Genomic DNA, 111,053 nt, shown 5'->3' with positions numbered 1-111,053 from the left:
GAAGTGCTGGCCAGCACCACGATCGAGGGCGACCTCACAGCCCTGGAGCCGGTTTCGCGGCGACTCAACCTGCTACTGGCCGCTGCCTATGCCCGAGCCCAGCGCCAGGGCACGTTGGTGGAAGGGCTGCAGTTCGATGCGGCCAGCTTTAAAAAGCTGGCCCGGGAGCTGAGCGAGCGCCAGCCGGGCCAGGTTGCTCAACTAGAAGCCCTCGCCATCAACAGCGCCAGCACCGCCGACCCAATTGCAGTGGAATTGCGCTGGTTGGCGGCCCCATCTCCCGCCCAATCGGGGCCGGGCCCACGCCGCCCATGACGGGCGCTGCGGCGGGCCTGGTAGCAGGCCTCGATCCCGGGAGCAGCAAATGCGGTCTAGTGCTGGCTGATCCTGCCGTTGGCCAGATCCGGCAGGCTGCCATCCTGCCCCCACAAGCCTGCCTCGCCCTGCTCAAAAGCTGGCAGCAAGTGGGGCTTGGCCAGGTTGTGCTCGGCAATGGCACCGGCAGCAAAGACTGGTGCAGCCAACTTAGCCAGCAGCGGCTGGCGCTAGCTGTGGTGGATGAGAGCGGCAGCACCCTGGCGGCCCGCGAGCGCTACTGGCAGCTTTGGCCCCCTAGGGGCTGGAGGCGGCGGCTGCCGGCGGGCTTGCGATTGCCCCCCCGGGATATCGACGATGTGGTGGCCCAGCTGCTGATAGAGCGCTACTGCGGGGTAACCCTGCAACGCAGCAACCAGGAGGTGCTGAGGCGATGGCCGCTGCCGATCGCGCCGGAGGCTGAATCGGTTTAAAAACGGGCCCGAACCGTAAAGATGTAGTCACCGCCAGGCTCGAGCTGGTAGTCGACCTTGAGCAGATAACGCAGCAGGGCATCCTGGATCAGAGCCCTGCCCAAAGAAGGCTCAACGCTGAGTTCACCGCGGTCAAAGGCCCAGCGGAAACTCCATTGGTAGCCGCCCGCACTCACCTCCCCCTCCAGCACCCGCTGGCTGAAGCTCTGGTGCAGCACCCGCAACTGGGCAGTGGTGGAGGGAAGGCGTGCCATCGGCTCAGGCTGCCGCGCCCTGGGGCTGAAAACCGTTGAGTCGGTTGCCAGCCCGCTCCAGGCCGAGGCGCTGAATCAGGCCAATACCTGCCTCCACCTCGCGCAGCACCTCCTCGAGCAGGGGCTGCTCGGCAGGCGTGAAGCGTCCGAGCACATGGCCAACGGTGCGGGCGCGGCGCTCGCCGGGATCTTGGGCGGGGGCGCCAATACCAATACGAAGCCGCGGAAAGTCCTGGGTACCTAGGTGGCTGATGGTGCTGCGCAGGCCGTTATGCCCCCCGGCACTGCCCGTAGCCCGCAGTCTCAACTTGCCGAGGGGCAGGTCCATGTCGTCAACCACCACCAGCAACTGGGCAGGCTCTAAACCAAACCAGTCAAGGGCTGCGCGGATCGAGCGACCACTTTCATTCATGTAGGTCTGGGGCATCAACAGCCGCAGCCGGGAAGGCCCCGAACCCACCTCAGCCAACAAGCCCTGAAGCTTGGGCTGCTGCCGAAAAGAGGCACCACCAGCGCAATCGGCTAGACGCTCAAGGGCCATAAAGCCCACGTTGTGGCGAGTACCTAAGTACTTGGCTCCCGGATTACCCAGGCCCACCACCAACTGCAACGACAACTCAGGCCGCGGGACCATCGAAAGGCTGCTCAATCAGCTCTGGCGCATCAGCTCCGGAGGCATCAGCTGAAACAAGCTCAGTTGCAGAAACTGCAACTGGTAGGTCAGCCGCAACAGGTTCGGCGGTGGTGATCGCCGTGCGCAGCTCCTTTTCGAACTCAGAGGAGGCCGATTGAAAACCCTTAAGGGTACGCCCCAGGGTTTTTCCGAGCTCCGGCAGGCGCTTTGGTCCGAACACCAGCAGCCCGATGGCGGCAATTACCGCCAGCTCAGGCAAGCCAATGCCAAACACGTTCATCAGCCGAGGCCGTTCCAGTTGACCGTGATGCCCTCGAGCAGCAGGGACTTGTTGTACAGCTGCAGGATGATCAGCAGAAACACCAAGAAGAGCACCATAAAAATGCCCATGACGGGCGTGGTGCCCCAGCCGGGAACGACCTTGCCGTACTCAGAATTGAGTGGCCGCAGGATGTCTCCGAGGCGGGTGCGTTGGGCCATGTCTGCTGCAGCCTCTCGGGCATGGATTCGCTTTAAGTAGTGTAAGGGCCTCGCGTACCGCGCCGCGGCGGTCCGTCGACAGTTGTGACGCAACCCGTCACCTGCATTCCCCTTCCGCCTCCATGGACCCCACCGCCACCACCAGCTCCCCGGCCCTTTCCGTGGCCCTCGCCGTGCTGGCGGTGCTGCTTTCACTCACCGGTTTTGGGGTGTACCAAGCCTTCGGGCCGCCCTCCAAGGGCCTCACCGACCCCTTTGACGACCACGAAGACTGAGCCCTAAGCGCTGACCCAATCAGGGCGCACTCGCCAAAAGCCCAGGCTCCACGGCGCCAGCAGCCAGGGATCTTCAGAGAGCTTTCCCTGGGAAATCAGAGGCTGATCCAGGCCATCTAGTCGCTCCAGCAGCTGCCAGCTCTCTCCCAACTCCAGGTAACGGCGGCAAGGGGAACAGTTCTGCACGGTGAGCACCACGTCCCCGGACTCCCCTAGCGGCCGGCAGCCCAGTAGCAACAGCCCCTCGCCCAGGGGAGGCAGGGCCTGAGGTCGTTTAGGCCGGCCCTGGGCCGCCGCCGGCCGCAGCCATAGCGGTTCCCTGAAGGCCACCGCCTGCTTGGGCACCTGGGCCCGGCACCAACCTGCTGGGCAGGGCGCCAGGGCCAGCCGCAGGCGCTGCTGGCCGTTATCGGCGCCAGGATCGGGCCAAGTAGGCGCCCGCAGCAACGACACACCCAACTGCTCCGGACTAGCCGACACCCCCTGGGGCCCATCGAGCAGCACCGCCAAGCCGCCGCCAGCAGCCACAGAAGCGATCCAGCTGATCGCTGGCAGCTCCCAGCGGGCCTGCTCGCGGGCAGTGACCGGCTGGGCTGGCCGTTCCAGCACGCCACCGGAGGTATCTGCCGCCCAGCGCTGGGCCGGCTGGGCCAGGGGGATCTCCAGGCGCAGCAGCTCATGGCGCTGGCGCCAGTCGACGCTGAGCACAAGCTCGAGCCAGGGGGTATTGGCAAGTAAGCGCCCCTCAAGCCGCACCGCACTTGCCCCGCACTTGCCCCGCCACACAAAACTGGTACACAGCTCGCCCTGCTCCAGCCAGCTCGGCTCGCCCTGCCACTGCCAGGCCAGCGGATGGTCCCGGTAGCCCGTGGCGATGTCCCAGGCATCCCAAAACTCACCTCGATCGGCAAAACGCCGCCAGGCCAGCGGGCCTGCCAACTGGGGCTGATCCTGGCTATCCCACAGCTGCTCGAGGCCCCGCGGCCCCAGCTCAAAACTCACCAAACCGTTGCCGCAACGCCAGCCCTCTCGCCACACCGGCGCCTCAACCTGAGCTGCCTCAACCTGAACTGCCTGAGGGGCCGCCGCTGCGACCGTTCGCTCTAGGGGCAGGGCGGCCACGCCCGCCAAGGGCGGCAGCTGCAGCCACTGGCCGCCAGCCCGGGCCGGCTGGGACGGCAGCTTCACCCCGCCCCAACTCCAGCCGCCCAACGGCACCCGCAGACTGCGGGCCCGGGGAGGCAGGGGCTGGAGCTGGGCTACCCACCAACCCTCGCCCACACCCACACCCACACAGTCATCTTCACCGTCACCAGCTCCTAGCCAGGCCTGCAGAGCCCGATCCCGTTGCAGGCAGGCGCTGCGGCGCGCTGCCCGCCACTGGGGCTCGGCCTGCTCGAAAACCTCTGGAATCGAGGTGCCGGGCAAAATGTCGTGAAACTGCTGAAAAAGCAGAGTTCGCCAGTCGACCGTTTCAGGCTCGCCGGCTAGGGCCTGGGCCAGCTCCGCCTCCCGCAGCAGCCGCTCGAGTGTGCGGTTGTGGCGCTTCTGATCAGGGCGCGAGGTGGCGCAGCCGCGATGCAGCTCCAGGTAAAGCTCGTCGCGCCACACCGGCAGCCGGGGCGCCAGCGGCTCGAGGTCAGCCAAATAACCCCGCAAGCTGCCGTGATGCTGGGGAGCAGCTTCAGCTTGCTGCTGCCAGAGCCGCAGCTGCTCGAGCATTTCAGCGCTGGGGCCTCCACCGTGGTCGCCCACTCCAGGCAGCCACAGGGCCGAATCAACCCCGGTCGCGCCTTGCCAAGCCAAGCGATAGCGCTCCATCGCCACGGGATCGCCATCGGTGCCGATCGGGGCGTTGATCAGGGCCAGCAGCTCGGAACCGCAGCGGCTGCGCCAGCGAAACAGCCGGTGGGGGAAGGGATTGGTGGCGTTCCAGGCCATTTTGTGGGTGCAAAACCAACGCACGCCGGTGCTGCGAGCCACGGCCGGCAGGCCGCTGGCGAAACCAAAGCTGTCGGGCAACCAGGCCAGATAGTGCTCCAGCTCAGGAAAGCTGGCGGAGCTGAATTGCTGGCCCAGCTGAAACTGGCGCAGCAGTGAGGAGCTGCTGATCAGCACGCAGTCGCTCTCCACCCAGGGGCCGTTGATCGGTTCAAAGCGACCGGCTGCCACCGCGCGCTGCAGGCGGGCGAACAGGGCCGGCCGGTGTTGCTGCAGCCAGGCGTATAAAGCCGGTGTGGAGTGGCCGAAATGCAACTCCTCGAAGCGCTCGATCAGATCAAGGGCAGAGGTGAAGGTGCGCTCGGCCGCTTGCCAGGTGTCGGCCACCGGCCAAAGCCAGGCCAGATCGAGGTGGGCATGGCCCAACACATGAAACCGACCTGTCGGCGGTTCGCCGCTGCGCAGCTGGGCAAGCTCAGCCTTGGTTTCAGCCAACAAATCCACCGGATCGGCTGGATCCAGGGGCTCGAGCTCGAGACGGCTCTCGATCAGGGCACCGTCGTCGTGCAAGGGGCTGCGCAGGCGTAACTCCAGCTCAAGGGCCTCCCCCTGCCACCAGCGCTCGGGCAGCAACCAACGGCAAGCGGTGTCAAACAGGTCGCCGCCATGCACCCGCGCACCATCCACCCGCAGCTCCACCTGGTCGGCCCACCAGCGCAGCACCAACCGGGCCTGGGCAACGGGCTCCGGCTGCTGCAGCTGCAGCCAGTTCGCCGGGCAAACCAGCCGCAGCCGTAGCTCCCGCCACTGGCCACCCCGCGGCCAGATCACCAACCCCCGAGCCGCCCAATCCGGACGACATTGCTGGCCCCAAGGATCGTCAAGGGCTGGGCCAAACCGCCCTCCCGCCTGCACGCAGCGCCAGAGTGGTTGGAGATCCCAGCGCGAATGGGTTGGCCGCAAACGTGACTGAATCGTTTCAATCCATGGGGTCTGCCCTAGTCCTGAGGCCTCAGGCATCGTTGGATGGCAAGCCGAGTCCCATAGGATGATCCCGCAGCTGCGGGGTCGACTAGGCCCTTCAACGCGCCTGTCACTCCCTGTCACCCGCTCGCCATTCCCCAAGGCCGAACCATGCTCGCCCTCAAGATCTCGGTTTATTCGGTCGTCTTCTTCTTTATCGGGATCTTTGTGTTCGGCTTTTTGGCCAGCGACCCCAGCCGCACCCCGAGCCGTAAAGACCTGGAAGATTGATCAGCTGGCACTAGGCAGGCAAGATCCTGATTCTGTTTGTGGGATGATCCCCAAAAGGACCTGCTGCGCCTGATTTAATCGTGCCAATTTCAGACACGCTTCCTTCAACACTTCAGGCTCAAGAAGGTCTTAAGGGCTGATGTATTTGGCTGGCAATTCCCACCGAGTGCCTCTGGGGAAATCGCCTTTAAAAAGGCTCGCTCAACAACTATTAACAGCTGCTTGCCTATCCGTCCTATTCGCTCCAGAGGCTCTTGCAGGCGATATTCCCAGCCAGCCTGGGACAGCCAAAGCCTCTAGTTCAGTTATTCCTGCTCCCAACTTTGCTGTAATCAAGGCCGATCAGCAAGGCTACGACCAGCAACTGGGCCGGTTTGTTGCCACCGGCAACGTAGAAGCACGCTTCAATGGCTGGCGCCTGCTGGCAGATCGAGTCGAAATGGCAGAAGCCAGCCGCAGTGTCTACGCCAGCGGGCAAATTCGCCTGATCAAAGGAGATCAATACCTGCAAGCAAGCCGGCTGCGCTATAGCGAACTAGAAGGCAGCGGCGAACTTGACGACGTCTATGGCGTTATCGAGCAGGACACCCTTGCCCGGGACATCAATTCTCAAGGGGTCAATTCAAAAGAAGTCAATTCTAAAGAGGTCAATTTTAAAGAGGTCAACTCCCCAGATCCCAACGCCAAAACGAACGGTCTGCCGTCTAACTTCAGCCAACCAGCGTTTGCCTGTCCGCCACTCAGCGCAGATCCTGCCAATAGAACGCTGGTGCGGGTGTTGCCACCAGGTCGCATCAGCCTGCCCACCATGCCAGCGCCAGCCGGCTGCCCTGGCAGTGAGCTCTCCACTCCAGCTCTATCTCTAAATAGGGCACTGGAATCAGTTGCTTTCGGCCCCCCCCAGGCGGGCGGCCCGCAGGCACAGGCGATCTCGATGGGATCTGGGAAACCTGTCGTTAAAGCAACTGAGATCGAGCAGCTGCCAGACGTGGACTCAAAGGTGAGCAACGTGACGTTCCAGCAGAGCTGGAGCACCAGCGTGAAGCTCGACCTGGGAGCCGTTATTGACACCACGGACTCGCTCAACAGCAATGGGCAGGGCTACCGCCCGCCCGCAAACAAAGGGGGCACGATCAGCCGCATTCGCTTTCAAGGAGCCCAGATCCAAATCAGAGGCAACCGCTGGACTGCCGAACAAATTGCTTTTACCAACGATCCCTTCACTCCTGCCGCCTCTTGGAGCCTGGCCCGCAAGGTGGTGGCCGTTATGGATGGGCGCGGCGTGACCCGCATCAACAGCCGCAGCAGCCAGATTCTGCTGGACGGCAAAGTTTCTTTGCCTGCAATCACAAACACAACCATCGGCGCCGAAGAATCTCGTTTTGCCTGGGATACCGATAAAGAAGATCGCGATGGCTTCTTTATTGGCTACAATTTGGAGCCAATAAAAATAGGCAAGCGGGGCAGCTTGCAACTCCAGCCCCAGCTGAATGTGCAGCGAGCCATCGAAGGCCGTACCAGTAGCTATGTGCTTCCTGGACAAAGCCTGGCTAATCCCACCAGCGAACAGACCGCCAAGCTCGCAGATATGTTCGGCCTGCTGGCGGGACTCAACCTGCCCATGGGCTGGCTCTCATTAAATGCTGAAGCCAGCCTGTCTACCCTCAACCCGGACAACTTCCGATCCGGCATCCGCAGCACCAGCCGCCTGACGGCGCCGCTTAACCTGCCCGGCCATACAAGCGCAAACGCTAATCTATTTGGATCATATCGAGAGCGCATTTACAATGGCAGCCTGGGACTTCAAGCCGTAGTTTATTCCTATGGCGCCAATCTAGCTGGCAACGTGGTCTTGAATCAGCCCAAGGCTCAGGCTGCCCCCCAAAAAGCTCCCTACTTGGTACCGGTGAGCCTCAACTGGGCGACCCAATCTGGCATCTATGAGGCAACACTATTTGGAACAAATACCCTCGAAACTTTATGGCGTAGCTATGCCAACCTGGCAGCAAGCACCACCCTGCAGCTCTGGCAGGGCTCTGCCCTTGATGCCAGCAAAGATCCCAAGCGGGGCTTGCGCTATGCACCTGTGCCGGTAGTACCAGGCCTGGGAATCAACTTCGGAGCCAGTGGCTATGCAGCCACTTATAGCGATGGAGCAAAGCAGAACACCCTCGCCCTGTGGGGCGGACCTTCGTTCACGCTGGGACAGTTTGATCGACCCGTATTCGATTACACCCGCTTCTCCGCCTCAATCGCTGGCACCTTTTTAAATGGAGCCAGCCCCTTTGGCTTTGATCGCACGGTAGATCTACGCACCCTTAGTTTTCAAGCAGCCCAACAGATCTATGGTCCAATTGTGCTGGAAGCTGGTGCCACCTTCAACATTGATAATGGCTCCGAATTCTATGGCGACGTTTCCTATTCCTATGTGGAATTAAAACTGCAACGCCGCTCCTACGAGCTCGGGGTCTACTACAGCCCCTACGACGGCATCGGCGGCATCCGCATCAAACTCAACGACTTTAACTTCAACGGCAATGGCACACCCTTCGTGCCCAAGCCTAGAAGCCGTTGATGTAAGGCAACGATGCAGCGGTGCGAGCCAGCTCGCCGTCGTTGGCCAGCAACTGGGAGGTGGCATCCCATTGCCCAGAAGCCAGCATCTGCTGGGGACCGGACTGGAGTTCTAGCTGCCAAAGCTGTCCCCGGGAGGCTTCCAGGGTGGCCTTAGCCAGCGACAAGCTCAGCTCCTGGCCAGGATCGGCGATCAGCGACTCTTGCAGACTCAGCACGCTGGCGTGGGATGCGGTGAAACAGGGGATTCCCAAGGCCAGACAGTTGCCATAAAAGATCTCAGCAAAGCTTTCCCCCACCACCGCCCGGATACCCCAGCGCATCAACGCCTGGGGTGCATGCTCACGACTTGAGCCACAGCCAAAATTGCGATTCACAACCAGCACAGTGGCTCCCTGCAGCTCTGCTCGATCGAAGGGATGCTCCCCAGAGAGCTCGGCCCGATCATCGGCAAACACCTGCTCGCCAAGCCCGTCAAAGGTGACACATTTAAGAAAACGGGCTGGAATGATTCGATCGGTGTCAATGTCGTCACCGGTGATGACAACGGCGCGCCCGCGCACAGCCGAGATAGGGCCAAAGGGAAAGCTGGAGGTGGTCATGGCCGCGGTCATGGCGTGGTGTTAATCATCTGGCGCACATCACACACTTTGCCGGCAATTGCGGCCGCAGCCACCATCGCCGGACTCATCAGCAGGGTGCGGCCGGTAGCCGAGCCCTGGCGACCCTTGAAGTTGCGATTACTTGAACTAGCGCTGATCTGGCGGCCCTCAAGCCGATCTGGATTCATGGCCAGGCACATCGAGCAGCCGGGCTCACGCCACTCAAAGCCAGCCTCCCTAAACACCTGGTCAAGCCCTTCAGCTTCCGCAGCCGCCGCCACCTGTTCAGAGCCAGGCACCACAAAGGCCTTGATGCCCGGAGCTACATGGCGTCCTTTGGCCACCGCCGCAGCCACCTGCAAATCGGACAGGCGCCCATTGGTGCAGCTGCCAATGAAGCAAACATCCACCACTGTGCCTGCAATCGGAGTGCCGGGCTGCAGATCCATGTAGCGGTAGGCCTCCTGGGCCAAGGGCCGCTCATCCGGCTCTGTCTGCTCCAAGGTTGGCACCGTTTCATCAACGCCGATGCCCTGGCCGGGGGTGATCCCCCAGGTAACTGTCGGCGCAATGGCCGCAGCATCGAAGCGCACCGCATCGTCAAAAACTGCGTCTGCACCACTGGCCAGGCCACGCCACCAGGCCACAGCCCGCTCCCAGGCTTGAGCCTTGGGGGCATAGGGCCGGCCTTGCAGGTAGGCAAAGGTGACGGCGTCGGGGTTGACATAGCCGCAGCGGGCACCGCCCTCGATTGCCATGTTGCAGAGGGTCATGCGCTCCTCCATCGTCAAAGCATCGATGGCTGGACCGGCAAATTCGTAGGCGTAGCCCACACCACCTTTGACACCCAACACCCGGATGATGTGCAAAACCAAGTCTTTGGCATAGACGCCGGGCTGCAGCTGACCCTCAACCCAAATCCTCCGCACCTTGAGCTTGCCCATCGACAGGCTCTGGCTGGCCAGCACATCGCGCACCTGGCTGGTGCCAATGCCAAAGGCAATCGCCCCAAACGCCCCGTGGGTGGAGGTGTGAGAGTCGCCGCAGGCAACGGTCATACCCGGCTGGGTGAGGCCCAATTCGGGGGCAATCACATGCACGATTCCCTGGCGGCCGCTGCCGAGGCCATGCATAGGGATGCCGTAGTCGCTGCAGTTGCGCTCGAGGGTGGCGAGCATCTCCTCAGCCAGGGGATCAGCAAAGGGGCGCGCCTGGGATGTGGTGGGCACGATGTGATCAACCGTGGCCACGGTGCGCTCGGGGAGTCGCACCGGTAGGCCCAGATCTTTCAAGGCAGCAAAGGCCTGGGGGCTGGTCACCTCATGAATCAGGTGCAACCCGATAAACAACTGGGTGGAGCCGCCAGGCAACTGGGCCACCCGATGCAGATCCCAGACCTTGTCGTAGAGGGTGCCGGCACTCACGAAAGGTCCGTTCGACTGAGGCTTAAGCCTAAAGCTGCGCCCCGGGGGCGTCGGCCAGCCGCAGGCGCAAGCGATTGAGCGCTTCACCGCTCGTCAACCGCTGGATCCAGACCCGGCCCCGCGTGGCGCCAAAGCGCACTGCCTCGCTGCTGCAACCATCCTGGCCGGCAATGGCGATATGCACAAGTCCTACCGGCTTCTCACTGCTGCTACCCCCCGGGCCGGCGATGCCGGTCACAGCAATTGCCCAGGTGGCACCAGTTGCACGGCGAGCGCCCTCAGCCATGGCGATAGCTACCGGATCGCTCACGGCGCCTTGCCTCTCAAGCAGCGCCTGCGGCACCCCAAGCAACGCCTGCTTAATCGAGTTGGCATAGGCAATCACCCCACCAACAAAGCCATCAGAGGCTCCGGGCACCGCCGCCAGTGCCGCCCCCAGCCCCCCGCCAGTGCAGCTCTCAGCTACAGCCAGCGTCTCACCGCGGCGGCGCATCTGCTCAAGCACCACACTGGCCAGGCTGTCGTCATCGACGCCGAAGCAGGCCCTACCAGAGCGGGCCCGGATCTGCGCCTCAAGCGGAGCCAGCAGGATCTGGGCTTCAGCAACGCTGCCTGCCCTGGCCGTGAGGCGCAGCTTCACTTCACCGGCGCCGGCGTAGGGAGCCACAGTTGGGTTGTCTAGGGCCAGCAGATCGGCCATCTGCTCAGCCAGAGCCGACTCGGAAACGCCCCAAAAGCGCAACATGCGACTGGCGAACACCCCCTCAGCCAAACCAGCTGAGCGCAGCCATGGCTCCGCGGTGCCAAACCACATCGCCTCCATTTCGCTTGGCACGCCAGGGAAAGTGAGCACGGTGAATCCGGGCTGGATGCCCGGGGCCGCCGGCGGGGTCCAGATCATGCCGGGGGCGGTGCCGGTGGGATTTGGCAACACCGCCGCCCCTTCGGGCAGGAATGCCTGCTTGCGGTTGCTGGGGGAACAGAAACGGCCGCGGGCGCCGATGCGGGCCTGGATGGCGCTCCAGATCTCTGGGTGCTCCACCAGGGGCGTGTCAAAAGCAGCAGCGATAGCTTCTGTGGTCAGGTCGTCTGGGGTCGGGCCGAGGCCGCCGGTAGTGATCAACACCCTGCAGCGACCTGCCGCTTCCCGCACCGCTGCCATCAGGCGCGTGCGATTGTCGCCAACCACGCTCTGGCGCTGGTGGGCGATGCCCAGCGCTGCCAGCTGCTCGGCCAGCCAGCGGGCATTGCCATTAGTGATGTTGCCGAGCAGCAGCTCGGTGCCGATGCAGAGGATCTCGGCTGTCACAGCCTCACAGCTCCCGGTTGGCCGCAGGCTGCTGCAAGGCCCGGCGAGTACTAACCAGCACCCAGATCAACACCGCAGTAGCCAGGGCCAGCCAGAGGAAGCGCAATTCAGCATTCACCAGCACCAGGGCAAGGGAGCCCAACCACTGGGTGAAGGCATAAATAAGCAACACAGTGCGGCGATGACTCAGTCCCGTCCTCAGCAGCCGGTGGTGCAGGTGGCGCCGATCGGGATAGAAGGGAGAGTGGCCTTCGCTGAGGCGGCCCATGATCACAGCCGACATGTCGGCCAAGGGCAGCGACAGGATCAACAGCGGGAGCAGCAGGCTGACGCTGGTGAGCCCCTTGGCCGGGCCGACGATGCTGATCGCCGCTAGGGCAAAGCCCAAGAAATAGGAGCCGCCGTCGCCCATAAAGATGCGGGCAGGGTTGAAGTTGTGGCGCAGGAAACCGAGGCAGCTGCCGGCCAGCGCCGCGGCCAGCAGGCCAGCAGCAGGCTGATGCAGGCTGAAACTCACCGACAACAAACCCACTGCAGCGATACCGCTCACGCCCGCCGCCAGACCATCGAGACCATCAAGCCAATTGATGGCGTTGGTGATACCCACCAACCAGATCACCGTTGCCAGCAGGCTGAGCCAATCTGGCAATGGCAGCAGCAGATCAGAGCCTCCCCACCAGCCCATGGGGATCTCGATGTTGCCGATGCGCACACCCTCGTTCCAAGCAACCATCGAAATGGCCAACTGGCCGGCCAAACGGGGCAGGGGCGGCAGGGCATAGAGATCATCTGCCAGCCCGATCAAGAAAAAACAAAGAGCTCCAGCCAGGGTGGTCCAGATCAACTGGTCCTTAGCAGCGGGAAGGTTGGCGAACCCACCCAAGGCCCAGGTGAGACCCAGGGCTGCACTAAAGGCGATAACAATGCCGACCCCTCCAAGGCGCACCATGGGAGAGGTGTGCTGCTTGCGGGAATCGGGAGCATCCACCAATCCCAAGCGCAAGCCGAGCCGGCGTACCACTGGCACCACCAAAGCCGTGCACAGAGCAGCAACGGCAAAAGTGAGCAAGGCGGCCGCGTTGGGGCTGTAGGCGAGGGTCACTGAACCAGACCGAAGCAAGCCGAAAAATGGCCTTCAGCAACCAGCTTACGGGCGTTGAAGTGGATCAAGCGTGCTGAAGCTCACGCGCTGCTGCGTAAAGCGGGAAGCGCTCACAGAGAGCCGCAACCCGATCGCGGCAGCGCTGCTCAATAGCGCTGTCTTCGGGATTGAGCAGGCGATCAGCAATCACATCGGCCACCTCGCGGAAGGCGGCTTCGTCAAAACCGCGGGTGGTGCAGGCAGCGGTGCCCAGGCGCAGGCCGCTGGTCACGAAGGGCGACTGGGGATCGAAGGGCACCGTGTTCTTGTTGGCGGTGATGTGCACATCACTCACCAGCAGGTCAGCCACCTTGCCGGTCATGGCGATGCCGCGCAGATCCAGCAGCACGATGTGGTTGTCGGTGCCGCCGCTCACAACGGCGATGCCGCGCTCCTGGATGCGCTCGGCGAGGGCCTGGGCGTTGGCAACCACCTGCTGGCTGTAGACGCGGAAGCAGGGCTGTAGGGCCTCACCAAAGGCCACCGCCTTAGCGGCGATCACGTGCTCAAGAGGGCCGCCCTGGCTACCGGGGAACACGGCCTTGTCGAACTGCTTGCCGAACTCGGCATCGCGGCAGAGGATCAGGCCGCCGCGGGGGCCCCTCAGGGTCTTGTGGGTGGTGGTGGTCACCACGTCGCAATGGGGCACGGGGTTGGGGTGCACGCCCGCCGCCACCAGGCCGGCGATGTGGGCCATATCGGCCAGCAGGTAGGCGCCCACCTCATCGGCGATGGCGCGGAAGGCCTGGAAATCAATGGTGCGGGGATAGGCGGAGTAGCCGCAGACGATCAGCTTGGGCTTGTGCTCCAGGGCCAGCTGGCGAATGATGTCGAAGTTGAGCTGCTGGGTGTCGGGGTCCACGCCGTAGTGCACGGCCTTGAACCACTTGCCGCTCACGTTCACCGGCGAGCCATGGGTGAGGTGGCCGCCATGGCTGAGGTCCATACCCAGGATCGTGTCGCCGGGCTGCAACAGCGCCAGGAACACGGCGAAGTTGGCCTGGGCACCGCTGTGGGGCTGCACGTTGGCCCAGGCGGCACCAAACAACTGCTTGGCCCGCTCAATCGCCAGCTCCTCGATCGCATCCACATGCTCACAGCCGCCGTAGTAGCGCTTGGATGGCAGGCCTTCGGCGTATTTATTTGTGAGCACCGAGCCCTGGGCCTCCATTACGGCCCGGGAGGCAAAGTTCTCAGAGGCGATCAGCTCCAGGTGGGTTTCCTGGCGCTGCAGCTCCTTTTCAATCAGCCCGGCGATGGCGGGATCTCCGGCAGCTAGGGACTGGTTGAGGGCAGCACCGCCGGGGTTGGCCATGGTTAAGGGTTAATTCGTCCGATGATCGTAAAGACCAGCGCCGGGCAAGGGATACCTCCATGTCGAAGCCAACCCACAAAAAAACCGCCCAAAGGCGGTTTTGAAAGAAGCGCGCCTGGAGAGATTCGAACTCCCGACCCTCTGATCCGTAGTCAGATGCTCTAATCCGCTGAGCTACAAGCGCATGGGCCCATTCTCACCGCACGGAGGGCCCATCCGTCAAACACCCCGTCCTCGCCTCCCCATCAATGCCCATCCGCTGGTACGGCCCCGCCAACCCCGAAGACCCCACCTACAGGCACTTCGAACGGATCGTGAACCTGACGCTCCACGCCGCCCTATTCGCCGCCCTGAACAGCGGCCTCTGGTTGGTACAGGAAATGCGTCACCCCTGGGCCCACCTCAACTGGCTCAGCCTGGGTTGGTTGCTGGTGTTGCTGGTTCACGCTGGCGCTGTAGTGGCTCTGCGTCCAACCCCCCGGCTATGACCCTCTCCGCCACAGACCTAAAAGAACTGGAACTGGTCCTGGCAGATCGCATGTATGTGCAAGTTGCCAGTTGGCACCTCTACCTCGGCGACGCCGGCCTGGCCCAGGCCCTGGCGATCGAATGTTCCGCCCGGCTGGACCAGGGGGCGGAGGTGTGCGCACGCCAGGCCCTTGAGGCGGTGCAGGTGCCGATCGGCGCCAGCTCCACCCGGCTGCCCCTGGCTCGGCTGGTGCCCGCCGGCCAGCTGCGAGATCTCGAAGAGGTGCTGGAGCAGTTTTGCCGATAAGGTTGTGGGAACTGGCGACGGGCTGTGCTGGTCATTGAGGTAACCAACGCCCGCGATGTGGTGCGTCAACGCCTGGGTCGCCTGGGCGGACGCCTAATCGGCAAGGTGGTGGACGCCGAGGCCCAGGTTGAAAAAGCCCTGATTCAGGAGCTAGAGACGGCCTTCAAGGAATTCGGCATTGAGGCACGCATCTTTTCGGTGGACGGCCCCCGGATGCTGGGTCGCTCCCACCTGGAGATTCCAGTTCAGGTGCGAGCTGAACGGGACGTTCGCCTCGACCCCTAGCGCCTGGCGCCAATTCGAGGCAAGCGATCCCGCAACTGGTCGGTCAGATCCTTGACCTCTGGCACCTGGGCAAGGCTGGCCACCACGCCATAGATCAGCACACCCACTCCGCCGGCAAAGCTGCACTCCAGGAGCCGCCCCCAAAGACCAGTGGGCCAGGCCACAGTTACTGACACGCCCCAGGCCACCAGTCCGGCCAGTACGGCAGCACCGAACAGCAGCATCGTGTCGCGCAGCCACAGCCGCAATGGCAGCCCGCCGAGCTTGGTCTGCAGCGCCAGCAGCAAACCCACACAAGTGATCAGATTCACCGCCACGGTGGCCAGCACCAGGCCGGCGGCGCCGCAATAGAGGCCAGGCAGCAGCTGGGTAGCGCCGGGCACCGGTCCGCCCACGAAAGCCCAGCAGAAGAGCGCATTCAGCCCAATCCCCGCCATCGACCAGCGGAACGGGGTAACCCCATCGCCGAGGGCATAGAACACCCTCACAAGCACGTCGCGAGCCAGATAGGCGGGCATGCCGATGCCGTAGGCCATCAGCAGGTTGCCCACCAACTCCGCAGCACCGGCATTGAAAGCTCCCCGCTCATAGATCAAAGCCACGATCGGCAAAGCCAGCGCCACCATCAACGCCCCCAGGGGCAGCATGCTGGCGTTGGAGAGCATCAGCCCCTGGCGGATACGACCAACCAGCTCAGGTCGATCGTCCGGTGCCGTCAGCCGAGCATAAACCGGCAGAAGGGGCACCAGCAGGGCATTGGAGAGCAACCCGAGGGGCGTTTGCACGAGCAGGTTGGCGTAGCCGAGACCCGCCGCGGCCGCCGGGATGCCCGAAGCGAAAAACAGGGACACAAACACGTTGATCTGCAGCATCCCCGAGGAGAGGGTGGCGGGCCCCATCACCTGCAGCACCTCGCGCACACCGGGGTCCCTCCAGTCCCACACCAGCTGAAAGCGTTGCAGCCCTTGCCGGGCCAGGGCTGGCAGCTGGATCAGCCACTGCAGCACCGCCCCCAAAGTTGTGGAGCCGGCCAGCACCACGCCGCCAAGCACCGCCGTGGTGGGCAGGGTGATCGCTGCACCGAGCTGCCACCACAGCACAGCGATACCAGCGATCACGGCCACGCTCGAGAGCAAGGGGCTCACCGAGGGCAACCAAAATTCATCAGCAGCATTAAGGGCTCCAAAGCCCAGGCCGATCAGCCCGGCAAATAGGGCCATCGGTGCCATCCAACGCAGCTGCAGTACGGCGATGTCGTGGCGGGTGGCATCCAGCCCCGGGCCCACCAGGGTGATCAGGGGGCCAGCGAACACCAGCAGCAACACCGTCACCCCGATCAACCCCGCCCCCACCAGGGTGTTGATTGCTGCCAGCACGTAGGCGCCTTCTTGGCGGGGCCGGCGGGCCAGCACGCTCACCATGGCGCTGTGGAAAGGTCCGTTAATGCCGCCCAGCAGGATCAGCAGAAAGCCGGGCAGCACGTAGGCGTAGTTGTAGGCGTCGTAAGCCGCGCCAACGCCGAAGGCTGCTGCAATGGCCTGCTGCCGCACCAAGCCGGCCAACTTGCTGAGGGCAGTGGCCACTGCCACAACCAGGGCAATGCGCCTGAGGGACTTTGCCATCAAGTGGGACCCAAGGCCCGGGAGTTGGCGGCAGTATGGCTGGCCTGCTCCAATCCATCCCACCCCGCCCGCCATGGCCACCTGCGTGCTTAGCCTCGGCCCCCTGGTAGAGGGCACCTTGGTGAAGCGCTACAAGCGCTTCCTGGCCGATATCGAACTAGAAAACGGCGAGCTGGTCACGGCCCACTGCGCCAACACCGGGCCGATGACCGGAGTGCTGCACCCCGGCGGAAGGGTGCGCTTGCGCCACGCCCCTTCCCCCAGCCGCAAGCTTGCCTGGACCTGGGAGCAGGCCCAAGTGCCTGGCGCCGATGGCACGCCCATCTGGGTGGGCATCAACACGGCCCTCCCCAACCATCTGGTGCGGGCCACGATTGAGGCCGGTTGCCTGGAGCCCTGGCTGGGGCCGATCGCAGCCATCCGTGCCGAGGTGCCCTATGGCGAAGGGCGCCGCAGCCGCATCGACCTGCTGCTCACCCCAGCGGAAAACGCCGCCGATCCCAGGCCGATCTACCTGGAGGTGAAAAACACCACCTGGAGCGAAGGGGAGCTGGCCCTTTTCCCAGACACCGTTACTGAACGGGGCCAAAAACACCTGGTGGAGCTGATGGCCCTGCTGCCAGAGAGCCGGTCCGTACTGGTGCCCTGCCTTAGTCGCGGCGATGTGAGCCGCTTTGCCCCGGGCGACGCGGCCGACCCACGCTATGGCGAACTGTTTCGCCAGGCCCTGGCAGCGGGCGTGGAGGTACTGCCCTGCCGCTACAGCTTCAGCGCCAGCGAGGTGAACTGGCATGGAATTGCGGCTGTGGAAACCCACGGTCCCGCCCTTGGGGCTGGCTAAGCGCCACAATCCCGCGATGCTCCCGTTCCACTGGCTCACCCAGACCATCGCCCTAGGCCTGGGCATTTCCTTCAGCCCACTCAACATCGCTCTGGTGGCCCTGCTGCTGCTGGGCCCCAACCCGCTGCGACGCTGCTTCACCTACCTGGGGGGCTGGATACTCGCCAACGGTGGCGCGCTGGCAGCGGTGGTGCTGGTAGGCAGTCGCTTCAGTTGGGCCATGCAGCTGGGCAGCCGCGGCCAGGTGTTGATGGACCTGATCGGTGCCGGAGCCCTGGTGGCCTTGGGGCTGTTCCAGCTAACCCCTGCAGCAGCCATCGGTGAGGAGAGCTGGGCGATGCAACTGATGGGCCAGCTGCCCGAGCTCGACTGGTTTCCCCTGCTCGGACTGGGGGCCGGCTGTGCCTTGGTCAGCCCGGAAAATCTGGTTTTTTACGCCAAGGAAGGGGGCATGTTGCTCACCAACCACACCTCCCTGCGCGGGGATCTGGAGGTGGGCGCCGTATTTGTGGCCGTAACCACCTCGCTACTGCTGCTGCCACCACTGGCCTGGCTGCTGAGCGGCGGCAGGCTGCGCCAGCCCCTGAGCCGCCTCAACGACTGGCTTGTGCATCGAGCCGAATGGCTGGTGGGGGTGTTCGCCCTAGTGCTGGGGGTCTATCTGGGCTGGCAAGGAATTGAGGGCCTCCACCAGATGACCCTGGTAGCCGCAGCTCTGACCTAAGTGGCCCATAGAGTTGATTCACCGAGACCTCGACGCTGTGGATACCCGCGCCTTCAAACGCTCCTTGCACCACTCGGAGCGTTACAACCGCCGAGGCTTCGGCTTGGGTAATGAGGTGGCAGGCAGCCTGGAGCAGGCCTACCAAAGCGATCTGATCGCCAAGCTGCGGGAAAGCGGCTACTCGCTCGAGAGCGGCCGCCTCACCGTGCGGCTGGCTGAAGCTTTTGGTTTCTGCTGGGGCGTAGAGCGGGCAGTGGCGATGGCCTACGAAACTCGGCGCCACTACCCCACTGAACGGATCTGGATCACCAACGAAATCATCCACAACCCTTCGGTCAACGATCACCTGCGCGACATGAACGTGCTGTTCATCTCCGTGGAAGACGGCATGAAAGATTTTTCGGAGGTTGCCAGCGGTGATGTGGTGATACTGCCCGCATTCGGCGCCACCGTTCAGGAGATGCAGCTGCTAAGCGAGCGGGGCTGCCACATCGTTGATACGACCTGCCCCTGGGTCTCCAAGGTGTGGAACACGGTGGAAAAGCACAAAAAGCACTCCTTCACCTCGATCATCCACGGCAAGGTCAAGCACGAGGAAACCCTCGCCACCAGCAGCTTCGCCGGCACCTACTTGGTGGTGCTCGACTTGGCCGAAGCCCAAATGGTGAGCGAATACATCCTCGGCAATGGCGATCGGGAATCATTCATGGCCCGCTTTGCCAAAGCCTGCTCGCCCGGCTTTGATCCCGACCGCGATCTGATCCGGGTGGGCGTCGCAAACCAGACCACCATGTTGAAGAGCGAAACCGAAGAGATTGGCCGCCTGTTCGAGCGCACCATGCTGCAGCGCTTCGGCCCCATTGAGCTCAATGAGCACTTCCTGGCCTTCAACACCATTTGCGACGCCACCCAAGAGCGCCAAGACGCCATTTTCGCCCTAGTTGATGAGCCCCTCGACCTGATGGTGGTGATCGGCGGTTACAACTCGTCCAATACCACCCACCTGCAGGAGATCGCCGTCAGCCGCGGCATCCGCTCCTTCCACATCGACACCCCCGAGCGCATTGGCCCTGGCAACCGCATCGAGCACATGCCCCTAGGGGGCGAGCTCGAAATCGAGCTGCCCTTCCTGCCCGAAGGTCCAATCCGAGTGGGCATAACCTCCGGGGCTTCCACACCCGACCGAGTGGTGGAAGACGTGATCGAGCGGCTGATCGAACTCTGCGAAGCCTGAGCCGAACCAAGGTGTCCGGGTGTCACAGCGGGCGGCACTTGGGCCCACCATGGGCTTTACATTGATTAAAGAACGTCTTGAACAAGTCCGGCATCCTGCTGCCAGGGCTGGTCAAACGCCAGGAGTTGCCTTTGTCGTTGTCAACCGCACCAGCCCAACCGTCGTCCAAGGGAGAGCTGGGCTCCGGTCTGTTGCTGCGCCACAGCGATGATCCGAGGGTGCGGCGCTATGCCAGTGCCTTTGCTGACGTGATGGAAATGCGGGCCAGCGCGCCCGTTGTCTCCGAATACCTCGATCACCACGAGGGGTGGTTTCGCCGTTGCGCTGACCCGATGACTGTGGACCCCCTCGGCAAGCGGGGCTACGCACTGACTCTGGGCACCTTTGGCAACTTCGGCTTCGAAGTGGAGCCCACCATCGGCCTGGAGTTGCTGCCCCAAAACCAGGGGCTGTACCGAATTCTGACCGTGCCCCACCCCGGCGGCGATCCTAAGCTTGGTGGGCTTTACGACGTCGAGTTCAACGCCTCGCTGCAACTCGACCAAGCCAATGATGCTGCCGTAGCTTCCAACGATCCCCAGTCCCAAACTTTGGTGCGCTGGGAGCTTGACTTGAGCGTCTGGGTACGCCTACCTGGGGTGATCACCCTGCTGCCTGATGGGCTGGTGCAGTCGAGCGGCGACCACCTGCTGCGTCAGATCGTGAGGCAGATCTCTCGCCGGCTCACCTGGAAGGTGCAGGAAGATTTCCACGGCAGCCACGATCTGGAGTGCCCACCCCGGCGAAGCGCCCAGTTCTAAATCAACTGGGCTGTCTTTCTCACTTGAGACCTAGAACCGAAGCCAGCGCTCAAGCAGGGCGGTTCTCCCAGATTTTGTTGAGGATCTGAAAGCCACTCACCGCCTGCCACAGAAACAGGGTCATCATTGCCATGTTGAGGCCCACATGGACCTTGCGGGCGATCAGATTGCCCTGCTGCATCAGGGAGGTAAGCGACACCGCTAGGGCGATCAAGCAGGTCATGCCAATGCCCACAAGCAGGTGGGGGCCCACAAATAATTTGCCGTTATTGAGGTAGGTAACGGCCATACCGCCGAAGGTGCCCAGCACGGTGATCGCCAGGATCAGGCTGCCGATCTGGAAATGGCGCTTGGCAAACTGCCCCTTGATCAGCTGCTTGCGGGTCTCAGCATCTGCGGTGCGGGTTTTCTTGGCCTTGATGCCAAGCAGCATCCCGTAGCTGGAGAGGGCCAGCAGACCCAGCATCAACAGGGGATGGAGGAAGTTGAGGTTGTAGGCGAGGGCTTCGGGCATGGCGTCAGAGGGGGCCAAGGGATGGCTGCGGCAAGTGCCCAGCAGAACAGGACTTATGGAGCGAAACTACAACTCACTGCGCCCCAGCAAGGGCGTTAATGAAGAAAATGACGGCGACCGGTTACCACCATCGCCAAGCCAAGGGCATTGCAGGCAGTGATCGAATCGGCATCGCGCACGCTGCCGCCAGGCTGAATCACAGCAGTGATGCCCTGACCAGCGGCCAGCCGCACGGTGTCATCGAAGGGAAAGAAGCCATCGCTAGCAAGCACCGCGCCCCTGGCCCGATCCCCGGCCGCTTCCAAGGCCAGCCTGGCCGAGCCAACCCGATTCATCTGGCCGGCGCCAATGCCCAGGCTCTGACCACCCTTGGCCACGGTGATGGCATTGGAGCGCACGTGGCGGGCCAGCTTCCAGGCAAAACCGAGGTCGTCGAGCTCTTGGGCTGTGGGCTGGCGTTCGCTCACCACCTGCCAGGCCGCGCCATCAACCGGTTGATCGTCTAGCTCCTGTACCAGTACCCCGCCCAGCAGGGTGCGCAGCTGGCGCCTGGACGCCAGAGCGATCGCCGCAGGATTCAATTCCAGCAGGCGCAGATTGGCTTTCGTGGCCAGCCGCTCCGATGCCGGTCCGTCAAAGCCAGGCGCCACTACACATTCAAGAAACAGGCTGGTCAGCAATTCGGCGGTGGCTAGATCGACCACACAGTTGATAGCCACAATGCCTCCGAAGGCTGAGAGCCGATCGGCGTCAAGGGCCCGGCTGAGGGCAGCGGCGCCGTTGTGGCCGATTGCTACGCCGCAGGGGTTGGTGTGCTTGACCACAACCGCCGCGGGCTGAGCCCCGGGGCCGTAGCCAAACTGCCGCACGGTGGCTAGAGCCGCATCCAGATCGATCAAGTTGTTGTAGCTGAGCTCCTTGCCCTGCAGTTGCACCGCGGCGCCCCAGCCGGCAGCGGGCTCGCTGTGCCAGGTGGCCTGTTGGTGGGGGTTTTCGCCGTAGCGCAGGCTCTGGCGGGCGGGCAGTTCGAGTCGCAGGGGCGCCGCCACCGCTGAGGGGAGCTCGGCTGCGCCGGCCAGCTGGCCCGCAAGCCAGCTGCTGATCGCCGTGTCGTAGCTGGCGGTGTGCTGGAAAGCTTCCAGCGCCAGCTGGCGCCGCAGGACAGCGCTGATGGCTCCGGTGCGCAGGCACTCAAGAAAGGGTCCGTATTGGCAGGGGCTGGTCAGCACCACCACATCGGCGTGATTTTTGGCCGCTGCCCGCACCATTGCCGGTCCACCGATATCGATGTTCTCGATGGCGGTATCGAATGCCACCTCGGGGTTGGCAACGGTTTCTCGAAATGGGTAGAGGTTGACCACCACCACGTCGATCGGGGCAATGCCCTGGGCCTCCAGATCAGCCTGGTGGCTGGGCTCGCAGCGGCGGGCCAGGATGCCGCCATGGATGCGTGGGTGCAGGGTCTTGACCCTGCCGCCCAAGATCTCAGGGGCCCCGGTGTGCTCCGCCACCTTGGTGACCTCAAGCCCGGCCGCCTTGAGGGCCGCAGCGGTGCCGCCACTTGAAATCAACTGATAGCCAGCCTCCAGCAGCCCCTCGGCCAAGGGCACCAGGCCCTCCTTATTGGAGACGCTTAGAAGGGCCGTGGGGGCCATGGCTGCCAAACGTGCAGGTATAAGGGCCAACCTACGCAGCAATCGATCCCCCGCCATGAGTAGCCAAACCAGCCAGCCCAACGACCAACTGATCCGCAGTGGCCCGGACCTGAGCGACCGGCGCCTTGTGCTGCTGCACGGCTGGGGAGCGGATGCCGACGATCTGCTCGACCTGGCCGAGGTGCTGGTGGGGCCAGCGGTGAGCGTGGTGGCCCTGCGGGCACCACTGCCGCATCCAAGCGGTAGCGGCCGCCAGTGGTACGACCTGCAACAGCCAAATTGGCCCCAGCTACCTGCCGCTCGAACCCAGCTGCTAGAGCGGCTCCTGGCCCTAGCTGTAGAGGTGCCCCTGCAGCAAACGGCTCTGCTGGGCTTCTCCCAAGGCGCCGCAATGGCCCTTGATGTGGCCACAGCCGGCAGCGGCCTACCCCTGGCCGGCCTGATCGGCTGCAGCGGCTACCCCCATCCCGGCTGGCAACCAACCGCAGCATGCCTGCCAAAAATCCTGCTCACCCATGGCGAACAGGATCCTGTGGTGCCCTACGGAGCCAGTGAGGCCCTAAAAGAGCAGTTGCAACTCGGTGGCATCGACACCGAACTGGTTGGGTTTACAGGCGGCCACACAATTGATAGCTGCCTGTTTCCTGCCCTGCGGAGCTACTTGGCCAGCCAGTGGTCATGCTGAACAACCACTGGCCCACCTGAGTTCCGCCAGGGCAAAGCCAAGCTCAAACGAAGGCGTATTCGTACTCCTCCATTTCTTCCCAGTCGTCGGCGGCGAGGGCTTCGATGCCTTCGAAAAGCACCTCCTCACCGATGCGGTCGACGATCGTGCGCAGTGAAGGAAACAGGAAATGGTTTTCCTCGGCGTACTGGGCGCTGAACAGACCCTTTTCGCCCCAGAAGAAGCGATCAGTGGTGTGCTCGTTGCGGCGCACGTTGAGAATTGCTGGGGGCACCAACAGCTCCTCAGCAATGAAGCGGCGTGCTGCCGTGACCGGCTTGTGGGAGCCGGTCTCGAGATTGAAGGTGGGAACATGCGCCAGCACCCGCTGGCCCGCGAGCCGGCGACGGCTAATCCGCTTGCGCTTTTTGGACATTGAACTGCTCCCGAGAAGGAGGAATTAGGAGAAGGAAAAGAAACCGGAGGGGGAACGGACAGTGGGAGCGCAAAACATGCGCAGGGTCCGTGACTCAGCCCACCCGCACCCCCCAAAATTTGGAGAGCAGGGCGACGCCCAAACGTTCTGTTGTCCGAGAGAGTCAGCAGGCCCAGGGGTCAGTGACGCCACACCCCGCCCATTCGGGGTGCAGAACAACAGGAAGCAAGATCGGCGAAAGTTGGATCTGTTACTGCTGTAGCCTGAATTGCCTGAATGGGCAACAAAGGGTGAGGGCGTCACGACGACGAGCCGCTGCCCGCTTGCGGACCGCGCCGTATTGGTCGATACCGCTCATCTTAAGACTTTTTTCTGGTTTTCCCACCCCTTATCCAAACTTATTGGAAGAGGGCCGGGGCTGAGGGCAGCAGATGCAAGTCTCCAACCGCTTTCTCGCCCTACTGCGCTTCCAGCTAGCCCAGTTCGCTGATCGCAGCGACCTCAGCTCCCTGGTGGTTTACGTCACCCAGCCCGGTGAAGCCAACGCCCCCATCCTGGTACCAATCGGCCAATGGCCCAGTGATGGCCGAGCCCTGCCTGCGGTCGAAGCCGGCAGTCCGCTGAGCTTGCCAGCGGAGGAGCGGCGCTGGCTGCCGCTGCGCCACCAACGGGTGCTGCTGGGCGCGATCCAGGTGGAAACCAGCGTGGTGCCCTGGCCAGACAGCCTGGGGCAGCGGCTCCAGGCCGTCGCCCTGTGTCTGACAGAAGCGCTCTGCCTTGATCTGGAACAACAGCAACTGCAGCAGACCCTCGAGCAACAGCAAGCCGAATTGAGCCTGCTGTTGCACCAGCTGCGCAACCCCCTCGCCGCGCTGCGCACCTTCGGCCAACTACTGCTGCGGCGCCTCGAACAGGACCAGCAGAACCGACCGCTAGTGGAAGGCTTGCTGGCGGAAGAGCGCCAGCTCAACCGCTACGTGGATGCCCTCAGCCAGCTGGGGCGCCACGAACAAGCCGCCGTCAGCGGCGAAGCGGCGCCGCCCCTGCTACTTCCCCCCGGGCTGGTGGGGCCCGAGGGCCAACCCCTGCTCGACTGGCTTCAGCCCTTGGTGCAGCGGGCTGCTGCCACGGCCTCTCTGCAGGGCCGCCCCTGGCATCCGCCATCCTGCTTGCCCAACTGGCACGGGGACAGTGGTGCCGTGGCTGAAATTTTGGCCAACCTGCTGAACAACGCCTTTCGATACAGCCCCAGCGGCACGGCCATCGGCCTGGACTGCCAAGCCCTGGCGTCTGGGGACTGGCAACTGACGGTGTGGGATGGCGGCGAGCCGATCGCCGAAAACGAGCGCCAGGCCATCTTTGAGCAGGGTTTCCGGGGGCGGCAGGGGCAGGGGCGGCCGGGGACGGGGCTGGGACTGGCCCTGGCCAGGGATCTGGCCCGCAGCCTCGGTGGCGAGCTCAACCTGGTGTTGCCGCCAGCAGCCGTTGCCCGGCAACTGCCCGAGCGGGGCAACGCCTTTTGCCTCAGGCTGCCAGCCGCGGCCCCAAGCCCAGCAGCAGGGCCATGAGCAGCAGGGCCAGAGCTTCTGTCCATTCGACACAGGCTCCGTAGCTATCGCCGCTATGGCCGCCGAGACGGCGGCCGAGCCATAGGGGCACGAGAACCGCTGGCAGCAAACCAACCCCCTGGGGCCAGGGCCAGCGGGTCCAGGCCGCTAGCCCCAGGGCCAGGGCGAACACCAGCAGGGCCGGCACCAGTTCCGCGGCCAGACCCCGCCAGTGCTGCCGGTGAAAAGCAGCACTGCCCTGCTGCCTCAAATATGGAAACCACTGCATGGCCAAAAGGGGTGACACCCGTCCCCAGAAAGCTGCCCAGAGCATGGCCAGCGGGGCAGCGGCCCCCAGGCAAAGCAGGGCTGCTGCCTTGAGCAGCAGCACCACCACCAGGGCCTGCACCCCCGATGCGCCCACCCGGCTATCTGCCATCGCCTCCAAGGCCCTAGGGCCGGCACCCAAGCCGTCGGCCGTATCCATTGCGCCATCAACGTGCAAGCCACCGGTGAGCACCAACCCGAGCGCCAGCACCAAGGCCACCTGGGCTCCAAGGGGCAACCAGCCAGCGGCAAGCCACCAGAAAAGGCCCTGCAGCCCGCCCAGCACCAGGCCGATCAGGGGTGCGAAGCGGGCAATGCGCTCAAAGCGCGGCGGCACTCCTGGCCAGGCGGGCAGCACCGAATAAAAAACCCAAGCACCGGCCAGATCGCCCAACCAGCCGGGAATCGCCCCAGAAAAAGACTTCGGCACGGGCTCTAGCAAGCGACACCTAGCGTCGGAACAGCACCTGTTCGGCGCAATCAGCTTCCCACCAGCATTCTCCTTCGACATCACAGCCCAGTGCAGCCGCACCCGGGCCCGCTGCGGCTGCTTTCACACCCCCCATGGCGATGTCACCACACCGCGGTTCATGCCCGTGGGCACCCTGGCCACGGTGAAAGGGGTTACGGCGTCCCAACTGCGGGACACCGGCGCCCAGATGGTGCTCTCCAACACTTATCACCTACACCTGCAGCCCGGCGAGCAGATCGTGGCGGACGCCGGTGGTCTACACCGATTCATGGGTTGGGACGGGCCGATGCTCACCGATTCCGGCGGCTTCCAGGTTTTCAGCCTCGGCGACATCAACACCATCGACGACCACGGCGTGGTGTTCCGCTCACCGCGCGACGGCGCCCGCATCGAACTCACCCCCGAGCGCTCGATGGCGATCCAGATGGCCCTGGGGGCCGATGTGGCCATGGCCTTCGACCAATGCCCCCCCTATCCCGCCAGTGAGGCAGACGTAGCCGCCGCCTGCCGGCGCACCCACAGCTGGCTGGAGCGCTGCATCACCAGCCACACCAAAGCCGACCAGGCCCTCTTTGGCATCGTCCAAGGGGGCTGCTTCCCCCACCTGCGCCAGGAATCGGCCCAGGTGGTGGCCTCCATGGGCCTGCCCGGGATAGCCGTGGGCGGCGTGAGTGTGGGCGAGCCCACCGAGGAAATGCATCGGATCGTGCGCCAGCTGGGGCCGCTGCTGCCTGATGCCGTACCCCACTACCTAATGGGCATAGGCACCCTGCGGGAAATGGCCATCGCCGTGGCCAACGGCTTCGACCTGTTTGATTGCGTGATTCCCACCCGCCTCGGCCGCCATGGAGCGGCCTTGGTGGGTGGCGAACGCTGGAACCTCAAGAACTCCCGTTTCCGCCACGACCACACCCCCATGGATGCCAGCTGCCCCTGCCCAGCCTGCCGCCAGCACAGCAGGGCCTACCTGCACCACCTAATCAAGAGCGAGGAGCTGCTGGGCAAGATCCTGTTGAGCTTGCACAACATCACCCAGTTGGTGCGCTTCTCCACCGCCATGGGGCAGGCCATCCGCGACGGCTGTTTTGCAGAGGATTTCGCTCCCTGGGAACCGGACTCCCCAGCCGCCCACACGTGGTAGCGTCCGCCCCTAGCTCAGTGAATTCCGGGATGGCTACCTACGCCCTGCAAACCCTGGCCCAACTCCCCGAGGCCTACCAAGCCTTCGGACCGCTGGTCGACATCCTGCCGATCATTCCCCTGTTCTTTCTGCTGCTTGCCTTCGTGTGGCAGGCCTCCGTCGGCTTTCGCTGAATCCGGCCTCAGCCCTGCCTGAGCACCTCCCAGGCAAATTTGGGTAGGGAGAGCATCCGTCGCCAGCGACTGGGCTCCTGAATCAGCCGGTACAACCATTCGATCTGCAGGGCTCCCATCCAGGCGGGGGCTCTTTTTTTGACTCCAGCCCAAACGTCAAAGCTGCCGCCCACACCCATCCAGAGGCCGCCACTGCGCCCAGGCAGCTGCTGAATCCAGGTTTCCTGGCGGGGTACGCCTAGGGCCGCCAGCACCAGGTCGGGCCGAGCCGCCAGCAGCTGCTGCTCCAAGCTTGGCCAGGCTTCAGCCGGTTGGTAGCCATGGGCATGGAGCACCAGCTTTAGTCCGGGAAGCTCCTGGCGCAAGCGCGCGGTGAGCTGCTCCATCACCTGCGGTGAGGCCCCCAACAAAGCCACCCTCCAGCCATGGGAAGCCGCGTGAGTGAGCAAATCACGGGCCAGTTCAATCCCAGGGCTACGCCGCACCCGGTAGCCCTGGCGGCCTAGGGCCCAAACCACGCCGGCACCATCCGGAATCACCAGGGATGCCGCGGCGATGGCAGCCCCCAAGGCTGGATCGGCCTTAGCGGCCATCGTCATCTCAGCATTCAGGGTGACGATCTGCCCACCACTCCGCTGCCGCAGGGCCAAGGCCGCTGCAAACACATCTGGACACACGCTCACCGGCACCCCCAGAACCCTGGTGCGCAGTGGTTCAGTTGCTGTTGATGCCATCAGGGGTGAGGTGGGGGTGGAGAATATATGGCTGGCCTACCACTGGCATAGGGACATCCATGGCGCAATCCCTGCCACTGAACAATCCGGCCCATCAGCCTGAACCCGCCGTTTCAGCCGCCTTGGATCCGGCTCAGGCCTGGGTCCTGCTGCAAAACCTGGATAGTCAAATTGATCGGGTGGTGTTGAGCCGCCAACACCCGATAACGGGACTGCTGCCAGCCAGCACCGCCCATACCGTGCACGGCAACTACGCAGACGCCTGGGTGCGCGACTGCGTTTATTCAATCCAATGCGTCTGGGGACTTGCCCTGGCCCATCGCCGCCTGCGGGGGGCCAGTCGCCGCGTATACGAGCTTGAAGCGAGGGTGCTGCAACTGATGCGCGGCCTGCTCAACGCCATGCTGCGCCAGGCCCCGAAGGTGGAGCGCTTCAAGCACAGCCTGCATCGCCTGCATGCCATTCACGCCAAGTTCGACACGGCCACCGGCGCTGCTGTCGTGGCCGATGACGGCTGGGGGCATCTACAACTCGATGCCACGGCGCTGTTTCTGCTCCAACTCGCCCAGCTGACCCGCTCAGGCCTGGTGGTGGTGCAAAGCAGCCACGAGCGCGACTTCGTGCAAAACCTGGTGTACTACGTGGCCCGTGCGTACCGCGTAGCCGACTACGGCATTTGGGAAAGGGGCGACAAAGGCAACCACGGCCTCCCAGAGCGCAACGCCAGCTCGATTGGCCTGGTCAAGGCCGCTCTGGAGTCCCTGGAGGGACTCGATCTCTACGGACCCCACGGTGATGGCCGCAGCTGTCTGGTGATCCCCCACGACGCCATCGTGAGGCTGCGCCGAGCTCTAGACGCCCTGCTGCCGCGGGAATCAGCGAGCAAGGAGGTTGACAGCGCCTGCCTAGCGGTGATCGGCTATCCCGCCTGGGCCGTGGACGACCCAGAGCTGAGGCGGCGCACCCGCGCCAAGATCCGCGCCGAGCTGGGTGGGGCCTACGGATATAAACGCTTCCGCCGCGATGGCCACCAAACCGTGGTCGAAGACCACACCCGGCTGCACTACGAACGGGAGGAACTGGCGGAGTTTGAGCACATCGAATGCGAATGGCCCCTGTTTTGGGCTTATGAACTAATCACGGCCTGCTGCGAAGAGCGCTGGGAAGAGGCCCGCCAATGGCGCCAGCGCCTCCATGAAGTGAGCCTGGAGCAAGCGGAGGGCGCCCTGCTCCCCGAGCTCTACCTCGTTCCCGAAGCAGCCATAGCAGCCGAACGGCAACAGCCCGGCAGCCAGCGCCGAGTGGCGAACCCCAACGTGCCCTTGCTGTGGACCCAAAGCCTCACCTGGCTCTCAGACCTGTTGCTAGCCGGATTGATAAGTCCAGACGATCTCGATCCAACCGGGCGACGCCGGCCCAGCACTCTTGGCGCCGACCGGGTGCTGGTGGCGCTGGTGCCAGCTAACTCGGCTATCGCAGCCAGCCTGGAGGCGGCTGGACTGCCCCTGGCCCATGGCCCCAGCAGTACCAATCCGGCGATCCGCATCGGCGGCTCCCAGGAGCTGGCGATGCGGATGGCCCAGGTAGGTGCAAACCCCGCCCTCGGCCTCAGCGGCCATCCACCCGTGCGGATGGAAACCATGGCCACGGCTCGCCTTTACCGGCAGGGAACCAGCTGTTTTGCGTTTTTCCCAGCCGTGCTGGAGGAAGACACCTTCTACCTGGCAGACGATCCTGAGCAGCTCGTGGACGCCGTGACCGCCGAACTGCGCCTGTTGCAGCGCCACTGGCGCGGAAGCGGCTCGCCGCTGCTGCTGCTGCCGATCGCCGAGGGTGCCTTCCAGGCCAACCCAGATGCCTTCCTAAGGCTGGGGCAGCAGTTGCAGGCAGGACAGCTGGATGGCGTCCCCGTGCAGCTGGCCCCGCTGGCAGAGCTCATCGACCAGGGCAGCTGGGTGGAGCTGCCCGCTCAAGCGCCGGGGGCCGTGCTTCTGCCGCCTGCACCCATAGCCACCCCGTTGCGGGCTGGCACCAGCCAGACCCCCCTTAGCGCCAAGGAGGAGCAAGAACTCGAACGCGAGGACATCAGCATTGGCGAACTCGCCGATCGGCTCTGGCGCAGCTCCTCCCTGGAAGAGCAGGGCGAGGTGCTGGAGCAACTGGTGCGGCGCCTAGGGCCCGACTCCCGGCTGCAGGGACCGGCCGGCAACCAACCAGTACGCCTGCATGACCTGTTGGAGGAGGTCTACCGCCGCGCCCTGGCCGAAGCCGACTGGAACGTGGTGCGGCGGGTGGCTGGCGCCCTGGACCTGGTCCATCCCCAGCTGGAAGATGCCCTCACCGACCTGCTGGTGCGCCAGAAGCAGGTGGTGGTAGGTCGCAATTACACCAGCGATTCGCGCATCAGCGAGCCCCAGGGCAGCGCCAGCATCGCCGCCATGATCCGTCGCTACAGCGGCGAAGACGGCCGTGAATGGATGCTGCAGCAGGAATTGCTACTTGCCCTCGACAGCCTGGCCCGGCACGAGCCGGCCCTGCTGAGCGGCAGCCTCACCCTGCAACTGGGCCAGCTGCTGCTGTTGCTCACCGGCGAACTGGCCAGCGAAGCCGGGCTCAACCCCATCGACGCCTTCGAGGCCCTTTGCGATCAGCCCCCCCACGCCATCCAGCGCCGGCTGCGGACCGTGCTGGCCGACCTGGAACATGCCAAAGCCTCCCTGCAGCGCCAGGAGCAACTGCATGTGAGCGGCCGGGTGCGTTGGGACGTTCCCGATCCGCTGGCAGAGCTACCCAAGGGCGGCTGCTGGCTGCAACACCGGCTGCGCCTCGGGGCCCTAGGGCGCGTACCCCGCGATTTCTATCCCGGCATCTGGGATCTACTGCACCACTGCCACGGCATCGTCATCGGCGACAAGCTGGAGAAGCGCAACCGACTGGACAGCGGTCCCCTATTGAGTGAAAAGACACCTGGCGAACGTAATTTCGCCGCCCTTGTCGATCACCTGCTTAGCAAAATCGAAGCGCCGGACTATCGCCAGCTATGCACGGAAACCCTGCTCACCTTGATCACCTTTATGGGTGCTAATCCCGAGGTGGTATTTGACGACGACCTAGTGTTAGACGTGGTGATCGGTCACGCCGTACGGGTGGGCTGGCAGCAACGCCACCCGGATATTCCTGAATCCCAATACGGCCTGCATAAGGCAGACGCCTGGGATCAATTTTATCTGGCTTCGCCAGCTGATTGCCGCCGCTGGCAGCTGGCAGCTCTGCGCCAGCTCACTAGCCCGGAAATAACCCCAGCAGCCAGGGCAACTTCGACGACCTAGATCGGCGCCTCCAGGCTCATGCAGAGATTGGGCTGCTCGACGCACTGCTCAATCAGGTCGGCCAGCTGCAAAGCCCGGGAAGCCTGCAAGCCATCCACCGCCGGGGTCTCAACACCCCGCACGCACTGGAGGAAATGCTCTAGTTCGGCGTATAGGGGCTCAATGGAGGTGGTACTGACCTCTTCAATTACTCCATCGGATCTGTAAACCAGCTCGCCGTGATCTGCGCTCACCGACTCGTGAGCGCGGCGATGAATGTGCAAAGTGCGCTTAAGAAAATCCGTCTCTACCAAGCTGCCGCGACAGTGGGCACTAAGACTGCGAATCTTGCGATGGGCCATCTTGCTGGCCGTCAGGCTGGCCACCACACCGTTAGCAAAGGCCAGGGTGGCGTTGACGTAGTCAATTGGCCCTTCAGCACTGCGACCGCCGGCCGCCGCCAGGCGAATCACTGGCGCCCCAGCCAGCTCCAGCACTAGGTCAATGTCGTGAATCATCAGGTCGAGCACCACCGACACGTCATTAGCGCGGTCTGGGTTGGGACTGTGACGGCGCGCTTCAAGCACTACCACCTCCTCATTAGCCACAACCTTGACCAATTCCCGGAAGGCGGGATTGAAGCGCTCGATATGGCCCACCTGCAACAGACGACCAGCCTGCTCAGCCGCATGGATCAACTCAACCGCCTCCTCCTGACTAGCCGCGATCGGCTTCTCGATCAGCACGTGCACCCCGGCCATCAGGCAGGCCAAACCGACTCGGTGGTGAAGCAGGGTGGGCACGGCGATACAAACAGCGTCCACCTCGGGCAACATTTCCTCGTAGGAGGGGAACCAGCGGCAACCGAACTGCTCGGTAGCTAGCTGTCCGCGGCTCCCATCTGGATCGGCCACCCACACCAGTTCGGCGTCTTTGATCAGGCTCAGCACCCGGGCGTGGTGCCAACCCATGTTGCCGATGCCGATGACACCCACGCGCACAGGGTTCAAGGCCGGGGCTCTCAACTATGGGCATTATCGGGGGTACGGGGGCCCAGACCGTTGATCAGCCGCCCTCGGTGCGCTCCGGTTCGACGACTGGACGCTCGATCTGTACTCGCTCAATGCGCGGGCCATCCATGGCCAGCACCCGAAATTGGTGGCCCTTCCAGCGCAAACCTTCACCTGCCGAGGGAATGTGCTGCAAGCGCTCAAGCAGGAAGCCAGCAAGCGTGTGATGACCTTCCGCCTCAGGCAACTGCAGCGCCAGCTGCCTGTTGAGTTCGAAGATTTCCAGGTCCCCTGCCACCGACCAGCAGCCTTCGCCGAGTTTCTGCAGATCCTGGGCCGCCTCAAGGGAATCTTCTTCCTCTCCGACAATCTCGCTGGTGAGGTCGGCCACAGTAACTAGCCCCTCCGTACCACCATGCTCATCAACCACCACCAGCAGGGGCTGACCACTGCGAATCAGGGGCAGGAGTTCCGCTAGGGAAGTGCTCTCCTGCACCAGGGCCACGGGGGTGATGTAGGGAGCAAGGGGAGTGTCGGCGCTGAGCATGCCCCTGGCAATGGGATCAGCAAGACGCCGCAGGTCCAGCACGCCACGCACGTCGTCGAGGGAGCTGCCGATCACCGGGAAGCGGGCGTGGGCGGTGTCATGAACCTCGCGCATCAGCTCGGCAAAACTCACATCCAGGGGCAGGGTGACCATGCCGGATCGGGGCACCATCACCTCCCGCACCAGGGTGTCCCTCAGCGAAAAGACTCCCTCCAATATGTTGCGTTCGTCGGGCATCAGACCGGTGACGTTGCCGGTTTCGATCAAGGTTTCAAGCTCGCCAGCCGACAGGGCAGGCACCAGCTCATCCCAGTTACGGGGTAAGCCCAGCAGGTGCAGCAGCACACCGCTGCAACGCTCAATCAGGGAAAGCAAGGGGGCCAGATTGCGACTCACCGCAGCCAGCAACGGCGCCAGTCGCAGAGCCGAGCTTTCGGGACGATGCAACACCCAGGCCTTGGGTAGTAAGCCGCCCAGCACGGTGGCAAGCAACACCAGTACAAGAAATAAACCGGCATCAAGCCAAACCTGGGGAATGGCTCCAGCACCACTTTTGGCGGCCATAGCTATGCCGAGCTGTTCAGCCAAGCCGCGACCGGCCCAGCCCAATGCCACCAAAGCGAGCGCCGTACCCAGCTGGGTAGCCACCAGCACTCGCCGGAGCCGATGCTGCAGCTTGGCAACGGCTTGGGCACCGGGCTCACCCGCCTCCTGCAGTTGCTGCACCCGGCTAGGCCGCAGGCGAATCAGGGCGAATTCCCCAGCGGCAAAAAAAGCCAGCAGAGCCAGCAAAATGGCCAGCGCCAGGACTTGAATCACAGGAAGCTCCGCCAGGAGAGCCAGCAGTGCTCTGACGATAGGGGTTGCTGGGCAATCAGACCGTAGGGGTTGATTGAACCAAGGTGAAATGGGGGTCCCGAGGATCGAACTCGGCTAAGGCGAATTATGAGTTCGCTGCATTCACCAGATTGCTAGACCCCCTCGCCAGCAGCGCTACCAGAGGCCGCGCACCGGAGCGCTGTAGCTGGCACCGCCATCCTGCCAGCCTGGGCCATCAGGCTGGGAGCCAGCGGATCCCAGCCTGCCTGAATAGCCGTTTGACACATCCCCCGTACGCCAGGGCATGGGATCACTCTGCTGCTGAAGTAACACTTGATAAGTATTTTCCACTGCCGTGCCATCCCAGATGATCGTTTGATCGGGGAAGCCGAAGCCCATCACCCTGGTGCCATCACCACCACCCATGGCGATGCCAAATAGATCGGTGATTTGATTGGTGAGGCTCACGCCGCGAGCAAAGGGTGCCGTGTAGCTGAAAAAGCGTTGCTCCATCAGCTGGGGCGTGGTCTGCACGACGCCACAGCGGGTAACTTCAACGGGTCCGGCAGCTCCCCCATTGAGTGCCTGCCCACTGCTGTTTGGGGCCTCCAAGGTCGTGGTGCAAACCACTGGGCCCGCCGCTGCAGGGCTCGAGACCAAGGCTCCTACCAAAGACCAAGCTCCTACCAAAGACCAGGCTCCTACCAGAGACAATGCGCCTACGGCCAAACCCAAAGTGAACCTTAAGTTGGTGCCGTAAGCCATTGATCCCACCAGCCCAGGGCTGATCCTGTCGTGATGATCGCAAACTAATCAACCAATCGCGAATGCACCAGATCTTGTCGACCGTTTCCCTGGCTGCCCCGGCATTCACTGCCAGCCCCGCAGAAATGCGCCTGGCCCTGCTTCCCCTGCTCGCCTCCCAGGCCTACCGCCACGGCAACTTCACCTTGGCCTCCGGGCGCAGCAGCCACCACTACGTCAATTGCAAGCCAGTCAGCCTCAGTGGTACCGGCTTGGCCCTGCTCGGCGCCCTAATGCTCGAGCAGGTGGAAGCGGAAGCGCGGGCGGTGGCCGGCCTCACCCTGGGGGCAGATCCCCTGGTGAGCGCAGTGGCAATGATGGCTGCCTTGGTGGGCCAGGAGCTCAATGCTCTGATCGTGCGCAAAGAGGCCAAGGGCCACGGCACCGGTGCCTGGCTGGAGGGGCCGCTGCCTGAACAGGGAAGCACCATCACCGTGCTTGAAGACGTAGTCACCACCGGCGGCTCTTCCCTAAAGGCCGTGCAGCAGCTGCGGGAGGCTGGCTACACAGTGAACCGGGTAGTGACAATCGTGGATCGCCAGGAGGGGGGGATCGAGGCGATGACGGCTGCCGGGCTCGAGCTGCGCAGCCTGTTTCTGCTGGACGAGGTGGCTGCCACCGCCGCGGACCTGGCCAACTCATGAGCTCCGATCCCTGGGGCTGGCAGCCCAGCGGCCCGTCTCGAACCGAACAAGCGGGCTACCTGATCCGCCTGGATGGCCCAGATTCGGGCAGATTTCTACACGGCCAAACCAGCTCGGCAATCGAAGGCCAGCAGCCCGGCAGCTGGATACCCAGCTGTTGCACCACAGCCACCGGTCGTCTGCGAGCCCTCGCTGAGGTGTTGGTGGATAGGGATGGGGCCTGGCTGCTGCTGCGCGGCGCTGATGGCACCGCCCTTTGGCAGGGCCTTGAGCGGGTGCTGTTCCCCGCCGATCGAGTGCAACTGGGTCCGGTAACTCCGGTGCGTTTAATCACTCCGCTTGGGGATGGCTGCGGCGCCCTGCCCCAGGTTGCTGATGGGAGCTGGATTTCTCTAGAAGATGGCAGCGGTTGGTTGCTGGGCCGCCAGTTGGTCCTGCTGAAAAACGCCGAGCTGCCCGCCTGGATAGCCGATCGAGCGCCCCTGCCGGCCAGGGAGCAGCAGCGTTGGCGCATCCAGCAGGGGGTGCCGGCGGCCCCAGGTGAGATCAACGACGAAACCAACCCCTTCGAAGTAGGGCTCGCCGACCGGGTGAGCCTCAGCAAGGGCTGCTACGTGGGCCAGGAAACCCTGGCCAAACTCGCCACCTACGACGGCGTTAAACAACAGCTGCGGCGCTGGTTCTGGCGCGGAACCCAGGATCCTGGAGAGCCAGGCACAGTCTTGACGGGCGGCGAGCCCAGCAGCCCCCGGGCGGGTCTGATCACCTCCAGCCTGGCCCTGGAAGATGGCCTCTGGATTGGCCTAGCCCTGGTGCGCCGCCAGTCGCTTCAACAAACCTGCCTGCGCGCCGGCCCCGATCCCGATGGCGCGCTGCTGGAGCTATCTCGCCCGCCAGCCTGGGTTGATCCACCGGTCGGTGCCGGCCGTAAGTCCTGAAACTTCAGCCCTGAATCTTCAGTCCTGAATCTGAAGTCCAGAAGCGTTAGGGCTGAGCCAGTAGCCAGCGCACCACTGCCCAGGTGGCCAGGCTGTCATCGCGGTTGTAGAGAAATATCCGCTGCAACTGATAGCGACTGGCCTGGCCCCGGCTACCGCCTTGGCGGTGCCATTGACGCCACTGGCGCCACCAAAGCAGGCAGCGGGCCCCATCTACCCCTTTCTGGCTCCAGGCAAAGCCCAGCCAGCCGGCCACCGTCTTGAGCCCGTAGCTGCTCACCGGTAAGCGCCAGTGGCGCCGCAGCCGGGCGTGCACATCCAGCATCCTGCCCCGCAACCGGGCCACCTCAGCCTCACTGGCCCCCTGGCGCTGGGCCAGGCGCACCAGGCCAATCACCTCGGTTTCGCCGTAATGCAACACCGGCCAATCGGGATAGCGGGCGAGCAAACGCTGCAATCGCTGCCAGAGGCGCTGCTCACCATGCTCCTGCAAGGCCAGCAGGGGCTGGTAGCGGGCTGACTGCTCTAGCCAGCCCCCCGCCCCGTCGCTCTCCAGCACCACAAAGCCGTGCAGGAAATCATCGCGGGCATCGGGATCGGATTCGATGTCGTAGAGCAGCACACCAGGTGCTGCTGCCAACTCGGGCAAGACCGGCCCACGGCCAAGGCGCTGCGGCAGGCCAGAGGCCTGCACCCGGGCCTGGGCCACCAACTCCGCGGCAATCTCGCGGTGCTGCTCTCCGTAGGCGGCTAGGGCCTCGGCCAACAGCTCTGGATCACGGGCAGCCAGATCCGGCAGGGTGGTGACCCCCTGCTCCAGCAACATCTCGCGGCGCTTACCGCCGATGCCACTCACCTCGCTGAGATGCCCCATGGCGGCGGCCTCCTTATCGCAGACGCCTCGCCAGCTGCACAGGGTGCACTTTTTGCGATCGCTCACCAAGTGCGGTGGCGTGGACTGGGCAAGATCAGCGGCGAGACGCTGCAGGCTCTCATCGAGCTGGTGCTGCAGGCCGCTAGCCAATGCCAGGCGCTCCCGCTGCAGGAACCTGCCTTCACCAGCCACCACCAGACCATGGGGCACTGGTGCCTGCTGGTGCTCCGCCAACAGGCGCCCCCAAAGCGCCAGCACCACCCGAGCTTCGCGGGTTAGCCGTCGCCCCTGGCGAGCCAATACCGGCCGGTATGCATAGGCGCCCCAACGGCTTTGGCCAGCGATGCGCTCCAGCAGGGAGGGATGGGATTCCAATCGCACTCCCTGGGGACCAGCCCCCCGCAGCCGCAAGCCCACCACCCCAGCCGCCCCTGCGGCGCAGGCCGCCTCGCCGTGGCCCGGCCGCTGAGGCAGCAGGGTCTGAAAGCTGCGCAGCTGGTCGCTCAAGGCCAGGGCCCGGTGGGCATTCCACTGCCGCTCGCTGGCAACCCCAAAGCGATCCAGCCAGGCGCGGCGCCTGCATCGCAGCCAACTGCGCAGCAAGCGATCAGTGAGAGCCGGCTCGGGCCCTGAACATTCAATTTGGGGCCGGGAAGTCAATGCTGGCGTCCACAGACCCCGACGCTAGGGCTGGAGCGCCGCCGGCACCGCAGAATTGCCCCAGCTCGGCATGCCCCACCCCCCATGGCCTCAGCCCCCCTGCCCCTGGAGGCCAGCCCGATCGCCTTCGGCACCGATGGCTGGCGCGGCATCCTCGGCGTGGACATCACCCTGGATCGACTGCTGCCGGTTGCTGCCGCTGCAGCCCGGGAGCTGGCCCACTCCGCCCCCGAAGGCCTGAAAAGCCGCGAGGTGGTGATCGGCTACGACCGCCGCTTTCTGGCGCCCGAACTAGCTGAGGCGATCTGCAGCGCCGTTAGAGGTTGCGGCCTCGAGCCCCTGCTTTCGGCCACAGCCACTCCCACCCCTGCCAGCAGCTGGGCCGTGGTGCAGCGCCAGGCCCTGGGCGCCCTCGTGATCACCGCCAGCCACAACCCGCCGGAGTGGATCGGCTTAAAAATCAAAGGACCGTTCGGCGGCTCGGTGGAAGGTGACTTCACCCGCCGAGTTGAAACCCGCCTGGAAGCCGGTGGCATCACCGTGCCGATCCCGGGCGACCCCCAACGCTTCGATGCCCTGGGCACCTACGTGGCGGGCCTGCAGACCAAGGTGAACACTGCGGCCCTGGCTGCAGGCCTAGAGCGCCTGGGACTCATGGTGATTGTCGATCCAATGCACGGCTCAGCAGCCGGTGTGCTGCCGGCCCTGCTGGGCGATGGGGCCAGATCCAGTGGCGTCATCCGCGAAATTCGGGCAAACCGGGACCCCCTATTTGGCGGCAACCCTCCCGAGCCGCTGGCCCCTTACCTACAGGAATTGATCACGGCCGTAACCGCCAGCACCGCAGCTGGCCGGCCCGCCATGGGGATCGTGTTTGACGGCGACGGCGACCGCATCGCCGCCGTGGATGAGCGCGGCCGCTTCTGCAGCACCCAGCTGCTGATGCCCCTATTCATCGACCACCTGGCCCGGGCCCGCCAGCTGCCGGGCTGCGTAATCAAAACCGTAAGCGGCTCCGACCTGATGCAACTTGTGGCAGAAGGCCTGGAGCGCCAGGTGCTGGAAAAGCCCGTGGGCTTCAAATACATCGCGGCAGAGATGCTGAGCGGCGAGGTGCTGGTGGGCGGCGAGGAATCAGGCGGCGTGGGCTTCGGCATGCATCTGCCAGAGCGGGATGCGCCCTTTGCAGCCCTGCTGCTGATCGAAGCGCTGGTGGAGGGGGGCCTGCCCCTGGGGGAGCGAATCGATGCCCTGCAGCAGCGCTGCGGTGGTGCTGCCGCCTACGACCGACTCGACCTACGCCTGCCAGACATGGCAGCCCGCGAGCGCCTCGAAGCAAAGCTGGCCGCAGCACCTCCCAGCGAGGTGGCCGGCAGCCCCGTGCTGGAGGTGATCACCACCGATGGGGTGAAGCTGCGGCTAGGCCCCAGCCACTGGCTGATGTTGCGCTTCTCCGGCACCGAGCCGCTGCTGCGGCTCTACTGCGAAGCCCCCAGCGAAGCCCGGGTGGCTGAGGTGCTGAGCTGGGCCCGCCAGCTGGCGGAATCGGTCTGACGCCATGCACACAACAGATATGGACTGCTCACCCGTCACCAAGCTGGTGATCGCCAGCGGCAATGCCGGCAAGGTGCGCGAGTTCCAGCACCTGCTCGCCGAACTCAACCTGGCAATCGAGGCCCAGCCCGATGGCTTGGAGGTGGAGGAAACCGGCAGCACCTTTGCCGAGAACGCGCGCCTCAAAGCGGTGGCCGTGGCCAGCGCCACCGGTTGCTGGGCCCTGGCCGATGACTCAGGGCTGAGTGTGCATGCCTTAGGCGGCGCGCCAGGCGTGCACTCAGCCCGCTACGCAAACAGCGACACAGCCCGCATAGCCAGGCTGCTGCAAGAACTGGAGGGCGCTACCGACCGCAGCGCCGAGTTCAGCGCCGCCCTGGCGGTGGCCGATCCGAGCGGCAGCGTTCGGCTGGAGGTGGAGGGCCTCTGCGCCGGGCTGATCCTGCCAACACCGCGGGGTAGTGGGGGCTTCGGCTACGACCCCGTGTTTTTTGTGCCGCACACGGGGCTCACCTACGCCGAGATGGACAAAGGCCTCAAAAGCGAGATCGGCCACAGGGGCCGGGCTTTTGCCCAGCTGGAACCCCAGCTGCGCTCCCTGCTGGGCAGCTGATCAGGCAGTCGCAGACCAACTGCCGTGCAGCCCGTAGGGAATGGCGAGGGGAAGCTCGAGCACGGCTTGCTCTGTCATATCGGCAGCGTTGAGGATCACCAGATCCGTAGCGCAGCGAGCCCCGTTCCAAACCGGCACCAACACCCAGCCACTATCTTCTGCGGGACTGTCTTCGGGAGAGTTGTCTTCTGGTGAATCACCAGTTAGGCGGGGCACCATCACCGGTTCGGTGACAAAGCCGCGGGGGGCCGCACTCCAAACCAGGCGTTCGCCGGTCTGCAAGTCGAGCTTCTCAATCGCCTGGAGCGGATCATTACCCCGCTCCCGCTGCGCTACAGCCATCCAGGCGAAGCGGGCGTTTAGGCCCTGCTTTGCCGGATTAACCATGGCGAACTCACAGCAGCGCTGCTCCAACCACTCGCTCTGCACCGTGCCGCTGCTGGGGTCTATCCGGCAACGGCGCAACTGCCCCTCAGGTATCGAGTCGAAATCGATTTCGCGGTAATCAACCTCCGGGCCAATCGAAGGGAAATCGTCGTAGTAGATCGAATCCACCACAACCTCGCCCGTGGCCGGATCCTCAAAGGCATTGAGGTGGTGGAAGACAAAGCCTTCAGGAGCAGGTAGCAGCAGGGGGCGGGCGCCAGCGTGATGACCCGGCTGGCGAGGCACCAACCAAAACTGGCCGGCCTCTCCGGGCTTGGAAGCCAGGCATTGGGCCGCCCCCTTCTGCCCGAGCACAAACGGCAGGGGGTTAAACGCCACAGCGTTCTGCAGAAACACAGCCCAGCTGGGTGTGATCGCAAAATCATGCAGGAAGGCAAAACCCTTGAAGCTGTGGCGACTGTCAGCCACCAGATCGCCGGCGCGCACACGATCTGGCTGGTCTGCGCTGGCAAATTCCATCAAGCGAATGGTGCTGGTGGGGCCCGCCTTGACGCCGAAGGTGACCATGCGGGGCTCGCCGTGGTGACCTGGATCGAAGCGGGGGTGGGCGCTGAAAGCTTCTCCTGGCTTGAGCAGACCCTCCAGCCGCGAGAGCCCCCTGGTCTCGAGGGTGCGTGGATCAAGGGCGTGGGGCTCGGCCGCTTCCCAGAGCGCCAGCAGCTGGTCACCCAGCTGCACCACATGGGTGTTGGCGATGTTCTTGAGGCGCAGATCAAAAGCATTGGCGAGGGGCCCTCCAGGCTTTTGGGTGCCGAAGACCCCCCGGTAAACGAAGCGACCGGCCTGCTCCTCAGCCAGCCAGCCCTCGGTGCGCACAAAGCGGTTGGTGAGTCGTGCCTGCCCCCCTTCAAACCGGAAGGCGCTGATCATGCCGTCGCCATCAAATGGGTGATGAACCCACTGGCCACCCCGCTCGAGCCGGCCTGGCCCATTGCGGAACAAAGTGCCCTTGAGCTCAGCCGGGATCGTGCCGCGCACGGGCTCTAAGGGAACGTCGCTTAGTTCAACACCGACGTTGCGAAAGGCGCTGGACCAATCGTGGCGCTCATAGGCGGGCTGAAAACCGGTGGGCTGAGAGGCGGCAACTGTCATCCTGGCGATCCCGCGTCGGCGTTTGCGAATTGTGTCGAAAATAGGTCGGCATAAGTGCCGCCGCGAGCCAGCAGGGTGGCGTGATTTCCCGACTCAACCACTCGGCCACCCGAAATCACACAAATGCAGTCGGCATTCACCACAGTGGAGAGGCGATGGGCCACCACCAAGGTGGTGCGGTCAGCCATCAATCGGTCTAGAGCTTCTTGCACTACCTGCTCAGAGGCTGAGTCGAGGGCAGAGGTGGCCTCGTCCAGAAACAGCAAGGGCGCATCCTTAATCAGTGCGCGCGCAATTGCAATTCGCTGACGCTGGCCGCCAGAGAGCATCGTGCCGTTTTCTCCAATAAGGGTGGCATAGCCCTCGGGCAGTTGAATAATGAAATCATGAGCATTCGCAGCCCTTGCAGCAGCCTCAATTTGGGGCGACGAAGCCGAAGACAAACCATAGGCAATATTGTTAGCAACAGTGTCGTTAAAAAGAAATGTATTTTGATCAACAACTGAAATCAAGGAGCGCAAGGATGCCAGAGAAAGCTGGCGAATATCAATGCCATCAATAGATATAACTCCTGAGCTGGGGTCGTAAAAGCGACACAATAAGTCAATTATGGTACTTTTACCGCCACCACTAGGTCCAACCAATGCGACAGTGCCGCTGCAAGGCAGCTCTAACGATAAGTCATCGATAACCAGTTCATCGCCATAACCGAAACAGACATTCCTGGCCACAAGGCCTTCAGAAACACTGTTTAAGGACTGGGGGCTGGAAGCCTCAGGAGGCTCAGGCTTAGTGTCGAGAATATTGAATAAATCACTGGCGGCAGAGACACCTTGCTGCAATATAGAATTAGATCTAGCAATCCCCTTAAAGGGCGCATAACACAGATAGAGAGAGGTCAAAAAGGCAAAGAAGTTACCAGTGGTACGCGTGCCAGCAATTACGTTTTCACCGCCATATACTAAAACTGCACTAAAGCCAATCGCGCCTATTACCTCCATTAATGGCTGATTGGCAAGCTTGGCCCGAGTTGTCTTCAGAGCAGCCTTTAAAACCGTTTGATTCTCTTGATCAAACCTCGACAACTCATAGGCCTGCATACCGAAGATCTTGACCACCCGCAAACCGATTACGGACTCCTGGAGGAATGAAGCCAACTTGGCCAGACTCAGCTGCCCTTTACTAGAATGACGTCTGACTTTTTTAGAAGAATTAAGAATCGGCAATATAGCCAGCGGGAAAAGAATGAAAGCAATTAACGATAGCAGCCAATCTTGATAAAAAGCCACACAAACCAGAACTATCAGGGTCAGGGAATCTTTAAATATAGACGAAAAGCCGTCAACAATTCCGCTCTTGACGAGTGAAACATCAGTGAGCACTCGAGACACCAACACGGTGGAGGAATTGCGATCCACGTAGGACTGGGGCAAATCCAATATTCGCTCAGCAAGCTGATGGCGCAAGTCAGCCGTAATCGACTGACCAACGGCCTCAGTCAGATAAGATCCTAGATATTGAGATACCGCCCTTAGCACTATCACCACAAGTATAATTACAGGCGCCAAATACAAGCGGCTTCGATCACTCGAAGGCAAGATATCATCAAAAAGGTAGCGAATTACCAATGGCACAAAGCCAGTGGACGCGCCATACAGAAAATTAAAGAATAGGGCTAGAGAAAAGCCCGGCCACAAATGGCTGCGTCCATAAAAGGCCAGCCGTTGATAAATTTGTGCACTCATTTAAGCAAGCCTACTAATTCATCGGCCGCTCGCCTGGATGCACCAGGGGGGCCCATGGTTGCCTGCAACTCCTGCACAGATTGATTAAACAAGGCCCGATTACGCTCAAGGCTGTGGAGGGATCTCACAATTTTGTCAGCCGTCACATGCCTCTGAACTAACTCGGGAAACAACTGTCGCCCGAGGATAACATTGGGTAGACCCATTGAGCGCTGGCCAATTACCAGCCTGGCAATCAAATAGGTAAGCCAGGAGAAGCGATAAAGAATCACATGGGGACAACCCAGCAAGGCCGCTTCGAGGGTGGCTGTGCCAGAGGCGATCACACCAGCGTCGGCAGCATGCAGCAGGTTATGGGCGTCGCCATCAACCAGGGGAACCGGCAGTGCCTCTCCACCATTCGCCTGCTCCAAATAGGAGCGATCGATGGTGGGCGCCTTCAGTAAGACAACCTGCCAACCATCGAGTTTGAGCTGGTTGGCAGCTTTCAGCATGGTGGGCAACAGCATCCGCACCTCAGCCCTGCGGCTGCCAGGCATCAAAACAAGCAAGGACTGCTCCAGAGATAACCCATGGCGAAGCCGCGTCTGCTCACGGGAGCAACTGACTTGGAGCTCATCCACTAGTGGATGGCCCACATAGCGAGCAAAGTCGCGGCCATGGGCATTAAAGATGGGCTCCTCAAACGGGAAAATTACCGCCAGGCGCTCAATTATTCGCTCCATCTTTTTGGCCCTTCCCTGGCCCCAGGCCCAAACCTGGGGTGCAATGTAGAAAAACACAGGAATGCCGCGCTTCTTAGCCTCCTTAGCCACAAACATATTGAAGCCGGGATAGTCAACCAGCACCACCACATCTGGGCGATGGTTATCCATCTGATGCTTCAACAACTCCATCACGCGGTGGTGACGGCGAAGACTACCGATGATCTCCACCAAGCCAACCGCAGAAAGCACTCGCACGTCGGCCAGGATGTCGATGCCACAGGCGCGCAGTTGGTCACCGCCCACCCCTGCTATCTCTACCCCAGGCACTTGGCGCTGCAGCTCGCGCACCAAGAAACCGCCATGGAGATCTCCCGACGCCTCACCTGCCACAAACAAAACCCGCCGCCGTCCCAGATCAACCATGGAACCGAACATTCGACAGAGCACAAAGACGCTGATCCAGCCAATTCAGTAAGGGAGCCAGACTGGCACTGTCCACCTGAAGCGGCACCAAGCTCACAACCTGGCGATAACGGTGGGGCAGGCGTTGACCATCTTTGACGGTGGTGACCAACCGTGCGCCATTGGCATGGGCCAAATCCAACAAACCCTTCAGGTCTGATTCAGCATAAACGTGGTGATCCGGGAAGGATTCCGTTGCCACCAGCTGGAGTCCGCAGGCCCGCAGAGCTGAAAAAAACTTCTCCGGCAAGCCGATACCGCAGAAGGCCACCAGACGCTCCTGCTGGAGCTGGGGCGGCGGCAGTAAACAGAAGCGCACGGCAAAGCGTGGCTTGTGGCTCGGCCAACCCACGGGAACGGGCGGCAACGGCTCAACAGGCTCTGCACCGGTGAACACAAGCCCATCGGCCCGGGCCAATTGATCCAGGGGCTCGCGTAGCGGGCCCGCCGGAAACACCAGACGGTTTCCCAGTCCGTGCTTTCGATCCAGCAGGGACAGGTCCAAATCACGGCCCAAACGCCAGTGCTGCAAACCATCGTCCAGCAAGATCACAGTGGCCCCAGCCGCCACTGCCAACGCCGCACTCCGGCAGCGGTTCGAGCCCACCCACGCCACACCCTCCCCGAGGCTTTGGGCGTACTCCAGGGCCTCATCCCCCACCTCCGCGCAGGAGCTGGTCGCAGAAACCAGGCACGAGTTTCGGCGCCGGGTGCCATAGCCACGCAGCAGCACCGCCACCCGCCAGCCGCGCTTCTCAAGGCCCTGGGCCAAGGCAATCCCCAGAGGGGTCTTGCCCGTCCCCCCCAGGGTGAGGTTGCCTATCGAGAGCACCGGCACCGAACAACGCCAAGGGCGAGTACCGCGCCGGTGCAAAGTCACGGCGCAGCCATAAAGCCAGCCCAGTGGCCAGAGCAGCCAGGCCTGCCAGCCACGGCGGCGCTGATACCAAAAACGCGGCGTAGTTAATGGCATTAGATCATCGGCATCTCATTAATTGCATCGAATCAGCGGCAGTGAATCAGCGGCACTCTTCAGCGGCACTGCTTGAGCGGCACTGCTTGAGCAGCAGTGAAGCAAGCAGCTGGGAGGGGCCGCGCAAGCGCAGGCCCTCCCCATGCCGCTGCGGCAATGGCTGAACCAGCAGGGGCAGGGCAGCCGCCAGAGCTGCTGCCACATCGGCGCACTGCTGGAGGCAGCCAGCCGCCAGCAACGGCTCCAGCAGGTCAGAAAAGTTGGCCATATCGGGGCCGCAGAGCACGGGACGCCCCAGGGCCACGGGCTCCAGGGGGTTCTGGCCGCCAAGGGCCCGGCCCTGCGGATAAAAACTACCCCCCATCACCACTACGGCCGCTGCACTGATCCAGGTGCCCATCTCGCCAATTACATCAGCCACCAGCACATCGGGGTTAGGAGCCAAGCCCCCGCCAGCCAGGTCACTCCAGAGCGCCGCCGACAGGCCCAGCTCCCGCGCTTGTGCAAGCACCTCCGGGGCCCGCTGGGGATGGCGCGGTGCCAACAGCAGTCCAAATGGGCGCTGCGTCAGCTTGTTTTCCACCCAGGCTTCAAGCCATTGCCGCTCTTCACCGGCATGGCTGCTGGCCAGCAGCAGCAGCGACCTGCCGGCAAACACCTGCTGCACCAGCTCAAGATGAACGCTATTGACCGGCGGCGGATCGGCATCGAGCTTGGTGGAGCCCAGGGCGCGCACATCGCGGGCCCCCAGACGCCGAAAACGCTCGGCATCGTCCTGGGACTGGGCCAGGCATACCTCCACCCGCGCCAGCAACCAGCCGGCATAAACAGGGAACCGCCGATGCCGCAGGTAGGAGCGTTGGCTCATGCGGGCATTGATCAAGTGCAGGTGGGGCATCGCCTGCACCAGCTCAGGCCAGAGCTCCGCCTCCGCCAATACCCCCAGACAGGGCCGCCAATAGCAGCGAAAGGGCAACAGGGCCAGCCAATGATCTATCGGCACGTATTGGTGAATCGCAGCAGGCGGCAATACCCGGCCAGCCAGGGCGGCGGAGGTGCGTGTCACCGTTGTCACCAGCAGCACTGGCGCTCCAACACCCTGATCCAGCGCTCGCAACACGGGCAACAGGCTGTTTAGTTCGCCCACACTGGCGGCGTGAAACCACAGCAGCGGACCAGCTGGGCGGCGGCGGCTGGGCCAGCCCAGGCGCTCCCCCAGCCTGCGGGGATCCTCCTTGGCCTTGGCCAGGCGGACCAGCAACAAGACCAGCCAGAACGGGGTCAGGCCAAGGGAGAGCAGTCGATAGAGCCCCAGCAGCAACCAGGCCTTAGCTCGCTTCACGGGCACTCACCAGCCAGATCAGCCCCATGGCGCAATCGCTCCGCCAGCAGCTCCTGGCTATCCACCAAGCTGTTGTGCAGCCATAGCGGCTCGCCCAGCTGCACAACCACTCGCGACAGGGGCAAGGGCAACACCGACCGGTCCCAGGAGCGCAAGCGATAGCTGCGGGAGCAGGAAACAGAAACCGGCACAATCGGGCAGCCCGATTGCTGGGCAAGATGAATTACCCCACTTTTGACCAACTCAGCCGGACCCTTTGGCCCATCTGGGGTGATGCAAACAGGCTGGCATTGCTGCAGAGCCCGGCGCAGGAAGTGATAGGCCTGCAGGCCACCACGGGTGGAGGAACCCTCCACCACCTCCAAACCGCGTAAGCGCACTGCCACGGCAACGATCTGGGCATCCCGATGGCTACTGAGCAGCACAGCCACCCGGCGCCGATCAAAGCGACGCAACAGGGGTATAAAAAAAGCATGGCGATGCCAGAGGGCATAAATCACTGCGGCCCCCTGTTCCTGAACCAACCGATAGGTGTCGGGATGGGCCTGAATGCGGATCCGCGAGGTACGCACAAACAGCTCCCCGTAGCAATTGAGCGCAGCGCCGGCAAGGCTGGCCAGCAGTCGGTTATTGAGCAGGGTTCGTTTTTTCACCAAAACGGCCCATCAAAAAACCCTGCAGACCTGCCGAAAACGGCAATTCTGCAGGGAATCAAGAATCAGATCGGAAGCCAACTCAGGCGGAACCAACGCCCACGTATGAGCCGTAGAAAAACAGCCCAACAACAAAAATTACTGCCATGCCGCCGGCCGTTGCGACCAGCCAAAGGGGCAAAACCCCTTCGGTCCAGCGAGAGCGCCAAGCAACTGCAGGACGACCATCGGGCAGACGATCTGGAATCCGGCCATCAGGCAGGTTGGACTTCTTGCCGCTCATCGGGAGCTCTCCGGGTTACGTGAAGAGGGGTCAGTTAAAGAAATAGCTTGAAAAAAGGATGCCGATCGTGAAAACGAACAACAGGCCCAGAAACAAGCTGGTGCGGTTTAGTTCAACCGGCAAATTATTGGGATTTGGAGAGCGTTGCATGGCTGACGAGCGATTACCGACTCAGCGGCGAACAAATTGCATAGCCGCAAGACATCCCAGGAAAAAGACCGTGGGAACGCCGAGGGCATGAACAGACAGCCACCGAACCGTGAAGATCGGATAGTTGCGGGGAGTGGTGGAAACAGGTGCTTGGGTCATGACTTATTGCAAGCGCTGGTCAAGTTGGGTCTTGCCCTCGTAACGCCGGCTCACCACTGGAGCTTTGCTCTCCTGAGCCTGAAAATAGGCGTCAGGGCGAGGGGTTCCAAAGGCGTCATAGGCCAAGCCCGTAGAAACGAACATGAAGCCGGCCAAAAAGATGGCGGGCAGGGTAACCGCATGGATTACCCAGTAACGAATGCTCGTGATGATCTCGAAGAACGGGCGTTCTCCAGTTGAGCCGGCAGCCATAGCGACAAGCGTTCAGCTCAATGATCTTAAGGGTGAGCCGGGGGAGGACGGGGCCGGAATGGCGCCTTGGTTACAGAAGTTGGCGACCGCAGCAGCTGGACGGGGCGGGATCAGCCCACCCAGCGCAGTAGGGATCCCCGTTCACCAAGCACGAAGCCCTTGCCATCTGACTTAAAGCTGATGCGGGTGAAGTTGGAGGGCTGCTCGGCGCCCACCGGATCTTTCTGCCAGCTTTTGCCACCGTCGCTGGACATCAACAAGGTGCCGCTGCCGCCGCCTGTCCAGATCGAGCCATCAGGAGCCCAGGCCATGTCGAGATAACCGAAGCCATTCGTGATCGGCACCACCGCCTTGCCCCACTCCTCAACGTTGCTGGCATCTGGGTTAAAGCGGATCTGGGCTCCACGGGCCAACATCCAGAGGGAGCCATCGGGCTGGAAGCCCATAGACTGGAGGCGCTGGCTGCTCATCCGTTGGTGGGGCTGCCAGGTGCCATCCCCTGGCTGCCAAGTGGAGAAGAAATTGCCCAGTCCACTGACGCTTACATAACGACCATCGCCAAAGCGGCGCAGCTCCCGCACGGCCCCGGCAGCGTCATCCACATCGGCTTGCCAATTGGTGCCGCCATCACGGGTTTGATAGATCGCTCCCACATTGGTGGCCAGCTCGGCCTGATCTGGCCCCAAAGCCGTGATCAAGTACGGCTCACCTGGCAGCTTGGTATCCAGGAAAAGACGGCTCCAGTTTTGGCCCCCGTCCGTGGTGTGCAGCAACAAACCAGGCTGGCCGGCAATCCAGCCCTCATCGCCGCGGAAATCAAGGCTGATCAAACGGAAGTTTTCCTCTTCCGGCAGGTCGAGGGCCCGCTCAGCCCAGCTGGCACCTCCATCGTTGGTTTCCAGTATCAATCTGTTGCTACCCACCAGGAAGCCGTGGCGGTCATCGGTGAAGGCCACATCCAGGGGATTGGCCTTTGTGGCCAAAGGCACTGCTTGCCAGGGGCTTGCGGCTGCCACAGGCAACCCGGTGGTGACACAGCCGGAGAGGCCAAAGCCCAGCCCAGCAACGAGCAGCAAGCTCACTAGGGGCCGCATTAGGGCCTGAAGCTTGCGGAACAGGGGAAGACTGGTCATCAGCGCAGGGAGTAGAGGGAGAGGAAGAAGGCAAAAGCCAAAGCGAAGCCCCCGAAGATCAAGACATTCTTCTGGCCTGGGGTGAGCTTGTTGACGCCCAACCCGAAGTTGAGGTTTTCTTCGAAGCCGCTGGGCTTATTGCGGGGACCGATGTCCTTAAAGGCCCCCACCCGACTGCGGCAGACGGGGCAGCGGAAGCCGATCGGATCAAGCTGGCTAAAGGGCGTACCGGGGGCGATGGCCAGCTTGCGCACCCCCTCATCCGGGTCGTAGACGAAACCGCAGCTGCGGCATTCAAATCGGTGCGTATCTGGATCCTCCACTGGATCCACTGACAGCGCCTCTTCCGCTTGGGGGCCCGGCTCGGCCTCCATGACCTCGCTGGCTTCGGGCTGGGGCCCAGGCACTTGATCAGAACTCATCCCTGGGCCTCAGGTGGTTGAGTCACTTTATCGGTGCCACCCCAGGGCCCGGGCACAGATGCCAGACTAACCGGCAGGTTGGTATGGCTCGCATGTTCGTGCTCTCCGGCTACGACGCTTTTGTTGGCTTCCTGCTGATTTCAGCGGCGGTGCCAGTGCTGGCGTTGCTGGCCAACAAATTGCTGTCACCCCAGAGCCGCAAGGGCGAGCGCGAGCTCACCTACGAATCGGGCATGGAGCCGATTGGCGGCGCCTGGATTCAATTCAATATCCGCTACTACATGTTTGCCTTGGTCTTCGTCATCTTTGACGTGGAGACCGTCTTTCTTTACCCCTGGGCCGTGGCATTTCACCGCCTTGGCCTGCTGGCCTTTATCGAAGCCCTTATCTTCATCGCCATCCTGGTAGTGGCCCTCGCATACGCCTGGCGCAAAGGCGCCCTTGAGTGGAGCTGAACCCATGACCAACACACCCTCAATAGAAGCTTTAAAGGATCTGCGGGCGGCTAGCTGCAACCCGGTTGGCACGCCAACGATCACCTCGGACCTCTCCGAAAATGTCATCCTCACCACCCTGGATGACATTCACAACTGGGCGCGCCTCTCGAGTCTGTGGCCCCTGCTTTACGGCACGGCTTGCTGCTTCATCGAATTTGCTGCCCTGATTGGCTCCCGCTTCGATTTCGACCGCTTTGGTCTAGTGCCCCGCTCCAGTCCACGTCAGGCCGACCTGCTGATCGTGGCCGGCACCGTGACCATGAAAATGGCCCCTGCCCTAGTGCGTCTCTATGAGCAGATGCCGGAGCCTAAATATGTGATCGCCATGGGCGCTTGCACCATCACCGGCGGCATGTTTTCCGCCGATTCCACCACCGCCGTGCGGGGCGTGGACAAGTTGATCCCCGTAGATCTCTATCTACCCGGCTGCCCTCCTCGCCCGGAAGCAATCTTTGATGCGGTGATCAAGCTGCGTAAAAAAGTGGGCAACGAAGCCTTGGTCGAGCGCGGCAATCTGCAGCAATCGCACCGCTATTGCACGGTCTCCCACCAGATGAAAGCGGTGGCCCCGATCGTCAATGGCCAATACCTAGCGGCCGAAACCCAAAGACAGGCCCTAGCCGCCGCCAGCTCCCTTCCCATGCCCGCACCAGCTGCGGCCATCCCTGCACCAGTCGAAGCCTGAGCACCTCCTCCACGCCTGCCATGACTGACGCAATCCAAACCAACGCCGGCGACAACTCCAGCAGCACGGCGCTTGAAACCCCAGCTCCCGGCGCGGTTGGCAGCTGGCTTTCCAGCCAGGGTTTTGATCATCTTGCGCTTGGCCGCGACCATCTCGGCATCGAAATGATCGGCGTGGAAGCGGTGTTTCTGCCCGTAATCGCTACGGCCCTAAAAAGCCAAGGTTTCGATTACCTGCAATGCCAAGGGGGCTACGACGAAGGGGCAGGTGGCCGGTTGGTGAGCTTTTACCACCTGGTCAAGCTGGCAGCCCTTTCAGATCGCTGTACTGCTGGAGTGATGCCCCCAGGGGAAGCCCCTGAAGAAGTGCGCATCAAGGTATTTCTGGAGCGCGACGGCGATCTCACCATTCCCACTCTTTATGGCCTTTTCCGCGGTGCCGACTGGCAGGAGCGGGAAACCTTCGACATGTACGGCATTCAGTTTGCTGGCCACCCCCATCCCAAGAGGCTGTTGATGCCGGAAGACTGGAAAGGTTTTCCGCTGCGCAAGGACTACGTGCAGCCCGATTTCTACGAAATGCAGGACGCCTACTAGGACGCGGAGCCGCTGCCACGCTGGTGATTACGGTAAAAACGCATCACCGCTAGGGCGACGCTGCGGGGATCGTGGCGCAACGTGGCCGTAGGCCTAGCTCCTTGGAGCGGTGCCAACATCACTTCGTAGCCCTGGCGGCGCAGCTGGCGCGTATCACAGGCCACCGGCTCGGCGCCCTGGTGCCGGTAATGGTCAATCAAGGCGGAATCGCCCAGATCTTCCTGGGCGAGCACGGCGGTGAATAGTCGCTCCTCCACCCCGAGGCTGGCCAATTGGGCCTCAAGGGCCCGCAAATGTCCCTCTACATCGAGCCCATCGGTTTCGCCCGGCTGGGTCATCAGGTTGCAGATGTAAAGGCGCGGTGCCTTGCTGCGACGGATGGCCTGCACCAGCTCGGGTACGAGCAGGTTGGGCAGCAATGAGGTGTAAAGGCTGCCCGGGCCAAGCACAATCAAATCGGCATTTGCGATGGCCTCCAGGGCTCGGGGTAGGGCCGGCGGTCGCTCGGGCGTGCAGCCCAGCCGCACGATTGGGCTGGGGGCGTGGCCAATCTTCGACTCGCCTTCGATCCGTTCGCCGTTCTCAAGCTCAGCCCACAAACGCACGTCGGCGTTGGTGGCGGGCACCACCTGCCCCTGCACCGCCAACACCCTGCTGCTGGCGGTGATCGCCGATTCCAGATTGCCAGTGATCGCCGTGAGGGCTGAAAGGAATAAGTTGCCGAAGCTGTGGCCCTCCAGACCGCTGCCGGCCTTGAAGCGGTATTGGAACAACCGGGTCAGCAGGGGTTCCTCCCGAGCCAGGGCCGCCAGGCAGTTGCGGATGTCGCCGGGTGGTTGCACGCCCAGCTCCCGCCGCAGCACCCCGCTGCTGCCGCCGTCATCAGCAACCGTAACGATGGCCGTGAGATTGCTGCTGTAGCGCTTTAGTCCACTGAGCAGGGTGGACAGGCCGGTGCCGCCGCCAATGGCGACGATGCTTGGACCGCGGTTGAGGCGCCCCTGAGCCAGCAGGGCATCCACTAACAATGTGTCCTTTTCCGGGGCCAAAGCCTGCTGAATGGAACCGAAACTGCGGCTCTGGCCCAGCCAGATCAGCACAGCCCCAACCAGCAACACCAACGGGCCCGTGTACTTGCGAGGCAACACCCCGGTGACCTGAGCCAGCAGCCATTGAATACTGGAGAGCATCCAGTAGATCGGCTGCAAATCGGCCCACACCGCCGCGCCGAGCAGGGCCACCAATAACCCCAACCCGGAGGTGAGCACCCAGCGCTTCACCACCAGACCTGGCTGCAACCAGCGGGCCGCTCGCCGGGAGCGACTCATCAGGTCCTTGCGGCGCAGATCTCCGCGGCCCAGCCAACCCGGTTTCGGCAGCGGTCGGCGGGAGCGCCGCAATCGAGAAACCGGAGCGGAGGAGCGCAAAGGGCGGGGGAGGACGCTGCCGCAATTGGCTGAACTTTAAGGAGTGCCATCGGCACCGCAAACAGCCAGGATGGAAACTTCTTCATAGGCTCCCTCTGGCTTCCTCAGCACCACCGCTGGCCGCAATGGAGAACCTCAGCGTGCGCTGGGGCAGCCGCTGCATCCTTAACGAGGTAAATCTGCAGATCGCCGCCGGCGAGCGCCTAGTGGTGGTTGGGCCTTCCGGAGCGGGCAAGTCAACCATCCTGCGTCTGCTGGCAGGACTGCAGCTGCCCAGCAGCGGCAGCTTGAGTCTCCATGGCATCCCTCAGACCTATTTGCGCCTAGATCAGCGTCAGCCTCAGGACGTACGACTGGTGTTTCAGAACCCGGCCCTACTTGGCTCCCTAACCGTGCGTGAAAACGTCGGCTTCCTGCTCTATCGCCACGGCCGGCTAGCTGAACGAGAGATACGAGAGCGAGTGGGCGCAGCACTGCATGCGGTGGGGCTGCAAGGCATCGAGGAGCAAATGCCTGCGGAGCTCAGCGGCGGCATGCAGAAGCGGGTCAGCTTTGCCCGGGCCCTAATCGACGACCCGGCCAAGCCAAATGAACAGATGCCCCTGCTGCTGTTCGACGAACCCACGGCCGGCCTGGATCCGATTGCTTGTACCCGAATCGAAGATCTAATCGTGCGCACCACGGAAGTAGCTCGGGCCACCTCTGTGGTGGTGAGCCATGTGCACAGCACCATCGAACGCTCTGCGGAACGGGTTGTGCTGCTGTACGACGGCCAATTCCGCTGGAGCGGCACGGTTGAGGAATACCGCAGCTGCAGCGATCCCTACGTGGTGCAGTTCAGGAGCGGTAGTCTGCGCGGACCGATGCAACCTGCGGAGCTCTGAATCCATGCGCCGCAGCATCCGCGAAGCAGTTGTCGGCTTCTCCCTGTTAGCCGCTATCGGCAGTGCCGTAGGTCTCTCCTTCTGGTTGCGCGGCATCTCCCTAAGCAGGCAAAACTGGAGCGTCAAAGCCAGCTTCGCCGAAGCATCTGGCCTGGCAGAGCGCTCACCTGTGACCTACAGAGGAGTTTTAGTTGGCAGCGTGCGGCGCGTAACCGTGACACCCGAGGCGGTTGTTGCTGAACTGGAAATCAACCATGCCGATCTGAATCTGGCTCGGCCTACAAGGGCGGAGATCGGCGAAGCCTCCTTACTAGGTGGTGAAGCCGAAGTTGCTCTGATCAGCAGCGGCCCGCCCTTGCCGCCAGGCTCTGCCAACCCTCGCTCCAAGGCCTGCAACACGACTGTAGCCATTTGCAATGGCTCCTCGATCGAGGGAATCCAGGGACCAAGTCTGACCAGCGTGACCACGCTGATGCACAAGATGCTGGTTGAAACAGACCAGATGAAACTGCTCAGCAAAGTCTCAACCGCGGCCAGCAGCTTCGATCGCACCGCCAAGGACACTTCCAACTTCATGAAGGAAGGCCAGTCCCTGGCCAAGGAGCTCGAATCGACGGTGAAAGCGGCCCAGCCCACGATCACCAATCTCAACAGCAGCACTGACCACCTGCGCCGGATTATCGCCGCCCTAGACAATCCCCAGACCCTGAAGGAGCTGAAGGCCACCGTCAGCAATGCCGAGCAGCTCACCGCCAAATGGAATTCAGTTGGGAGCGATGTGACCAAACTCACCGACGATCCCCGCTTCATGGACGGCATCCGCAGCGTGGCCGTGGGCTTGGGCAAATTCTTCGATGAGCTATACCCGGCCCAGACCGACGCCGCCCGAGAGAAGGCCGCGCAGACAAAGCCCTAAATCCCGTTGATCGCCTCCATGGCGATGGCAGCGATGGCCTGATCGCTGGCCTTGGGTAGTTGCACGTACTTGCCGCCGGCCGCCTCAGCCAGGTCCTTGCCCATGCCGCTGCCGATGAACTTGCGCTCGGTATCGATCACCAGCAGCTTGATGCCTAGGGCCCGGTACTTGCTGGCCACCTGCTTCACCTCCTCCTTGAGATCCACCGGCTCCTCGCCCTCCAGCTGGGGTTGACCCAGGGAGCGACTGAGGGGCACGTTGCCGCGGCCATCGGTGATTGCTACCACCACCACCTGGCCCAGATCGCCCGTGGCCAGAGCGTTGGCCCCCACCCGGGCGGCCTGGGAGAGCCCGTGGGCTAGGGGTGAGCCGCCGCCGCAGGGCATCGCCTCCAGACGCCGGCGCGCAGCGGTGATCGAGCGGGTGGGGGGCAGCAGCACCTCGGCCTGCTCGCCGCGGAAGGGAATCAGGGCCACTTCGTCGCGATTTTCGTAGGCCTCGGTGAGCAAGCGAATCACGGCCCCCTTAGCGCTCTGCATGCGATTGAGAGCCATCGAGCCGCTGGCATCCACCAGGAAGATCACCAGGGCACCGGCCTTGCGCTGCAGCTGTTTAGCGCGCAGGTCACCGTCTTCCACGATCACCTTGCGATGGGGCTGCCGCTCACGGCGAGATTTCTGATAGGGGGCGGCCGCCCGCAGGGTGGCATCAACGGCGATGCGCTTCACCGGACCACGCGGCAGCATCGGCTTCACGTAGCGACCGCGAGAATCGCTGAACACCACCGCCCGGCTGCCACTGCCGCCGGTTTTGGCCTTGGCCGAGGCGAACAGCAGCAGATCCGGATCGATGGCGATGGCCTCCGGATCCAGCAAAAATTCCTCAGGCACCTGGGGCGGCGCCTGATCTTCGGGACTGTCGTCTTCGGATTCGTCTTCTTCAGGTTCGTCGTCCTGGTCGTCTGGTTCGTCTTTGTCTTGCTCGGGCTCCTGCTCGTTCTCCGGCGCCTCGGGTTCGTCCGGCGGCTGCTCCCCCTGGGGCGGTGGCGGTGGCGGCGGCGGTTCAAGAGGCTGGTCGGGATCGGGGGGCGGCATTTGCAGGGCACGAGGTGCAATCACCAGGCGCACTGCTACTTGAAGATCGTCGGCCTCGACTCGATCGCGGCCGCTGAGGGCTGCATGGGCCCGGGCCACCCGCACGGCATAGAGCTCGCTGCGATGGCCCTCGACCCCACCCCGCAAAGCCTCATTCACCAGATAAACGATCTGCTCGCGGGAAATCTGCACATCCGGAAGCCACTGCCGCGCCAGCAGCAGCTGGGTGGCCAGGGCATCGGTTTCCTCCTGCCAGCGTGCACCAAAGTCGGTGCTGGATTCGGCCTGATCCATCGCCGAGCGGGTGATTTCCACCCGCTGCTCAAGCTCCAGCACCTGATTGGCACTTAGGCAGATGGCGAAGCGATCGAGCAGGTGATCGCGCACCGGCCCCTCCTCAGGATTGAAGGTGGCGATCAGCAGGCAGCGACAAGGGTGGCTCAGGCTGAGGCCCTCCCGCTCGATCCGGTTTTCGCCGCTGCCCACCGCCGCCAACAACAGGTTTGTGACGTTGTCGTCAAGCAGGTTGAGCTCGTCGACATAGAGCACACCCCGATGGGCTTCAGCCAGCAGCCCTGGCTGAAAGACAGCCTGGCCACTAGTCAGCGAAGCCGTCACATCGACCGAGCCCACCAGCCTGTCTTCGGTGATGCCCAACGGCACCTGCACAAAGGGCGCCGGCACCACTGCGGTGGGCAACAGGGCGCTGCTAGCAACTCCCGTGGGATCGGCACCCAATTCGGTAAGCCGAATGCAGGTTGCCTCGTCCCAGTCATCGGCCCTCTGGGGATCGATGTTGAGGGCCTGGCCGCCCACATCGAGCACGTCGATCGGCGGCAGCAGGGCATGCAGACCGCGAGCCAACACCGACTTGCCGGTGCCACGACCACCGGCGATCACCACCCCGCCCAGGCCTGGATCGACCGCGGCGAGCAGCAGGGCCAACTTGAGGGTGCCGTGGCCGGTAATGGCGGCGAGGGGAAAGGCCCTACTGGCAACTCCGCTTGCAACCATGGGAGGGCTAAGACCCGATTCACGTGCCAGCCAGTCTCGCTGATCAGCCCAGAGGCAGTGAAGCGGCAACCCTGGCCATCGCCCTAGGCGCCAACCTGCCCAGCCGCTGCGGTGGCCCGATCGCCACCCTGATCGCCGTGCGCCCCCTGCTCGAAGCAAGCCTGCACCAGTGGGGCCAGGGCCTCAGCTCGGGGCCTACCGGCTTCCGCTGGTCTCCTCTGTTTGAGACCGAACCCGTAGGCGGCCCCCCAGGCCAGCCGCCTTATATCAATGCGGTCCTAGTGGTGGACGGCCTGGTGGCAGGGCTGGGAGCAGATAGGGCAAGGACAGCAGCCGGTGAAGCTCTACTGGAGCAATTGCAAGCGCTGGAGCATGACTTCGGCCGGGAGCGTCAGGCGCGCTGGGCCCCCCGCAGCATCGACCTCGACCTGCTCTGGTGGGGAGATCTGAGCTGCCACACCCCCCGCCTCCAGTTGCCCCACCCGCTTTGGCGGCAGCGAGACTTTGTGCTGGCGCCGCTGGCTGCCCTGACAGGCCTGGCCCCAGAACCTGGCTGCGCGGTGATAGCGCTAGCCGGCAGAGCAGGCTGGCCCGAGCAGCTGGGGTAGCCCTGCGCGATGCTGGCCCCACAGACCCGCGACACGCCCAGCCATGGCGCCCCTCCCCGCTCCAGAGCCCTCGCGTCACCTGGAAACCACCGCGGTGCTCGATGCCCGCAAGATCCGCTTTGAGGTCAACCGCGTCGAGCTGCCGATGGGCGTGGTGGGCACTTTTGGCTTGATCCGCCACCCCGGCGCCTCCCTGGCGGTGCCGGTGCTTGACGACGGCCGGGTGGTAGTGCTGCGCCAGTACCGCTTCGCCGTGGCCACCCGCCTGCTGGAATTTCCGGCCGGCACCCTCGATGAAGGCGAAGATCCCCTCAGCACCATGCAACGGGAGCTGCAGGAGGAGGCCGGCTACAGCGCCAGCAGCTGGGATCCCCTGGGGGCGATGCTGCCCTGCCCGGGCTACTCCGATGAGGTGATTCACCTGTTCCTAGCCCGCGACCTCAGCCCCCTGGCCGAACCGCCCGCCGGCGACGACGACGAAGACCTGGAGGTGCTGCTGATGGAGCCCGGCGAACTGGATGCGGCCCTGGCCAGCGGCGACGAGTACCTCGATGGCAAAAGCGTCACCGCCTGGCTGCGGGCCAAGCAACTGCTGGGGATCTAATGGCTCCGGAGCGCTGGCTGTTCTGGCATCGCCGCGACCTACGCCTGGCCGACAACCGGGGCCTGGCGGCGGCCGCCGCCGCCACCCCTGCCGTGACCGGGGTTTTCGTGCTGGATCCCACCATCCTCTCGGATCCCAACATGGCCCCAGCGCGGCTGTGGTTTCTTTCTGAGAGCCTGCGGGAGCTGCAGCAGACCTGGCAGCAGGCCGGCAGCAGGCTGGTGGTATTGCGTGGTGATCCAGCCGAGCTGCTGCCCCGCCTGGCCGCCGGCCTGGGCGCCGCGGTGGTGGCCTGGAACAAGGATGTGGAACCCTTCGGCCGCGAGCGCGACCGGCGGGTGGCGCGGGCGCTGCAGGCGGAGGGGCGCAAGGTGCTGGCCGACTGGGACCAGTTGCTGGTGGAGCCCGAGGCCCTCAAAACGGGCGCCGGCGATCCCTACCGGGTGTATGGCCCCTACTGGCGCAGCTGGCGCCGACGGGTGGAGGAGGCCAGCGCCCTGGGTTCGGCCGCCTCGGGTGGCCTGGATCCCCTGCCGGCACCGAGCGCCCTGATGGATTGCGAGTCCGCCCAGCTCAGCGGGCTGCCACTGGTGAGCCCCGAGCTGGAGCACGGATTTGAAGGTGCTGAGCTCTGCCCCTGCCGTCCTGGCGAAAAAGCGGCCCAAGGGCAGCTGGCAGCCTTCTGCGATGGCGATGGCCGCTCCATTGCGCTGCTTGGCTACGAACCGGGACGCAACATCCCCGGCGAAGCGGGCACCTCAGGGCTCAGCGCCGCCCTTAAGTTCGGCACGCTCAGCCCCCGCCAGGCCTGGGCCGCCGCCCAGCAGGCCCGGCCGCTTGCCCGCAGCGAGGAGGAGCTGCACTCAATCCAGGTGTGGGAGCAGGAGCTGGCCTGGCGCGAGTTTTACCAGCAGGCACTTTTTCACTTTCCCGAGCTGGCTGAAGGGCCCTACCGGCCCCAGTGGCGCGCCTTCCCCTGGGACAACGACAGCGACTGGTTTGAGGCTTGGCGCGAGGGCCTCACGGGCATGCCAATCATCGACGCCGCCATGCGCCAGCTAAATGAGAGCGGCTGGATGCACAACCGCTGCCGCATGATCGTGGCCTCCTTCCTGGTGAAGGACCTGATCTGCGACTGGCGCTGGGGCGAGGCGGCCTTCATGGCGCGCCTGGTGGATGGCGATCTGGCCGCCAACAACGGCGGCTGGCAGTGGAGCGCCAGCAGCGGCATGGACCCCAAACCGCTGCGCATCTTCAACCCGGCCACCCAGGCAGGCAAGTTTGATCCCGAGGGCACCTACATCCGCACCTGGCTGCCGGAGCTGCGGCACGTGGCCACCCGCGACCTGATCAGTGGGGAGATTGCCCCGCTGGAGCGCCGCGGCTACCCGGCCCCGTTGGTGAACCACAAAATTCAGCAGGCGCGCTTCAAGGCGCTCTACGCCACGATCAAGGGCTGAGCCAATACAGCGAGCAGCACCTCGATCACCCGCTGCTGCTGCTCGCCGCTGAGCTCCGGAAAGATCGGCAGGCTCAGCACCTCGGTGCAGAGACGCTCTGTCACCGGTAGGGATCCGGGCCCGTAGCCCAGTTCCGCGTAGGCCGGCTGGCGGTGGATTGGGATTGGGTAATAGATGATCGTGCTGACTCCGGCCTCCTGAAGCTGCTGCTTGAGCCAGTCGCGGCAGCAGGCCTGCGGCAAGCCGAAAGCAGCGCTGTCGGCGGAGGGAGTGCAGCTGGCCTCACCGCCGCAGGCCATGACGCCGGCGGAGCAGGCCGGCACCCGCAGCACGAACTGGTTCCAGCTATGGCCCTCGGGACCCGCCTCGGGCAGGGCAACGCCGGACAGGGCGGCCAGGTGCTCGTGGTAGTGGCTGGCGATGGCGCCACGGTGCTTCACCCAGCGCGGCAGGTGGGGCAGTTTGACGTTCAGGACTGTCGCCTGGATGGCGTCGAGGCGGCTGTTGTAGCCCAGGGCGGTATGGAGATAGCGGCGGGGCATGCCATGCACCGCCAGCTCCCGGATGACCTGGGCCAGCTCGGCATCCCGGCAGGTGATCGCCCCTCCATCGCCAGCAGCGCCAAGATTCTTGGTGGGGAAGAAACTGAAACAGCCCACATCCCCCCAACTGCCCACGGGCCGGCCCGCCCAGCTGGCACCGGTGGCCTGGGCACAATCCTCGACCACCTTGAGGCCGTGGCGTTCAGCGATGGCACACACCCGCTCCATGTCCACGGGCCGCCCGAACAGGTGCACAGGCAGCAGGGCCCGGGTAGCCGGCGTGATCGCCGCTTCCAGCTGATCGAGATCGATCAGGTAGCTGCTCTCCTCCACATCCACAAACACCGGCGTGGCGCCCACGGCGCTGATCGCTTCGGCGGTGGCGAAAAAGCTGAAGGAAGCAGTGATCACCTCATCGCCAGGACCGATGCCCAAGCCCCGCAGGGCCAGGATCAGGGCATCGGTGCCGCTGTTGCAGCCGATGGCGTGGGGCACGCCACAGGCCGTGGCGAAGTCGGTTTCAAAGCGGGAGATCGTGGCGCCGCCGATGTACTGACCACTGCGCAAAACCTCGAGCACAGCCTGATCCAGAGCTGCGCCCAGCTCCTGAATCTGCTCGCTGAGGCTGAACGGGGGCACTTGCATGGCAAGCAACTTACGTCGCCCACCACACCATCTCGGGGCCAGGATGCCACTTGATCTTGCAGCAGGTATCCGGCCTGTGCCCCCGATTGTGACCCCATTCCGGAGCCGTCCTGCCCTCGCGACCGCCCTCGCCACTGGCCTGAGCACCGCGTTCGGCGCCGGGCTACTCAGCGCCTGCGTGCCGGCCCACCGCCACCCCACCTGGGCGATCTATCCGCTGCAAAGGCGGATGGCCCACGACGGCCTAGCCGTGGTGAGTCAGCCCGATGGCTACGGCCTGCACATCTGGATCGACACCGATACCCGCCAGAGCGGCAGCTGCCAACCCCGCTGGAGCGCCGATGCGGCCCGGCTGTTCAACGGCAATGGCACGGCCCCGTTCAGCTCGGGCCTGGCGCCGCGCCAGGAATACTTCCAGGCCGTCGCCCGCCAGGACGTGCGCCGGGCCCTGCGCCAGCAGAGCCAGGCCCTCTGCCTGCAACAGTCCCCCCGCAGCAGCTTCAGCTGGGTGGAGCCCCCCCGCAACGCCGCCGAAATCAAGCCGGAGCCCTACCCGCTGCTGGAGGAAGCCGACCTGCTCAGCGATCCCAACGCCGTGCTGGAGCAGGAGGAGCGGCTGCTGAACCCCGCCCCCAAAGCACCGGCTCAGCCCGGCGCCAATAGCGACTGAAGCGGCGCAGATCCAACGGTTCCGGCAGGGCCACGAAGGGTTCAGGCTCCAGCACCTGCAGCGGTAACTGGGCGGCAATCTGCTCCCGCAACAGCCCAAAGCGCGGATCCACCGCAGCGCTGGTGACCACGCCATCAGCCCCATGGCGGCGAGCGAAGCTCAGCACCTCCAGGGCCACGTCGCCGTGGCGCAGGGTCACCGGCAGCTCCAGCAGACACTCGTAGAGAAAGCCCAACCGCTTGAGGCTGAGGCGCTGGGTCTCGATGAGCTCCCGGTCGAATACGAATAGCGCCGGCGCCCCCGGATGAGCCACCAGGGCGGGATTGGCGGGCCCCAGGGCCTCGCCATGGATCCAAAGCACAGGCTTCAGCACGGGCTGGCTCCTGGGAACAGGTCCGCCTGCAACTGCTCGTAGCTGGCCTCGAACGGGCAGGTGCCCTCCGAAGCGGCGGCGCAAGCAGAGCAGTAGCGGCCGGAGCTGAAACGCTCCAAGTTGGCGCGATTAAACATGTAGGGCTTGCTGCTGAAGCTGCTGGTCACCCACTGCCAGCTGAGGTTGTTGCTGGCCGGATCGCCATCGAGCAGATGCTGCAGAAACCAGCGGGCACCCGCCTGCCATTGGATCCGCCGCCAGTGGACCACGTAGGCCGCCAGCCACATACGGGCGTGGTTGTGCAGCCAGCCGGTGTGGATCAGTTCACTGGCGAAGCCATCCATGCAGGCCAGGCCGGTGCGGGCCTCGAGCAGATCGTCCGGCAGCGCGGCGGCGTAGCGCTCGGGGGGATGGCCGGTCTTGAGCGGCTCCTGGTCGCGCCAGATGCCATCGCCCAGCTGGCGCCAGAGCCGCTGCCAGTAGTCGCGCCAGCCCAGCTCGTTGATTAATTTTTGAGCCGCTAGCGGCGGCTGGCCGCTGCGCGCCAGCCAGGCGAACACAGCCTCACGCACCTCCACCAGGCTGAGCACGCCGTGGCGGATATGGGGCGACAGGCGCGTCACCGCCCCATCGAGGTGGTTGCGGCTGCGGCCATAAGCGGCCGGATCGATGGCGGCTAGCGCCGCTTCGGCCGCCCGGCGCCCGCCCGGGATCGGGCTCAACCCACCTGGGGCCTGGGGGAACAGCTGGCGCAGGGTCGCCTCCAGCTCGACGCGGCTGGCGAACTGGCGGGGCAGATCCCGGGGTGGGAGAGAATCGCTCGATCGCATCACTCTGGCTCCCGGCCACTGCTCCCATGCTCCTCGATCTGCGCGGCAAAAAGGCCCTGGTCACGGGGATTGCCAACAACAAGTCGATCGCCTGGGGCATCGCCCAGCAGCTGCATGCCGCCGGCGCTGAGCTGGGCGTCACCTACCTGCCCGATGAGAAGGGCCGCTTTGAGGGCAAGGTGCGCGAGCTCACCGCGCCGCTGGCACCCAGCCTGTTCGAGCCCCTAAACGTGCAGGATCCCGCCCAGATCGAGGCCGTGTTTGCGCGGGTGAAGGAGCAATGGGGCTCGATCGACGTGCTGGTGCACTGCCTGGCCTTCGCCGGCAAGGAGGAGCTGATCGGCGACTATTCCGCCATCAGCCCCGAGGGCTTCGGCCGGGCCCTGGAGGTGAGCGCCTACTCCCTGGCGCCCCTATGCCGCTTCGCCAAACCCCTGTTCAACCCCGGCGGCAGCGTGATCACGCTGAGCTACCTGGGGGCCGAGCGGGCCATCCCTAATTACAACGTGATGGGCGTGGCCAAGGCAGCCCTGGAGGCCTCGGTGCGCTATTTGGCGGCTGAGCTTGGCCCCGAGAAGCAGGTGCGCGTCAACGCCATCAGCGCTGGACCGATTCGCACCCTGGCCAGCAGCGCCATCGGCGGCATCCTCGACATGATCCACAACGTGGAAGCCAAAGCGCCCCTGCAGCGCACCGTTACCCAGGAGGAAGTGGGCTGCACCGCCGCCTTCCTGGCCAGCCCCCTGGCCTCCGGCATCACCGGCCAGGTGATCTATGTGGACGCCGGCTACTGCATCACGGGAATGTGAGCGGCACACTGAGCCAAGAGCCCAAGCAGGCCCAGGAGGGCAACCCCATGCGTACCGGCACCATCCACCGCGTCACCGGCGAAACCGACGTGAACGTAACGCTGGGGCTCGATGGCAGCGGCCGCTGCACGGTGAACACCGGCGTGCCCTTCCTTGACCACATGCTCCACCAGATCAGTAGCCACGGCCTGATCGACCTGGAGATCAAGGCGCTGGGGGACACCCATATCGACGATCACCACACCAACGAAGACGTGGGCATTGCCGTGGGCCAGGCCCTGGCCCTGGCCCTGGGCGAGCGGCGCGGCATCCACCGCTTCGGTCACTTTGTGGCGCCGCTGGATGAGGCCCTGGTGCAGGTGGTCCTCGACTGCAGCGGCCGGCCCCACCTCAGCTACGGGCTAAAGATCCCGGCCCAGAAGATTGGCAGCTACGACACCGAGCTGGTGAAGGAGTTCTTCGTGGCGGTGGCCAACAACAGTGGCCTCACCCTGCACATCCGCCAGCTGGATGGGGTGAACTCCCACCACATCGTGGAGGCCTGCTTCAAGGCGTTCGCCCGGGCTCTGCGCCAGGCGACGGAGCTCGATCCGCGCCGGGCGGGTGCGGTCCCGAGCAGCAAGGGTGTGCTGGCTTAGGCCTGATCAGGCTCCCGCGACCATAAAAACAGCCCCAGCCTCTCGGCGTCCGCCATCGTTTGCTCAGCATCCAGCAGCAGGGCACTGCGGGCTTCCCAGGCGATGCCTGCCAACCCCGCTGCCGCGGCCTTGGCCACGGTGGTGGGACCGATGCCGGGGAGGTCCATGCGCCGGTCCTGGTTGAGCTTGGGGGCCTTGTAGAGCACCCCGGTGCGTCCCGTCTCCGGCCGATCGGTGCGGGTGGCAGCCACCCACTCGAGCATGGCGTCGGTGCCGGGCAGGGCTTCGGTGGCCAGGCACAGCCCCTTGGCCACCACCGCTCCCTGGCCCACGTCCACCTGGGAGATGGCCTCCACGATGTATGCGGCGCGCTCCACATCGGCGCGGTCCAGATCGCTGGGCACCGTGCTGGCATACAAGCCTGGCTCCGGCAGCAGATTTGGCGCCACATCTTCGATGCCCACCACCTTCAGGCCGTGCTCCTCAATGATCTGGGCCAGGGCCCGCAGGGAGGCGTCATCGCCATTGCGCAGCGACGCCAGGATGCGCGGCGCCGCCATCAAGGTGGAGCCCTCAAAGCGCAGCAGGTTGAGCGAGCGCGGACGCACAAACTTGCCCACCATCACGATCTGCTTGATGCCTCGCTGCTGCAGCGACTTGATGAAGGCGATCGAGCGCTCGAAGAAAAACTCCTCAGCCGCCGGCACTTCCACCTCCAGACCGTGGGGGTAGCAGGCGATATGGGTCCGCCCCGCACGGCTGAGAGCCTCCGAGAGCATCCGAGGCAACACGCCCTCACCAGCAATGATCGCGACGGTCGGATCACCCATCAGGGCCGGGCTTGCTTCACATACGGGTCAAAACACAGTCAAAGGCCCAACACCCTGGAGTGGCCTGCTCTGGTGGACAGGTCCTGTGGCGTCATGGCCTCGGCGGGCCCGCTGCGAGGGCCACAAGGAGGGCTTCAGGAGTGAGCCGCTGATCGGCCTGCTCGCCGCCATCGACCCGCAGATCCTTGAGCCCCACCACCCCGTCTAGCGCCTCCTGCTCGCCGATTACCGCCGCCCAACGGGCCCCGGAGCGGTCGGCCCGCTTGAACTGCTTACCGAAGGCCGCGCCACTGGCATCCCTCTCCACAGCCAGTCCAGCCTGGCGGCAGCGCCGTGCCAGGGCCAGGGCCAGCGCTGCAGCGGCCTCGCCACGGCTAACCACATAGAGATCGAGGTCTGGGGCGGCAGCCACCGAAGCTTCGCTCTGGCTGAGCAGCAACACCAGACGCTCCATCCCGAGGGCCCAGCCGATCGCCGGCGTGGCCGGCCCGCCCAGCTGCTGCACCAGGCCGTCGTAGCGGCCACCACCACACACCGTGGCCTGCGCCCCCAGCTGGCTGCTGGTGATCTCAAAGGCGGTGTGGCTGTAGTAATCGAGGCCTCGCACCAGCCGGGGGTTGAGCACAAAGGGGATCCCCAGGGCCTTTAGGGCCTGCTGCACCGCCGCAAAGCGGACCTGGCTCGCGTCGCTAAGAGCGGACGCCAGGCTGGGGGCCTCCGCCAGCAGGGCCTGGGTATCGGGGTTCTTGGAATCGAGCACCCGCAGGGGGTTGCTGTGGATGCGGGCCTGGGAATCGGCATCGAGCTGGCCTCGCCGCTGCTCCAGCCAGGCCACCAGCAACTCGCGGAAGCGGGCCCGGTCTTCGCTGCTGCCGAGGGAATTGAGCTGCAGCTCCAGCCCGCCCACCCCCAGCTCGGCCAGCAGATCCCAGGCCACGGCAATGGCCTCCACGTCACTGCAGGCATCGGCAAAACCGAGCAGCTCCAGCCCGATCTGGTGGAACTGACGCAGCCGGCCCGCCTGGGGGCGCTCGTAGCGGAACATCGGCCCGCCATACCAGAGGCGCTGGGGGCCCTGGCTCAGCAGGCCGTGCTGGATCGCCGCCCGCACCACAGACGCCGTGCCCTCCGGCCGCATGGTGCAGCTGCGCTCACCCCGGTCGAGAAAGGTGTACATCTCTTTGCCCACCACGTCGGTGGCCTCGCCGATGCCGCGGGCAAACAGCTCGGTGACCTCCAGCAGGGGGGTGCGGATCTCAGTGATTGCACTGCGGCGGAAGTGCTCGCGGGCCGTGGCTTCCACGTGCTGCCACAGGCGAATCTGCTCTGGCAGCAGATCGGCCATGCCACGCAGGCTCTGCAGCGATGCCAAACCGAAAGCAGCAAGTGGGGTGAGTCTGCCTGCCGGCGCTCAGGCGTAGCTGGCTTGATACCAACGGGCGAAGCGTTCAACCCCCACCTCGATCGAGGTGGAGGGACTGAAGCCCACCCAGGCCTCAAGCAAGCTCGTATCGGCGGCGGTGGCCTCCACATCGCCGGGCTGCATCGGCTGCAGGTCGCGGATCGCCTGCCGACCTAAAGCCCGCTCGAGCAGATCAATGAAATACAGCAGCTCGACCGGCTGGCTGTTGCCGATATTGAACAAGCGATGCGGGGCCCAGCTGGTGGCAGGGTCTGGAGCCGCGGAGTCAAACCTGGGATCGGCGCTGGCCGGCTTATCTGCGCAGGCGATCACCCCGGTCACGATGTCGTCGATGTAGGTGAAATCGCGGCGCATGCGGCCCTGGTTGAACACCCGGATCGGCTCCCCCGCCAGGATCGCCTTGGCAAACAACATCGGCGCCATGTCGGGCCGGCCCCAGGGGCCGTACACGGTGAAAAAGCGCAGCCCCGTAGCCGGCAGCCCATAAAGGTGGCTGTAGGTGTGGGCCATCAATTCATTGGCTTTCTTAGTGGCCGCGTACAGGCTCACCGGATGGTTCACAGACTGATGTTCCGTGAACGGCAGGTTGGTGTTGCCGCCATACACCGAACTACTGGAGGCGTACACCAGATGCACAACACCGTGGTGGCGGCAGCCTTCGAGGATTGCGCCAAACCCCACCAGGTTGGTCTGCAAGTAAGCACCAGGATTTTCGAGGGAGTAACGCACCCCGGCCTGGGCGGCCAAGTGAATCACCAGTCGGGGTCGTTCGCGGGCGAAGAGATCCGCGATGGCAGATTCATCCTCCAGCTCCAGACGCTGAAAGCTCCAGGACTCCCTGGGGGCAGAGGCCTCGATCCGGCTCAGCCGGGCCTCCTTCAAGGCAGGGTCGTAGTAACTGTTGAGGTTATCGATCCCCACCACCCGTTCACCCCGGGCCAAAAGCCGCTCACACACCGCCGCACCGATAAAGCCGGCCGCACCGGTCACCAACACGGTGCGACTCATGGATCCAACATCTCCCGGAAGTAGGCAATCGTGGGCACCAGCCCCTGCTCCAGCGCCACCGTGGGCTGCCAGCCCAGCTCCTGTTGCGCCAGCTCGATCACCGGTTGACGTTGTAGGGGATCATCCGCCGGCAGCGGCTGACAGGTGAGCGGCAAGTCGGGGTTGATGCGCGCGCGCACCAGCTCGGCCAGCTGGCGGATCGTGAACTCGCCGGGGTTGCCGATGTTGATCGGGCCGGTGTGGCCGCCGTTCATCAGCCGGATCAGGCCCTCCACCAGATCATCCACATAACAAAAGCTACGGGTCTGGCTGCCATCGCCATAGAGGGTGAGCGGTTGGCCTTTAAGGGCCTGCACGATGAAGTTGCTCACCACCCGGCCGTCGTCGGGCAGCATTCTTGGACCGTAGGTGTTGAAGATCCGCGCCACCCGGATCTCCACCCCATGCATGCGCCGGTAGTCGAAGCAAAGCGTTTCGGCGATGCGCTTGCCCTCGTCGTAGCAGCTGCGAATGCCGATCGTGTTGACGCAGCCCCGGTAGCTCTCGGGCTGGGGGTGCACCTCCGGATCGCCATACACCTCACTGGTGCTCGCCAGCAGCAGCCGCGCCCCCACCCGCCTTGCCAGGCCCAGCATGTTGTAGGTGCCAAGGAAGCTGGTTTTGGCGGTTTTAATCGGGTTGTGCTGGTAGTGCACCGGTGAGGCCGGGCAGGCCAAGTGCCAGATCCGGTCCACCTCCAGCCGGATCGGCTCGGTGACGTCATGGCGGATCAGCTCAAAGCGCGGGTGGCCAATCCACTGGGCCACATTCGCCTTACGGCCAGTGAAAAAGTTGTCGAGGCAGATCACCTCCTCGCTAGCTTCCATCAGCCGGTCCACCAGGTGCGAACCCACAAAACCGGCACCGCCGGTGATCAGGTTGCGGGGGAGGGAGCCGGGCATGGCTCAGCCCTCCCCCACGGTCCACACCTGCAGACCCGCAGCACGGGCTAAGGCGCCGTCGGCCTTGGCGCGAGCATCAAACAGCCATGCCGGCTGGCGCATTACGGCCGCCACCGCCGGCCAGTCGATCACAGCAAACTGCTGCCACTCGGTGAGCAGCAGCAGGGCATCGGCGCCGCTGGCCGCCTGCAGCACCTCCGGCACCCGCTGCCAGCTGCCATCTCCGTCGCCCTCGCCAGCGCCGGCCGGTTGACCCAGATCCTTAGCCATCTGGCTCTCGCTCACCTTGGGATCGACGATCTGCAGCACCGCTCCCTCCTCTAGCAGTTCCCGGCAGATCCGGATCGCCGGCGACTCCCGCGTGTCGTTCGTATCGGCCTTGAACGCAAACCCCAGCACGCCGATCCGTTTGCCCGTCACGGTGCCGAACAGCTTGTTCACCACCAGGCGCGCAATCCGGTGCTGCTGCCAGGTGTTGAGCAGCACCACCTGCTCCCAGTAGGCCGCCACCTCCTCCAGCCCGTAGTGGCGGCAGAGGTACACCAAATTCAAGATGTCCTTCTGAAAGCAGCTGCCGCCAAAACCCGGACCAGCCTGCAGAAACTTCTGGCCAATGCGGCTGTCGGCGCCAATCGCCCGGGCCACCTCGCGCACGTTGGCGCCAGTGGCCTCACAAAACGCCGCAATGCTGTTGATCGAGCTGATCCGCTGCGCCAAAAAGGCATTAGCCGTGAGCTTGGAGAGCTCGCTGCTCCAGAGGTTGGTGCGCAGGATCTTCTCCGGCGCCACCCAGTGGCCGTAAATCGCCGCCAGGGCCTCGATCGCCTCGGGGTTCTGGCCGCCGATCAGCACCCGATCTGGCTTCTCCAAATCGGCAATAGCTGTGCCCTCCGCCAGAAACTCCGGATTGGAGAGCACCGAAAAGCTCTTAGCCGGCTGGGTTTCGCTTACGCCAATACCTTCAGATGCGGAGAGGATTTGCTGAATCACCTCAGCGGTGCGCACCGGCAGCGTGCTCTTCTCCACCACGATCGTGTGACCCCGGGCGGCTTTTGCCACCGTGCGGGCACTCGCCTCCACCCACTTCAGATCGCTGGCCTGGCCGGCACCCAGACCTTTGGTTTTGGTGGGGGTGTTCACCGAGATAAACACCAGATCCGCAATAGCGATTGCCTCCTCCACAGCTGTGGAAAAGTGCAAATTGCGGCCCCGGCAGCGGCCCACCACCCCATCGAGACCCGGCTCATACACCGGCAGGCGGCTTAGATCGGCGCTATTCCAGGCTGCAATCCGCTCAGCGCTGAGGTCCACCACAGTCACCTGCACATCCGGGCAGCGATCTGCAATCACCGCCATCGTCGGGCCGCCCACGTAACCCGCTCCTATGCAGCAGATGGAGCTGATGGTGGGCAATCCCATGGAACTCAGATAGCCAGGACGAGAGACTATTCCTTATGCACGAATTACCTCCATGGCTGAGCTGCTAATCACCGGAGGTGCTGGCTTCATCGGCAGCCACAGCTGTCTGGTGCTGCTGGAGGCGGGCCACAACTTGGTGGTGCTCGACAACTTCGACAACAGCTCTCGGGAAAGCCTGAAGCGCGTGCTGGAACTCGCCGGCCCCTCCGCAGCCGGCCGGCTGCAGGTGGTGGAGGGCGACATTCGCTCCGCTGTAGATCTGGAGCGGGCCTTCAAGGCGGCCCCGGCCGGCCGGCCAATCACAGCCGTGGTCCACTTCGCCGGCCTCAAGGCGGTGGGCGAATCGGTGCGCGAGCCCCTGCGTTACTGGGACGTGAATCTCTGTGGCTCGCGCCAGCTGCTGGAGGCAATGCAGGCCCATGGCTGCCGCAGCCTGGTGTTCAGCAGCAGCGCCACCCTCTACGGCATGCCGGAGCTAGTACCGATCCCTGAAAGCGCACCAATCCAGCCGATCAACCCCTACGGCCACAGCAAAGCCGCCGTGGAACAGCTGCTGGCCGATCTGGCGGCCAGCGAAGCGGGCTGGCGCATCGCCCGGCTGCGCTACTTCAATCCGGTGGGAGCCCACCCCAGTGGCCGCATCGGCGAAGACCCCAGGGGCATACCCAACAACCTGTTCCCCTTTGTGAGCCAGGTGGCGGTGGGGCGTCGCGACTGCCTGCAGGTGTTTGGCGGCGACTGGCCCACCCCCGATGGCAGCGGCGTCCGCGACTACATCCATGTGATGGACCTCGCTGAGGGGCACCGGGCCGCTTTGGACGTGCTGCTGGCCGAGCCCCCCCAGCTGCTCAGCCTCAACCTGGGCAGCGGCCAGGGCCACTCGGTGTTGGAGGTGGTGCGGGCCTTCGAGGTCGCCAGTGGCCGTTCTGTTCCGTACACCGTTGTGGAAAGGCGAGACGGAGATGCGGCCAGCACCGTGGCTGATCCGCGCCTGGCAACTGAACGGCTCAGCTGGCGCACCCGCCGCTCCCTGGAGGAGATGTGCCGCGACGGCTGGGCCTGGCAGCAGGCCAATCCCGAGGGTTATGGCAGCTGAAGCAAGGCTGGTGCTCGCCGGTGGCGGCCACAGCCACGCCCTAGTGCTGCGCATGTGGGCCATGGGCCGGCAGCGGCCGGCCGCCTGGATCACCCTGGTGAGCCGCCACAGCACCGCACTGTATTCGGGCATGGTGCCTGGGATGGTGGCCGGTCTTTATGAGCCAGCCGCCTGCGCCATAGACCTACGCCGCCTTTGCCTGCTGGCGGGGGTGACCTTTGTGCAGGCAGAGATCACGGCGATTGATCCCGAGGGGCGGGAGCTGGCACTGGCGGGGAGGCCCAACCTGCGCTGGGACTGGCTCAGCCTCGATGTGGGCGCAGAAACCAGCTCCGTAACCCATGCGGCCATGGCGGTAAAGCCCCTGGAGCCCTTCTTGCTCTGGTGCAGCCAGCCCAAATCAGGCAGCGTTCGCATCCGGGGTGGCGGCGCCGCAGCCGTAGAGGTGGCCCTGGCGCTGCGGGCGAGGGGCCAGCAGCCCAAGCTGCAGCTGCGCGGCAGCCAGCTGAATCTGGGCTCAAAGGCAGCCAACCAATTGGGGCAGCAGCTACTAGAAAGCGCCGGCATTGCCATCGAGGCCAACTGCCCGGATGACGCCGCCGCCGACCTGGCCTGCACTGGCAGCCGCGCACCCCGCTGGCTCACCGCCTCAGGCCTGGCCTGCAACGGCGAGGGGCGCCTGCTCACTGAGGCCAGCCTGCAGGTATGGCGACAGCCAAGGCTGTTCGCCAGCGGCGACTGCGGCGTGATCGCCAGCAGGCCCAGGCCCGCCTCCGGTGTCTGGGCTGTGCGCTGCGCCCAAACCCTGGCCCACAACCTGAAGGCAGTGGTTGCAGGCCGCGAGCTGCGACCCTGGCGGCCTCAGCGCTGGGCGCTGCAGCTGCTGGGCGACGGCAGCAAGCCCAGGCCCCAAGCAGTGGCCTTCTGGGGTCCATGGGCCCTGGGCCCCAGCCCGCTGCTATGGCGCTGGAAGCAGGCCGTGGATCGGCGCTTCATGGCCGGCTTCAGCGAGCTGAAGGCCATGGGCCCAGATGGGGGCGCAGCGATGGCCTGCCGGGGCTGCGCCGCCAAATTGGCCGCCAGCCCCCTGCAAGACGCCCTGGCACGCAATGGCCTCGGAGGCGGCACCCCGGGCAGCGCCGAGGACGCCGCGGTGATCGCCCAGACAGCCGATGGGTCCCTGCTACTGCAGAGCGTCGATGGCTTTCCGGCGCTGGTGGCCGACGCCTGGCTCAATGCCCGGCTCACCACCCTGCATGCCTGCAGTGATATCTGGGCCAGTGGCGCCCAGGTGGAAAGCCTGCAAGCGGTGGTCACCCTGCCGGAGCTAGCTCCCGCCCTGCAGGCAGATCTGCTCAGCGACACCCTGGCCGGCATCCAATCGGTGCTGCAGCCGCTCGGAGCCCGCCTGATCGGCGGCCACAGCCTGGAGGCCCGCGACAGTCAAACCAGCCCGGCAAACCCCGCAGGCCTGAGCTTGGTGCTGAGCGTGAACGGCAGGGCACCCGCTGGGCGGCACTGGGGCAAGGGGCCCTTACGCAGCGGCGATGGGCTGGTGCTGTGCCGGCCCATCGGCACGGGGGTGCTGTTTGCCGCGGCCATGGCTGGAGCGGCCCAGCCCCAGTGGATAGACGCCGCCCTAGCCCAGATGCAGCAATGCCAGGCAAGCCTGGTGGAGCTGCTAAACCGCCGCGGTTGCCGCGCCTGCACCGACGTGACCGGCTTCGGGCTGTTGGGCCATCTGGGCGAAATGCTGGCCGCCAGCCCAGAAAACTGCCACGTGACGCTGGCGGCAGCAGCTATACCGGCCCTGCCCGGGGCCTTACCGCTGCTGAGCGCAGGCTGGGCCAGCAGCCTGGCCCCTTCTAATGCCAGCGCCCTGGCCCTACTGGAGGAGCGGATTCAACTCCAGGAGCAAACCGATGCAGCTCATCAAGCCCTGCTGATTGATCCCCAGACCTGCGGCCCGCTGCTGGCGGCGATTCCAGGCGACCAGCTGGCAGCAGCCCTTAGCGATCTGCAGCAGGCAGGCTTTGGCGAAGCCGCTGTGATCGGCCGGGTGCACACCTAAACGACGACGCGCCGAACCGCCAGCGAGAATGGAGGATCTGCGAGACCAGCGTCTTGTCTGCCCTCACCCGCTGCCTGGAGGAAGAGGCTGCTGCCATAGCAGCTGCTGCCCAGCGCCTGAGCAGCAGCCAGGTGGAGGCCGCTCTGGAACTGCTGGAGGGGTGCCGCCAACGCCGGGCCAAGCTTGTGCTTACCGGCGTGGGCAAGAGCGGCATCGTTGCCCGCAAGATCGCTGCCACCTTTTCTTCAATCGGCCTTACGGCCGTATTTCTCAATCCGGTCGATGCCCTGCACGGCGATCTCGGCATCGTGGCGGCCGACGACGTCGCCCTGCTGCTCTCGAACAGCGGTGAAACAGAGGAGTTGCTGGCGATCCTGCCCCACCTGCGCCGCCGCGGCACGGCCCGGATCGCCCTGGTGGGCCGCCTGGCATCCAGCCTGGCTAATGGCTGCGATGTAGTGCTGGATGGCTCGGTCGATCGGGAAGTTTGCCCGCTAAACCTGGCTCCCACGGCCAGCACGGCGGTAGCTATGGCGATTGGCGACGCCCTGGCGGCAGTGTGGATGGAGCGGGCAGGCATCTCGCCCGAAGACTTCGCCATCAACCATCCAGCCGGCTCACTAGGCCGCCAGCTCACCCTCACCGTGGCCGATTTGATGGTGCCGGCAACAGCGCTGGACGGCCTATCTCCCGAGGCACCCCTGGCCGAGGTGATCGGCCGGCTCACCGAAGGCAGCAACGGCAAAGGCAGTCTTGGGGCCGCCTGGGTGCGGGCCAGCGCAAACCCCGAACTGATGGCCGGGCTGATCACAGACGGCGACCTGCGCCGCAGCTTGCAGCACCATGCCCCCGAGGAGTGGGCTGACCTCCGCGCCGGCTCCATGGCCACTGCTGACCCGATCACAGTGACGCCAGAGGTGCTCGCTGTAGAAGCTCTAAAAGTGATGGAACGCAACCCCCACCAGGCAATTTCAGTGCTGCCAGTCGTGGATCCCGCCCAGCCTCGGCTGCTGCTGGGCCTGCTACGGCTGCACGATCTGGTGCAGGCTGGGTTTACCACCAGTACCGCCGCGGACCGCCCATGACGGCCATTCCCTTCACCTTGATCGCCGGGCCCTGTGTAATCGAAAGCCGCGATTTGGTGCTTCAGATCGCTGAGCAAGTGAGCACGATCTGCGCTCGAGTCGGCATCCGCTACATCTTCAAAGCCAGCTTCGACAAAGCCAACCGCAGCTCAGGCAAGTCGTTTCGCGGCCCGGGCCCCGATGAGGGGCTGAAGATCCTGCAGGAGGTGGGCCAGAGCTTCGGGGTGCCCGTGCTCACCGACATCCACGAGAGTTGTCAGGCGGCGGCGGCGGCCCAGGCTGTGGATGTGCTGCAGATCCCCGCCTTTCTCTGCCGTCAGACCGACCTGCTCGAAGCCGCCGCCAAGGCCGTGGCCGGCACCAGCAAGGTGGTGAACGTCAAAAAGGGGCAGTTTCTGGCGCCCTGGGACATGGCCCAGGTGGTGAACAAAATGCAGGAATGCGGGCTAGATCCCGCCAGCGGCCGCCTATGGCTCACCGAGCGAGGCACCAGTTTTGGCTACAACACCCTTGTGGTCGATTACCGCAGCTTCCCCCAGCTCCAAGCCCTGGGTTGCCCGGTGATCTTCGATGCCACCCACGCCGTGCAGCAGCCCGGCGGCCGTGGCACCAGCACCGGCGGGCAGCGGGAGTTTGTGGCACCGCTTGCCAGAGCTGCAGTCGCCGTGGGGGTGGACGGTTTGTTCATGGAGACCCATCCAGACCCCGACAACGCCCTCAGCGACGGGCCGAACATGGTGCCGCTGCACCGGCTCGAAGCCCTGCTCAGCCAGCTGCTGGCCCTGCGTCAAGTAGTGGCAGCGGGTGTGGCCCCAAGCAGCCTGTGATCCGCCAGCTGCTGCAACGAACCCTGCTGCGGCGCCGGGATCTTGCGGCGATCGAACTGCTGGTTTGTGACGTTGACGGTGTGCTCACCGATGGCGGCTTGCACTACGACGAGCAGGGCCAGGTGGTGAAGCGCTTCGACGTGCGCGACGGCCTGGCGATCCGGATGCTGCAGCGAGCAGGCATTGAGGTGGCCTTTCTCAGCGGCGGGCGCAGCGGCGCCATCGAGCAGCGGGCCCGACATCTGCACGTCAATCACTGTCTGGTGGGCGTCGGCGACAAGCTCAGCGCCCTAAGCCAGCTCCAGGCCCATCTGCAGCTGGAGCGCCAGCAAACCGCCTTCATCGGCGACGACCTCAACGACCTAACAGTGCGCCCGGCTACGGGTCTGCTGATCTGCCCCGCCGACGGCGCCCGGGGCCTGCGCCGCCAGGCCGACTGGGTGCTGCGCCGCCGGGGGGGTGATGGGGCCGTGCGCGAACTAGCTGAAGCCCTGCTGCTGCAGCGGGGGCTGTTGCAAAGCCTCAACCGTGAGGGCTGGCGAGAAGGCAACGCCTAGGCGCCGGCCAACTCAGCGCGAGCAATGGTCCGGGCCTGCTCCAGCTGCTCCGGGGTATCCACCGAGAGGCAGTCCTGCGCCACCTCGTAGGTGAGCAGGGGAATGCCGGCGTCGATAAGCCGCAACTGCTCCAACTTCTCCAGGTCTTCGAGCAGGGAATGGGGCAGCGCCTCCCAGCCAGCCAACACGTCAGCCCGATAGCCATAGAGACCCACATGGCCCCAATAGATGGTGTGCTCGGCCCACTGCTCCGGCGGCACCCCGCGCAAATGGGGCAGGGCACTGCGGGAGAATGTGATGGCGCGACCATCGCGGGCCCGCAGCACCTTCACCACATTGGGATCGTGCAACTTGTCAGCGGTGAGGGGATAGACGGGCGTGAGCACCGGCGGCCGCTGCAGCTGGGCAAACTGAGCCGCCATCGCCTCGATGATCGCCGGATCCAGCAGCGGCTGGTCGCCCTGCACGTTGATCACCAGGGTTTCATCAAAATCAGAGGCCCCGCCCCCCGCGGCAGCCACCAGCTCCGCCACCACGCTGGCCAGGCGTTCACTGCCCGAGCTGCAATGGGGCGAGGTCATCAGCACCGGAAAGCCCCAGCCTTCGGCAAAAGAGCGCACCTGGTCGCTGTCTGTGCACACAACCACGGCCGCCAGACCCTGGGCCTGCCGGCAGCGCTCCAACACATGCTGGAGCACGGGCTTGCCGGCAATATCGGCGAGCAGCTTGCCTGGGAGCCGCGCCGATTCCAGCCGGGCCGGTACGGCCACCACCACTCGGGGAACAGACATCTGGTCAGTCATCCGCCCACGCTAACGAGGGGTCTGCGGCACTCAGATCCGCTCCAAGCGCAGCCGCTCGGCCCGCAGCTCCCTCAGCCTCTGGCCCAACTCGGGGCCTTGCCGCATGCCAGCTGCCAGCAGATCAGCGGCGCTGAGCTCGGCCTTGACCTGGCGCCAGCGCAGCAGCCACCGCAGCAGGGGCCGGCGCGGGCCACTGCCACAGGCCAGGGCCAGGGCCACCGCTTCTGGACTGCAGCCAGCAGCCTCCAGCAGGGCGCACCAGTGCTCGGGCAGCGCCAGAGAGCCCTCCAGCTGCTGCTCCACCAGCCGGCGCCGCAACTCCAACCATTGCGCTAATAAGCGGTGCTGGCGGTGGGGCAACTGCAGCCGCTCCGCCAGGGCGAGGGGTTGGCGCGCTCCCGCCACCAGGGCCACCAGCAGCGGCAACCCCAGCCGAGCAGCCCAGCGCAGCCGCCGCGGCCACTGCGTATCCGCCTGCAGCTCCGGATCAAGCAGCGCCAGAGCGCCCCAGCGCTGCAGTGCCCCCAGAGCTGCCAGCCAGGGCTCGCGCTCCAGCAGTAACTCCAGCTCCATCCGCAGACGCGTGCCCAGGGCTGACGGCGCCTCAGCCGGCGCATCACCCTGCCGCCAAGGCCAAGGCCACTGCGCCAGGGTGGAGGCGGCCTGATCGGCGCTAGCCCCGTCAAGCTCCAGCCCCAGCCGCGCCGCATAGCGGGCGCCGCGCACCAGCCGGGTGGGATCGTCGCGAACGCTGCCGTGATGCAAAAAGCGCAGCTGGCGCAGCTCCAGATCGGCCTGGCCTCCATGGGGATCGAGCAGGGTGCCGCTGACCAGATCCAAGGCCATGGCGTTGATGCTGAAATCACGCCTGGCCAGGTCATCGGCCAGAGAGCCGAAGCTCACCTGAGGATTTTCGGCTGGCACCGGGTAGGTCTCGCAGCGGGCGGTGGCCACATCCAGCAGCACCTGCTGGCCGTCCAAGTTGAGTTCGAGCTCAACGGTGCCGTAAGCGCCGTGCTCCTGGCAGCGCTGCACCACACCCTCCCCCAGCTGGCCAGCCAAGGCGTCAACCAACTCCTTAACCAGCTCTGAAGCCCGGCCCTGCACCACGAGGTCCAGATCGGGCAGCCCCCGCCAGGGATCGTTATGCACCCGGTGCAGCAACAAATCCCGCACCCCTCCACCGACCAATGCCACCGGCCCAACCCCTGACCGGCTCAGGGCTGTCAGCAGGGGCGCTGGAATGCCAGGGATTTCCACCTAGACGGGCTCGATCGGTGCCAGGCGCGGGTCAAGGATTTTGGGCCCCATCCCCTGAAATTTCACTGCAATCGAGACCTTCTCACCACTGCCAAACAGGTGGGTCACCTGACCTTCGCCAAAGCTGCTGTGGCGCAGCCGGTCCCCCACCGCCCAGGTTTTGGTGGCCGCCCGGCGCCGCACCGCATTGGCGGGAGCACCGGCCGCACCGCCGCCAGCTACCTGGCGTGAATCCTCGCGATCCACTCGGGTGAGCCGATCCAGGCGCTGCTCACGGCGAATGGAAGCTCCACCGCTATGGGGAATGTCCCCCTGGATAAGGGCGCTGGGCAGCTCCGAAAGAAACACCGAGGGCACTGCCGGCTCGCGCATACCACCCCAAAGCCGCCGCTCACTGGCATGGGATAGAAACAGCCGCTCTTTGGCCCGGGTGAGGCCCACATAGCAGAGGCGGCGCTCCTCCTCGAGAGCCGAGGGGTCTTCCAAGGAACGATAGCTGGGGAAGAGACCCTGCTCCATTCCCACCAGATACACCACCGGAAATTCCAAGCCCTTACTGGCATGCAGGGTCATCAGGGTGACGCGGTCCTGCTCGGTGTCCTTGCTGTCAGCGTCGCTAGCCAGAGCCGCCGAAGCCAGGAAATCCTCCAGGGAGCCCTCCTCGTTTTCCTCCTGGTATTGCAAGGCAGCATTCACTAACTCATTGAGGTTGCGGCGCCGGTCTTCGGCTTCATCGGTGCCTTCGGTGATCAACTCAGCCACGTAGCCGCTCTGCTCCATCACCCGCTGCACCAGTTCCGAAGGGGCGATGTCTTGAGCACAGGCCTGGAGGCCGTTGATCAACTCGCAAAACTGCAGCAACCCCTTGGCCGAGCGGCCGCCCAAAGAACGCACTGCTTCTGCATCACGGACCACTTCCCAGAGGGGAATGCCGAGCTGGTTTGAGGCGTCGGTGAGTCGCTCGATCGTGGTTTTACCGATGCCGCGCTTGGGGGTATTGAGCACCCGCAACAGGCTGACGGTGTCGGCGGGGTTGACCAGCAGCTTGAGGTAGGCGAGCACATCCTTGATCTCGCGTCGGTCGTAGAAGCGCAGCCCCCCCACCACGATGTAGGGGATGCCCCAGCGCACCAGCGACTCCTCCATCGCCCGCGACTGGGCGTTGGTGCGATACAGCACGGCCATATCGCCCCAGCTGAGATCGGGGTGGGCGGCTTCAAGCATGCGCATGCGGTGCACCACCGCCTCGGCCTCGGCGATCTCGTCATCGCAGCGGGTGAGGGAGATCAATTCGCCCTCACCTCGGGTGGGGCGCAAAACCTTATCGATCCGCTCGGAATTGTGGGCGATCAGGGCATTAGCCGCCTCCAGAATCGTGGCGGTGGAGCGGTAGTTCTCCTCCAGCTTCACCATCGTGGCGGTGGTCTCACTGGCGGCCCCGTCACCGAAGTCGTCCTGAAAGCCCATCAGGATCGTGAAATCGGCGGCGCGGAAGCTGTAGATGCTCTGGTCGGCGTCACCCACCACAAACACCGAGCGCCCATCCCAGTCGTCGTAGTCGGAGGGTTCGCGACCGTTGGTCACCAGCAGCTTGATTAGGTCGTACTGGGTGCGGTTGGTGTCCTGGTATTCATCCACCAGCACATGACGAAAGCGCCGGTGCCAGTAGTTGCGGATCTGCTCGTTCTGGCGCAGCAGCTGCACCGGCAGCAGCAGCAGATCGTCGAAATCGAGAGCGTTGTTGGCGGCCAAGGCCCGCCGGTAGCGCCGGTAGGTCTCCGCCATCAACTTGCCCCGCTGGCCGCCGGCATCGGCTTCAAGCTGCTCGGGCATCCAACCCTGGTTCTTGGCATTGCTGATCGCCCAGCGCACCTTCTTGGGCTCAAAGCGCTTGGGATCTAGCTGCAGCTCCTGGGTGACGATCTCCTTAATCAAGCTCTGAACATCGTTCTCGTCGTAGATCGAGAACTGGCGCGTCCAGCTGAGCCCTTCGGGATCCTTGAACTTGTCGATGTCGAAGCGCAGCAGCCGGGCAAACAGGGCATGAAAGGTGCCGATCCACAGCTCCTTGATCACCTCGCGGTAAATGCGCGAGCGCAGCTGGCGCTGCTCCACCGCCGGCAGGGTGCTCCAGGGCTGGCCGAACTGGCTCTGGGCCAGCTTCTGGGCCAGCAGCAGCTCCAGCCGCTCCTTCATCTCTCGGGCCGCCTTGTTGGTGAAGGTGACGGCGAGCAAATGGGCCGGATCGGCTCCGTGGTGGCCGATCAGGTGGGCGATGCGGTGGGTGAGGGCGCGGGTTTTGCCGCTGCCCGCACCGGCCACCACCAGCAGCGGACCGGTGTGGTGGTCCACCGCCTTGCGCTGGGCGTCGTTGAGGCCGGCGAGAAATGCGCTCATTCCTGAGACCCTAGGCAAGGCGACGGGCCAACCTCTGCCGCCAGCGCTCCAAGCGCAGCTGGAGCAGAGAAGGGGGCCGCAGGGGCGGCTCAGCGGCCTGCAGCCGATCGATGTGGATGTTGATCGCCTCCAGGGCCTGGCGCCAGCGCTGGCGCAGCCGCGGTTCACTGAGCTCATCAAGCAGCTCTTCCAAGCGGCGTGGCGCAGGCAGCCAGGCGGCTGGATCGGCCACCGCCGCAGCGATTCGCTCCCCGTCGGCGGCCAGGCTGCCCATACCGATCTGGTGGGCCAAGCCCCCGGGGTCCAGGTTGTCAGCCAGGGCGTGGTTGAGGCTGCTGAACAGCACGCAGCCACAGGCCAGGGCCTCGATCGGCGGCAGACCAAAGCCTTCGCTCACACCACTGCAGCGCCAGTGGTCTGCGGAGTCGTAAACCACCACCTTGGCGCTGTTGAACAGCCCCACCAGATCTTCCACCCAGCCGTCCTGCACCAGCACCGTGAGCCCGCGGGCCCGCAGGGCTGGCACCAGCTGCTCCAGCACGTAGGCGCTGGTCTTGCGCCGCTGGATCAGCACATCAATCGAGCGGCCGCCCGGCGCCGGCTCAGCGCCGAAATTATGGGGGCGATCACCGCGGGCAATCCAACTGGCCTCCAGGGCATTAGGCACCAGGAACAGCGGATTGCGGCTGGCCCATTGGCCCCAGTAGCCCAGGGTGTTGCGACTCACTGCCAGCACCGGCACCCCGGGGGGCAAGCGGAAGCCGTAGCCGCTGCTATGGGCGTGGTAAGCCACCGGCCGGCCCCGCAACGCCCGCAACTGGCGCGGCACATCAAAGCCCCAGCTCACGATCCACAGGTGGGCAGTGGCGGCGGGGCTGCCTAAGGGTTCAGCCCGGAGCAGATCACCCAGGTAGGGCAGTCCAGGCTCCCGCTGCCGATAGGTGACCAGTTCTGTTGGCACCAGTTCGGCCAGCAGCCGGGCCGTCTGCTGCTCCACCAGCAGGCCACCGCAGCGGTAGCGACCGCTGGTGCCAGGCACCAAAAAGCGAAGGGGGCGCAAGACGCTCAGAGGCTGCGGCCCGCCAACTCTGGCTCAGGCCGCCGCCACTTCCGTGCTGCCCGAACGCTGACGCCGGGTAAGGAAGCCAAACAACACCTTGCCAATGGCGGCGATCAGATTGCCTTCCAGTTCCTGGAACATGGTCATGTTCAGGTGGAAGGCGTGGTTGGCCTCCTCCACAATGCGATCGGCCATGGCTTGGTCGATCGGCAGGGCGTCGAGGGTGGTGCGGTAGTTGGCCTTGAAGCCCTTCTCATCGGGAATAGCCGCGAATTCGTAGAAACGCAGGCCATCGTGCTCGCCCAGGCTCATCGCCTTCTGGGCGATGTTCTTGAGGATCTGGCCGCCGGAAAGATCACCTATGTAGCGGGTGTAGTGGTGACCCACCAGCAGTTCCGGGCACTCCTGAGCCACCTGGTGCAGACGCTCTACGTATTGCTGGGCTCCAGGGGTGGGTTGGACCGCATTACGCCAGTCACCACCGAAATAAAAGGCAAGATCCTGCTCGAGACTTTCGCGCCGGTTCAGCTCTGGAAAAGCCACCGGGCCCACCACCGGATGCTCCCTAAGCCGGCCAAACTCCTCCTCCATGGCCGAGTACACGAAATAAAGGTCGGCCACCAGGGTGCGGTAGCTGGCCTTATCCACCACCCCCTTGAGGAAGCAGCTCACGAAGCCGGTGTTCTCCGCCATCGTGTGGGCCTTTTTGGTGCCTTCACGCAGTTGGGAAGCAAGGGCGACGGCCATCTGACGGGGGCGTTGTACGGGCGAGGCGCCAAGTTAGGCGGGAGTTTTACCGGGGCGCCTGGCAAGGTTGCGAAGGGTTACGCCGCCAGGTTCTGATCGGCCTGCTCGGCGCCACCGAACAGATCAAACAGCTCCCGGGAAAACTGCTGCAACTTCTGCGCCACCTCGGCCTGGGGCAAATGACTGCCTGACGGCTGCCAGTCGCCCACGGTGGCCAGCCGCCAGCGCTCGCTCTCGTAGGTGAGTCCCCGGATCGTCACCCCCAGCAGGCGAGGGCGTTCAGGCCTGCTCCGCCCCGGGGCCCCGTCCAGGCGCAGCTGCACCAGAAAGGAGCGGCACTGGCTGCGCGGACTCCAACCCGGTAGGTGAAAGGAGAGATCCAGGCTCTCCTGCTCCGCAAAGGCACGGGTCAGGGCGTCGTCGCGCCAGGGGGTGAGGTTGGCTCGGGCATCGGGGAAGTGGACGCGAAACAGACTCGCCGCCGCAGCGATTGCCTGGGCAAGTTCAAGGGATTGGGCCTGATCGGCGGCATTCATGCCGTTTCCCCTGAGCAGAACCGCAACATGCTTAAAACCTAGGCTCGCCACACCGATAAGGCCGATCCGGTCAGTAACAGCCCATGGCAACCCGTAGCGCCGCCAGCTTTGAGAAGCTCACCACCCCTGCCAGCGGCACCGCAATTCGCTTCGAAAACGGTCAGCCGATCGTGCCCAACGATCCGATTGTTCCCTTCATCCGCGGTGATGGCACGGGCGTAGACATCTGGCCCGCCACCCAGAAAGTGCTAGACGCGGCGGTATCCCAGGCCTACGGCGGTGAGCGCCGAATTGAGTGGTTCAAGGTTTACGCCGGCGACGAGGCCTGCGACCTCTACGGCACCTATCAATATCTGCCGGAAGACACCCTGAGCGCCATCAAGGAGTACGGCGTGGCGATCAAGGGGCCCCTCACCACACCGATAGGCGGAGGCATCCGCTCGCTCAACGTGGCCCTGCGCCAGATCTTTGATCTCTACTGCTGCGTAAGGCCCTGCCGCTACTACGAGGGCACCCCCAGCCCCCACAAGCGGCCGCAAGACCTAGACGTGATCGTCTATCGCGAAAACACCGAAGACATCTACATGGGGATCGAGTGGGAAGCCAACGATCCGGTGTGCCTCGATCTGATCAAGCACCTCAATGAAGTGGTGATCCCAGCCAACGGCAAGCTGGGCCAGCGCCAGATCCCGGTGGGCTCCGGCATCGGCATCAAGCCCGTGAGTAAGCACGGCAGCCAGCGCCACATCCGCAAGGCGATCCAGCACGCCCTGCGCCTGGAGGGCGACAAGCGCCACGTGACCCTGGTGCACAAGGGCAACATCATGAAGTTCACCGAAGGTGCCTTCCGCGACTGGGGCTACGAGCTGGCCACCACCGAATTCCGCGATGTCTGCATCACTGAGCGGGAGAGCTGGATCCTGGACAACGTCGAGCGCAATCCCGGCCTGAGCATCGAGGCCAATTCCCGCATGATCGAGCCCGGCTACGACAGCCTCACCCCCGAGAAGAAAGTCGCCATTGATGCCGAGGTGCAGGGCGTGCTCAATGCCATCGGCGCCAGCCACGGCGGTGGCAAATGGAAGCAGATGGTGCTTGTCGACGACCGCATCGCCGACAGCATTTTCCAGCAGATCCAGACCCGCCCCGCCGACTACTCGATCCTCGCCACCCTCAACCTCAACGGCGACTACATCTCCGATGCCGCCGCAGCCGTGGTGGGTGGCCTAGGCATGGCCCCCGGCGCCAACATCGGCGACAACGCCGCCATCTTCGAAGCCACCCACGGCACCGCTCCCAAGCACGCCGGCCTCGATCGCATCAACCCCGGCTCGGTGATCCTCAGCGGCGTGATGATGCTCGAATTCATGGGCTGGCAAGAGGCCGCCGACCTAATCACCCAAGGGCTGAGCGCCGCCATCGCCAATGGCGAGGTGACCTACGACCTGGCCCGGCTAATGGAGCCTCCTGTGGAGCCGGTGAGTTGCAGTGGCTTTGCTGATGCTGTGATCCGCCACTTCGGCGGATGAACACCGACCCCTGCGTGCACTGCGGCTTCTGCCTGCCCACCTGCGCCAGCTACCGGGTGCTGGGAACGGAGATGGATTCACCCCGGGGCCGCATCTACACCCTCAAGGCGATCGCCAACGGTGAACTGAGCCTCGATGCCACCGTGGCGAAGCACTTCGACAGTTGCCTGGGCTGTCTCGCCTGCGTCACGGCTTGCCCCTCGGGGGTGCGCTACGACCAACTGATCGAGGCCACGCGCCCCCAGCTCAACGCGCCTGAGCTGCGCAGCTCCGCCCAGCAGGCATTTCGCAAGCTGCTGTTTGCCCTGCTTCCCTACCCTGCGCGGCTTCGGGCCCTGCTCACGCCGCTGCGCCTTTACGCCGGCACCCCCCTGCAGGCCCTGGCCCGCCGCAGTGGGATCACCCGCCTATTCGGCCCCCAACTGGAGGCCCTCGATCAGCTACTACCTCCCTTGCCGCCAGCCAGCTTCCGCGACGACTTCCCCCTGGTAGTGCCCGCCCAGGGTCCTCGCCGCGCCCGTGTAGGGCTGGTGCTGGGATGCGTCCAGCGTCTATTTGATCCAGCCGTGAACCAGGCCGCCGTGCAAGTGCTGAGCGCCAACGGCATCGAGGTGGTGATTCCGCCCAGCCAGGGCTGCTGCGGCGCCGTGACCCACCACCAGGGAGAACTCAGCCAGACCAACGAGCTGGCAATCGGCTTGATCCAAAGCTTCGAGGCCGTAGTGGGCCCAGGCAAGCCCGCCGGGGCCGGGCCTCTCGACGCCGTATTGGTGGCAGCTTCCGGTTGCGGCCACACCATGAAGGCCTACGGGCGGCTCACCGGCAGCAGCTTCTCCGCCCCGGTCGCGGATATTCAGGAGTTCCTCGCCGATCTCGGCCTAAGCCAGCCATTCCTCGCCGCCCTTAAGCCCCTGAGCCACGCTGACGGCGAGCCAGCCAGCGCCAAACGCCCGCTCCAACTGGCTTATCACGACGCCTGCCACATGCTGCATGGCCAGGGCATCAGCAGCCAGCCCCGGGCCCTGCTCAATGCCATCCCCCACATCCAGCTGCGCGAAGCGACAGAAGCGGGAGTGTGCTGCGGCAGCGCCGGCATCTACAACCTGGTGCAGCCTGAGGAGGCCGCCGCCCTTGGGCAGCTCAAGGCCAAAGACCTAGCCGGCACCGGAGCCGAGCTGGCTGTTAGCGCCAACATCGGCTGCAGCCTGCAGATCCGGCGCCACCTGCAGGAGCTGCCCCAGCCGATCCCGGTGCTGCATCCGATGCAGTTGCTGGAGCAGAGCTACAGCGGTTGAGCCAACCCATCCCCGAGCAGCAGCCAGACAACCAGGCCCCTAAAGGCCGACTACTAAACATTCTGGGATTGGGTTTTGGCTTGGCCGGTGCCGTAGGCGGCACGATCGGGGCCGGCATTCTGCGCACTCCGGGCCTGGTGGCAGCCCAATTGCCCTCAGCGGAGCTGGTGCTGGCCGCCTGGCTGGCCGGCGGGCTCTATGCGCTGCTGGGGGCGGTGTGCATAGCCGAATTGGCGGCAGCCTTGCCGAAGGCCGGCGGTTGGTATGTCTACGCCGAGCGGGCCTTCGGCAAGCGCGTGGGCTTTCTGGTGGGCTGGACCGACTGGCTGGCCCATTGCATCGGCCTGGCCTGGGTGGCCACCACCGTGGGGGAATACGGCCAGGCCTTGCTACCCGCCGCGATCCCCCAGGGGCCCTACACGGCCCGAATCCTGGCGCTGCTAGCCATCGGCCTGTTCAGCCTGATTCAGCTGCGAGGCCTGCGCGCCGGCAGCGCCAGCCAGGAATTTCTCAGCCTCGCCAAGGCGGTTGCCTTTCTGGCCCTGGTGGCGGCCTGCTTCCTGCTGCCCATCCAGGCGGCGCCCCCCAACGCGCCACCAGTGCCTGCGCCCATAGCGATAGCGGGCTGGCGGAGCCTGAGCCTGGCAGTGGTGCTGGCCCTACAGGCAGTGATCACCACCTACGACGGCTGGGCCAGCCCCGTTTATTTCGCTGAAGAATTCAGCGAGCCGGGGCGAGATCTGCCCCGCTCCTTGATCGGCGGGGTTCTGGCGGTGCTGGTGCTTTATCTGCTGATCAACCTGGCCCTGCTGCATGTGCTGCCGATCGCCCAGCTGGCCAGCTCAAACCTGCCGGCCGCCGCCGCCGCACGCGCCCTGGCTGGGCCGCTGGGTGGCCTACTGATCACCGCGTTAGCGCTGGTGTCCCTGCTGGGCCTGATCAACACCGTGGTGATGGCCGCCCCGCGCATTTTGTTTGGTCTCAGCCGCGACGGCCTGCTACCGAGCTTTGTTGCCCAAGTGAACGGGGGCGGCACCCCAAGCGCGGCCCTGCTGCTCACCAGCACGGCCGCCGCGGCCCTAGTGCTGGCAGGCTCCTTCGAACGGCTGCTGACCATGGGCGCCGTGCTCTACGTGAGCCTGCCGCTGGCGGGCATTGCCTCCCTGGTGACCCTGCGCCAGCGGGAGCCGGAGCTGCCCCGCCCCTTTCTCACCTGGGGCTATCCCCTGTCCCCCTTGCTGATTACGGCGGTATCCCTGGCCTTCCTTATGGGCAGTACGGCCAACGACTGGCTAAGCAGCCTTGCCGCCCTAGCCCTCGTGGCCACGGGCTACGGCGTCTGCCTGTTGGCGGAGCGACGACCCTTAGCAGAGGCAACGAGTTAATCCGCGCTTTCCAAGCCTTCCATCCAGCGCCAGGCAAGCCGCAGCGTGTCCCCATCACCGAGGTTGCCGGGGAAGGTGAGCACCGGCAGAGGCTCTGGCAGATCAGCCAGCACCAAGGAGAGCCCAGGCAGCAGCTGGCCTTGCAATTCCACTGCCGCCAGAGCCAGACCATCGGCCAGCAGGGTGTGGGTGGTGATGCCCCCCTTGCTGATCATGTAACCCAACTGGGGGGCCAGGGCAGCAGCCAGCCGGGCCATCAGCGCCGCCAGAGCATCGCCTAAGCGGCGGCGCTGCGCCACTGATGCGCACTGGATCTCACCCCGGCTGGTGTACAGCACGGGCGTTTGACCCTGGGCCAGCACCCTCCGCAACTGAACCAGCCAGTCGGCCTCCAGGGAAGCCAGCAGGGGCTCCGGCAGGGGGCCTTCCAGCAGCCGCGCCAGCTTGGCGACGGGCAGCTCCAGCCCCACGCAGCGGGGCTCCGTGAGCAGCTGGGTGAGCTGGGCATCAGCCAAAGGCACGTGGGAGCCCACCAGCACCAAACCTGGCTCAGAGCGGCGCAACCGGGCCAGGGCAGCTCCAGCCAGGGGCTGGGGCGGCAAAGCCGCTAAGGCCTGGATCCAACTGGCCGCCGACTGGGAAAGCACCGCAAGCGGCCAGGCCTGGCGCACCACCTGGGCCAGGGCGGCCAGTTGCTCCGGTCGCTCCCCGTCAACGGCTACCACGGGCCCGCCATCTAGGGCCGCCAATCTCTCCGCCAGGGCCTGGCCGCCATCAGCGGCGGCGTAATCCAACTCGGCGCCCGTCAGACGCTTGACCTGGTGTGCGGCGATACGGCCCCCGCTTTTTTCCTCCACCCAAACCGGCAGATCGCTGCTGGCGTAGCCAAACAGGCGGTCGCGGGCGAAGGCGGTTTCGTGCACGGGCTGGCCGTGCAGGCGATGCACCCCGTCCACCGTGGTGCGGCCCCCCTCAAAAAAGGCCGGGATCAACAAGGTGGCCGCAAAGGGGCCGAGCTCGGCCGCGATCACCTCCACCTCTAACGGGAAGTGACCTCGCAGGGTGGAGTCGCCGCGACTCACCAGCCACCAACGCTCAATGCCTGCCAGGGGCAGGGCCGCGGCCAGAGCCCGGCAGATCTGGCGCACCCGCTCCGCGGCTGCTTCCGGCGCCAGGGCCCGGGTGTTAGCCAGCAGAAACAGCAGCGGCGAAGGGTGCCGCAGCCCCGCCGCCAGGGTGGCGGCATCCCAGCGCAGCAGCAGCGGGCAGCTATGCACCGTCTGGGAGCCGGTGGGGTCATCGTCGATGACGATGATTTTGGAGGAGGCGGCCATGGCACCATCGTGCCGTGATGACTCCGGAGCCCAGGGAGCTGCAGGAGCTGGTGCGCGAGCTGCACCAGCAGGCTGCGCCCTGGCAACCCGCCGGCCTAGGCAGCCGACTCAACTGGGGGCCGCCAGTTATGGGCGGCAGCACCACCGTGAGCTGTAGGCGGCTGAGCGGCATCGTTGAGCACAGCCCTGGCGATTTCACTGTGACGGCCCTAGCCGGCACGCCCCTGGTCGAATTGCAAGCCGAGCTGGCCCACCACGGGCAATGGCTAGCCGTTGACTGGCCCTGGGGCAGTGGCCTGGGCGGCCAAGCCAGCGGCAGCCTGGGCGGCCTGGTGGCAAGAGGCCTGGCCGGCGGTCTGCGCCAGCGCTATCTGGGCGTGCGCGACCAGATAATTGGCCTGGAATTGATCCGCAGCGACGGCACCCGCGCCCGGGCCGGGGGCAAGGTGGTGAAAAACGTGGCCGGGTACGACCTGATGCGCCTGATGGCAGGCAGCTGGGGGTCCTTAGGACTGATCAGCAGCCTCACCCTGCGCACCATGCCGGAGCCACCCCAGCGGCGCGGACTGAAGCTGGAAGGGCCGCTAGAAGCCCTCGGCCAACTGGCCTCCTGGCTGCTGGGCTCCAGCCTCAGCCCGGAGCGGATCGACTGGTGTCGCCCCTCTGCCGCCGAAGAAGACGGCACCGGACTGCTAATCAGCCTGGCCAGCATCAACGCCCTCACTCTCAATGAGCAGATCAGCTGCATCGCCGCCAAGGCTGCTGCCTTGGCAATCACGGCCCAAACTCTTCAACCTGCCGAACTCGCAAGCCTGGTAGGCCAAAGCCAAGGGCCTGAAACTGGTTCCAGCGACTGGTTGCTGCGGCTGGCGGTGCGCCCCAACCAGGCGACTGCCCTCCTCAACGATCCAGCCCTGGCCGGCTTGCCGGTGGTCCTGGGGGCTGGCAGTGGCTTAGGTCTCGCCTGGGCAACTGCCTCAGCCCTACCCACCTACAAGGTGGAGGCGCTCAGGCGCCATTGCCAGCAGTTTGGTGGCTACCTGACGGTGCTGTGCCAGCCCGCCAGCAGCCAACTGCCGGCCTGGCTGGATGCCCCGTCGCGGCCCATGATCGAAGCCATCAAACGGCAGTTTGACCCGAAGCAGCAACTGTCGCGCGGCCGTCTGCCTGGAGTGGATCTGCCTGGAGTGGGTCTGCCTGGAGTGGAGCCGCCCCGGAGCTGAGGCCGGCGGTCCAGTCGAGCAGGGCAGCATTCACCTGATCTGGCACCTCGTCATGGGGACAATGACCCGCCTCGAGCACCACCTCCCTGGTCCCTGCCGGAGCATGGCGCTGGAAAGCAGCCCGCCGGCCCACGGCATTGATCCAGGGGTCGCGGATGCCCCAGAGCAACAGCAACGGACATGTCAGCTGGGCAAACAACTCATCGAGGGGCTGGCCGCGGGGGATATCAAACACGGTGCGGAAAACACCGAAGGCCCCCGGATCCAGCGACGGCCGCCGGATCGCCTCCACCAAGGCTTCATCGACGTTGGTCTTGTCGAGATACACCTGGTTGAGGGTGCGGCGAATCGTGGCCGGCCGGCGCAAATTTTCAAACAACAACCGCTGCAGCACCGGGCTTTTGAGCAGGGCTCCCGCAATGGTCTGGCGGGTGATCGCTCCCCATCCCTTAGGCGGCGCCTGCTCATCGCTGAAGGGCCCTGCCGCATTCAGCAGCACCACCCCGGCCGCCTGGTCCCCCAGGGCAGCACCAGCCGCCAGGGCTGAAAAACCGCCAAGGGAATTGCCCGCCAGCACCGTCGGCCGGCCGATGCGCTCGTTCACATAGGCAGCCAGCTGGTCGCGCCAGAGGGGGCCGCCGTAGGCAAGCTCGGCCGGCTTGGCGCTGCGACCGAAACCCAGCAGGTCGATGGCGTGCACCTCATGGCGCTGGGCCAGCACGGGAATGTTGTGGCGCCAGTGGTCCGTGGAAGCACCAAAGCCATGCACCAGCAGGATCGCGGGGCCCTCGGGCTCAGCTGGCGCCGCTGCGATGGCGTGCACTGGATGGCCGGCGTAGCTCCAGGGCTGGGGTACGGACACGGAAGCCACCTTGATGCGTCCAGGGTGGTCGATGCTAGGGAGATCTGCGGCGCGCCATTGCCCCTCACCAGCCCTGACTGGAGCCCCTTCCTGCCGGGGATCGCCCTGTGGGCCCTGGCCCTCTACCTCCCCTTGAGCGGCCCCCTGGCGCGCCTGGAGGAAGCCCTGGCCGCGGGCTCCCTGCCGAGCCCTGTCCAGCAGGTGATGCTGGTGATTAGCAGCTTGCTGCTGGCCTTGGCCATCGGGGTGCTGGCCGACCTGGGCCTGAGCTGGGCCCTGGGCCCCGACTGGGCCAGCAGCCTCGGCCTGATCGCCGCAGGCTGGGGGCTGTTCACAGCGCTCGCCAGTCGAGCCAGGGAAGACGGGGAATGATTGCTGGTGTGCGGGCCCTGTAGGCGGCGTAATCGGGATAGGCAAGCTCAAGGGCCCGCTCCTCGCGGCGCGCCTTACCGCCCAGCACGGCCACCAGGGCCAGCAGCAAGGCCAGATGCAGCAGGCTGCCCAGGGCCAAACTCACCCCCAGGGAACAAAGCAGCACCGCTTGATAGAGGGGGTGACGGCAACGGCCATAGGCCCCGCTTGTCACCAACGGGGCGCCAGGAATCGGATCAGGCAGGGGCGTGAGGCTGGAACCCAGCCCCCAGAACGCCTGGACCGCCAACACCAGACCCAGCAGCAGTAAAATGGCACCTGCTAAGGCCAGCGGCAGGGGCCAGGCATAACCCCAGGCACCGGGGGCAGGCCAGGGCGGCAGCAGGTGGGCGGCAATCAGGGCCAGCTGGGCGAGCAGCCACCACTCACCGCGGCGGTTGTCTAGCCAGCCCCCCCAACTCAGGCCCCAGCGCTCAGGTTGGAATTTCGGCAAGTGGATCAAGATCCGGACCTCCAGCGCTGCCACCGAGCACCAGTCTGAGCAGGATCGGCGCCAGGAAGGTGGTGCCGATCACCATCAGCAAAATTGCGGCCTCCAGCGGCTTGGTAAGCAACCCAGCCTGGGTACCCAGGCCAAGAAAAATCAAGCCCACCTCGCCGCGGGGCATCATCCCCAAACCAACCACCAACCGGTTGGTTTTCTCCTTGCTGAAGTAGCTCCAGCCGGTTGCCACCTTGCCGGCAATCGCCACAGTGAGCAGGAAGGCCGCCACGATCAATCCCTCCCGGTTTTCAGGGTTCAGGGGATTGAGCACCGACAGATCCATGCCAGTGCCAATAAGCACAAAGAAGATCGTGGCAAACAGGGCAACTAGGGGCTTAACGGTTTCCTGGATCGCATGGGTGTGCTTAGAAGAGCTGAGAATCAAGCCTGCAGCGAAAGCCCCAAGAGCCGCTTCCAGGCCGATCGCCTGGGCCACAAAACAGCAGAGCGACAACACCACGAAGGCCGCCACCACCACTTCGCCAGGGGCCTTGAGCTGATCGAGCAGCCAGTCGAACCCAGGAGCAGCAGTGCGGCTCAGGAACAGGGCTGCCGCCACAAACACCGCTGCCGCCGCAACCAACTTCAGAATCGGGCCAAGGGTGAAGCCCTCGCCGCCAGCCAGGCTCACCACCACAGCCAAAATGACGATGCCAAGAATGTCATCGAGTACGGCTGCGCCGATCACCGTCTGCCCCTCGCGGGTGCGCAGAAACTTCAACTCACCAAACACACTGGCGGTGATGCCGATGCTGGTGGCCGTCATCGCCGCACCGGCGAAGATCGCCGGAATCAGGGGCACATGGAAGATGTAATACAGGCCCGCAGTGCCTAGGGCAAAGGGAAGCACCACCCCGGTTACGGCAACGGTGGTGGCCTGGGCACCCACGGCTACCAGCTCATCAAGCTCGCTTTCCAGTCCGGTGAGAAACAACAGGGCAAACAGGCCGATCTGGGAGACCGCCTGCAGATTCGGGAAGGTCTCGGCGTAGATCTCCTGAACCATTTCTGGTGAGAGGTCGGCCAGAGAGCTGAGCAAGCCCAAGCCCCAACTGCTGAGTTGGATCTGGGTTTCGGGCGGCACGATCAAATGCAGGCCGGAAACGCCAATCAGAACGCCAGCTACCAGCTCCCCCAGGATCGTGGGCAACTGCACTCGCACCATCAGCTCCGCCAGCAGCCTGGCCGCCACGAAGATCACCAGAAACTCCCCCACCGAAATCAGGGTTTCAGCAACTTCGGCTTGGTGACTGCCGATTTCAAGCAAAAGCGCTGGCAGAACCATGGATAGGTGAGTTCGCGGTAGTGGGAGGCGCGACCTTAAAGCCGCCCGCGCCAAGGTGTTTGGACCCTGATCACTATCAGGCCGTGGGATTGGGCTTTGGCAACCGTGGCTACGGTTTGAATATCGAGTAGATGACGCGGGTAATGGCAGAGCAACTGCAGCGTCTTGATGCCTGGTGGCGGGCCGCCAACTATTTAGCGGTGGGGATGATCTACCTGCAGGACAACCCCCTGCTGCGCGAACCGCTGCAACCTGCCCATATCAAAAGCCGGCTGCTGGGGCATTGGGGCTCGAGCCCGGGTCAATCTTTTATCTGGGCCCATGCCAACCGGGTGATCCGGTCCCACGACCTCGACATGATTTATCTGTCGGGCCCGGGCCATGGCGCCCCTGGGGTGCTGGCGCCCACCTACCTCGACGGCTCCTACAGCGAGATCTATCCCGACAAGTCGACGGATGCTGCCGGCATGCAGCGCTTCCTTAAGCAGTTTTCCTTCCCCGGCCACATCGGTAGCCACTGCACACCCGAAACCCCTGGCTCAATTCACGAGGGCGGCGAGCTGGGCTACGTGCTCTCCCACGCCTGCGGGGCGGTGTTCGACAACCCCAGCCTGATCGCCCTGGCCTGCGTAGGCGATGGCGAAGCGGAAACCGGGCCCCTGGCCACCAGCTGGCACATCAACAAGTTCCTCAACCCCGCATCCGACGGCGCCGTGCTGCCGGTGTTGCACCTCAACGGCTACAAAATCGCCAACCCCACCCTGCTGGCCCGCATCCCCAGGGAGGAGCTAGCCAGCTTGATGCGGGGCTACGGCTGGGAGCCCCTGTTTGTGGAAGGCAGCGAGCCGATGGCGATGCACCAAGCCATGGCAGCCGCCATGGACAGCGCCATAAACCGCATCCAAGAGGTGCAGGCGGAGGCCCGCCGCAGCGGCGATCCCACCAACGTCAACCGACCCCGTTGGCCCATGATCGTGTTGCGATCGCCTAAGGGCTGGACAGGGCCGGCGGAGCTGAATGGCAAAAAGCTGGAAGGCTTCTGGCGCAGCCACCAGGTGCCCCTGCCCGATCCCAAGCGAGACCCGGCCCAGCTAGGGCAACTCGAGGCCTGGCTGCATAGCTACCGCCCTGGCGAACTCTTTGATGGGCAGGGCAGCCTGATACCCGAGCTGCGCGCCCTCTCGCCAAGTGGCCAGCGCCGCATGGGCTCCAACCCCCATGCCAACGGTGGGCTGCTGCGCCGCCGCCTGAATCTGCCGCCGGTCCATACCTATGCCGTGCCCGTTGAGCAACCGGGCCAGCACGAGGCCGAAAACACCGCTCCCCTGGGGGAGCTGCTGCGCGATGCCATCGCCCTGAACCCCGATTCCGTGCGCGTGTTCGGACCGGATGAAACCGCCTCCAACCGGCTGCAAGCCATCTACGAGATCAGCAAAAAGGTGTGGATGGAGGAATTTCTGCCGGAAGACCTCAACGGCAGCGAACTCTCCCGCAGCGGCCGCGTTGTCGAGATGTTGAGCGAACACACCTTGGTGGGAATGATGGAGGGCTACCTACTCACCGGCCGCCATGGTTTTTTTCCACACCTATGAGGCCTTCGCCCATGTGATTGCCTCGATGTTTAACCAACACGCCAAGTGGCTGGAATCCTGCATTCACCACGCCCCCTGGCGCGCGCCTATTTCCCCCTGGAACTGCCTGATCTCCAGCACCGTGTGGCGCCAAGACCACAACGGCTTCACCCACCAGGATCCTGGCTTCATCGATCTCGCCGGCAACAAAAGTGGCGAAGTGGTGCGGGTCTACCTGCCGGCCGATGCCAACAGCCTGCTGGCGGTAGCTGAACAGGCGCTACAGGAAACAAACGTGTGCAACATCATCGTTTCTGACAAACAGAAGCACCTGCAATATCTAACTCTGGAGCAGGCCCGGGCCCACGTAGCCAAGGGCATCGGCCTATGGAGCTGGGCGAGCAACGACGAGTGCGGCACTGAACCAAATGAACCTGATGTGGTGATGGCCTGCGCTGGCGACATCCCTACCAAGGAAACCCTTGCCGCAGTTGAAATTCTGCGGCGTGAGATCCCGAGCCTAAAAATACGAGTGCTCAATGTGGTGAAGCTATTTGCTCTCACCACTCCGGGCGAACACCCCCATGGCCTCAGCGATCGGGACTTCAACAGCCTGTTCACCACGAATCGACCGGTGATCTTTAATTTTCACGGCTACCCGTGGCTAATCCACCGACTCACCTACCACCGCACCAACCACATCAACTTCCATGTGCGCGGATATAAGGAGAAAGGCAACATCAACACCCCTCTGGAGCTGGCGATGAACAATCAGATCGACCGCTTCAACTTGGTTATTGATGTGATTGACCGGGTTGCGGGCCTGGGCTCCCGCGCTGCCCACGTCAAAGAGCGCATGAAGGAGGGGATTTTGGCCAATCGGGCCCACGCCCATGAGCACGGCATGGATGCGGAGGATGTCACCAACTGGCGATGGAACCCACTGCCTGCAGCGGCCCATGCGGGAGAATCACTCATATGAGCGACTTCCAACCCAGCAACCTGCGTCTGCCCACCCCGGGCTGCTACGCCGACCCAGATCGCAGTGGCCTGACCGCGGAAAACGTGTTCGACGGCATGACCGAACACCTTTTTTACACGCTCGGCAAGCTCGCCCCCACGGCCAGCCGCCACGACCTCTACATGGCCCTCAGCTACGCGGTGCGCGACCGGCTGATGACCCGATACCTGGCTGGCATTGAGGCGCTCAGTGCCACCCCGACTCGAGTGGTGGCCTACCTCTCGGCTGAATTTCTGATCGGGCCCCAATTGGGCAACAATCTGTTGATGCTGGGCATCCAGCAAGAAGCGGCAGAAGCCTTGCGCCGTTTCGGCATCAACGACATCAACGAGATCCTCGATGTCGAGGAAGAGCCTGGCCTGGGCAACGGAGGCCTGGGGCGGCTGGCGGCCTGCTTCCTGGAGTCGCTGGCCTCGCTGGAAATCCCAGCCACCGGCTACGGCATCCGCTACGAATTCGGCATTTTTGACCAGCTGATTCGCGATGGCTGGCAGGTGGAAATCACCGATAAGTGGCTCAAGAGCGGCTGGCCCTGGGAGCTACCCCACCCCGATCAAGCCTGCTTCGTGGGCTTCGGTGGCCACACCGAGAGCTATCGCGATGAGCACGGCACCTACCGGGTGCGCTGGATTCCGGCAGAGCACGCCATCGGCATTCCCCACGACGTGCCGGTGCTGGGCTACCGGGTTAACACCTGCGACCGGCTGAGGTTGTGGCGAGCCGATGCCGCCGAATCGTTTGACTTCTATGCCTTCAACAGCGGCGACTATTACGGCGCCGTAGAGGAAAAGGTGGGCTCCGAGACCCTCTCCAAGGTGCTCTATCCCAACGACGGCACAGATGAGGGTCGGCGCCTGCGCCTGAAGCAGCAGCACTTCTTCGTGAGCTGCTCCCTGCAGGACATGATCCGCAACCTCGATGCCCGCGGCATCCCGATCACGGATTTCCCCGATCACTGGGCGGTGCAGCTAAACGACACCCATCCGGCCATCGCCGTGGCAGAGCTGATGCGCCTGCTACTCGATGACAAGCACCTGGACTGGGAGGTCGCCTGGAACATCACCAGTCGCGCGCTCTCATACACCAATCACACCCTGCTGCCGGAAGCCCTCGAGAAGTGGGGCTTGGGGCTATTTGGCTCCCTGCTACCCCGCCACCTGGAGCTGATCTACGAGATTAACCGCCGCTTCTTGCAACAGGTGCGTTTGAAATATCCGGGCAACGAGCAGATCCTGCGCAAGGTCTCGATCATCGATGAGGAGGGCGACAAGGCAGTCCGCATGGCCAATCTGGCCACCGTTGCTTCCCACCACGTCAACGGCGTAGCAGCCCTGCACAGCGAACTGGTCAAAACCGAGCTTTTTCCAGAATTCGCGGCCCTATGGCCCGAGAAATTCACCAATGTCACCAACGGCGTCACCCCTAGGCGCTGGGTGGCCCTGGCCAATCCCCAGCTGTCGGCCCTGCTGAATGAATCGATTGGCACCGGCTGGATTAACAATCTTGATGAGCTGCGCCACCTGGAGCAGTTCGTCGACGACAGCAGCTTCCTCGAGCGCTGGGAGGCCACCAAGCTGGGCGTTAAGGGCCAGCTGAGTAATTACATCCATCGCCACACGGGTGTGCTGGTAGATCCCACCTCCCTGTTCGATGTGCAGGTGAAGCGGATCCACGAATACAAGCGCCAACACCTAAACGCCCTGCAGGTGGTGGCCCAGTACCTGCGCATCAAGAATGGTCAGGCTGAGGGTATGGCCCCGCGCACGGTGATCTTCGGCGGCAAGGCAGCACCTGGCTACTACATGGCCAAGCTAATTATTCGTTTCATCAACGGCATCGCCGAAACGATCAACGCAGACCCCGACATGGAGGGCCGGCTGCGGGTGATCTTCCTGGCTGATTACAACGTCAAGCTGGGTGAGCGGGTTTATCCCGCCTCCGACCTCTCGGAGCAGATCTCCACCGCCGGCAAGGAAGCCTCCGGCACCGGCAACATGAAGTTCGCCATGAATGGGGCGCTGACCATCGGCACTCTCGATGGCGCCAACGTGGAAATCCGCGAACAGGTGGGTGCCGAGAACTTCTTCCTGTTTGGCAAGACCGCTGAGGAGATCTCCGAGCTGTCCCAGTCGGGTTATCGCCCCTGGGAGCTGATCGGGGGAATGCCCGAGTTGGCCGAGATCCTGCGACTGGTGGAGCAGGGCCACTTCAGCAATGGGGATGGCGACCTATTTAGGCCGCTGCTGCAAAACCTCACCGGCCGGGATCCCTTCTTCGTGCTGGCCGACTTCAACGACTATCTGCGGGCCCAGTCCGAGGTCGACCTGGCCTGGGCCGACAGGGGTCGCTGGAACCGCATGTCGTTGCTGAATTCAGCCCGCAGTGGCTTCTTCTCTTCAGATCGCTCAATCCGCGACTACGCAGAGCGGATCTGGAAAGCCGAAAGCTTCCCGGTCACGATCACCTGCGAGCTCGATTAACCGGGCAAGTCTGGAGTTTGGTGGAGCAGCCGATTCAGCCTTAGGCGATCGGCATTAAGCGGATCAGGGGCCAGCTCACCGGCCACTTCCCGAAACTTTTGCTCCACCTCGTCGGGCACCCGCACGTCAAAGATGCGCTCCATCAGCGCCTCAATGGAGAAGAGGTGAGCATTGATGTTTTCCAGGTCCGCCATGGCCTGCTGGAAGGCATCGGGCTCAGCGCCCTCATCCTCAACAGCCCCTGTACCTGCCCCTTGGCCGCCAGGAGCGGCATTGGCCTGACTGGCGGCAGCTTCACTTGCCTCCTGCTGCTTCTGCAACTCTTCCATCACCCGGCCTGCCAGGGTGCGAAAAGATTGCAGCGCAGCCCAATTGAGCTCCTGCTGCTGACGCAGGGTGGGGTTTTCACGGATCAATCGGTCATGTTCCCGATAGAACCGCTGGCAATCAGGGCATTGGCAGGGCTCTTCTGGCACCGCACTCCCTTTGGATCTCAATCTCCATCATGGCACTCACGCCGCCAAGGGGATCTCGATCGAGGTCACCACGTTGATTACGTCGCGCAGCCGCATCGAATCGGCAAACCAGCCCATGGCTTGCTCGGTATCACCACTGCGCTCAGCATCGGTTGCCTGCTCCTCGTGAGCCTCAGCTAGCAGGGCAAGCCAGCAAAGGCAGCGGGCTTGAACCACCGAAAGGTCGAGCTCGTCGGGCTGGCTATCGGCGATGCGTTCGCTCTCCTGCTGCACCAGCAGACGCAGACGCAGATCGTGAAGCTGGGTCATCGCGGTCAAACGACTGAAGCCACGCTAGCCCCGGTGCTGCGAATGGGTAGGGCACCACCTGTAGCGCTCGCTACCCCTAGCCGTGAAGGCTGGCTTGGCGAAGCTTCATCGCGTGACTGGGCTTTTGAAGAACGGGGCTGGCGGGACTCGAACCCACGACCTACGGTTTAGGAAACCGTCGCTCTATCCGGCTGAGCTACAGCCCCATCCCGGCCATCCCGCAAGACGTCCGTGTCGGCATTATGGAATGCGAAAGCAGGCGAGGTGATCGCGATCAGGGCTGCGGCACCTCCACGGAGGAAGCTGGAGCGCTTGGTTGAGGAAAGTCCGGGCTCCCCAATGGCCAGGCTTGCTGGGTAACGCCCAGTGCGGGTGACCGTGAGGACAGTGCCACAGAAACACACCGCCGATGGCAGGGGCTCGCCCCCCGCACAGGTAAGGGTGCAAGGGTGCGGTAAGAGCGCACCAGCAGCATCGAGAGGTGCTGGCTAGGTAAACCCCAGCTAGGAGCAAGGCCCAGGGACAACGGTTGGCCATGACACCAGTCCCGTTTCAAGTGCGCCGCTCGAGGCCGCCGGCAACGACGGTCCCAGACAGATGATCACCCCCCACCGGCTCGCTGGTGGGAGAACAGAACCCGGCTTACGTCCTGCTTTCACCACTTTTTCCCCGCCAGCCCATGCGGCCCGAACGCCACCAGCAGCTGGTTGCCTTCCTGCGTTCCCTGGGCCTGGAGGTTGGCGACCGTGACCTTGCCCCCATAGAGGAGGCCCTCAGCCACACCTCAGCGGGCCTGGCCCGCAACCACGAGCGCTTGGAATTCCTTGGCGACGCCGTGCTGCGCCTAGCCGCAGCGGAGTTTCTGCAACGGCACTATCCAAACCTGAGCGTGGGGCGCTGCTCTGCCCTGCGAGCCCAATTGGTAAGCGACCGCTGGCTGGCCGAACTGGGCGAGCACTGCAAGATCGAATCCGTGCTGCACCTAGGCCCAATGGCCAGTGGTGATCAGGCCGGACGGGCCACGGTGCGGGCGGAATGCTGTGAAGCCCTGCTAGGCGGCCTCTATGAAGCCTGGGGCGCCGGCCAGGGCGGACTGGAGCCGGTGCACCGCTGGCTCTCTCCCCACTGGCAGCGCAGCAGCAGCGAATTGCTGGCCGATCCAGACCGCCACAACTGGAAGTCGGCCCTGCAGGAGTGGACCCAGGCGGCCGGGCTGGGCCTGCCGCACTACGACTGCCAGGAGCGCAGCCAAGTCCACGCTGACCCGCGCCGCTTTTATTGCAGCGTGGCGATTGCGGGCCAGGCAAGCCATACCGGCTGGGGGCCTTCAAGGCGCAGCGCCGAACAGGAGGCAGCCCGGGCCGCCCTCGCGGTGATCAAGCCTGCTCCAGGAGCTTGAGCGGCATGGTGACGAGCTTGTCCCAGTTGCCGCCCTCAAACAGCACGGCGGCCTGCTGACCGCTGATCCGTTGCACGAAGCCCCGGTAGCCGTTGTAAATCGAGCGGCCGTCACGCACCACCACGGTGGAGCCCGGCAGGATCGGCAGGTCGGCCATGATTTGAGCGAGGCGTAGGGCCATTATCGGGTGACGCGGGAAGTAGCTGGCCATGGCCGATCAAACCAGCAGCAGCCAGATCGCCACTCCTGCCCCCGATGATCTACTTGTGGTCGGCAAAGTGGTTTCAGCCCAAGGGCTCCAGGGCGAGCTGAGGGTGCTGCCCATGAGCGATTTCCCGGAGCGGTTCACCCGGGCAGGCCGGCGCTGGTTGCAGCGGCGGGAAGAGGCGCCGCGACAAGTGGAGCTGCTGAGCGGCAGGCAACTGCCAGGCAAGGAACTGTTTGTGGTGCGACTCGCCTCCATCGACAGCCGGGAAGCGGCCGAAGCCCTGGTGGGTGACCAGTTGCTGGTGCCCCTAGCCGACCGCCCCAAGCTGGCCAAAGGTGAATTTCACCTGCTCGACCTGGTGGGCACCGAAGTGCGGCTGCTGGAGGATCAACGGCCCATTGGCAAGGTTCGCGACCTGATCCACGCTGGCAACGACCTGCTGGAGGTAGAGCAGGAAACCCCCGATGGCCCGCGGCGACTGCTCATCCCCTTCGTGACTGCGATCGTGCCAGAAGTCCATCTCGAGGAAGGCTGGATCGGCATCACCCCGCCCCCCGGGCTGCTGGAGCTTTAGGCGACTCTTAGAAGGCAGCCGTTTGCTGGTTAGCCAAAGGTGACCTTGAATGGGTTCAACCCAGTACGGTCCATGGCAAAAAGCCCTAGCTCCCCAAGCAGTGCACTTGTGCCGGTGATCCTGTGCGGCGGCACGGGCACGCGGCTGTGGCCGCTGTCGAGAGCTAGTTACCCCAAGCAGTATTGGCCCCTGGCAAGCACGGGAGAAGACACCCTGCTGCAGCAGACCCAGCAGCGCCTGGCGGGTTTGCCGGGTTTAGGGGCTCCTCTGCTGATCTGCAATGAAGACCACCGCTTCATCGTGGCCGAGCAATTGCGCCAGATCGGCGTGGAGCCCCAAGCGATCCTGCTGGAGCCGGTCGGCCGCAATACCGCTCCGGCGGTGGCGGTAGCAGCGCTGCAGGCCACCGCCCATGGGGAAGATCCCCTGCTGCTGGTGCTTGCGGCAGACCACGTGATCCGTGATGCCGCCACCTTCCGCGCCACGGTGACTACGGGGATGGCAGCAGCTGAAGCCGGCCAGCTGGTGACGTTTGGAATCGTGCCCACGGCGCCAGAAACCGGCTACGGCTACATCGAAGCCGCCCAGTCGCTGCTCGGGGCCAACGAACCGGTACCAATCGCCCGGTTTGTGGAGAAGCCGGATCGGGCCACCGCGGAGCAATTTCTTGCGACGGGGCGCTTCACCTGGAACAGCGGCATGTTCCTGTTCAAGGCCAGCGCGATCCTGGCGGAATTGGAGCGGCTGGCACCTGAGGTTGTGAGCGCCTGCCGCTCCTCGCTAGAGCACGACAGCGCCGATCTCGACTTTCTGCGGCTGGAGCGGGAGGCCTTTGCCAGCTGCCCCAGCGTGGCGCTGGATGTGGCGGTGATGGAGCGCACCGACCGCGGCGCCGTGTTGCCCCTGGAGGCAGGCTGGAGTGATGTGGGCAGCTGGAGCGCCCTGTGGGAAACCGCCGATCAAGACAGCGACGGCAACGTGCTTCGGGGCCGGGTGATCAGCGAGGGAAGCAGCAATTGCTATCTACGCAGCGAGCATCGGCTGGTGGTGGGGCTCGGTGTAGAGGATCTGGTGGTGGTGGAAACCGATGACGTCGTGCTGGTAGCCCACCGCGACCGGGCCCAGGAGGTCAAAGCAATAGTGGGGCGGCTGGAGAGGGAAGGGGCACCAGAGAGCAAGGCCCACCGCAAGATCTACCGCCCCTGGGGCTCCTACGACGGCGTCACCGAGGGTGAGCGCTGGCAGGTGAAGCGGATCGTGGTCAACCCCGGTGCCAGCCTGTCGCTGCAGATGCACCACCACCGCGCCGAGCACTGGATCGTGGTGCAGGGAACGGCGGTAGTGGAAAAAGATGGTGGCAGGGAGCTGGTAGGCGAAAACCAGAGCACCTACATCCCCCTGGGTTGCCGCCACCGCCTCTCCAACCCGGGCAAGATTCCGGTGGAGCTGATCGAGGTGCAGAGCGGCCCCTACCTAGGCGAAGACGACATCGTCCGCTTTGAAGATCGCTACGGACGCAGCGACCCCAGCCCCGCTCCAACCCTCACTCCGACCCTCACTCCACAGTGACGCTCTTGGCCAAGTTGCGGGGTTGGTCCACATCCAGGCCCCGGTGGGCGGCGATGTGATAGCTGAGCAGCTGCATGGGAATCACCGTTAACAGCGGGCTGAGAAGCTCGTCTACCGCCGGCACCGGCAGCAAGACATCAAACAACTCAGCGTCTGGGCATTCGGGTGCCACACCGATCAGCTGGGCATCGCGGGCCTTGGCCTCCTGGGCATTGCTGAGCACCTTGTCGAACACCGCACCTGGCATGGCGATTGACACCACTGGCACCTTGGCATCAAGCAGGGCGATCGGCCCATGCTTCATCTCGCCGGCCGGATAGCCCTCGGCGTGGATGTAGCTGATCTCCTTGAGCTTGAGCGCCCCCTCCAAGGCAATCGGGTAGTTGATGCCACGGCCCAGGAAGATCACATCCTGAGTGCCCTCAAAGCGGTGGGCCAGGGAAGCGCAGCGCTGGTCGTGGTCTGCCACCAGGGCCTCCAGCTGCTGGGGCAACTGGCGCAACTGGGCCACCAGCGCCTTGAGCTCCTCGCGGCTGCGGCCCGGGCTAACGCCACCCTGCCGCTGGCCCACTCGCCGCTCCGCAAATGCCAGGGATAACCCGTAGAAAGCCAGCAGCTGGCCAAGGAAGGTCTTGGTGGCCGCAACGCCCACCTCAATGCCGGCGCCAATGTCAAGGATGTGGTCCACCATCCGGGCCAGGGAGCTTTCTGCCCGGTTGGTGATGCCCAGCAGCCGCGGCCGGTAGGCCGGATCGGCCACCAGCCGGCGACGCTCCTGCTCCATCGCCAGGGCCGCCAGGGTGTCGGCGGTTTCCCCCGACTGGGTCACGCCGATCGTGAGCGTGTGGGGGCTCAGCGGCGGCGGCGCATAACGAAATTCACTGGCATAAAAAACGCTTGTGGAGATACCAGCCAGCTGTTCCAGCAGATAGGCGCCCACCTGGGCGGCGTGGCGGCTGGTGCCGCAGGCCAGGATCTGGATCCGCTCCACACCCTCAAACACCTCAGCCGCCAGAGGTAGTGCCACCAATGGAGTCGCTTCCCCTTCCACAACCTCTGGCAGGTGCCGAGCCACCCAAAGGGCGGCCGTTTCAGGCTGCTCGTGGATCTCCTTGAGCATGAAATGGCGGAAGCTGCGCTTATCCGCCACGTGCTCGGTGCCGCTAAGCAGGCTGGGGCTGCGCTGAACCCGCTGGCCCGCAGCGTCATAAAGCTCGATGCCCAGCGGGGTGAGCAGGGCCACCTCGCCGTCTTCCATCGGCAAAATCGTGCGGGTGAAGCCCGCCAGGGCCGGGGTGTCGCTGGCGCAAAGAAACTCCCCCTCCCCCAGCCCAATCAGCAGGGGCGCAGCCTTACGGGCCACCACTAGGGCGCCAGGGACTTCTGCCCACACCACCGCCAAGGCATAGGCCCCCTGCAGCAACGGCAACACCGACTGCAAAGCAGCCAGTAGCAGCGCCGCTGAAGCCTGCTCACCTGCCGCCCGGCGCCGCTCAAGCTCCCGAGCCAGCAGGTGGGGAATTACCTCCGTATCGGTCTCGGAGCGGAACAGCACCCCTTGCGACTGCAGCTCCTCCCTCAAGCCGCGGTAGTTCTCGATGATGCCGTTTTGCACCACCGCCAAACGGCCAGAGCCATCTAGGTGGGGGTGGGCGTTGCGCTCCTCCGGCTTGCCGTGGGTGGCCCAGCGGGTATGGCCGATGCCGCACTGGCCCGGGGCTCCCTGGGCTTCAAAGCTGGTCGTGAGATTGACAAGTTTGCCCTCCGCCTTGAGGCAATGGAGCCCGTCCCCGTCAACCGTGGCAATACCGGCGGAGTCGTAGCCGCGATATTCCAGCTGGCGCAGCCCCTCCAGCAGTTGGGGAGCCGCCTCCCGCGATCCAATCAGGGCAACGATGCCGCACATAGGCCTGGGCCAGCGAGGAGCGCAACAAAAAAGCCCGGCGAAGGGCCGGGCTTGAGCTTATTGGCGATAGCGCCAATGTCTTCAGTAGGACAAGCCCATCGAGCGGCTGGTTTCGTCGCCCAAGTAGACGCGAATGCTGAGGAAGTCGGTGGGGCAAGCGGTTTCACAGCGCTTACAACCGACGCAATCTTCAGTGCGGGGAGAGGATGCAATCTGGCCGGCTTTGCAGCCATCCCAGGGCACCATCTCGAGTACGTCGAGTGGGCAGGCGCGCACACATTGGGTGCAACCGATGCAGGTGTCGTAAATCTTGACGGCGTGGGACATGGGCCTGAGCCGGGAACAAACGGCGTGGAGCCCAACGTACCCACAGCCTCCGGACCCGCAGCAAAGGAGCCCTCAGCCCGTCACCCTTATTCATACGCCGGGGGGAGCCCAGCGGGGTGACCCGTAGAGTGCATCGACTCTCACAGCGGCCATGTCCCAGGAAGCGATCTACGAGAAAGTGCGCTCGATCGTTGCCGAGCAGCTCAGCGTTGACGCTGGGGAAGTGAAGCCCGAATCAAACTTTCAGAATGATCTGGGTGCCGATTCCCTCGACACCGTCGAGTTGGTAATGGCTCTGGAAGAAGCCTTTAACATCGAAATCCCTGACGAAGCTGCCGAAGGCATCACCACCGTTGGCGATGCCGTCAAGTTCATTCAGGACAAGCAGGCCTGAGCCACCCCATGGTGCAGGGTCTCCAGCGCGTCGTCGTCACCGGTCTCGGCGCGATCACACCGATCGGTAACGACGTCTCCAGCTACTGGGAGGGTCTGAGCACGGCGCGCAATGGCGTGGCTGGGATCACCTTGTTTGATGCCAGTCGGCATGCCTGTCGCTTCGCAGCTGAAGTAAAAGATTTTGATCCCTCCGGCTGGCTAGAGCCGAAGGAATCAAAGCGCTGGGATCGCTTTTGCCAGTTTGGGGTAATCGCCGCCAAGCAAGCCGTCGCCCATGCGGGCCTCACCATTGATGAGTCCAACCAACACCGGGTGGGCACAGCCATTGGCTCCGGCGTTGGCGGCCTGCTGATGATGGAAACCCAGGCGCACGTGCTCAAAGATCGGGGCCCCGATCGGGTGAGTCCGTTCTGCGTGCCGATGATGATCCCCAATATGGCGACTGGCCTGACGGCCATTGCCCTTGGCGCCAAGGGACCAAGCAGCGCGGTAGCCACCGCCTGCGCCGCCGGCTCCAATGCCATCGGTGATGCCTACCGGCTGATCCAGCTGGGCCTGGCTGACGTGATGGTCGCTGGTGGCGCTGAATCGGCCATTACCCCTTTAGGGGTGGCAGGATTTGCCAGCGCCAAGGCCCTGTCCTTCCGCAACGACGATCCCACCACGGCCAGTCGCCCCTTCGACGCCGAGCGCAACGGCTTCGTGATCGGCGAAGGCGCCGGGGTGATTGTGCTCGAGAGCTTGGAGCACGCCCAGGCTCGCGGTGCCCAGATCCTGGCCGAGGTGGTGGGCTACGGCATGACCTGCGACGCCCACCACATCACCTCACCTACCCCGGGGGGGGTCGGCGGTGCTGAAGCCATGCGTCTTGCCCTCAAGGATGCCCGGCTTGAGCCAGAAGCCGTCGACTACGTCAATGCCCACGGCACAAGCACCCAGGCCAACGACAGCAACGAAACCTCCGCCATCAAGAGCGCCCTCGGGGATTGGGCATACCAGATACCCGTGAGCTCCACGAAATCGATGACCGGCCACCTCCTTGGAGGCAGCGGCGGCATTGAGGCGGTCGCAGCGGTGCTGGCTATTGAGCACAACCTGGTGCCACCTACCATCAATTATCAAAATCCGGATCCGGCCTGCGATCTGGATGTGGTTCCCAACCAGGCCAGGGAACACACCCTCAACGTGGTGCTCTCCAATTCCTTCGGGTTTGGCGGTCATAACGTCTGCCTGGCGTTCCGCCGCATGGCGTGAGCCTCCTCCTCCCACTCCCCCACCTGCCTTAGCCATGGTCGCCGCTCCCTCCACATCCGTTGAATCGCTCTGCGTCAACAGCATCCGCTTCTTAGCGATTGACGCGATCAATAAGAGCAATTCGGGCCACCCCGGCCTGCCCATGGGCTGCGCCCCAATGGCCTTCGCCCTGTGGGACAAGGTGCTTAAGCACAACCCCAAGAACCCCAAGTGGTTCAACCGGGACCGCTTCGTACTCTCGGCTGGCCACGGCTGCATGTTGCTTTACGCGCTGCTGCACCTCACCGGCTACGACTCGGTGACCATCGAAGACATCAAGCAGTTCCGCCAGTGGGGCAGCCGCACCCCTGGTCACCCTGAAACCTTCGAAACCCCAGGAGTTGAGGTCACCACAGGCCCCCTGGGCCAGGGCATCTCCAACGCCGTGGGACTGGCTATCGCCGAAGCGCACCTGGCTGCCAAGTTCAACAAGCCCGGTTGCGACCTGGTTGATCACTACACCTACGTGATCATGGGCGACGGCTGCAACCAGGAAGGCGTGAGCGGTGAAGCCGCCTCCCTGGCCGGCCACCTGGGCTTGGGCAAGCTGATTGCCCTCTACGACGACAACCACATCACCATCGACGGCAACACCTCGGTCTCCTTCACCGAGGACGTGCTGAAGCGCTACGAGGCCTATGGCTGGCACACCATCCACGTCAAGGATGGCAACACCGATGTGGCCGCCATTGCCCAAGCCATCGAGGCAGCCAAGGCCGTCACCGACAAGCCCAGCTTGATCAAGGTAACCACCACGATCGGCTACGGCTCGCCAAACAAGGCCAATACCGCTGGAGTTCACGGCGCAGCCCTAGGCGCCGACGAAGCTGAGCTCACCCGCAAAGCCCTCGACTGGAGCTACGGCGAATTTGAGGTTCCCCAGGATGCCTACGACCACTGGCGCCAAGCGATCAGCCGCGGTGAAGCACTTGAAGCCACCTGGAACGCCAGCCTGGCCACCTACCGCAGCCAGTACCCCGCTGAAGCGGCTGAATTCGAGCGCCAGCTTCGCGGCGAGCTGCCCCAGGGTTGGGACGCTTCCCTGCCGAGCTTCAGCCCAGAAGACAAGGGTTTGGCCACCCGCATGCACTCCTACAACGCCCTTAACGCCTTCGGCCCCAACCTGCCCGAGCTAATTGGCGGCTCGGCCGACCTCACCCACTCCAACCTCACCGATATCAAAGGCGAGGCGAGCTTCCAGAAGGGTGCCGAAGCCAACCGCTACCTGCACTTCGGCGTGCGCGAGCACGCCATGGCGGCGATCATGAATGGCATCGCGTATCACGGCAGCGGCCTGATCCCCTACGGCGGCACCTTCCTGGTGTTCGCGGGCTACATGATCGGCGCCATGCGCCTTTCGGCCTTGAGCGAGCTGGGCGTGATCTACGTGCTCACCCACGACTCGATCGGCCTGGGCGAAGACGGCCCCACCCACCAGCCGGTGGAAACCCTCGCCAACCTGCGCGCCATCCCCAACCTGCTGGTGATGCGCCCCGGCGATGGCAACGAGACCATGGGTGCTTATCAAGTGGCTGTCACCAACCGCAAGCGCCCCACCGTGCTGGCCCTCAGCCGCCAAGCCATGGCCAACCAGCCTGGTTCGGCTGCAGCCCATGTGGCAAAAGGTGGCTACATCCTGGAAGACAGCAACGGCAGCCCCGAGCTGATCCTGATCGGCACAGGCACCGAGCTGGAGCTCTGCACGAAAGCCGCAGCCCAGCTGCGCGCCGAAGGTAAGAACGTGCGAGTGGTTTCGATGCCCTGCATCGAGCTGTTCGAAGAGCAGGATGCCGCCTACCGCGAAAGCGTGCTACCCGCCGCCGTACGCAAGCGCGTTGTGGTGGAAGCCTCCAGCTCCTTCGGCTGGCACAAATACACCGGCTTCGATGGCGCCTGCATCTCGATCGACCGCTTCGGTGCTTCGGCACCTGGTCCGGTCTGCCTAGAGAAGTTTGGCTTCACCGTCGACAACGTGGTGGCAACAGCCAAGTCGCTGGGCTGATTCAACAGAGACTGAAAAGCCCCGCCTAACGGCGGGGCTTTTTTTATGTCAACTCACGGAACCGTGAACCCCAAGCAGGGTGATTTCACACCACTACCGCAGCCCCAGCCTCAACTCCTGCTTTCTGCTCCGCCAGCACCTGCTCCAGCCCAGCTAGATCCTCATCGGTGATCTTGGTTTGCATCGGGCAGTGCTTGGGGCCGCACATCGAACAAAACTCAGCCTGTTTATAGATATCAGCAGGCAGGGTTTCGTCGTGATACTCGCGGGCCCGCTCAGGATCCAGGGAGAGATCAAACTGCTTGTTCCAATCGAAGGCGTAGCGGGCGCGGCTGAGCTCATCGTCGCGGTCGCGGGCGCCGGGGCGATGGCGAGCGATATCAGCAGCGTGAGCAGCGATCTTGTAGGCGATCAGGCCTTCACGCACATCTTCGGCATTGGGTAGACCCAGGTGCTCCTTGGGGGTCACGTAGCAGAGCATGGCCGTGCCATACCAGCCAGCCATCGCTGCGCCAATAGCGCTGGTGATGTGGTCGTAGCCGGGGGCGATATCGGTGACCAAAGGGCCGAGCACATAGAAGGGCGCCTCACTGCACTCCTCCATCTGCTTTTTGACGTTGAATTCGATCTGATCCATCGGCACATGGCCCGGACCCTCCACCATCACCTGGATGTCGTGCTCCCAGGCGCGGCGGGTGAGCTGGCCAAGGGTTTTCAGCTCCGCCAGCTGGGCGGCGTCGGAGGCGTCGTGCTGGCAACCCGGACGTAGGGAGTCGCCCAAGGAGAAGCTGCAGTCGTAGCGCTTAAAGATCTCGATGATGTCATCGAAATGGGTAAATAGGGGGTTCTGTTTGTGGTGGTAAAGCATCCACTGGGCCAAGATCCCGCCACCGCGGCTCACAATGCCGGTGAGGCGACCCTTCACTAGCGGCAGATGCTCAATCAGCAGGCCGGCATGAATCGTTTGGTAGTCAACGCCCTGCTGGCAGTGCTTCTCGATGATGTGCAGGAAGTCGTCGGCGTCGAGCTTCTCGATGGAGCCGTGCACGCTCTCGAGCGCCTGGTATACGGGCACCGTGCCGATCGGCACCGGCGAGGCATTGATGATCGCCGTGCGCACCTCATCGAGATTGACGCCGCCGGTGGAAAGATCCATCACCGTGTCGGCGCCGTATTTCACCGCTAGGCGCAGCTTGGCCACCTCCTCATCTAGATCGGAAGCATTGGGGGAGGCGCCGATATTGGCGTTCACCTTGCAGCGGCTGGCGATCCCGATCGCCATCGGCTCCAAGTTGGGGTGGTTGATGTTGGCCGGGATGATCATGCGTCCCCGAGCCACCTCCTCCATCACCAACGACTCGGGCAGGTTTTCGCGCTTGGCCACATAGGCCATCTCTTCAGTCACTACGCCCTGGCGGGCGTAATACATCTGGGAATAGTTCGCGGTACCGCGACGCTTCTCGATCCAGGCGCTACGCATTTGAGGCTGCAGATAGGGCGGGGCGCAGCCTGAGAGTGGTTTCACAATCCAATTCCACTTCCCTGCGCCGGCATTACCCGGATCAGGTTCGGAGGGTGTGATCTCAGCCCGAAGCTGCACAACTGATTAAGGCCGGCAGCGGGGCACCCCTAGTGACCCATCCAACCTAGCTCTGCAGACCATTGAGCGCCGCGGCCACCACCCGGTGGTCGGGGTCGGCCTGAAGCTGCTGCAACAGGACCCGGGCCTCGGCAGCGCCCTGTTCCCGCACCAAGCGGGCCAGGATCTCGGCGCCGCCCACCCGCACCGTGCCATCAGCGTCTGTGATCGCCATCGACGCCAGCTCCAGCAACCAGGCCGGATCAATGGCCGGCTGCTCAGCAAGAGCCGAAAGGATGCTGCAGCGCACCAGCCACTGCTGATCGGCTGCAAACCCATCACGCAGCAGGGGCCAGGCCCGCTCAAGGGAATGGCTCACCAGGGAGTTAGCCGCTTCCGCTCGCACATTGGCGTCCTCATCGCCCTGCATTGCGGCCACCAGCGCCTGCCAGCCGGCCTCGTTTTGCTTCACCCCAAGGCCGGCGCAGCTCAGCGAGCGCACCATGAACATGCTCTGCTCCAGCCCGAGCAGGAGTAAGGGCACGGCCTGCTCCACCGGCACCTCCCGCAAACCCACCAGGGCGGGCATGGCCCGACTGGGGTCTCCGCAAAGGATGGCCTCACGCAGGGCCGCAAGATCGGGGGAGGGATTGGTCATACATCCCCATCGTGACGCAGGGCCGCCAGCAGCTCGCGCCGTCGCCGTCGCCGGCCCACCGCACTGGTAACAAGCAAGCCCGTGCCGATCAGTAGGGCCGGCAAGGCTGGAATCCGATCGACGCCGCGACGCTGCAGCAGCACCAGCAGCGCCAGCAGGATCAACAGGGGCGAGGAGAAGGCCAGCAAGCCCCGCAGCCACGGCCTTTGCTTCATGGGCACCGCTCCATCCAGCGCAGCAGGCTCAAGGTGAGCACGCCAATGCCCACCGGCAGGGACGCTTCGTCGGGAGCGAAGCTGTTGCTATGCAGAGGCGTGCAGCCCTGAGGCCCCGCCACCCCCAACCGAAACATGGTGCCGCGGGTGCCATCGAGCAGTTCGGCGAAATCCTCTGCTCCTAATGACGGCTGCTCGAGCCACTGCACCTGCTGGCGACCGAGCAACTCCACCCCAGCTTCCGCCACCAGCTCGGTGAGGGCAGGGTCGTTGTGCACAGGCGGTGAAATCACCCGATAGCGCACTCGGGCCTCGCCGCCGTGACCGCGGCAGAGGGCCTGCACCGTGTCTTCGATCCAGCCTGGCAGCTGGGCGTGCACGTCGGTGTCGAGACAGCGCACCGTGCCGAGCAGGCGCACATGGTCGGCGATCACGTTGAAAGCCTTACCGCCCTCGATGCGCCCGAAACTCACCACCACCGGATGCAGGGCATCAAGGCGGCGGCTGATCGCCTCCTGCAAACCACTCACCACCCGCGCCGCAATCCAAATGGCGTCGGTGCTCTGGTGGGGCCGGGCGCCGTGGCCGCCCTCGCCCAGCACCTCCACCTCCAGCTCACCGGCCGCCGCCGTAAGGCTGCCGCTGCGCACGCCGATCGTGCCCGCCGCCAGGCTGGGAAACACGTGCACACCAAACAGGGCTGCCACGCCGTCCATAGCGCCATCGGCCTTCATCCAGGCCGCCCCCTGGGCCGTTTCCTCAGCGGGCTGAAACAACAGCCGCACCCGGGCCGTGAGCAGCTCGGGGTGGCGCTCGGCAAGCTCCGCCAGCAGGTAGGCCACCCCCAGCCCCACGGCGGTGTGCAGGTCGTGGCCGCAGGCATGCATCAAGCCCTGCTGGGTGGAGGCGTAGTCGAGGCCGGTGCGCTCCTCCACAGGCAGGGCATCCATATCCACCCGCAGGGCCACCAGGGGGGCGGGCAAGCCATCAAGCCCCTGCTCTGGCCCCAGCTCCGCCAGCACCCCGGTGCGGCCGACACCCTCGCGCACCTGCCAACCCCAGCGCCGCAGCTCACCTGCCACCAGGGCAGCTGTCTGCTGCTCATGGCCACTGAGCTCGGGATGGCGATGGATATGACGCCGCAACTGGATCAACTCCGGCAGCACCTCGGCCAGGGTTTGCTCAAGCCCCAGGGCCTGCCAATTCAAGCTGCAGGGTGTTGCCGTCATTCGAGGGCCATCGTTCAAGGGGCCAAAGCGAGGAATTGCGCCAGGGCTTCCACCGGCTCGGGGGGCCAACGCCGCGTCGCAAGCAACCATTCTCGCTGCCGGTAGCGGGGATCGAGGCCAGAGGCCGCGGCCCA

General features: G+C 64.3%; 111 protein-coding genes, 3 tRNA genes, 1 other RNA gene, 1 pseudogene and 1 riboswitch (2 of these 117 cut by a window edge). Of the genes and pseudogenes, 51 read left to right on the top strand and 65 right to left on the bottom strand.

The window, feature by feature from the left end; genetic code table 11:
- Together KBY83_RS04155 and KBY83_RS04150 are read left to right on the top strand one after the other, a co-directional pair.
- A protein-coding gene (locus tag KBY83_RS04155; protein WP_255018430.1) for a DUF3084 domain-containing protein crosses the window boundary here: on the top strand, positions 1-315 show its final stretch. Its footprint begins 903 nt before the window's first position; the window shows 315 of its 1,218 coding nt (coding positions 904-1,218); its start codon lies beyond the left edge, outside the window; the stop codon is at positions 313-315.
- The gene (locus KBY83_RS04150; RefSeq protein WP_255018429.1) at positions 312-788 is read left to right on the top strand and encodes a resolvase; all 477 of its coding nucleotides are present in this window, start codon (positions 312-314) and stop codon (positions 786-788) included. The genes KBY83_RS04155 and KBY83_RS04150 overlap by 4 nt, the downstream gene beginning before the upstream one ends.
- Here the strand turns inward: KBY83_RS04150 and KBY83_RS04145 are convergent.
- From KBY83_RS04145 to psbH, 4 genes are read right to left on the bottom strand one after another with little or no spacing between them, the layout of a single operon-like run.
- Positions 785-1,042 carry a DUF3146 family protein gene (locus KBY83_RS04145; protein WP_106632284.1) on the bottom strand — a complete coding sequence of 86 codons (258 nt, stop codon included), beginning with the start codon at positions 1,040-1,042 and terminating at the stop codon, positions 785-787. The genes KBY83_RS04150 and KBY83_RS04145 overlap by 4 nt on opposite strands.
- A gap of 4 nt (positions 1,043-1,046) precedes the next feature.
- Positions 1,047-1,676 (bottom strand): aminoacyl-tRNA hydrolase, encoded by a 630-nt coding sequence (gene pth / locus KBY83_RS04140; RefSeq protein ID WP_255018428.1) that lies wholly within the window; start codon positions 1,674-1,676, stop codon positions 1,047-1,049.
- Entirely contained in the window at positions 1,660-1,956 is a 297-nt protein-coding gene (locus KBY83_RS04135; protein ID WP_106632282.1) for a TatA/E family twin arginine-targeting protein translocase, read from the bottom strand. Before KBY83_RS04135 ends, pth begins: the two co-directional genes overlap by 17 nt.
- On the bottom strand, positions 1,956-2,156 hold the full coding sequence (gene psbH, locus KBY83_RS04130; RefSeq protein WP_094559148.1) for a photosystem II reaction center phosphoprotein PsbH: 201 nt from the start codon (positions 2,154-2,156) through the stop codon (positions 1,956-1,958). The genes KBY83_RS04135 and psbH overlap by 1 nt, the downstream gene beginning before the upstream one ends.
- Before the next feature lie 122 nt (positions 2,157-2,278).
- Here psbH and psbN point away from each other — a divergent pair, with 122 nt between their 5' ends.
- Positions 2,279-2,431: a photosystem II reaction center protein PsbN gene (gene psbN / locus KBY83_RS04125; protein ID WP_254932007.1), complete on the top strand. Its 153-nt coding sequence runs from the start codon at positions 2,279-2,281 to the stop codon at positions 2,429-2,431.
- Between the two features lie 3 nt (positions 2,432-2,434).
- On the opposite strand, the gene KBY83_RS04120 is transcribed toward psbN, so the two are convergent.
- Positions 2,435-5,392, bottom strand: a complete 2,958-nt coding sequence (locus tag KBY83_RS04120; protein WP_255018427.1) for an alpha-mannosidase — start codon at positions 5,390-5,392, stop codon at positions 2,435-2,437.
- A 114-nt stretch (positions 5,393-5,506) separates the two neighbouring features.
- Here KBY83_RS04120 and KBY83_RS04115 point away from each other — a divergent pair, with 114 nt between their 5' ends.
- Both KBY83_RS04115 and KBY83_RS04110 read left to right on the top strand, forming a co-directional pair.
- Positions 5,507-5,626: a photosystem II reaction center protein I gene (locus KBY83_RS04115; protein ID WP_006172424.1), complete on the top strand. Its 120-nt coding sequence runs from the start codon at positions 5,507-5,509 to the stop codon at positions 5,624-5,626.
- Between the two features lie 439 nt (positions 5,627-6,065).
- Positions 6,066-8,201 carry a DUF3769 domain-containing protein gene (locus KBY83_RS04110; RefSeq protein WP_255018426.1) on the top strand — a complete coding sequence of 712 codons (2,136 nt, stop codon included), beginning with the start codon at positions 6,066-6,068 and terminating at the stop codon, positions 8,199-8,201.
- On the opposite strand, the gene KBY83_RS04105 is transcribed toward KBY83_RS04110, so the two are convergent.
- The 6 genes from KBY83_RS04105 to KBY83_RS04080 all read right to left on the bottom strand — a co-directional run bounded on the left by KBY83_RS04105 (position 8,188) and on the right by KBY83_RS04080 (position 14,175).
- Positions 8,188-8,802 (bottom strand): 3-isopropylmalate dehydratase small subunit 2, encoded by a 615-nt coding sequence (locus KBY83_RS04105; protein WP_255018425.1) that lies wholly within the window; start codon positions 8,800-8,802, stop codon positions 8,188-8,190. The genes KBY83_RS04110 and KBY83_RS04105 overlap by 14 nt on opposite strands.
- Before the next feature lie 8 nt (positions 8,803-8,810).
- A complete protein-coding gene (gene leuC / locus KBY83_RS04100) occupies positions 8,811-10,226 on the bottom strand; it encodes a 3-isopropylmalate dehydratase large subunit (RefSeq protein WP_255018424.1) in 1,416 nt (471 codons plus the stop codon).
- A gap of 28 nt (positions 10,227-10,254) precedes the next feature.
- Positions 10,255-11,535, bottom strand: a complete 1,281-nt coding sequence (locus KBY83_RS04095) for a competence/damage-inducible protein A (protein ID WP_255018423.1) — start codon at positions 11,533-11,535, stop codon at positions 10,255-10,257.
- A gap of 4 nt (positions 11,536-11,539) precedes the next feature.
- The gene (locus KBY83_RS04090) at positions 11,540-12,637 is read right to left on the bottom strand and encodes a glycosyltransferase family 4 protein (protein ID WP_255018422.1); all 1,098 of its coding nucleotides are present in this window, start codon (positions 12,635-12,637) and stop codon (positions 11,540-11,542) included.
- Between the two features lie 64 nt (positions 12,638-12,701).
- Complete coding sequence (gene glyA, locus KBY83_RS04085) at positions 12,702-13,991, bottom strand: serine hydroxymethyltransferase (RefSeq protein ID WP_255018421.1); 1,290 nt, start codon at positions 13,989-13,991, stop codon at positions 12,702-12,704.
- Positions 13,992-14,101: 110 nt separating this feature from the next.
- Positions 14,102-14,175: transfer RNA gene (locus tag KBY83_RS04080), tRNA-Arg, on the bottom strand.
- 64 nt (positions 14,176-14,239) lie between these two features.
- On the opposite strand from KBY83_RS04080, the gene KBY83_RS04075 reads away from it, so the two are divergent.
- The 3 genes from KBY83_RS04075 to KBY83_RS04065 are packed head-to-tail and all read left to right on the top strand — an operon-like array spanning position 14,240 to position 15,051.
- Complete coding sequence (locus KBY83_RS04075) at positions 14,240-14,479, top strand: hypothetical protein (protein ID WP_255018420.1); 240 nt, start codon at positions 14,240-14,242, stop codon at positions 14,477-14,479.
- Positions 14,476-14,766 carry a DUF3181 family protein gene (locus KBY83_RS04070; RefSeq protein WP_255018419.1) on the top strand — a complete coding sequence of 97 codons (291 nt, stop codon included), beginning with the start codon at positions 14,476-14,478 and terminating at the stop codon, positions 14,764-14,766. The genes KBY83_RS04075 and KBY83_RS04070 overlap by 4 nt, the downstream gene beginning before the upstream one ends.
- A gap of 24 nt (positions 14,767-14,790) precedes the next feature.
- Complete coding sequence (locus KBY83_RS04065; protein ID WP_254935140.1) at positions 14,791-15,051, top strand: cytochrome-c oxidase; 261 nt, start codon at positions 14,791-14,793, stop codon at positions 15,049-15,051.
- Here the strand turns inward: KBY83_RS04065 and murJ are convergent.
- Positions 15,048-16,673: a murein biosynthesis integral membrane protein MurJ gene (gene murJ, locus KBY83_RS04060; protein WP_255018417.1), complete on the bottom strand. Its 1,626-nt coding sequence runs from the start codon at positions 16,671-16,673 to the stop codon at positions 15,048-15,050. The two genes, KBY83_RS04065 and murJ, sit on opposite strands and share 4 nt — an antisense overlap.
- Before the next feature lie 73 nt (positions 16,674-16,746).
- Between murJ and sfsA the strand changes: the two genes are divergently transcribed.
- The 4 genes from sfsA (at position 16,747) to KBY83_RS04040 (ending at position 20,272) form a co-directional block, all read left to right on the top strand.
- Positions 16,747-17,514: a DNA/RNA nuclease SfsA gene (sfsA, locus tag KBY83_RS04055; protein ID WP_254942371.1), complete on the top strand. Its 768-nt coding sequence runs from the start codon at positions 16,747-16,749 to the stop codon at positions 17,512-17,514.
- Between the two features lie 16 nt (positions 17,515-17,530).
- On the top strand, positions 17,531-18,238 hold the full coding sequence (locus tag KBY83_RS04050) for a GAP family protein (protein WP_255018416.1): 708 nt from the start codon (positions 17,531-17,533) through the stop codon (positions 18,236-18,238).
- Between the two features lie 37 nt (positions 18,239-18,275).
- Positions 18,276-19,472 carry a 4-hydroxy-3-methylbut-2-enyl diphosphate reductase gene (locus KBY83_RS04045; protein ID WP_106632331.1) on the top strand — a complete coding sequence of 399 codons (1,197 nt, stop codon included), beginning with the start codon at positions 18,276-18,278 and terminating at the stop codon, positions 19,470-19,472.
- A gap of 137 nt (positions 19,473-19,609) precedes the next feature.
- The gene (locus KBY83_RS04040; protein ID WP_396093383.1) at positions 19,610-20,272 is read left to right on the top strand and encodes a DUF1997 domain-containing protein; all 663 of its coding nucleotides are present in this window, start codon (positions 19,610-19,612) and stop codon (positions 20,270-20,272) included.
- Between the two features lie 49 nt (positions 20,273-20,321).
- On the opposite strand, the gene KBY83_RS04035 is transcribed toward KBY83_RS04040, so the two are convergent.
- Both KBY83_RS04035 and purH read right to left on the bottom strand, forming a co-directional pair.
- Entirely contained in the window at positions 20,322-20,786 is a 465-nt protein-coding gene (locus KBY83_RS04035) for a DUF4079 domain-containing protein (RefSeq protein ID WP_254960381.1), read from the bottom strand.
- Between the two features lie 95 nt (positions 20,787-20,881).
- Positions 20,882-22,441 (bottom strand): bifunctional phosphoribosylaminoimidazolecarboxamide formyltransferase/IMP cyclohydrolase, encoded by a 1,560-nt coding sequence (gene purH, locus KBY83_RS04030; RefSeq protein WP_255018415.1) that lies wholly within the window; start codon positions 22,439-22,441, stop codon positions 20,882-20,884.
- Between the two features lie 55 nt (positions 22,442-22,496).
- Here purH and KBY83_RS04025 point away from each other — a divergent pair, with 55 nt between their 5' ends.
- The gene (locus KBY83_RS04025; RefSeq protein ID WP_255018414.1) at positions 22,497-23,126 is read left to right on the top strand and encodes an alpha/beta hydrolase; all 630 of its coding nucleotides are present in this window, start codon (positions 22,497-22,499) and stop codon (positions 23,124-23,126) included.
- 43 nt (positions 23,127-23,169) lie between these two features.
- Here KBY83_RS04025 and KBY83_RS04020 read toward each other — a convergent pair whose 3' ends face one another.
- Complete coding sequence (locus KBY83_RS04020; RefSeq protein ID WP_106632267.1) at positions 23,170-23,541, bottom strand: DUF3155 domain-containing protein; 372 nt, start codon at positions 23,539-23,541, stop codon at positions 23,170-23,172.
- Between the two features lie 431 nt (positions 23,542-23,972).
- On the opposite strand from KBY83_RS04020, the gene KBY83_RS04015 reads away from it, so the two are divergent.
- Complete coding sequence (locus tag KBY83_RS04015; RefSeq protein WP_255018413.1) at positions 23,973-25,109, top strand: sensor histidine kinase KdpD; 1,137 nt, start codon at positions 23,973-23,975, stop codon at positions 25,107-25,109.
- Here KBY83_RS04015 and KBY83_RS04010 read toward each other — a convergent pair.
- Positions 25,066-25,845, bottom strand: a complete 780-nt coding sequence (locus tag KBY83_RS04010) for an adenosylcobinamide-GDP ribazoletransferase (protein ID WP_241518266.1) — start codon at positions 25,843-25,845, stop codon at positions 25,066-25,068. The two genes, KBY83_RS04015 and KBY83_RS04010, sit on opposite strands and share 44 nt — an antisense overlap.
- 49 nt (positions 25,846-25,894) lie before the next feature.
- Between KBY83_RS04010 and tgt the strand changes: the two genes are divergently transcribed.
- Together tgt and KBY83_RS04000 are read left to right on the top strand one after the other, a co-directional pair.
- The gene (gene tgt / locus KBY83_RS04005) at positions 25,895-27,028 is read left to right on the top strand and encodes a tRNA guanosine(34) transglycosylase Tgt (RefSeq protein WP_255018448.1); all 1,134 of its coding nucleotides are present in this window, start codon (positions 25,895-25,897) and stop codon (positions 27,026-27,028) included.
- 29 nt (positions 27,029-27,057) lie between these two features.
- Complete coding sequence (locus KBY83_RS04000) at positions 27,058-27,201, top strand: photosystem II reaction center protein K (protein WP_106632264.1); 144 nt, start codon at positions 27,058-27,060, stop codon at positions 27,199-27,201.
- Positions 27,202-27,209: 8 nt separating this feature from the next.
- Here KBY83_RS04000 and KBY83_RS03995 read toward each other — a convergent pair whose 3' ends face one another.
- Entirely contained in the window at positions 27,210-27,935 is a 726-nt protein-coding gene (locus KBY83_RS03995; RefSeq protein ID WP_255018412.1) for a WecB/TagA/CpsF family glycosyltransferase, read from the bottom strand.
- Positions 27,936-27,994: 59 nt separating this feature from the next.
- Here KBY83_RS03995 and KBY83_RS03990 point away from each other — a divergent pair, with 59 nt between their 5' ends.
- Positions 27,995-31,264, top strand: coding sequence for a glycoside hydrolase family 15 protein (locus KBY83_RS03990; protein WP_255018411.1), 3,270 nt, complete (start codon positions 27,995-27,997; stop codon positions 31,262-31,264).
- Here KBY83_RS03990 and KBY83_RS03985 read toward each other — a convergent pair.
- The 4 genes from KBY83_RS03985 to KBY83_RS15390 all read right to left on the bottom strand — a co-directional run bounded on the left by KBY83_RS03985 (position 31,261) and on the right by KBY83_RS15390 (position 34,153).
- Positions 31,261-32,253, bottom strand: coding sequence for a Gfo/Idh/MocA family protein (locus KBY83_RS03985; RefSeq protein WP_255018410.1), 993 nt, complete (start codon positions 32,251-32,253; stop codon positions 31,261-31,263). The genes KBY83_RS03990 and KBY83_RS03985 overlap by 4 nt on opposite strands.
- A gap of 55 nt (positions 32,254-32,308) precedes the next feature.
- Positions 32,309-33,616, bottom strand: a complete 1,308-nt coding sequence (locus KBY83_RS03980; RefSeq protein ID WP_106632327.1) for a hemolysin family protein — start codon at positions 33,614-33,616, stop codon at positions 32,309-32,311.
- Between the two features lie 92 nt (positions 33,617-33,708).
- A tRNA-Ile gene (locus KBY83_RS03975) sits at positions 33,709-33,781 on the bottom strand.
- A 12-nt stretch (positions 33,782-33,793) separates the two neighbouring features.
- A complete protein-coding gene (locus KBY83_RS15390; RefSeq protein ID WP_315858934.1) occupies positions 33,794-34,153 on the bottom strand; it encodes an Occludin/ELL family protein in 360 nt (119 codons plus the stop codon).
- A gap of 356 nt (positions 34,154-34,509) precedes the next feature.
- On the opposite strand from KBY83_RS15390, the gene pyrE reads away from it, so the two are divergent.
- Together pyrE and KBY83_RS03960 are read left to right on the top strand one after the other, a co-directional pair.
- Positions 34,510-35,067: an orotate phosphoribosyltransferase gene (gene pyrE / locus KBY83_RS03965; RefSeq protein ID WP_255018446.1), complete on the top strand. Its 558-nt coding sequence runs from the start codon at positions 34,510-34,512 to the stop codon at positions 35,065-35,067.
- Positions 35,064-36,005: a folate-binding protein YgfZ gene (locus tag KBY83_RS03960; protein WP_255018409.1), complete on the top strand. Its 942-nt coding sequence runs from the start codon at positions 35,064-35,066 to the stop codon at positions 36,003-36,005. Before pyrE ends, KBY83_RS03960 begins: the two co-directional genes overlap by 4 nt.
- A 46-nt stretch (positions 36,006-36,051) precedes the next feature.
- On the opposite strand, the gene KBY83_RS03955 is transcribed toward KBY83_RS03960, so the two are convergent.
- Entirely contained in the window at positions 36,052-37,539 is a 1,488-nt protein-coding gene (locus KBY83_RS03955) for a TM0106 family RecB-like putative nuclease (RefSeq protein WP_255018408.1), read from the bottom strand.
- 84 nt (positions 37,540-37,623) lie between these two features.
- Here KBY83_RS03955 and KBY83_RS03950 point away from each other — a divergent pair, with 84 nt between their 5' ends.
- Positions 37,624-39,093: a phosphoglucomutase/phosphomannomutase family protein gene (locus KBY83_RS03950; RefSeq protein ID WP_255018407.1), complete on the top strand. Its 1,470-nt coding sequence runs from the start codon at positions 37,624-37,626 to the stop codon at positions 39,091-39,093.
- A gap of 4 nt (positions 39,094-39,097) precedes the next feature.
- The gene (gene rdgB / locus KBY83_RS03945; RefSeq protein WP_255018406.1) at positions 39,098-39,706 is read left to right on the top strand and encodes an RdgB/HAM1 family non-canonical purine NTP pyrophosphatase; all 609 of its coding nucleotides are present in this window, start codon (positions 39,098-39,100) and stop codon (positions 39,704-39,706) included.
- Here rdgB and KBY83_RS03940 read toward each other — a convergent pair whose 3' ends face one another.
- From KBY83_RS03940 to KBY83_RS03885, 12 genes are all read right to left on the bottom strand, one after another.
- On the bottom strand, positions 39,707-41,245 hold the full coding sequence (locus KBY83_RS03940) for a carotenoid oxygenase family protein (protein ID WP_255018405.1): 1,539 nt from the start codon (positions 41,243-41,245) through the stop codon (positions 39,707-39,709).
- A complete protein-coding gene (locus KBY83_RS03935) occupies positions 41,242-42,990 on the bottom strand; it encodes an ABC transporter ATP-binding protein (protein ID WP_255018404.1) in 1,749 nt (582 codons plus the stop codon). The genes KBY83_RS03940 and KBY83_RS03935 overlap by 4 nt, the downstream gene beginning before the upstream one ends.
- Positions 42,987-44,120, bottom strand: coding sequence for a lipid-A-disaccharide synthase (gene lpxB, locus KBY83_RS03930; protein WP_255018403.1), 1,134 nt, complete (start codon positions 44,118-44,120; stop codon positions 42,987-42,989). Before lpxB ends, KBY83_RS03935 begins: the two co-directional genes overlap by 4 nt.
- Positions 44,113-45,132: a tetraacyldisaccharide 4'-kinase gene (gene lpxK, locus KBY83_RS03925; RefSeq protein WP_255018402.1), complete on the bottom strand. Its 1,020-nt coding sequence runs from the start codon at positions 45,130-45,132 to the stop codon at positions 44,113-44,115. The genes lpxB and lpxK overlap by 8 nt, the downstream gene beginning before the upstream one ends.
- Positions 45,133-45,178: 46 nt before the next feature.
- Positions 45,179-46,474, bottom strand: coding sequence for a glycosyltransferase N-terminal domain-containing protein (locus KBY83_RS03920; protein WP_255018401.1), 1,296 nt, complete (start codon positions 46,472-46,474; stop codon positions 45,179-45,181).
- Positions 46,471-47,127: a lysophospholipid acyltransferase family protein gene (locus KBY83_RS03915; RefSeq protein WP_255018400.1), complete on the bottom strand. Its 657-nt coding sequence runs from the start codon at positions 47,125-47,127 to the stop codon at positions 46,471-46,473. The genes KBY83_RS03920 and KBY83_RS03915 overlap by 4 nt, the downstream gene beginning before the upstream one ends.
- 82 nt (positions 47,128-47,209) lie before the next feature.
- A complete protein-coding gene (locus KBY83_RS03910; RefSeq protein ID WP_094559112.1) occupies positions 47,210-47,410 on the bottom strand; it encodes a photosystem II reaction center protein J in 201 nt (66 codons plus the stop codon).
- Positions 47,411-47,440: 30 nt separating this feature from the next.
- Positions 47,441-47,560 (bottom strand): photosystem II reaction center protein L, encoded by a 120-nt coding sequence (locus KBY83_RS03905; RefSeq protein ID WP_094559111.1) that lies wholly within the window; start codon positions 47,558-47,560, stop codon positions 47,441-47,443.
- A gap of 21 nt (positions 47,561-47,581) precedes the next feature.
- On the bottom strand, positions 47,582-47,719 hold the full coding sequence (gene psbF / locus KBY83_RS03900) for a cytochrome b559 subunit beta (protein WP_106632249.1): 138 nt from the start codon (positions 47,717-47,719) through the stop codon (positions 47,582-47,584).
- A 3-nt stretch (positions 47,720-47,722) separates the two neighbouring features.
- On the bottom strand, positions 47,723-47,971 hold the full coding sequence (gene psbE / locus KBY83_RS03895; RefSeq protein ID WP_106632248.1) for a cytochrome b559 subunit alpha: 249 nt from the start codon (positions 47,969-47,971) through the stop codon (positions 47,723-47,725).
- Between the two features lie 110 nt (positions 47,972-48,081).
- Positions 48,082-49,104 (bottom strand): photosynthesis system II assembly factor Ycf48, encoded by a 1,023-nt coding sequence (locus KBY83_RS03890; protein ID WP_255018399.1) that lies wholly within the window; start codon positions 49,102-49,104, stop codon positions 48,082-48,084.
- Positions 49,104-49,478 carry a rubredoxin gene (locus KBY83_RS03885; RefSeq protein ID WP_241518273.1) on the bottom strand — a complete coding sequence of 125 codons (375 nt, stop codon included), beginning with the start codon at positions 49,476-49,478 and terminating at the stop codon, positions 49,104-49,106. Before KBY83_RS03885 ends, KBY83_RS03890 begins: the two co-directional genes overlap by 1 nt.
- Positions 49,479-49,618: 140 nt before the next feature.
- Here KBY83_RS03885 and ndhC point away from each other — a divergent pair, with 140 nt between their 5' ends.
- The 3 genes from ndhC to KBY83_RS03870 are packed head-to-tail and all read left to right on the top strand — an operon-like array spanning position 49,619 to position 51,304.
- Entirely contained in the window at positions 49,619-49,981 is a 363-nt protein-coding gene (ndhC, locus tag KBY83_RS03880) for a photosynthetic/respiratory NAD(P)H-quinone oxidoreductase subunit C (protein ID WP_106632246.1), read from the top strand.
- A gap of 4 nt (positions 49,982-49,985) precedes the next feature.
- Entirely contained in the window at positions 49,986-50,708 is a 723-nt protein-coding gene (locus KBY83_RS03875; protein WP_106632245.1) for an NADH dehydrogenase subunit K, read from the top strand.
- A gap of 20 nt (positions 50,709-50,728) precedes the next feature.
- On the top strand, positions 50,729-51,304 hold the full coding sequence (locus tag KBY83_RS03870) for an NAD(P)H-quinone oxidoreductase subunit J (protein WP_255018398.1): 576 nt from the start codon (positions 50,729-50,731) through the stop codon (positions 51,302-51,304).
- Here KBY83_RS03870 and yvcK read toward each other — a convergent pair.
- A complete protein-coding gene (gene yvcK / locus KBY83_RS03865) occupies positions 51,301-52,632 on the bottom strand; it encodes a gluconeogenesis factor YvcK family protein (protein ID WP_255018397.1) in 1,332 nt (443 codons plus the stop codon). The genes KBY83_RS03870 and yvcK overlap by 4 nt on opposite strands.
- A gap of 224 nt (positions 52,633-52,856) precedes the next feature.
- Here yvcK and KBY83_RS03860 point away from each other — a divergent pair, with 224 nt between their 5' ends.
- Both KBY83_RS03860 and KBY83_RS03855 read left to right on the top strand, forming a co-directional pair.
- Complete coding sequence (locus KBY83_RS03860; RefSeq protein ID WP_255018396.1) at positions 52,857-53,615, top strand: ABC transporter ATP-binding protein; 759 nt, start codon at positions 52,857-52,859, stop codon at positions 53,613-53,615.
- Positions 53,616-53,619: 4 nt separating this feature from the next.
- Positions 53,620-54,531 carry an MlaD family protein gene (locus tag KBY83_RS03855; protein ID WP_255018395.1) on the top strand — a complete coding sequence of 304 codons (912 nt, stop codon included), beginning with the start codon at positions 53,620-53,622 and terminating at the stop codon, positions 54,529-54,531.
- Here KBY83_RS03855 and bchD read toward each other — a convergent pair.
- Positions 54,528-56,639, bottom strand: coding sequence for a magnesium chelatase ATPase subunit D (gene bchD, locus KBY83_RS03850; protein ID WP_255018394.1), 2,112 nt, complete (start codon positions 56,637-56,639; stop codon positions 54,528-54,530). The genes KBY83_RS03855 and bchD overlap by 4 nt on opposite strands.
- A gap of 23 nt (positions 56,640-56,662) precedes the next feature.
- On the opposite strand from bchD, the gene folK reads away from it, so the two are divergent.
- From folK to KBY83_RS03835, 3 genes are read left to right on the top strand one after another with little or no spacing between them, the layout of a single operon-like run.
- Positions 56,663-57,247, top strand: a complete 585-nt coding sequence (folK, locus tag KBY83_RS03845) for a 2-amino-4-hydroxy-6-hydroxymethyldihydropteridine diphosphokinase (RefSeq protein WP_255018393.1) — start codon at positions 56,663-56,665, stop codon at positions 57,245-57,247.
- A gap of 43 nt (positions 57,248-57,290) precedes the next feature.
- On the top strand, positions 57,291-57,851 hold the full coding sequence (locus KBY83_RS03840) for an NUDIX domain-containing protein (protein WP_255018392.1): 561 nt from the start codon (positions 57,291-57,293) through the stop codon (positions 57,849-57,851).
- Positions 57,851-59,311 (top strand): FAD-binding domain-containing protein, encoded by a 1,461-nt coding sequence (locus KBY83_RS03835; RefSeq protein ID WP_255018391.1) that lies wholly within the window; start codon positions 57,851-57,853, stop codon positions 59,309-59,311. The genes KBY83_RS03840 and KBY83_RS03835 overlap by 1 nt, the downstream gene beginning before the upstream one ends.
- Here KBY83_RS03835 and KBY83_RS03830 read toward each other — a convergent pair.
- Positions 59,290-60,498 (bottom strand): DegT/DnrJ/EryC1/StrS aminotransferase family protein, encoded by a 1,209-nt coding sequence (locus tag KBY83_RS03830; RefSeq protein ID WP_255018390.1) that lies wholly within the window; start codon positions 60,496-60,498, stop codon positions 59,290-59,292. The two genes, KBY83_RS03835 and KBY83_RS03830, sit on opposite strands and share 22 nt — an antisense overlap.
- Before the next feature lie 88 nt (positions 60,499-60,586).
- Between KBY83_RS03830 and KBY83_RS03825 the strand changes: the two genes are divergently transcribed.
- Positions 60,587-61,168 (top strand): hypothetical protein, encoded by a 582-nt coding sequence (locus KBY83_RS03825; protein WP_315858932.1) that lies wholly within the window; start codon positions 60,587-60,589, stop codon positions 61,166-61,168.
- Here the strand turns inward: KBY83_RS03825 and KBY83_RS03820 are convergent.
- Positions 61,077-61,541, bottom strand: coding sequence for a hypothetical protein (locus KBY83_RS03820; RefSeq protein ID WP_255018389.1), 465 nt, complete (start codon positions 61,539-61,541; stop codon positions 61,077-61,079). The two genes, KBY83_RS03825 and KBY83_RS03820, sit on opposite strands and share 92 nt — an antisense overlap.
- Positions 61,535-62,371, bottom strand: coding sequence for an FAD-binding domain-containing protein (locus tag KBY83_RS03815; protein WP_255018388.1), 837 nt, complete (start codon positions 62,369-62,371; stop codon positions 61,535-61,537). Before KBY83_RS03815 ends, KBY83_RS03820 begins: the two co-directional genes overlap by 7 nt.
- 26 nt (positions 62,372-62,397) lie before the next feature.
- Here KBY83_RS03815 and fabI point away from each other — a divergent pair, with 26 nt between their 5' ends.
- Together fabI and hisB are read left to right on the top strand one after the other, a co-directional pair.
- Complete coding sequence (gene fabI, locus KBY83_RS03810) at positions 62,398-63,180, top strand: enoyl-ACP reductase FabI (RefSeq protein WP_255018387.1); 783 nt, start codon at positions 62,398-62,400, stop codon at positions 63,178-63,180.
- A gap of 47 nt (positions 63,181-63,227) precedes the next feature.
- Positions 63,228-63,818, top strand: a complete 591-nt coding sequence (gene hisB / locus KBY83_RS03805; protein WP_255018444.1) for an imidazoleglycerol-phosphate dehydratase HisB — start codon at positions 63,228-63,230, stop codon at positions 63,816-63,818.
- Here the strand turns inward: hisB and KBY83_RS03800 are convergent.
- From KBY83_RS03800 to KBY83_RS03780, 5 genes are all read right to left on the bottom strand, one after another.
- Positions 63,815-64,648, bottom strand: a complete 834-nt coding sequence (locus KBY83_RS03800; RefSeq protein WP_106632231.1) for an LpxI family protein — start codon at positions 64,646-64,648, stop codon at positions 63,815-63,817. The two genes, hisB and KBY83_RS03800, sit on opposite strands and share 4 nt — an antisense overlap.
- A gap of 91 nt (positions 64,649-64,739) precedes the next feature.
- The gene (gene hisS, locus KBY83_RS03795) at positions 64,740-66,020 is read right to left on the bottom strand and encodes a histidine--tRNA ligase (protein WP_255018386.1); all 1,281 of its coding nucleotides are present in this window, start codon (positions 66,018-66,020) and stop codon (positions 64,740-64,742) included.
- 39 nt (positions 66,021-66,059) lie between these two features.
- Positions 66,060-67,079 carry an NAD-dependent epimerase gene (locus KBY83_RS03790; protein ID WP_255018385.1) on the bottom strand — a complete coding sequence of 340 codons (1,020 nt, stop codon included), beginning with the start codon at positions 67,077-67,079 and terminating at the stop codon, positions 66,060-66,062.
- A complete protein-coding gene (locus KBY83_RS03785; RefSeq protein WP_255018384.1) occupies positions 67,076-68,020 on the bottom strand; it encodes a UDP-glucuronic acid decarboxylase family protein in 945 nt (314 codons plus the stop codon). Before KBY83_RS03785 ends, KBY83_RS03790 begins: the two co-directional genes overlap by 4 nt.
- 3 nt (positions 68,021-68,023) lie before the next feature.
- Positions 68,024-69,439, bottom strand: coding sequence for a nucleotide sugar dehydrogenase (locus tag KBY83_RS03780; protein ID WP_255018383.1), 1,416 nt, complete (start codon positions 69,437-69,439; stop codon positions 68,024-68,026).
- Between the two features lie 52 nt (positions 69,440-69,491).
- On the opposite strand from KBY83_RS03780, the gene galE reads away from it, so the two are divergent.
- Genes galE through KBY83_RS03755 form a run of 5 tightly spaced genes read left to right on the top strand, consistent with a single transcriptional unit; the run spans position 69,492 to position 75,075 of the window.
- Entirely contained in the window at positions 69,492-70,535 is a 1,044-nt protein-coding gene (gene galE, locus KBY83_RS03775) for a UDP-glucose 4-epimerase GalE (protein WP_255018382.1), read from the top strand.
- Positions 70,525-72,606 carry a selenide, water dikinase SelD gene (gene selD, locus KBY83_RS03770; protein ID WP_255018381.1) on the top strand — a complete coding sequence of 694 codons (2,082 nt, stop codon included), beginning with the start codon at positions 70,525-70,527 and terminating at the stop codon, positions 72,604-72,606. The genes galE and selD overlap by 11 nt, the downstream gene beginning before the upstream one ends.
- A 53-nt stretch (positions 72,607-72,659) precedes the next feature.
- Positions 72,660-73,691: an SIS domain-containing protein gene (locus tag KBY83_RS03765; protein WP_255018380.1), complete on the top strand. Its 1,032-nt coding sequence runs from the start codon at positions 72,660-72,662 to the stop codon at positions 73,689-73,691.
- Entirely contained in the window at positions 73,688-74,518 is an 831-nt protein-coding gene (kdsA, locus tag KBY83_RS03760) for a 3-deoxy-8-phosphooctulonate synthase (RefSeq protein ID WP_106632223.1), read from the top strand. Before KBY83_RS03765 ends, kdsA begins: the two co-directional genes overlap by 4 nt.
- Positions 74,515-75,075 carry a KdsC family phosphatase gene (locus KBY83_RS03755; RefSeq protein WP_396093345.1) on the top strand — a complete coding sequence of 187 codons (561 nt, stop codon included), beginning with the start codon at positions 74,515-74,517 and terminating at the stop codon, positions 75,073-75,075. Before kdsA ends, KBY83_RS03755 begins: the two co-directional genes overlap by 4 nt.
- On the opposite strand, the gene kdsB is transcribed toward KBY83_RS03755, so the two are convergent.
- The 6 genes from kdsB to KBY83_RS03725 all read right to left on the bottom strand — a co-directional run bounded on the left by kdsB (position 75,072) and on the right by KBY83_RS03725 (position 81,878).
- Positions 75,072-75,866, bottom strand: coding sequence for a 3-deoxy-manno-octulosonate cytidylyltransferase (gene kdsB, locus KBY83_RS03750; RefSeq protein WP_255018379.1), 795 nt, complete (start codon positions 75,864-75,866; stop codon positions 75,072-75,074). The genes KBY83_RS03755 and kdsB overlap by 4 nt on opposite strands.
- A 42-nt stretch (positions 75,867-75,908) precedes the next feature.
- Positions 75,909-77,075 carry a CCA tRNA nucleotidyltransferase gene (locus KBY83_RS03745; RefSeq protein ID WP_315858931.1) on the bottom strand — a complete coding sequence of 389 codons (1,167 nt, stop codon included), beginning with the start codon at positions 77,073-77,075 and terminating at the stop codon, positions 75,909-75,911.
- 63 nt (positions 77,076-77,138) lie between these two features.
- Positions 77,139-79,535, bottom strand: coding sequence for a UvrD-helicase domain-containing protein (locus tag KBY83_RS03740; RefSeq protein WP_106632221.1), 2,397 nt, complete (start codon positions 79,533-79,535; stop codon positions 77,139-77,141).
- Positions 79,536-79,545: 10 nt separating this feature from the next.
- Entirely contained in the window at positions 79,546-80,595 is a 1,050-nt protein-coding gene (locus KBY83_RS03735) for a glycosyltransferase (RefSeq protein WP_255018377.1), read from the bottom strand.
- A 33-nt stretch (positions 80,596-80,628) separates the two neighbouring features.
- Positions 80,629-81,342 carry a heme oxygenase (biliverdin-producing) gene (locus tag KBY83_RS03730; RefSeq protein ID WP_254969536.1) on the bottom strand — a complete coding sequence of 238 codons (714 nt, stop codon included), beginning with the start codon at positions 81,340-81,342 and terminating at the stop codon, positions 80,629-80,631.
- Positions 81,343-81,419: 77 nt separating this feature from the next.
- Positions 81,420-81,878 carry a hypothetical protein gene (locus tag KBY83_RS03725; RefSeq protein ID WP_255018376.1) on the bottom strand — a complete coding sequence of 153 codons (459 nt, stop codon included), beginning with the start codon at positions 81,876-81,878 and terminating at the stop codon, positions 81,420-81,422.
- Between the two features lie 83 nt (positions 81,879-81,961).
- Between KBY83_RS03725 and KBY83_RS03720 the strand changes: the two genes are divergently transcribed.
- From KBY83_RS03720 to KBY83_RS03710, 3 genes are read left to right on the top strand one after another with little or no spacing between them, the layout of a single operon-like run.
- Complete coding sequence (locus tag KBY83_RS03720; RefSeq protein ID WP_255018375.1) at positions 81,962-83,407, top strand: NADP-dependent isocitrate dehydrogenase; 1,446 nt, start codon at positions 81,962-81,964, stop codon at positions 83,405-83,407.
- Positions 83,404-84,702, top strand: a complete 1,299-nt coding sequence (locus KBY83_RS03715) for a (Fe-S)-binding protein (RefSeq protein ID WP_255018374.1) — start codon at positions 83,404-83,406, stop codon at positions 84,700-84,702. Before KBY83_RS03720 ends, KBY83_RS03715 begins: the two co-directional genes overlap by 4 nt.
- Complete coding sequence (locus KBY83_RS03710; protein WP_255018373.1) at positions 84,699-86,087, top strand: APC family permease; 1,389 nt, start codon at positions 84,699-84,701, stop codon at positions 86,085-86,087. Before KBY83_RS03715 ends, KBY83_RS03710 begins: the two co-directional genes overlap by 4 nt.
- Here KBY83_RS03710 and KBY83_RS03705 read toward each other — a convergent pair.
- Positions 86,084-87,421: a four-carbon acid sugar kinase family protein gene (locus KBY83_RS03705; protein WP_255018372.1), complete on the bottom strand. Its 1,338-nt coding sequence runs from the start codon at positions 87,419-87,421 to the stop codon at positions 86,084-86,086. The two genes, KBY83_RS03710 and KBY83_RS03705, sit on opposite strands and share 4 nt — an antisense overlap.
- Positions 87,422-87,438: 17 nt before the next feature.
- Between KBY83_RS03705 and KBY83_RS03700 the strand changes: the two genes are divergently transcribed.
- Positions 87,439-88,644 carry an FAD-binding oxidoreductase gene (locus KBY83_RS03700; protein ID WP_261354194.1) on the top strand — a complete coding sequence of 402 codons (1,206 nt, stop codon included), beginning with the start codon at positions 87,439-87,441 and terminating at the stop codon, positions 88,642-88,644.
- Here KBY83_RS03700 and KBY83_RS03695 read toward each other — a convergent pair.
- Complete coding sequence (locus KBY83_RS03695) at positions 88,541-89,515, bottom strand: alpha/beta fold hydrolase (protein WP_396093340.1); 975 nt, start codon at positions 89,513-89,515, stop codon at positions 88,541-88,543. The two genes, KBY83_RS03700 and KBY83_RS03695, sit on opposite strands and share 104 nt — an antisense overlap.
- Before the next feature lie 15 nt (positions 89,516-89,530).
- Between KBY83_RS03695 and KBY83_RS03690 the strand changes: the two genes are divergently transcribed.
- Positions 89,531-89,878 carry a hypothetical protein gene (locus KBY83_RS03690; RefSeq protein ID WP_255018370.1) on the top strand — a complete coding sequence of 116 codons (348 nt, stop codon included), beginning with the start codon at positions 89,531-89,533 and terminating at the stop codon, positions 89,876-89,878.
- Here KBY83_RS03690 and KBY83_RS03685 read toward each other — a convergent pair.
- Positions 89,838-90,371 carry an isoprenylcysteine carboxylmethyltransferase family protein gene (locus KBY83_RS03685; protein ID WP_255018369.1) on the bottom strand — a complete coding sequence of 178 codons (534 nt, stop codon included), beginning with the start codon at positions 90,369-90,371 and terminating at the stop codon, positions 89,838-89,840. The two genes, KBY83_RS03690 and KBY83_RS03685, sit on opposite strands and share 41 nt — an antisense overlap.
- The gene (locus tag KBY83_RS03680) at positions 90,352-91,707 is read right to left on the bottom strand and encodes a cation:proton antiporter (RefSeq protein WP_255018368.1); all 1,356 of its coding nucleotides are present in this window, start codon (positions 91,705-91,707) and stop codon (positions 90,352-90,354) included. Before KBY83_RS03680 ends, KBY83_RS03685 begins: the two co-directional genes overlap by 20 nt.
- Before the next feature lie 131 nt (positions 91,708-91,838).
- Between KBY83_RS03680 and KBY83_RS03675 the strand changes: the two are divergent.
- Together KBY83_RS03675 and KBY83_RS03670 are read left to right on the top strand one after the other, a co-directional pair.
- A pseudogene (locus KBY83_RS03675) lies at positions 91,839-94,260 on the top strand (phosphoketolase).
- Positions 94,257-96,779, top strand: coding sequence for a glycogen/starch/alpha-glucan phosphorylase (locus KBY83_RS03670; protein ID WP_255018367.1), 2,523 nt, complete (start codon positions 94,257-94,259; stop codon positions 96,777-96,779). The pseudogene KBY83_RS03675 and the gene KBY83_RS03670 overlap by 4 nt, the downstream one beginning before the upstream one ends.
- On the opposite strand, the gene KBY83_RS03665 is transcribed toward KBY83_RS03670, so the two are convergent.
- From KBY83_RS03665 to KBY83_RS03655, 3 genes are all read right to left on the bottom strand, one after another.
- Positions 96,776-97,255, bottom strand: a complete 480-nt coding sequence (locus tag KBY83_RS03665; RefSeq protein ID WP_255018366.1) for a hypothetical protein — start codon at positions 97,253-97,255, stop codon at positions 96,776-96,778. The genes KBY83_RS03670 and KBY83_RS03665 overlap by 4 nt on opposite strands.
- A 36-nt stretch (positions 97,256-97,291) precedes the next feature.
- Positions 97,292-97,564, bottom strand: a complete 273-nt coding sequence (locus KBY83_RS03660) for a hypothetical protein (protein ID WP_106632938.1) — start codon at positions 97,562-97,564, stop codon at positions 97,292-97,294.
- Between the two features lie 132 nt (positions 97,565-97,696).
- A tRNA-Arg gene (locus KBY83_RS03655) sits at positions 97,697-97,770 on the bottom strand.
- 45 nt (positions 97,771-97,815) lie between these two features.
- Between KBY83_RS03655 and rnpB the strand changes: the two genes are divergently transcribed.
- Both rnpB and KBY83_RS03645 read left to right on the top strand, forming a co-directional pair.
- An RNA gene (gene rnpB / locus KBY83_RS03650) (RNase P RNA component class A) lies at positions 97,816-98,225 on the top strand.
- 18 nt (positions 98,226-98,243) lie between these two features.
- The gene (locus KBY83_RS03645) at positions 98,244-98,963 is read left to right on the top strand and encodes a ribonuclease III family protein (RefSeq protein ID WP_255018365.1); all 720 of its coding nucleotides are present in this window, start codon (positions 98,244-98,246) and stop codon (positions 98,961-98,963) included.
- Here the strand turns inward: KBY83_RS03645 and KBY83_RS03640 are convergent.
- A complete protein-coding gene (locus tag KBY83_RS03640) occupies positions 98,941-99,120 on the bottom strand; it encodes an NAD(P)H dehydrogenase subunit NdhS (RefSeq protein ID WP_106632954.1) in 180 nt (59 codons plus the stop codon). The genes KBY83_RS03645 and KBY83_RS03640 overlap by 23 nt on opposite strands.
- Positions 99,121-99,172: 52 nt before the next feature.
- Between KBY83_RS03640 and rimM the strand changes: the two genes are divergently transcribed.
- Positions 99,173-99,745: a ribosome maturation factor RimM gene (rimM, locus tag KBY83_RS03635; RefSeq protein ID WP_255018364.1), complete on the top strand. Its 573-nt coding sequence runs from the start codon at positions 99,173-99,175 to the stop codon at positions 99,743-99,745.
- 72 nt (positions 99,746-99,817) lie between these two features.
- Entirely contained in the window at positions 99,818-101,314 is a 1,497-nt protein-coding gene (locus KBY83_RS03630; protein WP_255018363.1) for a mannose-1-phosphate guanylyltransferase/mannose-6-phosphate isomerase, read from the top strand.
- Here the strand turns inward: KBY83_RS03630 and glmS are convergent.
- Both glmS and psaC read right to left on the bottom strand, forming a co-directional pair.
- Positions 101,301-103,220 (bottom strand): glutamine--fructose-6-phosphate transaminase (isomerizing), encoded by a 1,920-nt coding sequence (glmS, locus tag KBY83_RS03625; RefSeq protein WP_255018362.1) that lies wholly within the window; start codon positions 103,218-103,220, stop codon positions 101,301-101,303. The genes KBY83_RS03630 and glmS overlap by 14 nt on opposite strands.
- An 81-nt stretch (positions 103,221-103,301) precedes the next feature.
- Positions 103,302-103,547, bottom strand: a complete 246-nt coding sequence (gene psaC, locus KBY83_RS03620; RefSeq protein WP_006042515.1) for a photosystem I iron-sulfur center protein PsaC — start codon at positions 103,545-103,547, stop codon at positions 103,302-103,304.
- 151 nt (positions 103,548-103,698) lie between these two features.
- Here psaC and acpP point away from each other — a divergent pair, with 151 nt between their 5' ends.
- Genes acpP through tkt form a run of 3 tightly spaced genes read left to right on the top strand, consistent with a single transcriptional unit; the run spans position 103,699 to position 107,238 of the window.
- Positions 103,699-103,941 (top strand): acyl carrier protein, encoded by a 243-nt coding sequence (gene acpP / locus KBY83_RS03615; protein ID WP_255018361.1) that lies wholly within the window; start codon positions 103,699-103,701, stop codon positions 103,939-103,941.
- An 8-nt stretch (positions 103,942-103,949) separates the two neighbouring features.
- Positions 103,950-105,197 carry a beta-ketoacyl-ACP synthase II gene (gene fabF / locus KBY83_RS03610; RefSeq protein WP_106632932.1) on the top strand — a complete coding sequence of 416 codons (1,248 nt, stop codon included), beginning with the start codon at positions 103,950-103,952 and terminating at the stop codon, positions 105,195-105,197.
- Positions 105,198-105,231: 34 nt separating this feature from the next.
- Positions 105,232-107,238, top strand: coding sequence for a transketolase (tkt, locus tag KBY83_RS03605; RefSeq protein ID WP_255018360.1), 2,007 nt, complete (start codon positions 105,232-105,234; stop codon positions 107,236-107,238).
- A gap of 85 nt (positions 107,239-107,323) precedes the next feature.
- Here tkt and thiC read toward each other — a convergent pair whose 3' ends face one another.
- The 5 genes from thiC to KBY83_RS03580 form a co-directional block, all read right to left on the bottom strand.
- Positions 107,324-108,718 (bottom strand): phosphomethylpyrimidine synthase ThiC, encoded by a 1,395-nt coding sequence (thiC, locus tag KBY83_RS03600; protein ID WP_106632930.1) that lies wholly within the window; start codon positions 108,716-108,718, stop codon positions 107,324-107,326.
- Between the two features lie 42 nt (positions 108,719-108,760).
- Positions 108,761-108,879: riboswitch (TPP riboswitch) on the bottom strand.
- Positions 108,880-108,884: 5 nt separating this feature from the next.
- Positions 108,885-109,475, bottom strand: coding sequence for a HEAT repeat domain-containing protein (locus KBY83_RS03595; protein ID WP_255018359.1), 591 nt, complete (start codon positions 109,473-109,475; stop codon positions 108,885-108,887).
- On the bottom strand, positions 109,472-109,690 hold the full coding sequence (locus tag KBY83_RS03590) for a DUF3188 domain-containing protein (protein WP_255018358.1): 219 nt from the start codon (positions 109,688-109,690) through the stop codon (positions 109,472-109,474). Before KBY83_RS03590 ends, KBY83_RS03595 begins: the two co-directional genes overlap by 4 nt.
- Positions 109,687-110,919, bottom strand: a complete 1,233-nt coding sequence (locus tag KBY83_RS03585; protein WP_255018357.1) for an amidohydrolase — start codon at positions 110,917-110,919, stop codon at positions 109,687-109,689. The genes KBY83_RS03590 and KBY83_RS03585 overlap by 4 nt, the downstream gene beginning before the upstream one ends.
- 14 nt (positions 110,920-110,933) lie before the next feature.
- Positions 110,934-111,053: the end of a tetratricopeptide repeat protein gene (locus KBY83_RS03580; RefSeq protein ID WP_255018356.1), read on the bottom strand. The gene runs 639 nt beyond the window's last position; the window shows 120 of its 759 coding nt (coding positions 640-759); its start codon lies beyond the right edge, outside the window; its stop codon occupies positions 110,934-110,936.

It is taken from the genome of Cyanobium sp. WKJ7-Wakatipu (assembly GCF_024345355.1).
Lineage (GTDB): Bacteria > Cyanobacteriota > Cyanobacteriia > PCC-6307 > Cyanobiaceae > Cyanobium_A > Cyanobium_A usitatum.
The sequence above is the reverse complement of the archived record's forward strand: the minus strand, read 5'-3'. Positions and strand labels throughout refer to the sequence as shown.

Bases quoted from the DNA above. Each gene is read 5' to 3' on its own strand.
- KBY83_RS04150 (WP_255018429.1), top strand. From the start codon at position 312: ATGACGGGCGCTGCGGCGGGCCTGGTAGCAGGCCTCGATCCCGGGAGC.
- KBY83_RS04145 (WP_106632284.1), bottom strand. From the start codon at position 1,042: ATGGCACGCCTTCCCTCCACCACTGCCCAGTTGCGGGTGCTGCACCAG.
- pth (WP_255018428.1), bottom strand. From the start codon at position 1,676: ATGGTCCCGCGGCCTGAGTTGTCGTTGCAGTTGGTGGTGGGCCTGGGT.
- KBY83_RS04135 (WP_106632282.1), bottom strand. From the start codon at position 1,956: ATGAACGTGTTTGGCATTGGCTTGCCTGAGCTGGCGGTAATTGCCGCC.
- psbH (WP_094559148.1), bottom strand. From the start codon at position 2,156: ATGGCCCAACGCACCCGCCTCGGAGACATCCTGCGGCCACTCAATTCT.
- psbN (WP_254932007.1), top strand. From the start codon at position 2,279: ATGGACCCCACCGCCACCACCAGCTCCCCGGCCCTTTCCGTGGCCCTC.
- KBY83_RS04120 (WP_255018427.1), bottom strand. From the start codon at position 5,392: ATGCCTGAGGCCTCAGGACTAGGGCAGACCCCATGGATTGAAACGATT.
- KBY83_RS04115 (WP_006172424.1), top strand. From the start codon at position 5,507: ATGCTCGCCCTCAAGATCTCGGTTTATTCGGTCGTCTTCTTCTTTATC.
- KBY83_RS04110 (WP_255018426.1), top strand. From the start codon at position 6,066: ATGGCAGAAGCCAGCCGCAGTGTCTACGCCAGCGGGCAAATTCGCCTG.
- KBY83_RS04105 (WP_255018425.1), bottom strand. From the start codon at position 8,802: ATGACCACCTCCAGCTTTCCCTTTGGCCCTATCTCGGCTGTGCGCGGG.
- glyA (WP_255018421.1), bottom strand. From the start codon at position 13,991: ATGGCCAACCCCGGCGGTGCTGCCCTCAACCAGTCCCTAGCTGCCGGA.
- KBY83_RS04075 (WP_255018420.1), top strand. From the start codon at position 14,240: ATGCCCATCCGCTGGTACGGCCCCGCCAACCCCGAAGACCCCACCTAC.
- KBY83_RS04070 (WP_255018419.1), top strand. From the start codon at position 14,476: ATGACCCTCTCCGCCACAGACCTAAAAGAACTGGAACTGGTCCTGGCA.
- murJ (WP_255018417.1), bottom strand. From the start codon at position 16,673: ATGGCAAAGTCCCTCAGGCGCATTGCCCTGGTTGTGGCAGTGGCCACT.
- sfsA (WP_254942371.1), top strand. From the start codon at position 16,747: ATGGCCACCTGCGTGCTTAGCCTCGGCCCCCTGGTAGAGGGCACCTTG.
- KBY83_RS04050 (WP_255018416.1), top strand. From the start codon at position 17,531: ATGCTCCCGTTCCACTGGCTCACCCAGACCATCGCCCTAGGCCTGGGC.
- KBY83_RS04035 (WP_254960381.1), bottom strand. From the start codon at position 20,786: ATGCCCGAAGCCCTCGCCTACAACCTCAACTTCCTCCATCCCCTGTTG.
- purH (WP_255018415.1), bottom strand. From the start codon at position 22,441: ATGGCCCCCACGGCCCTTCTAAGCGTCTCCAATAAGGAGGGCCTGGTG.
- KBY83_RS04025 (WP_255018414.1), top strand. From the start codon at position 22,497: ATGAGTAGCCAAACCAGCCAGCCCAACGACCAACTGATCCGCAGTGGC.
- KBY83_RS04020 (WP_106632267.1), bottom strand. From the start codon at position 23,541: ATGTCCAAAAAGCGCAAGCGGATTAGCCGTCGCCGGCTCGCGGGCCAG.
- KBY83_RS04015 (WP_255018413.1), top strand. From the start codon at position 23,973: ATGCAAGTCTCCAACCGCTTTCTCGCCCTACTGCGCTTCCAGCTAGCC.
- KBY83_RS04000 (WP_106632264.1), top strand. From the start codon at position 27,058: ATGGCTACCTACGCCCTGCAAACCCTGGCCCAACTCCCCGAGGCCTAC.
- KBY83_RS03995 (WP_255018412.1), bottom strand. From the start codon at position 27,935: ATGGCATCAACAGCAACTGAACCACTGCGCACCAGGGTTCTGGGGGTG.
- KBY83_RS03990 (WP_255018411.1), top strand. From the start codon at position 27,995: ATGGCGCAATCCCTGCCACTGAACAATCCGGCCCATCAGCCTGAACCC.
- pyrE (WP_255018446.1), top strand. From the start codon at position 34,510: ATGCGCCTGGCCCTGCTTCCCCTGCTCGCCTCCCAGGCCTACCGCCAC.
- KBY83_RS03960 (WP_255018409.1), top strand. From the start codon at position 35,064: ATGAGCTCCGATCCCTGGGGCTGGCAGCCCAGCGGCCCGTCTCGAACC.
- KBY83_RS03950 (WP_255018407.1), top strand. From the start codon at position 37,624: ATGGCCTCAGCCCCCCTGCCCCTGGAGGCCAGCCCGATCGCCTTCGGC.
- rdgB (WP_255018406.1), top strand. From the start codon at position 39,098: ATGCACACAACAGATATGGACTGCTCACCCGTCACCAAGCTGGTGATC.
- KBY83_RS03940 (WP_255018405.1), bottom strand. From the start codon at position 41,245: ATGACAGTTGCCGCCTCTCAGCCCACCGGTTTTCAGCCCGCCTATGAG.
- KBY83_RS03935 (WP_255018404.1), bottom strand. From the start codon at position 42,990: ATGAGTGCACAAATTTATCAACGGCTGGCCTTTTATGGACGCAGCCAT.
- lpxB (WP_255018403.1), bottom strand. From the start codon at position 44,120: ATGGTTGATCTGGGACGGCGGCGGGTTTTGTTTGTGGCAGGTGAGGCG.
- lpxK (WP_255018402.1), bottom strand. From the start codon at position 45,132: ATGCCATTAACTACGCCGCGTTTTTGGTATCAGCGCCGCCGTGGCTGG.
- KBY83_RS03910 (WP_094559112.1), bottom strand. From the start codon at position 47,410: ATGAGCGGCAAGAAGTCCAACCTGCCTGATGGCCGGATTCCAGATCGT.
- KBY83_RS03905 (WP_094559111.1), bottom strand. From the start codon at position 47,560: ATGCAACGCTCTCCAAATCCCAATAATTTGCCGGTTGAACTAAACCGC.
- psbF (WP_106632249.1), bottom strand. From the start codon at position 47,719: ATGACCCAAGCACCTGTTTCCACCACTCCCCGCAACTATCCGATCTTC.
- psbE (WP_106632248.1), bottom strand. From the start codon at position 47,971: ATGGCTGCCGGCTCAACTGGAGAACGCCCGTTCTTCGAGATCATCACG.
- KBY83_RS03890 (WP_255018399.1), bottom strand. From the start codon at position 49,104: ATGACCAGTCTTCCCCTGTTCCGCAAGCTTCAGGCCCTAATGCGGCCC.
- KBY83_RS03885 (WP_241518273.1), bottom strand. From the start codon at position 49,478: ATGGAGGCCGAGCCGGGCCCCCAAGCGGAAGAGGCGCTGTCAGTGGAT.
- ndhC (WP_106632246.1), top strand. From the start codon at position 49,619: ATGTTCGTGCTCTCCGGCTACGACGCTTTTGTTGGCTTCCTGCTGATT.
- KBY83_RS03875 (WP_106632245.1), top strand. From the start codon at position 49,986: ATGACCAACACACCCTCAATAGAAGCTTTAAAGGATCTGCGGGCGGCT.
- KBY83_RS03870 (WP_255018398.1), top strand. From the start codon at position 50,729: ATGACTGACGCAATCCAAACCAACGCCGGCGACAACTCCAGCAGCACG.
- yvcK (WP_255018397.1), bottom strand. From the start codon at position 52,632: ATGAGTCGCTCCCGGCGAGCGGCCCGCTGGTTGCAGCCAGGTCTGGTG.
- KBY83_RS03860 (WP_255018396.1), top strand. From the start codon at position 52,857: ATGGAGAACCTCAGCGTGCGCTGGGGCAGCCGCTGCATCCTTAACGAG.
- KBY83_RS03855 (WP_255018395.1), top strand. From the start codon at position 53,620: ATGCGCCGCAGCATCCGCGAAGCAGTTGTCGGCTTCTCCCTGTTAGCC.
- bchD (WP_255018394.1), bottom strand. From the start codon at position 56,639: ATGGTTGCAAGCGGAGTTGCCAGTAGGGCCTTTCCCCTCGCCGCCATT.
- KBY83_RS03840 (WP_255018392.1), top strand. From the start codon at position 57,291: ATGGCGCCCCTCCCCGCTCCAGAGCCCTCGCGTCACCTGGAAACCACC.
- KBY83_RS03835 (WP_255018391.1), top strand. From the start codon at position 57,851: ATGGCTCCGGAGCGCTGGCTGTTCTGGCATCGCCGCGACCTACGCCTG.
- KBY83_RS03830 (WP_255018390.1), bottom strand. From the start codon at position 60,498: ATGCAAGTGCCCCCGTTCAGCCTCAGCGAGCAGATTCAGGAGCTGGGC.
- KBY83_RS03815 (WP_255018388.1), bottom strand. From the start codon at position 62,371: ATGCGATCGAGCGATTCTCTCCCACCCCGGGATCTGCCCCGCCAGTTC.
- fabI (WP_255018387.1), top strand. From the start codon at position 62,398: ATGCTCCTCGATCTGCGCGGCAAAAAGGCCCTGGTCACGGGGATTGCC.
- hisB (WP_255018444.1), top strand. From the start codon at position 63,228: ATGCGTACCGGCACCATCCACCGCGTCACCGGCGAAACCGACGTGAAC.
- KBY83_RS03800 (WP_106632231.1), bottom strand. From the start codon at position 64,648: ATGGGTGATCCGACCGTCGCGATCATTGCTGGTGAGGGCGTGTTGCCT.
- KBY83_RS03790 (WP_255018385.1), bottom strand. From the start codon at position 67,079: ATGAGTCGCACCGTGTTGGTGACCGGTGCGGCCGGCTTTATCGGTGCG.
- KBY83_RS03785 (WP_255018384.1), bottom strand. From the start codon at position 68,020: ATGCCCGGCTCCCTCCCCCGCAACCTGATCACCGGCGGTGCCGGTTTT.
- KBY83_RS03780 (WP_255018383.1), bottom strand. From the start codon at position 69,439: ATGGGATTGCCCACCATCAGCTCCATCTGCTGCATAGGAGCGGGTTAC.
- galE (WP_255018382.1), top strand. From the start codon at position 69,492: ATGGCTGAGCTGCTAATCACCGGAGGTGCTGGCTTCATCGGCAGCCAC.
- selD (WP_255018381.1), top strand. From the start codon at position 70,525: ATGGCAGCTGAAGCAAGGCTGGTGCTCGCCGGTGGCGGCCACAGCCAC.
- kdsA (WP_106632223.1), top strand. From the start codon at position 73,688: ATGACGGCCATTCCCTTCACCTTGATCGCCGGGCCCTGTGTAATCGAA.
- kdsB (WP_255018379.1), bottom strand. From the start codon at position 75,866: ATGTCTGTTCCCCGAGTGGTGGTGGCCGTACCGGCCCGGCTGGAATCG.
- KBY83_RS03740 (WP_106632221.1), bottom strand. From the start codon at position 79,535: ATGAGCGCATTTCTCGCCGGCCTCAACGACGCCCAGCGCAAGGCGGTG.
- KBY83_RS03730 (WP_254969536.1), bottom strand. From the start codon at position 81,342: ATGGCCGTCGCCCTTGCTTCCCAACTGCGTGAAGGCACCAAAAAGGCC.
- KBY83_RS03725 (WP_255018376.1), bottom strand. From the start codon at position 81,878: ATGAATGCCGCCGATCAGGCCCAATCCCTTGAACTTGCCCAGGCAATC.
- KBY83_RS03720 (WP_255018375.1), top strand. From the start codon at position 81,962: ATGGCAACCCGTAGCGCCGCCAGCTTTGAGAAGCTCACCACCCCTGCC.
- KBY83_RS03715 (WP_255018374.1), top strand. From the start codon at position 83,404: ATGAACACCGACCCCTGCGTGCACTGCGGCTTCTGCCTGCCCACCTGC.
- KBY83_RS03705 (WP_255018372.1), bottom strand. From the start codon at position 87,421: ATGGCCGCCTCCTCCAAAATCATCGTCATCGACGATGACCCCACCGGC.
- KBY83_RS03700 (WP_261354194.1), top strand. From the start codon at position 87,439: ATGACTCCGGAGCCCAGGGAGCTGCAGGAGCTGGTGCGCGAGCTGCAC.
- KBY83_RS03680 (WP_255018368.1), bottom strand. From the start codon at position 91,707: ATGGTTCTGCCAGCGCTTTTGCTTGAAATCGGCAGTCACCAAGCCGAA.
- KBY83_RS03670 (WP_255018367.1), top strand. From the start codon at position 94,257: ATGAGCGACTTCCAACCCAGCAACCTGCGTCTGCCCACCCCGGGCTGC.
- KBY83_RS03660 (WP_106632938.1), bottom strand. From the start codon at position 97,564: ATGACCCAGCTTCACGATCTGCGTCTGCGTCTGCTGGTGCAGCAGGAG.
- KBY83_RS03645 (WP_255018365.1), top strand. From the start codon at position 98,244: ATGCGGCCCGAACGCCACCAGCAGCTGGTTGCCTTCCTGCGTTCCCTG.
- KBY83_RS03640 (WP_106632954.1), bottom strand. From the start codon at position 99,120: ATGGCCGACCTGCCGATCCTGCCGGGCTCCACCGTGGTGGTGCGTGAC.
- rimM (WP_255018364.1), top strand. From the start codon at position 99,173: ATGGCCGATCAAACCAGCAGCAGCCAGATCGCCACTCCTGCCCCCGAT.
- KBY83_RS03630 (WP_255018363.1), top strand. From the start codon at position 99,818: ATGGCAAAAAGCCCTAGCTCCCCAAGCAGTGCACTTGTGCCGGTGATC.
- glmS (WP_255018362.1), bottom strand. From the start codon at position 103,220: ATGTGCGGCATCGTTGCCCTGATTGGATCGCGGGAGGCGGCTCCCCAA.
- psaC (WP_006042515.1), bottom strand. From the start codon at position 103,547: ATGTCCCACGCCGTCAAGATTTACGACACCTGCATCGGTTGCACCCAA.
- acpP (WP_255018361.1), top strand. From the start codon at position 103,699: ATGTCCCAGGAAGCGATCTACGAGAAAGTGCGCTCGATCGTTGCCGAG.
- fabF (WP_106632932.1), top strand. From the start codon at position 103,950: ATGGTGCAGGGTCTCCAGCGCGTCGTCGTCACCGGTCTCGGCGCGATC.
- tkt (WP_255018360.1), top strand. From the start codon at position 105,232: ATGGTCGCCGCTCCCTCCACATCCGTTGAATCGCTCTGCGTCAACAGC.
- thiC (WP_106632930.1), bottom strand. From the start codon at position 108,718: ATGCGTAGCGCCTGGATCGAGAAGCGTCGCGGTACCGCGAACTATTCC.
- KBY83_RS03595 (WP_255018359.1), bottom strand. From the start codon at position 109,475: ATGACCAATCCCTCCCCCGATCTTGCGGCCCTGCGTGAGGCCATCCTT.
- KBY83_RS03590 (WP_255018358.1), bottom strand. From the start codon at position 109,690: ATGAAGCAAAGGCCGTGGCTGCGGGGCTTGCTGGCCTTCTCCTCGCCC.
- KBY83_RS03585 (WP_255018357.1), bottom strand. From the start codon at position 110,919: ATGACGGCAACACCCTGCAGCTTGAATTGGCAGGCCCTGGGGCTTGAG.